The sequence below is a fragment of the Glaciimonas sp. Gout2 genome (assembly GCF_035018905.1).
GTDB lineage: Bacteria > Pseudomonadota > Gammaproteobacteria > Burkholderiales > Burkholderiaceae_D > Glaciimonas.
Genome location: NZ_JASJXA010000004.1, coordinates 57,672 through 173,014, shown reverse-complemented (window position 1 = coordinate 173,014; position 115,343 = coordinate 57,672). Strand labels below are relative to the sequence as shown.

Below are 115,343 nucleotides of genomic sequence, written 5' to 3'. Positions count from 1 at the left end.
ACGCGCAGCTAAACCCAACTGACGCATAATTTGGACTAACAACCAGCCACTGTCACGGCAAGAACCAGACCGTTTCAGGAGCGTATCTTCCGGCGTTTGCACGCCCGGTTCCATCCGCAGCAGATAAGCAATATCGCCCTGCAAACGCTGGTTAATGGCGACCAGAAAATCGTTCGTCGCGAGCGGTTTTTTGAGAATGTCGCGCTTTGCTGCCGCGACCCATTCCACCAGCAACGGACCCGGTTCATCCACCGCCAGATACGCACTGAGTTCGGACTTTTGTTGTGCGGGATAGCTGAACGGAAATGTCTCTGCGTACTTCTCAACAAAAAAATCGAACGGGTTAATGACCGTCATATCGGCAATCAAATCAACCGTAAATTCCAGGACGTCAGATTTCTCCTGAAACACAAAACGGCCGATATAGTTGCCGTAAGGATCTTGCTGCCAATTGATAAAATGGTCTTCAGGCGTGACGCTCAGCGAATACGACAGAATCGGGGTACGCGCATGCGGAGCAGGACGCAAACGGACTTCATGCGGAGATAAAGTGACCAGGCGATCATAGTGGTAGCTGGTTTTGTGATGCAGCGCGACACGGATGGCCATTGAGTGATGCCTTTCGATGAAAGTTGACGCGAAATGGGTGGATAAGCGATGCCAGTAATGTTTAAAAATCGCTAAAAAAGGTCCATTTCTCTCTAAGCAGGATTCATACCCGAAAAGCCACGTAGGGATATCACAGAGCCAATCTAGTTATAGCAACCAAATTAAAGTCGGTCGAGTTACCCAGGGCCAGACGCAACCATTGCAACTTTCGCGACTCCTTCGCGTGCTATCTTGCGATTTTTCTACCTCACAATATTACTTCAATGCGGGAGTGACGGGAGGGACACGAACGATTTTTTTGATACGGCATCCCCACGCATCGATAGACGGTGTGCCTAGAGGAAATCCGCTGATAAAATTGTCATTTTAGCATCACCAAGATGCTCTGGCATAAATGGATAGCGTCGAATAAACGATGGCAGCATCGACAGGTGAAAATATCAACATAAAAACCAATTTCAAAAAGATCTCCGATGGAAGACCCAAGACGACTTTGCATCATGCCCACTTATTGCATCCGCCGATGTGCGCTGGCCCAACAGTGCTCACGCGCAGAACGGCATGTGCTACCTATGCTTCGATCGGGTCTTGATGCTGATGCATTTCGTCGACTTTAAAGAACTGATCCGCAACAACTGAACTTCACCACCTCACCGCCATAGTATTGCACTGCTATCGCGCAACGGTCTTGCTACGCGATAGTCCGGCTAATGCTCGTTAACCGCGCTGTGACAAACTACGCTGGCGCAATGTAAACAATCCCATCAGTGCGATAGCAAATAGTGCCAATGAACCTGGCTCAGGAACCGGAGCAAATGCAACGCCACGAATCGAGGTGTTGCCAGTAGCATCCGTATATAGGGTCGAGAAACTCTCATTGGATGCCTGTGCTGCTGTGGTATTGCTCAGAGCATCCGTGATGCTATACAAATAGCTTTGGGAGAGTTCATTGAGTCCGTAGCTAGTAGCAAACAGCTCCACCTGGTTACCTATGACTTCGCCAGTCAGCGCGAACAAACCGGTCACGCCAGGCGCACTTGGCGTTGCAGCGTTAGCACCGGCGTTATCAACCAGATTCAATCCTTTGACAAGGTCATAGGCCAAAGTCCAATTGCCATTGGTCAGCACCCATTTTTGCAATCCGCCTTCGCCCAAGGCAGCTTTATCTACATTGCCGTTCTTGGGCTGGCCGCTGTCGGTTACATAAAGAACAGTCGGGCTGGCGAAAAAATAGCTCTCAGGGCTGACATATACAAAGCTACCAATTCGCGCGTTGTTGACGCCGTTTGCCGTATTCGCTGTGAGATTGATAGAGCCATTATTGCCACCAAGCGACAGTGGCGAAGCAACCGGTGTGATATGGGTAGTCTGGAGACCCGTAGCAGAGGTCGGTAAGAGACCTGTGGCGCTAGTCAACGCGCTGATATTAGAGAGGTTATTAGCAGCTCCGCCGCCAGGGCTACGATCGCGCGAAACATACAGAGTATTCCCATTTCCATTATTGAAGATCGAGACGACGCGGGTATCAGTCGTGTTATCGATACCCGTTGCTGTGGTTGCGCCGCGTGCGGCAACAAACACGCCCTGAGTCGGATCGGTTTTGCTGGCAGCTTGGCCTGATACGTATAACGTTGAACCGTCTACCGTTGCAACACTGCGTGGATTATTTTGATTGAAAATTTCTGACAATGCAGTGCTGGTATCGACTTTGGCATCAGCGCCGATTAATGCGACGACACGGGCCACGGTGGTGACCGGAGTTCCGGTTTGATTTCCCACTGTTAAGCTTGTCGATTGGCCCAATGCCGCGTTGCCGTAGACCGATGTTGGTGCGGTATTAAAAGCTGTGGCATTGACTCCGTAGCCGGCGATAGTCAGGTATTGACCATTCACTGAGGTTTGCAAAATACCTTCAGAGGCCGAGCCATACTCACCGGAAATTGCGGAATTATTTCCGTTGTTGGTTTGCGACAGTGTCAGCGAACCGTTTTGTGTCGCCGTGGTACCGCCAGCACCAAGCTGCAATTGTACCAATACGATAGGCGCTGCGGAGTCGAGCCCGCTCCCGTTATAAGACGACACGGTGCTAATAACGAGGTTACCAGCAGTGAAACTGGTAATGGGTGCACTCATCGCTGAAGACGCTGCAAAAAGCGCTCCAAGTAGAACGACGGCGGAAGATGCGTAACGGCGCTGCAGTGGCAGGAAGGAGGGATGCATAGAATTCTCTGTGGGTTAAGATCAAGGTTGCGCCGCTTCTATGCAAATAGTGAGCCAGAAAAATAAGATGATATAAATCAGGTATTTAGATCGATTGAAATAATTTTTTAAGCATGAATGTAAAAAATTTCGACATCTCAAAGAGGGGTAAATTATCTTTGGTCATATGCATCTATACGATATTTATGACCGGCGTATTACAGGAATATGATAGTTGTGTGATGCATGTAATTAAGGAAAATTTTTAACGATATTTCAGGCATTTTATTTTGAGAAAACACGCTGAATAATAATTTTCTGAGTCCATTTTTCTGATTGTGAATTTTATGGTCATTTTTCTATTGTTTTCTCTTCACAAAAATAACTTTTAAATAAAAGATGTAAAAAAAATCGTCATCTGGGCGAGATAGAAATTATTTTCATATTGACGTACACCAGCTAAATGACGGGCGCATTACTACCGCGTAATATTTATATGGCACCTCAATTTAAAAAAGTTTTTAACGACATTTCCAATGCTATTTCCGATACGGGGAAACTGATGGAAATGTTGAACAGACGGCACTCCGCGGCGGCTCATGCGTGATGATGTGGTGAGTTATTTTGATGCTCTGGTCTGCGATTTTGCGTTGTTTCTTTTATTAATATCACTGTCAGCGTGGTCGCGATCACCACATCGCTCGACGATGTAAAAACTCCGGACCTGACTCGACGGGACGAATTTCGGCCTGTACTAAGCCGAACACCTAACAAGCATAGAAGCGTCGTAAAAATGCAAGCAATAGCGTTGATACTCGTCGTAATTTTTGACGACCAACACTATTGAGAATGCTATGACAAGACGGTATTACATCCATGAAGGTGATGCGACAACGGCCCGCGGGGTAGTCAAGGAAGGGCTTGCCAACGATCAATGGCACGGCCTGACGCGATCGTTCGAAGGCGATGATGTCTATTGCCGTACTTGCAGATCGACGGGGACGATCAGTTGTTCCGGCACCCGTGTCCCTAACCTGGGTTCGCACGGTAAAGAAGCCGCACTGGACGGTGATTTGTGCAATTGCAGATGCAGGCGGAAGCCACGCCTGATCGCCTCACAATCCATTTCGTACACCGAAGGCGACGCCACGCCTTCCGATGAAGACTTTGGCAATCACCATAAAAACGCAGCCCTCGGCAACGCTGGCAGCGCATACGACCGGCATTTTGTGTTGCTTGATAGCGTAACTGGGCTGCCAGTCGAAGGCGTCGCCTACGGAATCCAATCTGAATCCGGCCAACACCACGGCAGCGCCAATGATCAAGGCGAAACGGTTCAGGCCCATTCTTCGGCACCGCACAAAGTCACCTTGCAATACGCAGTACCAACGCGATTCGGAGTGGACAAAAAATGAGTCTACCCATTGCAGTCGCCATGACAACCCCATGCAGTGATCGCAAGGGAGTGGAATGCGCAATAGAAATGATGCAGCTCCGTGACATCCCCGACATCATGGAAAAGATGGGCTGGCCTATCGCCGCACAGATTATGCGGCACTGGTTCGCGAACGACACCGGGTGGGTGATGCCCAACGACGTAAAAATAGGGAAATTTGATCCTTGTAAACTGACGCCAGCGGAGTATGACGACCAGATTATCAAGATGGCGTGGCTACTGAAATTCCCACGTGCGGTGGAGGCGTTTGATTATGTTTTGGAAAATTGGGCAACAGCGAACGGAAAGAATGAGCTTAAGAAAAAATTAATTAAAGGGGGTTGGAAACCAAAATCGATAGAGCCATGCAAGTTAGGAAGTCGCACCATGTCTGCGCGTGAACTAGATAGTAAGTGCCAAGTAAATTACCGAGAATTTGGCGAAAAACTGGATACTTTTGACGAACTATACGGTGCTGTTGGTACGGGTATTTTTAAACTGGCCGTAGTCGGCGAAACAAGCACCAATTGGTTGCTGCAACAGGACATATTTCATGTCAGGCATATCGGCCTTTATTTACGCGACACCTATGACTTCAATACCACGACCACCTTTGAAGAAATGGTTCCTTTAGGGGTATGGAGCAAAACGCATTTGATACCAAAAATTAAAATGGCCGCTTACATGGTTTTGTACTACGACAACAAACCTGCATTGGCTGAACTATTTCCGAATGTAGTCCCTGCGTTTAACGATGATTTTCGACGCTACCAAACGCGCCATAAGACAGGTGGGGATTTTGTGGTGTATTCGGATGTGATGTGGGTAAAGGTAACCAAAAAAATGGAGATAGCGCTACCGTGGTAAGAATCAAAATCAAATGGCTTCTCCTATTAATAGTTTTAATTGCTTATTTTTCTTATGAAAATTGGCATGAAGGAACGCCGTACGGAGAAAAACAATATAGCCCGAATAAGGAGTTTTACTATCAGCAATACAAAGTCTTCACCATCGACGACTTGATTCCCTTCATGCCACTGCCGGGCGGAGGTTCTGATGGCTTGCACTTTATAGACGGTTACGTCAGGGGATATACAGCAAACGGAGATTTTATTGGAGAAGCGTACGCACATGGAATGCCGATGGCAAACATATTCTGGATAGATGACTTACTTGTAGTAATGGATGGCCTTCAAAGCAAGAATGATGACGGAGGAATTAAGTTTCCAAAAGATGTAGGTTTTCCATGATAAAAATCAGAAGAAAATGGCTTTTCATATTAATAGCTCTTCCTGTACTTGCCTATTTTACGTATAAAAATTGGCATGAGGGAACGCCTTATGGAGGGAAGAAATATAGCCCAAATAAAGAGTTTTATTATCAGCGATACAAAGTCTTCACCATTGATGAGTGGATTCCGTACGTGCCGATGCCAGGAGGAGGTTCTGACAGTTTGTTTTATGTAGACGGTTACGTCAGAGTATACATGGCGGCAGGAGACTTTATTGGAGAAGCCTACGCAAACGGCATGCCAATGGCACACGTATTTTGGGCGCGGAATAAACTCATAGTGATGGATGGCGAAAACAACGCCAACGACGACGAGGGCATAATTATCCTTCCGAGAAGTTCAAGCGAGCCATGATAAATATCAGAAAAATGCACATCACATCCATAATCCTCCCCACGATTACTTATTTTGCTTATGCAAATTGGCATAAGGGAACGCGGCCCGTGCGCTATTTAACAATAAATAGCACACGGGCCGACCATCTGACTCAGATATTGAAGCTACAGATAACGTCGAGGGAAATACAAAAACAGGCATGTCATCTGTAGCCTATCAAGGCGTCACCACCTCAACCCCATGTTTAGCAAATATCTGGGCCATTTCGCCTGAGGAGACCAATGCGTCGGTAGCGTCTTGCAACGCCTTTGCGAGTTCAGGATCATCCTTTTTCACCGCCATGCCGATCACCCAACCTTTGCGTGGCAGCCGCTGAAAGGTAACTTCGGTCATTTGAAAATGGGGATCTTTGCCGATCACTGATTCTATTTCTGAACGATTGGCGACAACGCCATCCAGTTTACCCGCCTTGAGTTTTTCAAGCGCTTCGGTCGCGGTCGGATAGATCTTTACATTTTCTCGAAACTTGCCGTCTTCCGCGCCGAGTAACAACATGGTACCAATTGAAATTTTTTCGGCACCAATAGTTTTTCCGGTAATTGAATCGAGGTTGTCGAACTCCGGCACTTTACGGATATCCCGCACCAGGCGTACCGTTTCGCGATGATAGGGCGCAAAAATGCTGACCTTGTCATTTTGGTTTATCAAAAGCGGATCTACTGGCACATGCATCAACAGATCGGCGGGACCATATCCAAGGTAATGCCCTTTCCACACCATATTGCGCAAATCATCACTCAGATCTTCACCGGCAGGGAACGGTAGCAAACTCACTTTGAGTCCCAATTTTTTTGCTAACGCTTCTGCGATATCGATATCGATCCCGCCCGTGGTGGATGAAAACGGCGCAAAGTCATCATAAACGGCGACCTTTAAAACACCCGATTGTGTGATTTTTAAAAAATCGGCACTCGCCTCAGCATGCGCCGGAGCGCTGAAGAAAAGACAAACGCTGAGGGAGAGAAAGACAGGAATTCTGGCGAGCGATGTTCGGGCAAGTATTAGCATTGCACCGACGACCTGACAAGAAAGTGTGTACATTAAATAGCACCTTGTTATTGTATGTTTTTTGGTTACCGTTACTTGGTGACGTCATGGGTGACACCGTCTCAGATGTGCCGCATCGATGACCCTCAATATGATCGCGTTTTGATCATTATCACGCGATCATCATGCCCTAATTGATTGCGCGTAGCGTCTCAAGATACGCTTTGATAGACCACATCGCTTCCTGGTTTAGGATTCCTTCAAATGGCGGCATATACACAGCACCATTACGGACTTTGCCGTGACGCACGGAAACCAGGAAATATTTATCGGTCTCTTTGAAGCAGGCTGCTTTTTTATCAGGGCTTTTCAGATCCATGCAATCGCGATCCAATAATCGTAAATCTGGCGCGATACCACCCGATTGTGCTTGCAGTCCATGGCATCGGGCGCAATTTTCAGCATAGGCAGAGGTGCCTATATTGATGGCCTCTTTCTGACCGCGGAAAGGATTTTCGTCACGCCATGCGGCTCCCAGCGCTGGTAATGTTTTGGTATCAACCGGTTGCGGTATCACGTCACCGTGCGCATACACGAACGACGGTGCCATGATGGCAAACGATAAAGCGCAACACGAAATAAGGTGGGTTAGTTTTTTCATACGATCTCCTCTACAACGTTTTTAAATAATACGGAGGTAGTGGCAATTGTCATGCCAAGCAAATACGACACATTGGCACCAAATCTTGTTCTATTTCTGAACAACAGCGCCATCAAGTGCTATATTTAAGAGCACTATATAAAAAAACAATACAAAAAAATAATGCGGCTCCAGGAGTCTGAGCGCTAAGCCGACAGAATCCGTGCCGCAACATACAAGCAGGAGACAACCATGCATCCAACTGACACTTCCGACTCCCGCGGCAAGCCCGCCGCTATCTCAAATAGCAATTCGGCTAATAAAGAGGCCCGTGGCACGCTTTCTGCTTGCGATGGAGCCATGATGATAGAAGAATCCCGTCAACGCTCAAAAGCGTATGGCCTGTCGGAAGGTGAAAAACCAGATTTCAGTCCCATTGGGCGGCCTGATTTAGCGCTATTGTTGGACCAAAACCGCACGCTGCACACGCACGCGATACCGGTGATGGAAACGCTTTACGAACAAATCATTAACACGCACAACATGGTGATACTCACCGACGTGAACGGTTTGATCGTGCATACGTTGGGAGACGACGACTTTTTAGAAAAAGCCAATCGGGTCGCCCTCAAACCCGGCGTGACATGGTCGGAGGCCAGCAAGGGGACCAACGCGATTGGCACGGCGATTGCGGAACAACTGCCGGTCCAGATCCATGCGAATGAACATTTTCTGGTCGCCAATCACTTCCTCACCTGTTCTGCCGCTCCCATTCTGGACCACAAAGGCAACGTCATCGGCGTGCTCGACGTCACCGGAGATCAATCCAGTTTTCACAAACACACGATGGCGCTGGTCCGTATGTCGGCGCAAATGATCGAAAATCATTTGTTTTTGGCGGCGTTTCAGGATGCGATCACGTTACACTTTAATACACGACCCGAATTTATCGGCACGTTAATGGAAGGCATTGTTTCGTTCTCTCCAAATGGCCGGTTTCTGTCTGCCAACCGGACCGGTCTGTTTCAGCTTGGCCTACCCATGTCGGCCCTGCAATCGCATACCTTTAGTTCGCTATTCGGCTTGTCGATTGCGGCCTTGTTCGACCATTACCGCACGGCAGCACCAGGATTTTTGAATCTTTGCATGCCAAGCGGTGTCCGCGTATACGGACGCGCTCAAATGCACCTGGCCAATAGCCCATTTCATCGCTCGGTGGAGTTGGTTCGCGCCAATGCTGATTCTGAGCAGGACGTTGAAACCAACAACCATACCGGGACAACAACAGCCAATGCGATGGCGATCAATCGCGCTACTCAAGCAGCGCGGCGCATGTCTGGCCTTCGCTATCTGAACACCGGCGATCCACAAGTAGCGGCGCTGATTGAAAAAGTGAACAAGGTACTTGGACGCGATATTCCGATTTTGATCATGGGCGAAACCGGTACCGGCAAAGAGTTACTGGCACAAGCCATTCACAACGATTCGCCGCGCTCAAGCGGTCCTTTTGTCGCAGTCAATTGCGCGTCCATTCCCGAGACACTGATTGAATCGGAATTATTCGGCTATGAGGATGGCGCATTTACGGGGGCGCGTAAAAAAGGCGCGGTGGGGAAAATACTGCAAGCGAATGGTGGAACACTATTCCTCGACGAAATCGGCGACATGCCTTTTAGCCTGCAATCCCGTCTTTTAAGGGTCTTACAAGAGCGCATGGTCACGCCACTCGGCAGCACCAAGTCAATCACCGTCAATGTTGAGTTGATCTGCGCCACCAACCGTAATCTGCGAGACCTGATCACCAAGGGTGAATTTCGCGAGGATCTTTATTACCGATTAAATGGCCTGGTCGTCAAGTTGCCGCCGTTGCGTGAGCGTACCGACATGGACATCGTTGTCGAAAAAATACTTATCGCCGAATCCGTTACCGGGCGCTACACGGTTGCGCCTGAAATCATGCGACTGTTCAAGCTGCATAACTGGCCCGGCAACTTCCGACAACTAACCAATCTTCTGCGCACCGCCATCGTCATGGCAGACCAGGAACATGAAATTCAGCATCACCATTTGCCTGATGATTTTCTGGAAGATATTGAACAAGCTCGTGTCAGCGAACAAAACGACAATACGAAATGGCTGGTATCGAGCGGTGCTAATTTAGAGGAAGTAGAAAGATCGGTGATCGAAAAAGCGCTGGCCTCACACGGCGGCAATGTATCGGCAACCGCCAGAGCATTGGGAGTATCACGCAATACGATCTATCGAAAAATTCCTCTACAAAAATAGTCAGATTCTCTGATTCTTAGTCGATTACTATTTCTACATCCGGGGCTATTTCAGTTCCCAAAAATTGCGCCTGTGTGGAGTAATTAAATTCAATGGCACGTCAATTTAATTACCCCTTATTGGCGCGACAGATGCTGCCGCAGCAAGCGGGTTGCCCCCGCGAAAGTCAATGCCAACAAGCGCTCCGTTTGATCGACCAATTGCACATTTACCGATAGCTCTATTTGTATTTATCTGCGCAAGAATGCAAGGAAAATCCGTCACCAATTTCACCCGTTTGTGACACCAGCAATAAAAATTCCTTCATTTTTTAACTGGCTAAATGACGTTAATATTTGGTCGTTCCAGATTAGTCAAAATAACTAAAGCGTAAGAAGTCATAGGGCCGCACAACATTTTCCCAACCATTTGTTCGCTCTGCTCATTCAAATATTCCCTAGACGCCCAGCAACCGCAGCAACCGCAGCAACCTATGTATCGTTGATCATCATGGGATAACTCCGATCAACAATAAAGAAATATTAAAGTGAACAAAAATTGATGTGCCAATACGCGTCCCAAACTGTTACCGGGCGTAGGTAAATCGCACAGCAAGAGGATAGTGGCGGGCCTAGATCATGTTGTGAGTTTGACTTTCAAGCCGGGGATAAAAGCGTTGTGACAAAAAAAAACTGACGACCGTAGTCGTCAGCAAAATCACCTGGAGAGGAGGAGAAATACTAGTACGCCTTCAATATGTGATTCGCCAGATAATCTAGCGATCTTTGATCACTTGAAGTGACGTCAAAAAAGTATCAACGTTGATCACTGCAACGTTCTTACATTTTTGAACTTAACTTGAAAACCCAGACCGAACCACCTTGCTCGATAGAGTTAATTTTCTTGGCAACTTCACCGCCCCACAATGGCACAGCACCACCCCAACCTGACACAACAGCGACGTATTGCGTGTCGCCATCTTTCCATGTCACTGGCGGCGCTACGACACCGGAACCGGTCTGGAATTTCCACAATTCCTTACCTGTTTTAGCATCAACCGCCTTTAGGAAGCCTTCTGGTGTGCCGTAAAAAACCAGACCACCCGCCGTCGTCATGACACCACCCCATAGCGGTGCATTATTTTTGATTTCCCAGACGATTTTGCCTGTCTTAGGATCAATCGCGCGCATCGCACCGATATAGTCGTCGTTGATTGGGCGAATAGTAAATCCGGCACCCAAAAAGGCACTCCCTTTTTTGTAGCTAACCGGCTCATTCCATATATCCATTCCCCATTCGTTTGCTGGGACATAGAACAGTTTGGTTTGCGGACTGTAAGCCATCGGCATCTGATTTTTCGCGCCGAGGAAAGCGGGTGCGACAAAAGCGGTTGCGCCTTTTTTGCCTTCTTCACCTTTGGTTGGATCGCCTGGACGTCCTGCCTCAATGTAGTTAGGACGACCTGTTTTCATGTCGATTCCTGATGCCCAGGTAATCTTTTTAACAAAAGGAAAAGCGTTTTCTAACTTTCCGTTTTTAGCATCGAGGACATAAAAGAATCCATTACGGTCAGCTTTTGCACCGAATCGTTTTCCGTCCATATCAAAGGTAACAAATTCATTCACACCATCATAATCCCAGCCGTCGTGCGGCGTAGTCTGATAGCTCCATTTGATTTGCCCTGATTCCAGATCCAACGCCACTGTAGAGGACGAATAAAGATTATCGCCAGGACGTAAATGACTGTTCCACGGCGATGGATTACCGGTACCAAAATAAGCTAAGCCAGTCGACGGATCATAGGTTCCGCCGAGCCATGTAGCGCCACCACCGGTTTTCCACAAATCACCAGGCCATGATTTGTTGGTCGTACCGGTAATACCATTTTCAATTGCCTTGCCATCCTTATCGTATTTGTAGCCCATGTGGCCTTCGATCATCGGACGTGACCAGACTAGCTGACCAGTGCGCGGATTGCGCGCATCCACACGTCCCACAACGCCGAACTCACCGCCCGATACGCCAGTCAGCAACAATCCTTTAGCGATCAGTGGTGCGGCAGACATAGAATAACCAGCTGAGTAGTCAGCCACTTTTTCTTTCCAGACGATCTTGCCGGTGTCTTGGTCCAACGCAATCAATTGCGCATCCAGAGTGCCGAAAATCACCAAATTGTCGTACAAAGCTGCGCCGCGGTTAACCACGTCGCAACAAGGCATGATGCCGTCTGGCAAGCGATGTTCGTATTTCCATAACTTGGTTCCGGTCTTCATATCAATCGCATAAATACGCGAGTACGAACCGGTAACAAACATTTTTCCGTTATAAATCAGCGGCTGTGATTCTTGCCCGCGTTGCTTTTCTCCACCGAATGAAAATGACCACGCTGGCGTCAGCTTACTAACGGTACTGGTGTTAATTTGCGTCAAGGTCGAAAAACGTTGACCTTGTGTGCCCATTCCCCATGACAAAACCGTATTTGGTGCCTTGGCATCATTGGCAATCATCGCATCCGTTACGGCCGGTTCAGGCACCGCAAACGCACTGCTAACAACCGCGCTGAGCAGCACTCCTATCAGTTTTTTATGCATGTCATCCTCCTATTTGTATATCGAATATTGAATGTGTTGTGCTACTGTTTTTTTTTGCTATTTTTCTCTACTACTTTTTTACTGTTTTTTGCCAACGCCTTTGTCAATCTCGTTTGCGTTTGTCGTACCACCCACGCGTTCTATATAGGCAAGGTGCATGCCATCTATTTTCTCTAAGCACTGCCCTGTTTTAGGGGGTTATACCGTCCAATGTGTCTTATTAACTGCGCTAAAATTTAGCAACTGTCTCAGAACAGAACAACCACATTGGACGCCGTTACATAGACGATACGATGAACACAATGGCAAAAGTCCGAGGTAGCATGGACAATCACCTTACGCTACCAACTAGAATGCGTGTTTGATGCCCAACTCCACAGCCGTGATGGTTTTTCCGCCAGAAGCAAGGTAAAGATTGTTATTGGCGACACCAAAGGCGGAGCCAGCTGTGTAGCCACTACTCGCTTTCACACCCGCGACCAGTCCGTAGAGCGTTGTCCGCTTCGAAAGAGCGTAATCATCGCTAAGGATGATGGTTTTAGAGTTGTCGCTTACGCCGACTTTGTTACTGGAATAGTAGTAAGCCAGCGTCGCGGTGTTGGCGACCGAAGTCCGGTAGTTGACGCCAGCACCATAAACGCGGTACTGCGCCAGTTCGGATCCTGATGCAGGATCACTGTTTTTGTTGTTCAGATAATTCACCGTCAACGTTGCATCGCCAATGACATAACCTGCGCCAACGCTATATTTTCTGGTTTGCACTCCAGTTCCGCCGATCAAACCGAATTTTTGTCCATTCTCAGATTGGTAACTGGCTGACAGCGTGACGGGACCGGTATAGACTGCGCCCAAAGCAATAACTCGGTTTGCGGCGTTGCTACCGGCGTTTTCACCGAAACTGTACGATCCGCTCAAATTGACATCCGCAATTTTTGTGCTCAGCGCCAAAGCATTCGCCACAAACACATCAATCGGGGAATTCGAATTAGCTGGCGCAGTCGCTGTGCCAACATTCAACGGGCTTTGGGTTAGCGCCCATGAAATCAGACCTGAAAAAGTTTCCTTGAGACCGCGTGGATCAGTCGCAGCATAAGCCAGTACAGCAGGCGAATATTGCTTACCCAACGTGATGGTACCGTAGCTGTTAGACAGACCAACGTTCGATTGACGTCCGAACAGCCCGCCCCATTGTCCGCCTTGTCCAGTACCGGCAAAAAAGTGACCTTCAAGGTTGAAATTGGCCTTTAATCCGCCCCCTAAATCTTCCGAACCTTTGAAACCAAAAATGCTAGGTGTCACGCCGCCGGTGTTTAAGGCTGTGACGCTTCCCGTACCGCCGCTAGGCGTTTTTTGATTGTTGACGAACACAAGTCCTGCATCTACCACACCGTAGATGGTCACGGATGATTGCGCTTGTGCAGTACCAGCAATCGCACTAAGTGCCATGAGCGCCATGAGTGCTGTCGGGGATGCCACACGCTTTACTATTTTTTTCACAAAAGTCTCCTTGGTTTATTTTCTTTATACATTCCGCGCCTGTTTTTAAACGGCTTGCGGCATCTGGCTCTTGGCAAAAGCCATGCCAATGATTTTATGCTCGCAATCCAAGGCCAATATTCCGACAAGAGAACAAACGGATGGGCACCCAATCGAAGCCCCCTCATTCGATTAAAAAAGGCTCGACAGCGGAGTGACGAAGGGTGATGGAATCAACGCTACGGAGATGCAATATATGAACGTAAATAAGCGGGGATATGGCTTGGATTGATTGGCTTTTTGAAATACTTCCGAAAACATTCGGTGCGGGCAAAGTGTCCAAATATGAATCACTTTGAAGTCAACTTGTTCCTATTCTGATCGAATGGGATGAATCAAACGTCGTGATTATGATTCGCTAAGATGGCACATTTATTGCTCATCTCACATTAATTTAGTGAAGATACCGAAGGCAATTAGCCGCGCTTATCTTTAATACGCAATCTCATTTATACCTATAAGGCCGCCGATGCGCCATTGGTTAATCGCTTTCACCTGGTTGATAGCATTCTGCTGCGCCACGCCATCTTCAGCAGGAGAAATGACGCATGCTACGTTGGTGAAGCGATTCCCTGCACCGTTTATCATCGGCGAAAAAGATAGTACGATCCCTGTGTGGCCCATTTTTAAACAAAACGCGACAGCCAATGAATTGGTGGGCTATGTGTTCGAATCAATCGACCTCGCACCGATTTCTGGCTTCTCCGGCTTGCCGATCAACCTTCTGATTGCGCTTGATCCCAAAGGTAACTTTCTTGAGGTCAGCGTACTGACACATCACGAGCCGGTGTTTCTTGATGGCTTGGGCGAAGCGCCAATGTTTCAATTCGTCAGTCAATATAAGGGCTTGTCGTTATTTCAAAATATAAAAATAGAAACGCAAAAAAATAACACCAACAAAACACACGGCGTAAATGTTTATCTTGACGGCGTGACCAAAGCCACCGCCTCAGTGCGGATCATGAATCAAACCGTTCTTTCGGCGGCACTCAAAGTTGCGCGCAAAAAACTGGGATTTGCGGAAGGTCGTGATCCGGATTTGATTGCGCGGGTAAAGTCAGATATTTTTGTACCGAGCAGCGTGGCGCAGTTAATTAGTACGGGGTTGATCAAACACCTTGTGTTGAGGAATAGCGCGGTCGAAGAAAAGTTTAAAAAGACCGCCGGTGAAGGTCTTGATCCCGAAGCGGCGACGGATCCAAAATCCATCTTTATTGATCTCTATGTTGCCTATGTATCGGTCCCCAGTATTGGTCGCAATTTGTTGAGCGCAGATAGCTGGAAAAAACTCGAGAACCGTTTGGACAAAGGTGATCACGCACTTCTGGTGATGTCGAAAGGCCGTTATAGCGTACTCAGCGATACCTTTGTCAGTGGCACGATTCCAGACCGCTTGCAATTGCAGCAGGACAAGCTACCGATTGAAATGCGCGACCTGGATCTGGATATTGCCCTTGCTGGCAACGATGATCTGAAGATGGATTCAATCAAGGTATTTCGCGTCATTAGCCAATCCGGATTGGACCCTTCGCGATCACTTGATTTTTCACTGGCAGTGACGCGTAATCGTGGTGTCATTTATCCAGAACGCATCACCGAAAACTTTCCGTTCAGTTTTACATTACCAAAGCAGTTTTATCAGGAAGCAGAAGGAGATGACAAGACATGGAAAAGTAGTTGGATAAAACGATGGTGGGAGATTGCGCTTCTTGTCGCCGGACTTACCGTGCTTGCTGTTGCCTTGACGCTGCAGAAACGACTGACAACCAATGCCACGGCGTTTGTCTGGTTCAGACGCGGTTTTTTGACCTTCACGCTCTTGTTTATCGGATGGATCGCGCAAGGACAATTGTCGATCGTCAATATCACCGGTTTTTTGCAGGCAGTGATTGGACGCCGTAGTCTGGAATTTTTCTTGTACGACCCAATGACGGTCGTTATATGGGGATTTGTCGGCGTGTCATTGTTTGTGTGGGGGCGCGGCACTTTCTGTGGTTGGTTATGTCCGTTTGGCGCGCTACAGGAATTGGTCGGGAAGCTTGCCCATTTTTTTAAAATTCCTCAGCTTAAAATAAAATCAAAAACAGATGTAAAGCTCAAGCGCATTAAATATTTTGTCCTGCTCGGCATTCTGATCAGTACTTTCTTTACCCCCAGATTAACCGATGCATTAGTCGAGGTGGAGCCATTTAAAACCGCCATCACGCTGAACTTTATCCGTTCATGGCCGTATGTTGCGTACGCCGTTGGATTATTGATCGCCAGCAGTTTTGTCTATAAATTTTTCTGCCGTTATCTTTGTCCCTTTGGTGCGGCGCTAGCGGTGCTGGGACGCTTCCGTCTTTTCGAATGGCTACCAAGACGTAAAGAATGCGGAACGCCTTGCCAGACCTGTCGTCATCGATGCGACTATCAGGCGATTAAGCCGGATGGAAAAATCGTCTACGAAGAATGTTTTCAATGTCTGGATTGCGTCGTTATTTATGAAAGCGACGACAAATGCGCGCCACTCATATTAGAAAAAAAACGTGCCCGGATAATTCCAATTCAGCCATCCCCCGTCAACCTTTAAGGAGATTATCATGCGACGTCGCACCTTTATTTCAGCTTCTATTGGCGGCGCTGTGGCTGGTTTGACCGGTTTGGCGGGATGGCAATTTTTGCAACCGCAGGCCATCTCTGGTGAGTTTAGTCGCAGCGATGTGCTTCCATGCGGCCAACGACTATTTTCTGGTGCCGATCTGGCGTTTGGTACAACGATTGGGGTTCAATTGTTGCATCATGATCAGCGCGTAGCAGAATTGGCCATACAAGACGCAATACATGAGGCGAAGAAGATTGATGCACTCATGAGCATCTATAGTGACACTAGTCAGGTCTTTCAGTTGAACCGCGATGGCCGTTTGCCGCACCCCGATCCTCATCTGTTAGTCGTTTTGAAAGAGGCGCAACGCTTCTCGGCACTGACAGACGGTGCATTCGATATAACGGTGCAACCGCTTTGGGTTAAGTTTAGCCAAGCCGCTGCTGTCAATACATTACCGTCCTATGCCGAAGTAGAGGCCGCAAAATCTCTTGTCAATTGGAAAAAACTATCCATTGATGCGCGTCAGGTTCAGTTTGATAAATCCGGTATGTCAATTACGCTCAATGGCGTCGCCCAAGGCTATGCTGTCGATCTGGCGCTCGCTGCGATCCAATCCCGCGGTATCAGGCATGCATTGCTTGATACCGGCGAATTTATCTCGATTGGAACTAAAACACCGGACCGTCGCTGGACTGTCGGGGTGCAAGACCCCAGGATTGTTGATGCATTTACCGCAGCTTTGCAGATGGATGGACGCAGCGTGGCAACCTCGGGCGATTATGAAACGACTTTCACACCGGATTTTATCCACAATCATATCTTTGATCCCGCCACCGGCGACTCTCCTGTTGAGTTAGCCAGCGTCACCGTTATGGCGCCAACCGGATTGTTAGCAGATGGCCTGTCTACCGCATTATTTGTCCTGGGATCTGAAAAAGCCATGATTCTTGCACCCAAACTTGATAATGTGGACGTTCTGCTGGTCGACAAAAAAGGAAAGAGCTGGAAAACCCCCAACCTGCGCGAATCATTGATTTAAAGACATAGATTTTAAGACCAAATGATGTCCACATTAGCAATAATTGTGTGTTGTCCTTTCGCTTATTTCACGAGAGAAAATTGTGGATGAAATCGCTTTTGAAAACCGTTAATCGGGTTTTTCAGGCACTATTGAATACTGGTAATTAAACTATTCAATAATTCATACATGGCTTTCAAACAAACCCGTCTGCATTCTGTTCCTGCTCTCCGTGCTGTAGTAGAAGAATACGAAGACTCTTCCTTCGGCGCGCGTCATATACATTTGCGTACCGACGATCAGGAAATGGTATTTCTGGTCGCTTTCCCCACCATTCCAGAGACCAGCGACGGCCGGGCACACATCCTCGAACATTTATCGTTGTGTGGTTCGGCGCGCTTTCCCGTGCGCGATCCATTTTTCTCGATGACACGCCGCTCGTTAGGTTGGATGAATGCACTCACCTATCCCGAGAAAACCGTTTATCCATTTGCTACGACTGATCGTACCGATTTCTTCAATTTGCTCGATGTCTATCTTGATGCGGCTTTCTTTCCTACCCTGGACTATTACGATTTTCTGCAGGAAGGATGGCGTCTTGCTTTCGAAGACGGCAAACTGGGTGTGCAAGGTGTTGTGTTGAATGAAATGAAAGGAGCGTTTTCGGACCCGATGCGGGCTCTGGATCAGGGTATTAATCAGCATCTTTTTCAACACACGACGTACATGATGGAATCCGGCGGCGATCCGCTGGAAATTCCATCACTGACACACGCAGCGTTAAAAGCATTCCATGCAAAGCATTACCACCCATCCCAAGCGGTATTTATGACCGCCGGGAACGTTGATATTACAGCGGTGCAAGCCATTATTACTGAGCGTGTACTGACAAAATTACCCGGTCGTTCAGAACGCATGATGCCGCAACTCGCCGCGACATGGGATGCGCCCAAAAATGCGACTATCGTCATTCCTGCGCAAGAAGGAAATGATAATAAATATGGATTTCAGATGAGCTGGCTATTAGGCGAATCATCCGATGCCGCGGGTAATATTCGGGCCAAATTATTAGAAGCAGGGTTATTGGGAGACGCATCAGCGCCGTTATCGCGCGCGATGGAATCCGCAGGATTTGGCCGCCCATCTGCCCTGAACCATGCAGAAACCAGTTCACGCCAAATCACTTTTCACACCGGCATGGAAGGTTTGAAGAAATCAGAAATCAGCAAAGCCAGAACACGTATTTGGGATGCACTGGAAAAAACTGCCATTGAGGGCGTCCCATCGTCAACGCTACAAGCAAGCCTGCGCGACCTGCGGTTTCATCAGCGCGAAATTAAAGGCGGCGGTCTGCCGTATGGCCTGCATCTGTTGCTTAACGCCCTGCCCTTCGAGATGAATGGCGGCGATATCATCCAGGCCTTTGATGTCGAACCTGTTCTGCAACAATTTGACGATGAAATCAAAGATCCGGCCTTTTTCAAAGGATTGGTGCAAACGTTGCTCGATTCTCCGACGCGACTCGAGTCAAGTGTCGTCGCCGAAGCGCGTTATGGCACCGACCGCATGGAAAAAGAGACTGCGCGTCTGGCTGAAATCGAAAAACATCTCACCACTGACGATCGTGCGCGTATCGTTAACGAATCCGCGGAACTGCTCCATCGGCAACGGCAGACAGTCAACAAGGATATCCTCCCACGCATCCGCCCTGCTGACGTTTCGCCGGTAGCCAAACCCGGCTTCCCCATCCCGGAACCAAAACAAGGTGCAATCGTCCTCCCAATCGCTTCCAACGGGGTGAGCTACGCATCAGTTCTGTTTAACGTTTCAGATTTTTCAGCAGATGAGTGGTGCTGGCTAAATTTGTACGCCGGATTGATTCCGGATGTCGGCGTAGGAAAAAAGAACTATGAAACAGCAAGCGCCTGGCGACAGGATTTAGTCCCTGACTTTGAAGTCAATCTGGATGTACATCAGCCGCTGGACCACAATGCGGCATTGCATATTTCGGTGGAGTTTTCTGCCAAAGGCTTGCAAGAGGAGCAAAATCAACTCCAGCAATCATTGCACGGGACGATTGCCGATGCGCGCTTTGATGAACTCGATAGGCTGGCATTTTTAATTGACAGCATGGTGCGCGACGTACAAAACGACTTAGCAGAAGATGGCAGTCGCTATGCTGCACTGGCAGCGTCGGCGCCGTTATCTCGCTCAAGTCAGTTTGAGGAAGCGGTGTTTGGCGCACCGGGACTACCTTTTTATCGGTATTTGCAAGAACAGCTTGAAGATGAAAAAGGCATTAAGGCAATCGCAGACCGACTGACCACATTACATCAAAAAGTCATCAGCAGCCCCGTCACAGTGATTGTTGCGGCGGAACCAGAGGTGGCGTCTCTATTTGCTCAGTCATTGGTCAAACCCTTCACAACAGCTTCACGACTGATGGGGGTCGCGCCACGCTCTGCCGCTCTGCCATTAGCCAATTCGGCATTGCATGCATCGGCCCAGATCAATCATTGTTTCGCTGTCTGGGCCGGACCGACTATCGCAGAGCCGGACGCCGCGTTTGTTTCCGTGCTGGCGGAATTAATGACCAACGAAGTGTTACACCGATCAATCCGTGAAGAAGGTGGTGCATACGGCGCGCAAGCCTCGCATGCGGTAGGATCCGGGCTTTTCAAAATGACGTCGTTCCGGGATCCGCGTCTGTCTGCCACGTATGCTGATTTTGAACAAGCGATTGCTTGGGTGTTGGCGTCCGAGTTGACCGAAGAAAGTATCGAAGAAGCAATCATTAGCGTCGTGCAATCAATGGACCAGCCCCGCTCACCTTACGCGGAAGCCCACAATAGTTGGTCGCGCAAGCAGATCGGTGTCACTGAAGACATGCGGATGCAATATCGTCAAAATGTTCTGCGCTGTACTGCGGCTGATCTAAAGACTGCAGCAAAAAAATGGCTACTCAACATTACTCCTAGCCGTGCTGCCTTTGTCGGAAAAATAGATCAGGATATGGCAGCACTTAGCGTCACCAAGTTGGCTTCGCTGATGTAAGTTGCATCCTTGAAAAACGTTTTCTTTCCACTTTTTATGTCCTAATCGTCGTAATTAAGCTGCCAAAAGCGGTGGTAAAAACGAAAACGAAAACAGCAGAAAAAACAGCGATAATGGCGGCAATAATGGCGTTCGTACGGAGCATATATCAAGCATGAACATCAGGCACCACGATCAGACATGAAGCTGCATGTGATCACGCGTACAAACAATACACAAAGCAAAGCACAAAGCGAGGTTAACGTTGTTAGCCCTTAATAATTAAAACGATAAGCTTCTCTAAGCTAAATTTTTACTCTACTAATGAAAAATAACACATTACCGCCACAGACTCTCTCAGTCTGGCGCTACCAAAAACGGTGCACCGATGTTCTTTCCAATCTAAAAAAAATCTCCGAAAACTTGTGGGTATTTTTTAGATCGTCGCATATATGCTGGCTATAACGTAAGGGCGTCGTATGCCACTCAAAGCTGCTCTCTTTCGTCGGGGCCACGAATCCTTGCTGGCCCTCCTCATCGCTTTCAATTTTTTATTGTTGGTGGGCTTATGGGTCGGAATAAATATATACACAAAAAATGAAAGTACGGCCGCTATTCATGCCGCTAATAGCGACATGGAAAACCTTGTGCGTGGCTACGAACAATACATTTTACGGACTCTCCATCACGATGACGAGGTGGTCAAGTTTTTAAAGTTTCAGTACGAAAGTAGAGAGGGCGCAATCGATCTACCAGACTTTGTTGAGCGCGGTCTGCTGTCGTCCGATGTGCTAACGCTGGCGTCCATCATCAACGAAAATGGTGACCTCATTGCAACCACGCGACCAGAACCGTTCGAGAGAGTCAATCTGCGCGATCGCGAGCATTTCTATACGCACGTCTCAGCAGACTCGCAGAAAATGTTCATTAGCAAGCCTGTCGTCGGTCGTGTTTCTGCGACAGAAACCTTACAGATGTCCCGTCGTCTTAATCATGCTGACGGGACATTTGCCGGTGTCGTTGTGTTATCTGCCGAACCCTCAACCTTCACCGATTTTTATAATAAAGCAGATTTTGGAACCCAAGGTTTAGTCAGCTTGCTTGGAACCGACGGTATCTATCGCGCAATCCGCATCGGTAATACCGCAAAAAGAAATATTACGGTCGACTTTACCAGCACGGTAAAACTATATTCTGAGGCCCACAAATCGGAGATGCCAGTAGTCATTAAAGCGATTGATAACACTCCCCGCGTTTCCGCCTACCGACAACTCGAAGAATATCCTTTTATTGTCAGTGTCGGTATTTCCATGGAGGATGTGTTGCGGGATGTCAATTTAGCAGCGGTGACCCACTATCGATGGGCAGCCGCCGCAACCTGTCTCATAGCTATATTTTTATTGGTCACTAGTCTGTTAGCTTTCAGACTCAAAAATCATCAGGCGCAGATGGAGTACTTGGCGGGACACGATACGCTTACCCAGCTGCCCAATCGCCTGTTATTTCTCCGCAGTCTGCAAAACGCGATTAACCATTTTCAGGAAGGCAATGGTGGTACCGCCGTACTGTTTATCGACCTGGATAACTTTAAAAATATTAACGATAGTCTGGGACACGAAACAGGAGATCAGTTGCTATGCGCTGTGGCCGAACGCCTGAAATCTTCTGTTCGCAGCACCGATAGCGTATTCCGACTTGGCGGCGATGAGTTTACCGTAATCTTAAATAATTTCACCGATGACAGACTGGCGGTATTGGCCTGCAACCGCATTCTTGCGGCACTGGAACGACCATTCCCGATGAATGAAAGATCGCTATCGATTGGCGCAAGTGTGGGCATCAGCCGATATCCGCTGGATGGCAACACAACGTCAGAATTGCTACAGCGCGCTGACATCGCAATGTACCAGGCCAAGACCGAGCAAAAAGGTGCTTATAGGTTCTTTTCAGCGCGATTGGGGAACGAACTGGCAGATCGACTGGCGCTGGAGCAATCAATCAGGGAAGGGATTTCTAACGGTGAATTCTTTCTCACATACCAGGCGAAGGTTGACTTAAGAACTGAGCGCATTGTCGGATTTGAGGCACTTATGCGCTGGCGACATCCATTTAAAGGGATCATTTTGCCCGGAGAGTTTATTCCTGTGGCAGAGGCGACAGGTCTTATCTTGCCATTAGGTCGGCGCGCATTAGAAATGGCTTGTGCGCAAATGCAATTCTGGCATCAGGCCGGATTAGGCTGGATACCCGTTGCGGTCAACGTCTCCGCCCGTCAATTTAATAGCGACAGTTTGCTAGAGGAAATTGTTGCGGTTCTGAAAAAGTATGACGTCCCTCCTTCCATATTAGAAGTCGAGCTAACCGAAAGTCTGGTAATGGATGACCCTGTGGCAGCCGAGGTGATACTGCTTGAACTGAGGGCAATCGGCGTCAAGATCTCGATCGATGATTTTGGCGCTGGCCATTCATCGCTTGCTTCGCTTATGAATTTCTCAGTAGACTGCTTAAAAATCGACCGTGCGTTTATCCAAAGCAGTTCGATCGAAATTATTCGCACTGTCATCGCACTGGCAAAAAGCTTTAAGTTACAAGTCATCGCAGAAGGTGTCGAAACCAGTATCCAGCGAGACATGTTAAAAGAACTCTCTTGTGAACTTGCACAGGGATATTTCTATAGCCGGCCGTTGCCGCCGGAAGAAATACCGGCTTTACTTGAGAAATTTTCTGGCATGACCGCGTTTAACCGTTCGGACGTTGGTGAACTACCGACGGTCGTTTAAGCCAGTGTCACCAGGATTAATCTGCATGGGCAAGACGCCTGAAGGAATAGAAATAGCCAGATCAGCTAATACCGGCGAGGTAACATTAGCGGTCACTTCAATATCGACAAGAACAGCCTCAGAAACTTCATTAAAATGTGTCGTAAGAAATTCAGCGATGCAATCCTGTGTTGATTCAAGATAAGGGATGGTGCTATGGTCCGAATCAGGAATGGTTTCATCGCGCAAAACGGAGGTCAATTTTGCCACTAGCAAGTCTGTGTGCGAAGCCGGAACAACGTCATCACTCGCAGCACGAATGACAAATGTCGGCGCAGATAGTAACGGCGCATGCTTGACTGAATCAAAGCGATGCCTCAGAACGAAGCCCGGTATCGAGGGAAAGCGGCGCTTTGCAATCGCCAGCAACGAATCATAAGGTGTGATTAACACCACCGCTGCGACAGGTCTGCTGACGGCTAACTGGACAGCCACGCCCGAACCGAGGCTGCGACCGACTACGGCGATTTTCCCCGCAGTGACATGCCGATGCTCGACCATCCAGTCAAACAACATGTGCGCGTCCTCAATCATTTTTAGTTCACCCGGAATTCCTTCCGAATCCCCATAACCACGATAGTTAATGGCCAGCACCGTCATATTAGGAAACATGCGCCAGGCATCGCGCGCCACCCAGGAAACCTCCTCCGAACGCCCACCAAAATACACGACCGCGGGATGCGGGCCGGGCGCACGCGGTGTCAATAACCAACCGGAAAGCCTTGTACCATCAATGCTGCGCAGCACGACTGGCCGAGTGCGATGCCCAATACTGCGAGGACGCTCAACTTCCTTAATGCGGACCGGCTTGAAAATCAGCTTGCGTTGCGTCACAGCGACTGCGGTGGTAAAAATCAACCACCCTAGGGCGACGATCCCGCCCATTCCCGTCATTTTTTTGTATTTAATTTGCTTCATATACAATCGATTGTACTAACCTCTTCCCGATGCCGCGATAATTAATTGGTCAGGAATTGTAACGGCGCAAGGGGTGCCGCTGCACATTGTGTCGGTAGATTAAGCGCGTATCTGCCCCTATTTCCTTTCAGAAAAAACCTGTAATTGTCGGAATGACGCAACTAAACGGCGCCGCCACTTTGCGCAAAGAAGCCAACTTAAACAAATAAACGCAAATTAACAAATATACAATTAGTCTACGCCAACATTACGTTATCGCACTGACGCAGGTCACTTTCCAATATATTGGCACCAAGACTGGAACAATTCATCGTCCACAATGTAGCGCAACAAAATGGCCGCATGCCTTTTACACATTCATGGACCGATACAGATGCAAAATAAAATAAAAACCTTTCTAGTCGGCTTCATATTAGCGCTGCTCAACAGCGCCTGCATGGCGCAAGAACCGATATTGAATGCCGCATTAGGCGAACAGGTCGTGATGATACCGGTCGGCTCCGGCATTTTTGGCGTCAAACTGGAAACCACTATTTTTAAACCGCCGGGAGAAGGCCCTTTTCCCTTGCTGATAATGAATCACGGCAAGGCTGCGGGCAATCCGCATTTTCAACCACGTGCGCGTTACACGGTCATCAGCAGAGAATTTGTCAAACGCGGCTATGCGGTGGTGATCCCGATGCGCAAAGGTTTTTCTCAATCCACCGGCCTTTACGTCGCGGGTGGATGCAATATTGCTGGTAACGGACGCGCGCAGGCCGATGATTTGCAAAGTGCGCTGGAATACGCTCTAGCCCAACCCTGGGCTGATAAAAAGCGCATTATCATTGCGGGCCAATCACACGGCGGATTGACCACAATGGCATTCGGATCGCGCAATTTTCCCGGCGTGAAGGGATTGATCAATTTTGCAGGAGGACTGCGCCTCGAGGATTGCACATGGCGATCTGCATTGGTGGATGCTTTTGCTGACTATGGCGCGAAGACAAAGGTGCCTAGTGTGTGGTTTTACGGCGCGAACGATAGTTACTTTAATCCGGAAGTCGCCACCAAAATGCTTGCTGCTTATAATGCTGCTGGCGGTCAAGCCATATTAATCGCCTACGGCCCATTTAAAAACGATTCACACGGCATGAGCAGCAGTCAGGACGGCGTGGACATTTGGTGGCCGGAAACGGAAAAATTTTTAAAGGGAATCGGCATGCCGACGGACACAGGGATCTCTCCGATTAACGCCTCGGCAAACGCGACATTGCAATAAAGTTGCCATCACCCAAACCAAAATTTCAATAGAACTCAAGGTAATTTCTATGGGAGATACATCGGCATTAACGGCGCAGCCTTATTCTGAGCCGATGCGTTCCTAACAGCATCGGCGACAAATTGGTCATCTTTACCATCAGAGGAAAACGCGCGTGTTAATTCCCCACCAAAGGTCGAAGTCTCCCATTTTTTGCGATTCCCCACTACGTAGAAACGTCGCTTTGCCCTTGTGGCTGCGACATTGATAATGTTTGGCTTGTTTCCGCCCCATCCTATGGCTCCGGCAGTTTGCCCGCCCAGGACAAAGATTACAGATTCACATTCCTTTCCTTGGAATGTGTGAACTGTTCCAACATGGCTCTTGAGCCACTTCTTGACCGCGCCTTCATCTGCCTGTGGAGCCCATTCTTTGAGTCGCTCAGCAAGGAGATTTTGCAGTCCGTCAGCAACTGACTTGAATGGCGAAATGACGAAGATATCTGGCAAGCCATCGATCTGATTTACCCATTTTTTTTGTTGGTATCGAATAACAATTTGCGTGGCAACTAAGCCTTCGGCGGTACTGAAATGCTCATCGAAGTCATCCGATTCCACATGAATCCATCGGGAACGCCCGAACAGAGGCCGAGAGATTGTGTTGGCTATTTCATCTTTTGGGTTGGGACCAAATACCATCTTATTATTGTAGGCAATAGCGTTCGACAATGAGAACATTGGAGCAACGCATCGTCGATGAACGCGTAAAGGTGAACCGACCCACAGCTCTGCTCCGTCATATTGCGTCACGTGCGAGCCATGGGAATTACCGCGGTCTGCCAGATGCTGTGCGGAGTATTCTGTCAGGAGATGGCGTATCGGCGCACCATGATATTTCAATATTTCGTTATCTAGTTTTCTGTTCACTGTAATCACCGGCTCAACCTGCAGCGGGTCTCCGACAAGGAGGGCACGTTTTGAGCGCCAAATTGCACCAAGCGCATTAGATGGCACTGCTTGACCGGCCTCATCAATGAGAAGAAGCCCTATTGCACCTTCTCCAAGATTGCCAAAACAACGAGGAAACGACGCGAATGTACTAGAAACGACAGGCACTGCCAAAAAAAATGTTGCCCAGAAGTGCGGTGCCATCGTCGGCAGCAACTCTTGAACATGCGGCTGCCGCTCAAGCATGCCGAGTGCAAGTTGGAAATTTATATCAAATGCCTCTCCCGCATGCTTCATAAACGATTTATGCAAATGCATCGCTGCAACGAAAACCGCGGCACGCGCCTCTTGATAGAGAGTGTTATTGCGGGGCAGACTCGTTTGTTGAACGTCTATTGGTAAGGATTTAAAACCCGTATGGTCATGCGCGGCCACACCCAGGGTTTCCACGAGCGATGCAGTGGATTTTTCAATACGCGTCACCTCCTTCGCGGATGCCGCAACAGCGAGTCGTGCATCAGAGAGGATTCGCTCCAATTTTGCTGCACGCTCCTCAATTTCAAGGCAATTTCTTCTTAAGCCTGCGGCGGCCTGCCAAAGAGTGTTGGACGCATCCGAAAGCACAATCTGTCGTGTGCGAAATTTTCGGTATTCTTCTCGGTCAAATAGCCATTTTAAGATTTGGCGCAAAACTGGCCATTCTTGATGGAGTATTGTGCGCGCATCAAGGGTAGATTTTGCCTGCGTTTCTATGTCAGAGAGCCTTCGTTTTAAACCCTCTCGCTCTTTCACCACCGGCGTTAAGTTATCGAGCGCCTGCCTTAAGCGCTCCTCTGAATCAGAGAATGATTTTACTGCGACATTCAATCGGGATAAGTTAAGTTCGTATTCACACATTTTGGCTTGTGTGGCCCGCACGTTATCCATCGCGGTCCGAAATTGTGTACGCGCTTGCTCCCAATTCAGATCATTTGAAGGCTCAGCGTCGAGAGCCCCTGACAATCCTCCCTTTTCACTAAACCGCCTCAACTTTTCAGCAACGAGATTGCAGTTTGCCCTCTTTCCGAGAGGTACTGATATCAATCCCCAGCATTTCATCAGGTCTTGCTCTATAGAGATTTGCTCTTCGAGATTTTTATCTTCCGCGCTGCTGATAACATCCCCGTAGGCAGAGGACATTTTATTACTTTTCTTTCGCTTATTCGCTTCGTCATTGACAATCGATTCGGCAATAGCGCCGAAATAATTAAACGGGGTGCCGTTTATGGTGAGTGACGTTGAAGAGACCTTTTTGATGTTAGGCAGATCACGCGTAATGTTTTCGACCGCATTGTTATTTGCGCTAGCAACTACGATACCAAAATCTAATAATCGTTGATCCACCAAGTAACAGCCGTCACCCGCAGGTAACTTACTCGTTTCAGGATATTCGACGCGCTGCTCATTGCGAGAAAATGCCTCTGCTGGATTGGCAAAAGACGCTAGAACTTCTGCGCGGTCAATAATACGGGCAGCGATAACATCCATTAACAGCGTTGTCTTTCCCGTACCTGGTGGACCATTTACCGAAAAAATTCCTCCATCTTTCATTTCATGCAGCGCAGTGTTGACCGCAACCTGCTGCATCATGAACAGCGGGAACTCAGACGGCCAGCGCCCCAAAGGAAATTTCTCTGCGGACAAGAGGCGATTCGCTATGTCCAGTTGACTCACATCAATCTTTTGCGCCATAGGCCGCTCCTCTTGCAAATATCTCTTTATTTGCTGTGATTCTGAACCTCTTTCCCCGAGGTTCAGAATCCGCTGAATATCCTCAAGATAGAACGAATTAATTGGGTCCATTTCAGTCGGTGGCGAGATGGTCCTACCATTCTCATTAAGCAGAGGGATCGTGTGGACGTATATTTGAGACGAAGCCATTAGCGCTCGCGGGCTCCAATCTAACTCTTCAATCAGAATTTCAATAATTTCCTCGAACCAGTACCCGTCGACGACACTGTCGTGGTCTCGTGATAGAAGGTTCTCAATCTTTGTCTTGAGCAAAAAAGAGATTGCTTCGTAATCGTATCTTTTTTGATTCTTTCGTTCGGCAAACGCGATGGCATATGCAGCCAATTGCAAACTTGAAACAACCGGACCGCCAGCGCCGGTCATTTCGATGGCACAAAGGAATGTGTTCCCGTATACGTTACGCTTTTGATTTCCTGAGTAATTTTCGGCATCCTCTGCGCCGGCATACAGCTTTAATAGTTCCTTCTCCAATATTTTTTTATCGACCACTCCAAAATAAACAAAATATTTAAACTCCTCTTGGCGTGTGTCATAGGGCGGTACCTGCCACGGTAGCAGCTCAGCGTATTGTTTCTTAAAGGCGCGTCGTCGTCGCTTAACATTTTCTTTGGGGATATCCGGATACATTAGGGCTTCGACGTCAAACCAGTAACGGAGTGTTTTGATATATTCGGAGGTCATATTTTTTGTGTGCGCAAGAAAATGAAAACACTGCTTTCTTGTCAGCAACTCATTAAAAAGGGAGTGAAGGATTCAGCAAGAAAAATTCGTGATACTTACAGATGACGAATCAGTCATGCGAACGAAATGCCCAATTTTCATTGGAGGTATGTAACTATCGTCGTTCAACTGCGGCAGTCGGAATCTCTGGATAGACAATAGGATCGCCAGAACCATTTTGGTTAATAATCGGCCCAACCACATTCCGGCCAAACCAAGCACTAACACCCGTCCCAACGACACCGCCAACGACCGGTCCAAACGCAGAGCCAATTCCCGCACCGCCAATAGCGCCAGCAACGGGATTTAACCCAAACGGATCACTACACGAAACCGGATTTCCACCCACATACCCATACGTATTAATCCCGCCCTCCAACCCAATCGGGTCGCTCTGCAAATACCGTCCCCACTGCGGATCATAATCCCGATAGTAATTATAAAAGTGGTCCGTCTCCCGATCTGCTGGGTGTCGCCTGTACGCTGGCGACTGTGCCGCCGAGACCGGCAAGAGTTATCAATACGACGACGGTGAAAAATTTCCAGCCGTGATATCGGCAGCGTGTCAGTGCTTTAATAATAATGCCGAAATTTGCTGCACTGCTTGCTTCTGTAAATGATCCTCATCCCACTCAACAGATTGCCCCATACATCCCACCTCCCAAATATTGCATTTGAAATTTCGTGCTAAATAATAGGCGGGGTTGTTGCGCTATGGATGGCGTTGAACTATTGAGTTAGGGGAATTACTTACTCAAGGAATGTTCAGCATCACGCCTATCCGATACGATAATCGCGGGGATTTGATACTTTTTTGGAGCGAAAAGGCAGTTCATTACTCACACCTTTCTAGATTAACTTGCGACATTTATCATGTATGGTCGTCGAAGAAAAAATGTAAGAATTAAAAAACCCGCTAAATCAGTGACTTAGCGGGTCTTGTTTTACAAATTCAGTTAGTAGGGTATCAGAATGGAATATCGTCATCCATATCCGAGAAGTTCGGTGCCGGACGCGAAGCAGGTGCTTGTGCCGGACGGGATGCGGGCGCTTGGGCCGGGCGTGAAGGAGCGTTACCGGATGGTGCATTATTGTATGACGATCCGCCGCCGCTTTGACGTGGTGCATCGCCGCCATCGTAACCGCCGTCATCCATTGAGGCGCCGCCCTGACCTTGGCGACTACCTAGCATCTGCATGGAATCCGCGATGATTTCGGTTGTGTAACGCTCTACGCCTTCTTTATCTTGCCATTTGCGGGTTTGCAGACGGCCTTCGATGTAGATTTGCGAGCCCTTTTTCAGGTATTGCCCGGCGATTTCAGCCAGTTTGCGATAGAAAGTAATACGATGCCATTCGGTCAATTCTTTCTTTTCGCCACTATTTTTGTCTTTCCAGCTTTCCGTAGTCGCCACGGCGATGTTGGTCACCGCTTCGCCATTCGGCATGTAGCGGGTTTCCGGATCGCGGCCTAGATTACCGACGATGATGACTTTATTGACCGACGCCATATATTTCTCCTAAATCTTGATTAACTATAATTTAATGTGTAACCGCGGTGGCTGGCTTACCACGACGCGGTAAATTTATCATTCCGGAAGCGATTATAAGCCAACACAGGGTTGAAATTCCACCCAAAATGAATACGGAGGGCGTGCCAAAGTGTTGTTTAAGTACACCGCCTATGGCACCGCCGCAAAAGAGGCCGAGCGCCTGAAGTGTGTTGTAGACGCCCAGCGCCGCTCCTTTGGCTCCGGGCGGCGCGATACGCGAGACCAGCGACGGCTGGCTGGCTTCGAGCACATTGAACGCAATAAAGAATGCCAGCAATAAACCAACCAATAACGGCCAATGCACGGTTGCTTGGGAGAATGCCAGCCACATGCCGATCTGCACTGCCAACAGCATAGCGATAGCGGCAACGAATACTTGCTTCATCTTGCCTTGCTTTTCGCCAACAAAGACGGGCGGCAGCATCAATGCGAAAGAGATCAACACAACCGGCAAATAAATCTTCCAGTGTTGCGTAACTGGCAAGTCTGCGTATTGCACCAAGGCGGATGGCATCACGACAAACATCGCCATTTGCGTCAGATGCAGAGAGAACACGCCAACATTTAGCCGCATCAGCTCGCCATTGCGCAGAATTTCCGACCAGGAGACTTGCTTAACTTTTATCAATGGCGCGTCAGGCACACCGAAAATGATCATGGCAATGGCTGCGAGCGACAATATCCCGGTGATAGCAAAAATACCGCCCATTCCCACCCATTCATACAACAACGGCGAAGCGACCATCGACAAGGCGAAGGTCAGACCAATCGAGCCGCCAACCATGGCCATGGCTTTGGTGCGATGCTCTTCGCGCGTGGAGTCGGCAATGAAGGCCGTGATGGCGGCTGATATCGCGCCCGCGCCCTGCACTGCGCGTCCAATGATGATCCAATAGATATTGGGTGCAGCAGCGGCTATGAAGGATCCAATTGCAAACAGGATCAAGCCGATGATGATGATTTTTTTACGACCGTATTTGTCGGACGCTGCACCAAACGGAATTTGTCCGAACGATTGCGCCAATCCGTAAATCCCCATAGCAAGACCAACCAGCGTTGCACTTTGACCGCCCGGGAGGCCTTTGGCGTACACCGAGAACACTGGCAAAATCAAAAACAAACCCAACATACGTAAAGCAAAAATCGACGCGAGAGATGCACTCGATCGAATTTCAGCGCTATTCATGCGTTGACTATCGTCAGGAGAGCCTGGATCTGATTCTGCCCTTGGGGCAATGGCGGGTGTAGATAACGAGCTAGTCATGTGGAGTTTTGTCATGCCTTGCTAGCAAGGCGAGTAAATGGGGGTAATTGAGGGCGTTGGCGACATTGCATTCGTCTGTGCAATCTTCATCCAAGGACTAAAGTATAGCGGCGTATATGACGACGATGTTCGAAACCCGTTATGATATCAGGTTGACCCTTTTCCGTTGATTGCTTGGCAGTTAATAAACAAATCTGGCAAGGCGCTTAAAGAATCTACTGGCTTATGGCTGATCCCACGCATGTTTCGGCTGGTACGAGATGTGATTGCCAGAGATGCTTAGGTATTATTTTAATGCTAGTTAGACGCCGGGCTCGACGGTAACGAAGCGGTAATTCAGAACAAGTAAGCTGCAACTCCAACATAAACTATCGCCGTAAATATTTACGCAGAAAGCTGTTAATGGAAGAAATTCGCATCCGGGGTGCACGTACGCACAACCTCAAAAACATCAATCTGGACTTGCCTCGTAATAAACTGATTGTCATTACCGGTTTATCTGGTTCTGGCAAGTCGTCGCTGGCTTTCGATACGCTGTATGCGGAAGGTCAGCGTCGTTACGTCGAATCACTGTCTTCCTATGCGCGCCAGTTTTTGCAGTTGATGGAAAAACCGGATGTCGATTTGATCGAAGGTCTTTCTCCTGCCATTTCTATTGAGCAAAAAGCGACTTCGCACAATCCGCGTTCAACGGTCGGTACCGTCACTGAAATTCACGATTATTTGCGTCTGCTGTACGCACGGGTTGGCACGCCCTATTGCCCTGATCATCCTGAGAAACCGTTAGCTGCGCAATCTGTGTCGCAAATGGTTGACGCGGTGCTGGCAATGCCGGATGAGACCAAGCTGATGATTTTGGCGCCAGTGGTGGCGAATCGAAAAGGCGAACATGTCGATCTGTTTGAAAACATGCAAGCGCAAGGTTTTGTTCGATTCCGGATTCAAAGCGGTACTAACAAGGCAAAGATTTATGAAGTCGATGATTTGCCGAAGCTGAAAAAAACCGAGAAGCACACCATTGACGTGGTGATTGATCGCGTGAAGGTAAAAGAGGACATCAAGCAGCGATTGGCAGAAAGTTTCGAGACCGCATTGCGTCTGGCCGAAGGACGCGCCATTGCACTGGAAATGGATGGCGGCGCTGAACACATGTTTTCGAACAAATTCGCCTGCCCGACTTGTGGCTATTCTCTGCAAGAGCTTGAGCCACGCCTGTTCTCTTTCAACAATCCGATGGGCGCGTGTCCGGAATGTGATGGGCTTGGTCATATCGAGTTCTTTGATCCCAGGCGGATCGTTGCTTTTCCGAACCTGTCGCTTGCCAGTGGTGCAGTAAAAGGGTGGGATCGACGCAATCAATTTTACTTCCAGATGTTATCGAATCTTGCTGCGCATTACGCATTCGATCTGGATATGCCATTTGAAAAACTGCCTGAAAAAGCGCAGCAAGTTGTGTTGTATGGTTCGGGGCGCGAGACGATTCCGTTCACGTATATTAACGAGCGTGGCAAGGCAGTGATCAAAGATCATACCTTTGAAGGCGTGGTCAACAATCTACAGCGCCGCTACCGCGAAACTGATTCGATGGCGGTCAAGGAAGAGCTTGCCAAGTTCATCAACGAGAAAGAGTGTCCGTCCTGCCACGGTGCGCGTCTGCGAATCGAGGCACGCTTCGTTAAGGTCGGCAATGGCAAGCAAGAGCGCGCCATTTACGAGGTGGCGGCGACGCCATTGCGCGAGACTTTGCATTTCTTTGAAAAGCTGAAACTGACCGGCGCGAAGAAAGAAATCGCCGACCGGATTATCAAGGAAATCATTTCACGTTTGACCTTCCTCAACAATGTCGGACTCGATTATTTGTCGCTGGAACGCAGCGCCGATACGTTGTCCGGTGGCGAAGCGCAACGCATCCGCCTGGCATCGCAAATCGGCTCTGGCCTGACCGGCGTTATGTACGTACTGGATGAGCCGTCCATCGGTTTGCATCAACGCGACAATGACCGGTTGATTGAAACGCTGCGTCATTTGCGTGATATTGGGAACAGCGTTTTGGTCGTTGAGCATGACGAGGATGCCATTCGCACCGCTGATTACGTGGTCGACATGGGTCTCGGCGCTGGCGTGCATGGAGGCGAGATTATTGCTCAGGGCACGCTCGCCGAAATTCTCAAAAGTAAAAAATCACTGACGGCGAAATATCTGAACGGCACACTCAAAATTGCTGTTCCGAAAAAGCGTACACCAGCCGATCCGGATCGACAATTCATCATCTCCGGCGCTAGCGGAAACAACCTAAAAAACGTCACGATGCGGTTGCCAGTCGGATTACTGACTTGCGTCACTGGCGTCTCTGGCTCTGGCAAATCAACGCTGGTCAATGACACGCTATATCATGCCGCGTCGCGCCATTTATATGGCTCGCAAGCCGAACCGGCGGCGCATGAATCGATCAGCGGACTGGAACATTTCGACAAAGTTATTTCCGTCGATCAGGCGCCTATCGGACGTACTCCGCGCTCCAATCCTGCAACCTATACCGGCCTGTTTACACCGATCCGCGATTTGTTCTCTGGCGTGCCGATGGCGAAAGAACGCGGCTATAACGCCGGACGTTTTTCGTTCAACGTCAAAGGCGGTCGTTGCGAAGCGTGTCAGGGCGATGGCGTGATCAAAGTCGAGATGCACTTTTTGCCGGATGTCTATGTTCCCTGCGATGTGTGCCACGGAAAGCGTTATAACCGCGAAACGCTAGAGGTCCAATACAAGGGAAAAAATATCACTCAGGTGTTGGCAATGACGGTCGAAGAAGCGTATGAATTCTTCAAACCTGTGCCGGTGATCGCGCGAAAATTGCATACATTGCTAGATGTTGGTCTCGGTTATATTCGTCTGGGCCAAAGCGCTACAACGCTTTCTGGTGGCGAAGCGCAACGGGTCAAGTTGTCGCTCGAATTATCCAAACGCGATACCGGTCGCACACTGTACATCCTGGATGAGCCGACTACCGGTCTGCACTTCCACGACATCGATTTATTACTGAAAGTGATTCATCGTTTGCGTGATCAGGGTAATACTTTAGTGATCATCGAACACAATCTGGATGTGATTAAAACCGCCGACTGGTTGGTTGATCTGGGTCCGGAAGGTGGCGCTGGAGGCGGGCTGATTATTGCAACAGGAACGCCGGAAGATGTGGCTAAAAATCCGAATAGTGTGACGGGAAAATATCTCGCCCCGCTGTTGGAAAAATAAAAGCAATTGCACACGCGCAAGAGGATAATAGCATTACAGGAAGGTAGCAGAGCGAGTAAGCGCTAAGCGCCAAAGATCGATCCGGTACGGCGCAACATAGGCGTACCAGGATCGGCGAATAGCGCTCGACTTGGATGTTCGGTAACGCGTCGTTATCGATCGGCTCTGCGGCTTCTGCCTTGTTTTGTTTTGCTTACGTTTTGCGCTTTCTTCCAACCATAGGAACGTCGTAATGAACAGCACCCCTCTTTCCGCCGAACAAATTGCGGCATTTGAAACAGACGGTTTTCTGATATTGCCACGCTTGGTGTCGACCATTGATTGTGCCGAAATGGCATCGATCACCAACCAACATTTACGCGATGCGGTGGCGCCACTGGAATACGAGTCCGCGGTCGGCTACGCTGGCGCGCCAACCTCACTCGATAGCGTTGGGGGGCGCACTGCGCGGCGCTTGCGGGATGCTTATCAACGTCATGCATCGTTTCGGGAATGGGCGGGCAATCCACTTCTGGTAGCGATGCTTGCCCAGCTTCTCGGAGAACAGGTTTGCTTAACGTTGGCGCATCATAATTGCGTGATGACCAAACATCCTGACTTTGGCACTGCGACCGGCTGGCATCGCGATATCCGCTATTGGTCCTTTCCGCGCAATGCGTTGATTTCGGTCTGGTTGGCTTTGGATGATGAAAACGAAAACAATGGCGGGTTACGTCTTATTCCTGGTTCACACCGACTCGACATTCAGCCATCACAAATGGATGGCCTTGATTTTTTGCGTCCCGATGTCGCTGAAAATCAAACACTATTTGCGCAAGGTTTCGCACTCCAGTTGAACCCCGGCGACGTGGTCTTTTTTCACAGCGGTCTGTTCCATGCTGCTGGCAGGAATAATAGTCAGGCGATAAAAGAATCAGTCGTTTTTGCGTATCACGGCATCACCAATGCGCCATTGCCAGGCAGCCGTTCGGCCGCTTCTGAGAATATCGTGCTGTCCTCTTAAAATGCGCCATTCCGCAGCAAAATTCAGCGTTTACTGCGCATTCAGCGCGACCGATTTTTGATCACTTTGATCAGGTGAAATAGGTGACGCAATTCGACCGGCATCGGATTTAATAAACTTATCGACAGTATCTAAAACCGGAGCTAAACCCCGCAACGGGCGCGAGATCGCACCGACCAGTGTGGCATGGCTGACATGGTCAAAATATTGCTCAGTAACGGGCACATGCGCAGTCCGCAATGCGGCTGCCAAGCCGCCGGTATTGCGGACTGGGTTCACCAAACTATCGGTATTCGCCGCAATTAACAACGTCGGAGGCGCTAACGAGGTTACGTGATTAATGGGCTGAGAATCAACGGGTGAATTGGGGAAGAAAAATACTGGTCGCACCCCGCGATTTTCAATCGGTAGGAAATCGTAAGGGCCAGCCAATCCAATCCATCCTCGCAGCACGGCAGGCGTCAGATGAACCTCGGCTAACCAACGCGGGTCAAGCGCCAACATCGCCGCATTGTAGGCACCCGAACTGTGACCCATGACATACAACCTTTTGGGGTCGCCACCGTATTTTGAGATTTCCCTGACTGTCCACGCTATTGCGTGTGCGCCGTCTTCGAGAAATGTCGGGTAGCGGACTTCGGGATAGAGTCGATAGTCGGCTACAACAGCGACGACGCCGCGTGAGGCCAGCGCCTCTCCCACAAACGCGTAATCGCCACGCGCCCCGCTACTCCAACTGCCGCCGTAAAAAAATACCACGACCGGCGCGGCGGCATGCAGATTTTTAGGAGTGTAAATATCTAGTTGATTACGGTCATTCGCGCCATAGACAACGTCACTGGTTTTGTCGTAAGTACTTTCGGTCGTCAACGCATTGATCGCGGTGAGCGGCGAACAGGCAACCGTCGCTACCAAAGCCAACGTCACCGCGCAGAAAATTAATGCAATTTTTGACAAAAGAACCATGGACTAACTCCATAACATCACCACATTAAATTGTGGATTGACGTTATTTATACGACAAAATATCGGTGATGGATTCAACTTTTTCAAATAATTCAAGCGAATTCACGCATTACTGTGACTAAACGCCACAATAGATTCAGGCATAATTTACTAACGGCCGCCTAATTTAGCCGGCGAACAACCGTTCTTCCGCTTTGGCAATACCCTCGGCAGCACCACGTAAAATGATGATATCTCCACTTTCAAGCACTGTCTCGGGCGTAATATTAAGTCGGCCCTTGCCACGACGAACACTGCTGATTTCTGCTCCGACTTTTGCCAGATCAAGCGCGGCCAATGACTTTCCGACCGCTTTTGCGCCCTCTAATAAGGTCACGGAATGCAGTCTTTCCTGCAAATAGTCGTCGATATCACTCGCATCGCCTACGCCGTGAAAGTATCCTCGCAGGGAAGCGTAACGTTCATCACGGGATGCTTGCACCCGATGCACAACGCGCCGCAACGGTACACCCAACATCACTAACGCATGCGATGCCAGCATCAGGCTACCTTCCAATGCTTCTGGCACGACTTCAGCAGCGCCTGCCGCACGCAACTTATCAAGATCCGTATCATCGTAGCTTCGCACAATCACAGGCAATTCCGGCGCCAGTTCGTGGACATGGTGCAGCACGCGCAACGCCGATGGCGTGTTGGCATAGGTGATGACCAATGCCGCTGCCCGATGTATCCCGGCTGCGACCAGACTTTCCTTGCGTGACGCATCGCCGTAGGAAACTTGCGCGCCAGCTCCGCGCGTTTCAATCACGCGATCTGGATCGAGATCAAGCGCGTGATAACCAATCCCTTCTTCTTCAAGTAACGTGGCCAGACTTTGGCCACTACGGCCGAAACCGGCAATAATGACGTGCTTCTTGGTCGACATGGTGCGGGTCGCCAATTGGGTCAGCGCTAGCGATTGCATCATCCATTCGTTAGCGGAAAGCTTCATGACGATGGCGTCTGATTTATTTAAAATAAAGGGTGCAACCAGCATCGACAGCACCATCGATGCGAGAATTAACTGGATCAGCAGAGGATCCATCAAATGCAAGCCACCGGCCTGACTCAACAGCACAAAGCCAAATTCGCCCGCCTGCGCCAAGGCCAAACCCGTTCTTAGTGCGACACCGGTAGTAGAGCCGAAAATTTTTGAGAGCGCCGCAATCAGGCCAAATTTAAGTAATACCGGCCCGGACAACAATAGCAATACCAGCCACCAATGTTCAATGACTAGCCGTATGTTGAGTAACATGCCGATGGTAATAAAAAACAGGCCCAACAAGACGTCACGGAATGATTTGATATCCTCTTCAACCTGATGCTTATATTCGGTCTCTGAAATCAACATACCCGCGATAAAAGCGCCAAGCGCCATCGACAAACCAGCGCGCTCGGTAATCCATGCGGCGCCTAAAGTGATCAGCAGCAAGTTGAGCATGAACAACTCTTGCGAACGCCGTCTGACGACAATCTGAAACCAGCCGCGCATGAGTTTTTGTCCGATGAAAAGCAACAATACGAGCACGATCACCGCTTTGGCGCTGGCCCATCCCAGCGTTGCGGCGAGGTCACCGGAATTTTTTGCTAAAGCGGGAACGATGATCAGTAACGGCACCAGCGCCAAATCCTGAAATAATAAGACGCCGATGATGCGGCGTCCGTGTTCTGTCTCCAGTTCCAGCCGCTCAGTCAACAGTTTTGAGACGATGGCGGTGGAGGACATGGTCAGCGCAGCACCCAATGCGAAGGCGGCTTGCCAGCTGATATTGGTCAGTTGCGGCAATATATAGGCGACCATCCAACCAAACAACATTGTCGCGCCGATCGTCAACAATACCTGCGCCATGCCAAGTCCGAAGACGATCCGGCGCATCGCTGACAGTTTGGATAATGAAAACTCCAATCCGATGGAGAACATTAAAAACACGACACCGAATTCCGCCAGCGTATGCGTGGTTTCATTGTCCTCGGCAAACCCAAGTGCGTGCGGGCCGATAAGTATACCGACAGTCAGGTAGCCCAACATTGGTGGCAAGTGGAACATACGAAACGCCACGACACCTAATACCGCGGATCCGAGTAACAAAATAGTCAGTTCTAAACCAGAAAGCATGCTTGCTCAGTTCTTAATTAATTAACAATAAAAAGAATTTCACGACTTAATCTACACAGCGATGGTGTTGTATGTCGCATTGCATTGTCTTAAATGATACGGACAATTTTTGCGATTGATAATTCGTTTATACCTTAGAAATCAGTGTCATTGATGCCAAAATCTTTTGGCCGCATTTGCGTAATGAACGTTTATCGCAAGAGACATTCCGGTGGTGACTCTTCAGAGGCCGAGAATATTCCACATAAAAACAAGACACTTTCTCTGCGATTCAGGCTGGTTGTCTCCTAGCCTGCTGCAATACAAAAACTGATAATTCCGGGGCTGGTTCACGCTATGTCCCGCCAATGAATGCGTGGCGTCAAATTGCCGCAAAAAACTGGCTTAAACGTAACTGAAGCCGTTTTAAGCCAGCCAAAAACTCCCGCCGACTTTGTTACTAAAGCCGTTTAAACGTACGCCAATGCGACGCACGGGTTCGCTTGCGACCTATTAAAGAAAATTGTTACCATCATGCAAAATACGTTCACGAAACTATTTCTATGCGCCACGATTGGCGCGCTATTCTCAGGACCGCTACACGCGAAAGAGGTTGAGCCGACCAGCATTACCGTGCTCTTACGCGCCACCATTACTTCACTAGAGTCGCAACAGCAATTACCTAAAAGAACCTCCGCTGCACTACACCAATTAGAACAAATTGCACCGCGTCTCAATGCAATATTTCCTGTGCCGATGACGTTTTCAGCCGATGAGATAGCCGCAATGGAGCGGCACAATCTGACGCGCTATTACGCAATCGATACCAGCGGTAAGTCAAACGATGCCGTAAATGAAATGTTGGCGGATTTAAGAAATAACCCGCTAGTCGAGTCGGCCCAAGTTGCACCGGAATTAGCACGTCAAGACGAGAATTTTGTCGTTGCTGGGGTGCCGAAAACAGATGCAAAACAAAGTACCGCAGGATCCAACGCCACTCCCGATTACACTTCGCGCCAGCTTTATATGCAAGACGCAACGTCTAAAGGCGGATTTAAACTGGGCGGCTTGAATGCGATTGCGGCGCGCGCTTATCCTGGCGGTGACGGGGAATACGTACGCATTATCTCAACTGAATGGAACCATTGGTCTTATGATCACGCTGATTTGCCTCGTCCCTTTCTGCAACACGGGGAAGTGGCGGAGCGCGCCCCGAACTCCCATGCCACGATGAGTGCGGGAATTATGTTTTCGAAAGACAATGGTTTTGGTACCACAGGATTTGTGCCAAAAGCGCAAGCAGGCTATAGCAAATTTTCTCAGCCAGGAGGAGGAAGCTTGTTTAAGCTGGGCCAACATTTACAACCAGGAGACGTGGTCCAGGTTGGCATCCATTTTGGGCCGCCGTTGCCCATTCCAATTGAAGTCTGCGATAAAGAAAATCGTTACGCTTGTTTCTTACCCATTGAATCGGTTCAATCTGTGGCCGATGAAATTAGCTACCTAACGCAAGAAAAGGGGGTGCATGTCATTATTGCTGCCGGCAACGGCAATATCAACCTCGATCACCCTTATTTTAAGGGTCGATATGATCGCAATCTGAATGACACTGGGGCTATTTACGCCGGTGCGGCAAATCCGGGAAGTGGACAACGCGCCAGTTTCTCAGAGTATGGAAGCCGGGTTGATCTCTTCAGTTGGGGCGGAGACGTTACAACCACGTCATGCAGCGGTAAAGACTGCTCCAACGACATTTACAGCCATACTTTCTCCGGCACGTCTTCCAGCAATCCGATCATCGCAGGTGCTGTCGCACAAGTTCAAAGTATTGCATTTGCCCACGGACTCGGGGCTATTTCACCTAAAAAAATGCGCCAGGTATTGGTAGATACGGGACATCCGCTGCCGTCTCCTGATGCGCAGCGCCCGATTGGCATGCAACCGGACGTGCAAGCTGCGGTTGAGTTGTTGTTAAATAAAGGCGAGCCGCCGGTAGATATTGATGTACCGGAAGCGGTTGTCAAAGCAGATATACATGCTGTTTCAACCACCAGCACCTCCTTTGCCTATCAACTGGACGGTAGTAAAAGCCAAAACGCGACGACGTATCAATGGAAAATGTTGAGCGGTCCTTTTTCGCTACGCCATGCAAATAAAGCCATTGCCGAAGCGGTCGTGAACACACACCAGACTGGCGAAAGCATCTATCAACTCACCATTACCAACAAAAAGGGTGTGCAAAGCAGTTCCACCATGAAAGTAAGTGTAGTAGCCACGAACGTAGAAATTGTCGGTCCGACGTCAATCGTACAGGGGCAAGCAGCGAATTTGAAGGCCGCACCAAACTTTAAAGGCGAAGCTGGTACACCCCCGGTGTATAACTGGAAAATTCAGGATGCAACTGGTGCGGGAGTGTTGCAAGGCGCGCAGCAGGAATTGACGCTTTCAACATTAGCCGCCGGCAGTTATCAGGTAACAATTGATGTCTCCAGCAGCCATGGCGGACGTAAAGCGCACGCTGAGCAAAAAATTACTGTGAAAAAGTCGGAAGAAAGTCGACCACCGGTCGTCGTCGTTAGCGGTCCCACGCAAGCAACAAGCGGCACTTCGGTGAAGTTAGACGCTGCGGGCTCAAGCGCTGCCGATGGCGGCAAGCTAGCTTATAGCTGGAAAGTATCGCCTCCACTGGCATTCATAGCGGATGGCGCGCAACTCACTTTCACTGCTCCTACACTGGCACAGGAGACACAGTATCACTTCACCGTCACCGCAAATGACGGAAAGTTGAGCGCGCAGAAGAACCACACCGTAATAGTGAAAGCAGATGACGTTGCACCAATACCAGTGGAAGAATGCAAACCATTGTGGAAGCAAAGTCAGAGCTATCAAGGGGGAGATATGGTCCAGCATAACGGTCGCATCTATCTTGCAATGTGGCATTCGCAACGGGAACCGGGCGATCCGGCTTATACCGATACCATCAATCAAGGTTGGGGCTTTGAGTGGGCTGATCGTGGGGCATGCAACCATTAATGGTTTGATTGCGCTGTCGTGCTGGTACGCAATCTCGCTCATCAAGTATTCACCCGGCATCGCTAGGCGAGCCTGCGATGGGCAGGATAAGCATCTAATACTGTGTAACAGCGCATAGAAATGCGTCAATCCTGATGTGGAAAACATGTTTGCTTAGTTATTGCTCAACAATTGTATTATTGATAATTAATTTAATAATTAATTTAATAATTAAAATGATTATCCGACACTGTACGCAACACCACCGTGCAATATGTCGATATTAATTGCACCATAATGACACTGGCAAGTTTTTTGCTTTAGGAATTCGTTTATACTTTCGAGATGAGTGTAATCCATGCCAAAATCTTGCCAAAATCTTTTAACGCCAAACGAGCGCTTGAGCTCGCGTGTCAAACGCTACAAATCGAAGCGGATGCAATAATTGCGCTAAAAAACCGTATTTCTGACAGCGCCGGGATGTCTGCCGACAGTGCAATGGGGGCCATTGAAGCTCCCTTTGCGCAAGCGGTCGCACTATTGTTGAGCTGTACCGGTCGTGTCGTTGTTTCTGGTATCGGCAAGTCCGGTCATATAGCCCGAAAAATTGCCTCAACGCTGGCATCGACCGGCACACCGGCCTTATTCATTCATCCCGCCGAAGCCGCCCATGGCGATCTTGGGATGGTGACAGAAAATGACGCTTTTATCGCTATTTCCAACTCCGGCGAAACCGCCGAGTTAATGGCGATCGTGCCGATCGTTAAACGCATGGGCGCGACGCTAATTGCCATGACCGGCAATGACCACTCTTCCCTTGCACAGTTAGCAACAGTTCATCTCAACGTCAAAGTAGACCAAGAGGCGTGCACCCTTAATCTTGCGCCAACTGCAAGCACTACCGCGACCTTGGCGCTAGGTGACGCGCTGGCGGTAGCATTGCTGGATGCGCGTGGCTTTCGTGAAGAAGATTTTGCTCGCTCCCATCCTGGCGGCGCGCTCGGCAGACGCTTACTGACCCACGTGCGTGACGTTATGCGCAGCGGTGCCGATATTCCTGCGGTCACCGCAGAAGTATCGTTATCGGCAGCATTGCTCGAAATCACACACAAAGGTATTGCCATGACGGCAATCGTGGACGATAAATTTCACCCTGTCGGCGTATTCACCGACGGCGATCTGCGACGCCTAATTGAACACGTACAGGACTTTTCCAAGCTGACAATTGCCGACGTGATGCATGCTAATCCGCGTACTGTTGGCCCTGACCAATTGGCAGTTGATGCTGTACAAATCATGGAAGAGTTCCGAATTAACCAGTTGCTGGTGGCAGATGCCGATGGCAAACTGGTCGGTGCGCTACATATTCATGATTTGACCCGTGCCAAGGTGATTTGATGGTAGCCGCCCCCAATACTATTAACATACCCGCAGAAGTCATGGCGCGCGCCGCCCAAATCAAGATGATGATTTTTGACGTCGATGGCGTGTTGACCGATGGTGGCATATTGTTTGGTCCCGACGGAGAGGCAATAAAACGTTTCAATGTACTCGACGGACTCGGCATCAAATTACTCCAACAAGCAGGGATTATCACCGCCATTATCAGTGCGCGCAGCTCAGCCATCGTCAGCCGTCGGGTGAGCGATCTCGGCATTACGCACGTCTATCAAGGCGCGCATAACAAAAATACCGCATTTGCCGCGTTATTGGCCGATACCAACCTTACCCCAGATGTTTGCGGTTTTATTGGCGACGACATCATTGACCTGCCTATTTTGACGCGTACCGGTTTTGCTGTCAGTGTCCCCAATGGTCATCAGGAGGTCAAATCGCGCGTTCACTATGTTACGCAGGCAAACGGCGGGCAAGGCGCTGCGCGTGAAGTCTGTGATTTAATTCTGCGTGCGCAAGGCAAGTACGCCGCCGCTTTGGCACAGTATTTGACCGGCGTCATAGAGGCGGCATGAAAAACCTGCGGTCAACTTTTCGCCTACGCTTCATGCTGCTGCTGACGGTGTGTGTGGCACTCACTCTCGGTAGTTTCTGGATCATGGAAGTGATGCGTAAAAATACAGAGCAATTATTGCCGGGTGCGCCGCGTGTTGCGCCTGATTATTACGTCGAAAATTTTAATTATGTGCAACTCGCACTTAATGGTCAGCCACGCTACAACATCTCAGGTCAACGCCTGACGCACAATCCCGCCGACGATTCATTTGACGTGATTCTTCCCGTCATTCGTAGCCTTGATAAACAACAACCGCCGATGACCTTGCGCTCCAATACTGCCAAAATCGAAGACAACAACAGTAAAGTGAATATGTACGGCAATGTGAACGCAGACCGCTCAGCGACGCCAAAGTCGTCAAAGCTTCATTTGCAGTCCGAGTACCTTCAGCTATTGCCAGATGATGACATTATGACAAGCAACAAAGCGGTCGAAATCACGATCGATCAGTCGAAAATGACCGGTGTTGGTATGTATGCCAATAATGCGACTATGCAATTACGCCTATTAAACAATGTCCGTGGCACCTATCGCGCAACACCGCGGCAGACTAAATAACTCACATGATTACCGGATAATCCTATTGAAGCCATTGTTGCTTTTAGTGCCAGTATCCCCTTTCAGGATTTTTATGAAACGTATTCTATTTTTAACCCTACTCGCGCTGCAACTGACTTGTATTTCAGGTGCCCATGCTGAAAAAGCTGACGCAGATAAACCATCCAACGTAGACGCAGACCAGTTCACGCTGGACGACGTAAAACAAGTAAAGATATTCACCGGCAAGGTGATACTGACCCGCGGCACGCTGATCATGAAAGCCAACAAAGTCGTCGTCACGACGGACCCATCAGGCTATCAATTTGCCACCTTATACGCACCTCCCGGTGGCTTAGCCACGTTTCGCCAAAAGCGCGACGGCGGTCCTGACTTATGGATCGAAGGTGAAGCTGAGCGAATTGAGTACGACGATAAAACTGAAATCGTTAAATTATTTTCGAAAGCGCAAATGCGACGTCTGCAAGGGACCAAAGTCACCGATGTTGTAAACGGCGAATTCATCTCTTACGATAGTCGCGTGGAGTTCTACTCGGTCAGTAACAATGTTTCCGGCAATAGTCAACCTGGCGCGGGCCGCATCAAAGCAGTCATCCAGCCGAAGAGTAAATAAGATGACCTCTACAAATTTAAGCACCTTGATCGTTAAAGGGCTGCAAAAAAGTTATGGCGCGCGCCAAGTAGTCCGCGATGTCTCTTTGAAAGTAAATAACGGCGAGGTCGTCGGCTTGCTTGGTCCTAACGGCGCTGGAAAAACGACTTCGTTCTATATGATCGTCGGTCTGGTGCCATCGGATGGTGGAACAATTGATTTAGATGGCGTTGACATCTCGCGTTTACCGATTCATCAACGCGCGGTGCTTGGTCTGTCTTATCTGCCGCAAGAGGCCTCTGTTTTTCGCAAGCTAACGGTCGAAGACAATATTCGTGCGGTACTTGAGTTGCAGCGGCCAAACGGCAACGCACTGACTAAAGATGAGATCTCGGACAAACTCGATTCGCTGCTGCAAGAATTGCAAATTGAGAAATTGCGAGAAAATCAGGCGTTATCTTTATCCGGTGGTGAACGACGACGTGTCGAAATCGCCCGCGCTTTAGCCACTAATCCGCGCTTCGTGCTTCTTGATGAGCCGTTCGCCGGTATTGATCCTATCGCCGTTATCGAAATTCAACGTATCGTCAGGTTCCTTAAAGAGCGCGGCATCGGTGTCTTGATCACCGACCATAATGTGCGCGAAACGCTCGGCATTTGTGACCGGGCATACATCATCAACCAAGGTAGCGTGCTAGCCAGCGGCAGTCCAGACGACATCATCGCCAATGAATCTGTGCGACGAGTTTATCTGGGTGAACATTTCCGCATGTAACGGATTCAACGGATTCCCTAGCGCCCATGAAACAATCTCTTCAACTCCGTACCTCGCAGCATCTGGCGCTAACCCCGCAACTGCAGCAATCGATTCGATTGTTGCAGTTGTCTACGTTGGAGTTACATCAGGAACTCGAACACATCCTTTCGGATAATCCGTTACTGGAACGTCTAGACGATCCTTTGGATAATTCAGTGCGATTACTCGCCGACGGGGCGATCAGTACCAGCGCCTCAACAATGGATGCGCCACCTGGTGACAGCGAAGTAAGCAGCTCGCCTACAGAGCCCGAGGGCGGTGGTGAAGCCCCTGAGTCTGGCGAAAACAATCAAGAGAACGGCAATACTGACAGCGAATGGAGCTTTGACGACGTTTCCCGAACCTCCAAAGCCCCAGATGATGAGGATTCACGACCACAATTAGAAGCCTGCGAATCGACGTTGCGCGAACATTTGCTCAAACAAATGCGTGAAGCTGTTGATCAGCAACGCGACCGTGCATTGATCGAGTTGATCATTGATGCGCTTGATGAAAACGGCTACCTGGAGGAATCACTAGACGATATTTTTGCACGTCTTCCAGAGCAACTTGATATCGAGATCGAAGAATTGTCGATGGCCTTGAAGATGGTCCAAAGCTTCGACCCAAATGGTGTCGGAGCACGCAACGCGTCAGAATGCCTCGCATTGCAAATCAAAGCATTTCCCAAAGTAGCGTTCGTCACACGCCGACTGGCACTAACAATCGTTGAAGGTTATCTGACCTTATTTGCCCAGCGCGATTTTAATAAAATCAAAAAAGCGCTGGAGTGTGATGATGAAGATTTGCGCGAGGCACAAATTATTATCAAAAAATGTAATCCTCATCCCGGCGCGACCTTTGCTGGCGGTGCGTCAGATTATGTCGTACCAGATGTAATTGTCAGAAAAACAAAAAATGGTTGGCAGGTAATGCTCAACAATGACGTTATGCCAAGGCTTCGAGTTAATGCTCTTTATGCCAACATTCTCAAGCAGGGCAAGAGCGAGGGATCACTTAACTCGCAGCTACAGGAGGCAAAGTGGCTGATCAAAAATATGCGTCAGCGCTTCGATACCATACTGCGTGTAGCGCAGGCAATTGTTGAGCGTCAACGGAATTTTTTCTCACATGGGGCGGTTGCTATGCGACCTCTTGTGTTGCGCGAAATAGCTGATACACTAGGATTACACGAGAGTACTATCTCACGTGTAACTACTCAGAAATACATGCTCACCCCACACGGGATGTTCGAATTAAAGTATTTCTTTGGCAGCCATGTTGCTACAGAGGCAGGTGGAGAGGCTTCCTCAACGGCGATACGGGCGTTAATCAAACAACTGATAGGAGCGGAAGATTCTAAAAGTCCTTTCTCTGACAGCAAGATTGCCGACATGCTCGCGGAACAAGGTATGGTAGTGGCCCGTCGCACCGTCGCAAAATATCGCGAAGCTTTACGAATTCCGCCGGTCAATTTGCGTAAATCTTTATAGCTGTTTGCTTGTTTGCACAAACGTCGCTGTGTTCTGACTGATTGATTTATGGTTGATGAATAAATTGGTGATTCAACACTGAATTAATCGTCCAGGTCCGAACCGCCAACGACACACTTGATAGGAGCGCTGTATGAATTTCACAATTAGTGGGCATCACCTCGACGTAACTCCCGCCATTCGCGAACACGTGCTAAGCAAATTGGAGCGTATCAAGCGCCACTTCGATCAGGTCATAGATATTAGTGTGATCCTGACGGTAGACAAAATCACAGAGAAAGAAAAGCGTCAAAAAGCCGAAATTAATCTGCGCGTTAAAGGCAAAGACCTGCATGCCGAGAGCATTGCGCATGACCTTTACGCCGCCATCGATTTGTTAATCGACAAACTCGATCGACAAGTGATTAAATATAAGGACAAATTGCAGAATCATCAACATTCGGCAATCAAGCATCTACCTGAGGATTTGCCCATCGCAGCAACGTGATGGACGGGGTTCTCTAATGCGGTCAACGTAAGTATTGCTCAATAAATAAATTGAAAAATACTATACTGACAAATGAGCAAGGGCGCAGTTAATGCGCCCTTTGTCATTTTAAAATTATATAACTTACACACGCCCTGCCCGAATATGTTCGTAACACTTTGCATCGTTTAGCAGTGTTCGGAGGCATCGCCGAATGTCTCGAATGTCTCGAACGCAACCGGGTACACCTCAAACAGCGGCCAAAACAAATAACTAAGCAAGAAGCTTTATAACGTCACTCTCAAAAGAGTTTTCATAAAGTCGCCAGACCCGTAACTTTCCCAATTCGGTCCACATCAAAAATACCATGACGATGGTATGCCGCAGCCTATTGCTTTAATGCGCCAAAAACTTTTCCGATAATTGCACTGCCAGCACCGATCGGATCACGTCGAATCGCTTTTTCCTCTTCCCCTATCATGTAAAACAAGCCATCCAAGGTGCGCTGCGTGACATAGCCTTCAACAGTCGCCGCCTGACCTGGCACAAGACCCGTTTTACTGACCAATCCCATCGTCGAATTGTATTGTGTGGATACACCGTTACGGTCGGTGATTTTCTTTACTATCGGGAGAAATTTTTCTCCTAACGGGGTGGCAGTTTTCTCTCTGAAAAAATCGGTTACCGATGTGTCGCCGCCACTCAGAATATTCTTCGCATCCGTGACCGACATGGATTTCACCGCATTCAGGAGCAACGGCTTCGCCAATGGCACGGCAGACTCTGCGGCATGATTCATCGACACGACCAGATCATCCAGTTGTTGGCCCTTCCCTGTCATTTTAAGCAGCGGTCGTGCTTTCTCTAGCATCCCTGGCAATCCGATTTTTACTTTATCGTTATTTAAAAATCCGTTTTCGACGCCCAGCTTGGCAACTGCAACGTCCGCGCCTTTATTGAGCGCCGCCTTCAGTCCTGAGTTGGCATCCTGATTGCTCAAATCCGCCAAAGAAAATGCCATCGCGGCGGTAGAGACTAAAGAGATCACCAGACCTAAACGTAATGCCGGTTGAAAGATAAATTTCATGTAAAGTCCCTTTTATAAAGACGAAAAAGCAAACAAAAACACGCGCAAAAATATATAAGAAACATCAGCTGATCACTTCGCCGATCATCCTGTCAATGCAGCCATTGATCCAACTCAATAAAAACAGCGGTGCATTTTTATGTTCGTATGAGAATAACGCGACGACATGTATTGACAGAAAGTACGATAAGACGTTCAGATATCAAAACGTATATTGCTATGTATCATCGCATTGATATCTGCTGCGCCATCACGCAATGACGTAACGCGATTCAACAAAGGAGATTATAAATGTCCATCATCGACCAGAAACAACCGGCGATGTTCACGTATTGCATAACGATCGGTCATCCCCGCGATGTAATCGGCGACTTGACGCGCTTGCAATTGGACACTATCAACCTGTGGATCAGGGAGCCCTTGCTGCGTAACAGCTTGTATTAACTGATAATCCGGCGGCAGCAAAGCCGGTTCATTAACAAAGCAGTCAAATAACTCCACCACGATCCGCCTGGCCTTGCTGGTCATCCGATTGACTAGATAATGGCGATAAAGATTTTCACGCAAGAACTGTTTCAGTGCAATGGCCTCACGCGCCATTGGGTCCGAGAAAGCAATCAGTGGCGCCGCATCCCGCACGTCATCGACCGTCTGCGGTGCAGCAGCCTTAATGCGTTCACGCGATGTATTGATTAAATCGTTGATCAAGGCATTAATCATGCGGCGCACAGTTTCGTTGATCGCACGGCGTCCACGTAGTCCGGGAAAAGTCGTTTCGACCTCGCGATTATGACGTGCAAAAAAATCAATTTGCATCATCTGGTCAAGTGTCAGCAGTCCCGACCTTAAGCCGTCGTCAATATCGTGATTGTTATAGGCAATTTCATCCGCAAGATTGGCAACCTGCGCTTCCAGGCTGGGCTGTTTGCGCTGGAGGAAGCGATGACCAATATCGCCCAATCTTTTGGCGTTAGCCACTGAACAGTGCTTCAAAATACCTTCGCGCGTTTCAAACATCAAATTCAAACCGTCGAATGCGCCGTATCGTTGCTCCAGTTTGTCGACCAGTCGCAGACTTTGCAGGTTGTGCTCGAAGCCACCGAAGTTATTCATACAGGCGTTTAGGGCATCTTGTCCAGCATGCCCAAAAGGCGTGTGACCAAGATCGTGCGCTAACGAAATCGCCTCCACCAGATCTTCGTTCAGTTGCAGATTGCGGGCGATAGAGCGGGCGATTTGAGCAACCTCAATACTATGCGTCAGCCGGGTACGAAATAGATCACCTTCGTGATTAACGAATACCTGCGTTTTATATTCTAGCCGACGAAAGGCTGTGCAATGGACAATGCGGTCACGATCACGTTGAAACTCAGTGCGGGTGTTGGGCGCAATTTCGTCAAACAAGCGTCCCCGTGATGTCGCTGAATGTGCAGCATACGGTGCAAGAGACGCTTCTTGATTTGTCATGGGACGGCGCTAAGCGGGTTATTAAGCGATGGATTTAGGGGGATTAACGGACGGATTAATTGATGGGTTAACCGGCACAGTCGATAATTGTTGTATCGTCGCCAATAGTGGTTCCTGTGGCACCGTGCTAACCAATGATCCACCCAGTTGATTCATTAAAATGAATTTGATTTGACCATCTTCGTTTTTCTTATCGACCTGCATCAACTCAAGCCAGCGCCCTGCACCAAGATTCGGCGCGGCAGTTGGTAAGCCCGCCGCCCGCACTAACGCGCTCACGCGATCACGTGCAACGGCATCGATATAACCCAGACGGTGTGATAATTCAGCCGCCATGATCATGCCACAGCCGACCGCTTCGCCATGCAACCATACGCCATAACCCAGACCGGATTCGATAGCGTGACCAAAAGTATGTCCAAAATTCAAAATCGCTCGCAAACCACCTTCGCGCTCATCCTGTCGTACCACATCAGCTTTGATTTCGCATGAGCGCTGGATAGCGTAAGCCAGCGCTGCGCTATCGCGCGCCATCAATTTGCCAATATTCGCCTCGAGCCAATCGAAAAATGCGGCGTCAATTACCGCGCCGTATTTAATAACTTCCGCCAAACCGGCAGATAATTCGCGCTTCGGCAATGTTTGCAGTGTTGTGATATCCGCAAGTACCGCCTGAGGTTGGTAAAAAGCACCGATCATATTCTTGCCAAGCGGATGATTTATGCCGGTTTTGCCACCAACGGATGAATCAACCTGCGCCAGCAAAGTAGTAGGAATTTGCACAAACGGCACGCCACGCATATAAGCTGACGCCGCATAGCCAGTCAGATCCCCAATAACGCCACCGCCCAGTGCAACCAATGTTGTCTTACGATCACACTTTTCACTCAATAAGCGATCGAAAATCACCATCAGATTGGTCCAGTTTTTCTCTTCTTCACCATCTGGCAGAATGATTTCAACAACCGACTTGCCTGCCGAAAGGAGCGATGAACGCAACACATCCAGATACAGCGGGGCGACTACAGTATTGGTGACAATAGCAACCTGCTTGCCCTTGACCAGTCGGGCGATCAATTCACCATCCAACAACAACCGCTGTCCGATCTCTATCGGATAACTACGCTCACCTAACTCAACTTGCAAGCTGACGGATAAAGTAGAAGTTGCTGCGTATGGAGATGCATTCAAAGTATTTTGTTGATTCATAGAAAAATTGGTAGAAAGATGGTCGCTTGAGGATACCGCGTTTGTAGCAGTCAGATCCGTTGCGTTATTGTTCATTAGCCCGACATGCTCATCGACGTTGACACGCGTCATATCAAGCTGAGACAAAATGCTATGAACCAAAAATTGTACGTTAGGACGGCCCGTATCAATGATGATATCGGCAATTTCCCGATAGAGTGGATCGCGCTGGCGCGACAACTCCTCTAGCCGTCTGCGAGGATCAGCTGTTTGCAATAAAGGACGATTTTTATCACGGCCTGTACGCTGCAAAATATGATGCACACTGGCGCGCAAATAAATGACAGTACCACAACTCTTTAACAAAGCCCGGTTGTCCGGATTTAAGATCGCGCCCCCACCCGTTGCCAACACGATATTTTGACGTGCAGTCAGATCGCGGATGACTTCTGCTTCGCGCTGACGAAAACTCGGCTCGCCTTCAATCTCAAAAATCAATGGAATTGAAGCGCCAGTACGCGCCTCAATCTCATGGTCCGAATCGATAAAAAGTTTGTTTAGTTTTCTCGCCAAAGCACGACCAACCGTGGTCTTGCCTGATCCCATCAGGCCGACCAGAATAATATTGCCTTTCATGTACACCGTACCATTTCACCACTAAGCCGTTTCGGAACCTGTTTCGTATCTTATTAGTCGGATTCGGAGTTGCCATTTCAATACGCTAACTTATCGTAGTAAAACTCAGAGAAGCGTTTCGCTGAAAATCCGATTACCAATAAACAAGTGTATCTCAGCTTTTGCGCTTTTTATCCAGCCTTTAGCCAACCAACAACAGATACGAACAAGTTCACTACAAATCCAGACACCCGCGTAAAGCCGGTATCTTTAGGCATTTAGCGCCCAGCGATCCGGTCTATGACGACTTTTGGTGTAAGGAAAATCAATAATTCCGTTCTTTTGTTAACAATTGCTGTTTGTTTGAAAAGATAACCCAGAACCGGAATATCTCCAAGCAAAGGCACTTTATTGACGGCATTCGAAATTGTTTGCGTGTAAATACCACCAATAACGACTGTTCCGCCATTTTCTACCTGAACCTGCGTTTGCACATGCTTGGTGTTGATTGATACGCCACCCGGAACAACCTGGCCGACACTGTCGTTAGTCACATCGACAGTCAAAATGACGTTACCGTCCGGCGTAATTTGTGGCGTCACTTCAAGTTTCAGGTTGGCTTTTTTGAATTCAACCGAAGTTGCGCCACTACTGGTAGCACTTTGATAAGGAATCTCCGTTCCTTGCTCAATTAATGCCTTTTGCTGATCGGCAGTAACAACGCGCGGACTGGATATGATCTTACCTTCCCCATCCGCCTCAAGCGCGGACAATTCGAGACTAATAAATTTTGATGCAGCCGCATTAAACAACGTCAATGCAACAGAACCCGCTGACCCAGTAGCAGGATTAGCCGGCAAATTCACCGCACTTTGTCCAATACCTGGGATAGTCGCCCCTGTCGAGGTAGTCGTCACTGTAGTTGGAACTTGCTGTCCACCAGCGGCGACGTTATTGCTATTAAAACCAAATCCAAGCTTCGCACCCAGATTACGACTAAAACCATCGTTAGCCTCCACCATACGCGCTTCGATCAGTACCTGCCGCGAGGCAATGTCGATCTTGGTGACTAGCGTACGAATATTTTCAAGGACGGTCGCCGTATCTGTAATGAATAACTGATTCGTACGTGGATCAATCACGGCGCTTCCGCGTTTGGACAAAATACTGTTCTTTTTGTCACCTGCGCTGCTGCCATCATCATTAATACCAAATACTTTTTTGAACGCATCGGCCTTTTGATAGTTCAATTGAAACGACTCGGTCCGCAAGGGCTCCAGATCGGCAATTAAGGCGCGTTGCTCCAACTCCAACTTCTCTTTCGTCAGCAACTCGTCTTTCGGCGCAATCCACACGACTGAGCCATTCTTACGCATGTCTAATCCTTTGGACTGCATGACGATGTCGAGCGCCTGATCCCAGGGCACGTCTTTTAGACGCAATGTCAGGTTACCGCTGACCGTGTCACTGGTAATAATATTTAAACCAGTAAAGTCCGCAATGACCTGCAGTACTGCACGGACTTCAATGTTTTGAAAGTTTAACGACAATTTGTCGCCACGGTAATTTTGCACGCCTTGCCCTAACTTGTTCGGCTGCTCCTTGATCGGCTTGACTTCAATCACCAATTGGGAATCACTCTGGTAAGCGGTATGCTCCCACAGGCCCTTAGGTTCGATCACCATACGAACATTTTCACCCTGCTGCATGGTGGTGATAGTCCGTACTGGCGTTCCGAAATCCCCAACATCCAATTTGCGACGTAGAGTTGCCGGTAAACTTGTCTTACTGAAATCGACGACAATCGACTGTCCCTGTTGTCGCACGTTGACCACAACTTGCTTACTCGGCAGATCAACCACGATGCGGCCTTCACCTGCGCTGCCACGACGGAAATCGATATCGCGCAACGCGGGCTTACTGTCTTCAAGAGTCGCGGGATAAGCAACCGTAGATGTTGTTGTCGGTACCACAGAGCTATCGAGAACAGCGGGGCGATTCGGCGCGACAGGTAGAACTGGCTCACCGACTGAGTTGACCGCCGTCGCCACACCGCCCGATCCATCAATCGTTACAACGACTGCGTTACCTTCCATAGCCAGGGCATAATTTAACGAGCGCTTAAGATTAATAACCAGACGCACGCGATCATCGTTCTGAGCAACAATTACATTGCGAACATCGCCTAAGCTAACGTCCTGCACAGTCTTTCCGGTCGCATTACCGATCCCAGGAAAGTCCAGCGCGATTCGCGCAGGGCTGACAACCGCAAAGCCCACCGGCAGCGTTTTTATTGGTTTTTTGAGGTGAACCGTCACAATAGTATTACTACCCTGATGATTCGCACTAATTGACGTCACGGCATTGTCGTCGGCCAGCGCAGCGCTCCCAAACCCAGCCAATAGAACCATCGTCACCAGCATCAATGCTTTATGACGAATTACGTCCAGGCAGTTGAATGGCGCTCTTGCTACGGATTTTGTTACACCCTTTATGCCACCCGTTACTGCACCCATTGCTGCACTCATTTTATGCTCTCCTGCAATACTAACTTGGCTTCGCGTTCGACCCATTCGCCCGACGCATCTTGTACAATTTCTTTTAAACTTACTTCGGTCTCACTAATGTGAGTGACCATGCCAAAGTTCTGCCCGACATAGTTTCCGACTTTCACCGGAAATACCGTTTTATCAATTTGCAGCAACGCATAACTCAAGCCAACTTTTTGTAATGTGCCCACCATCTTGATGGTGTCTAGCGGATAATTTTCCAGCGCTTCGCGCCGCCGTTCCAGGTTCGGCTTTAGACCGTTGGAATTAGCCTGCATTTTGGCCAACACGACCAGTAACTTGTTAGGATCAAACGGATCAATACTGGTGTTGCCTGCATAAATAAAAGGGATAAATCTTTTGGGTTCCGTCAGCTGAGGGATAAATGCACGGGTATGCATTTTGACATCTGCCATCCACTCTCTTACCTCTTGCACTCCGCTATCACCGCAACCGGATAAGGTAGCAATAGCAATAATGGCGATCACTGATCTGATCGAACTGGGCACGGGAAAGGGGATCATTTTGCACCCTTCTGCTTGGCCGCATCACTGATGATGCGTTGCGCCGCCACTTCTTCTGGATCAAGATAACGGAACGTCTTTGCCACCGCTTCCAACGTCAATGCGCCATCTTTACCGGCGCTCAAACTCATGTTATTTAATGTGACAATGCGGGGCAAATTGGCGATATCGCTAGTAAAAGAACCAACATCGTGATATCCGCCCGTAATCTTGATGTCAATAGGCAACTCGGCGTAGTAATCCTTCACCACAACCTGACCCGGCTTAAATAGTTCGAACTGCAATCCCCGGCCTAAGCCAGCCTGGTTGATGTCTGACAGCAACGCGTCCATTTCAGCCTTGCTTGGGAGTTGCTTTTCTAGCGTAATAACGTATTCAGCGACCTGTTTTTTTTGCTTACGCAAACCATCCAGATTAATTGCCTGTCCAATCTTGCTTTTGTATTGATCCTTTAGCTGCACCTCTTGTTGCTGGCCATTGGTAAGATCAGTCTGTTGATCGCTCCAATAAAAAAACCATCCGAGGAATAACACCGCCAATAAAACACCGACGCCGCAAAGATTGCGGGGAATAGCCGGCCACTGACCAGGATGGCGTCCGTTCAGCCCCTTAAACTGGGTACTGACTATCGCCTGTAATTCTTTCAAATCCGTCATCGTGCATCTCTCTTTGAATGCTGCGGTCTCACTTAACGATCACCGGGCCGGTAACTTGACCGCCATTTGACCCATCTGTCGCTTTAACTGCGTTGCCAGGTACGGTGTCGCTAGGTCTTTTAATGCCGACGTTTATCGTAAAATCGAAAACCCGCTTACCATCCTTCCCCACTGCAATATTTGCAGCACGGATTTCAATTAAATCAGGACGCTCCAACCAAGGGGAGTTGTTACTCAGATTGCGCAGCAGTTCAGATACGCGCTCATTAGATTGCGCATAGCCGCTCAACACGACGCGTTGCTCCTCTTGTTTGAAACTACGCAGATAAATTCCTTCCGGCACTTGCTTAACCAGTTCATCCATTAAATACACAGGCTGATTGCGGTCGCTTTGTAAATTTTCGACTGCTTGCTGACGCGCTTTAAGAGAGGCGATGTCTTGCTTGAGGCTGATGATTTCCTTGATTTGACCATCCAGGCGCGTGTTTTCAGCCTGAATGAAGAGATTACGTTCGCTTTGATTTGAAATACTATGAGCAAAAAAGGCACCGAGTACCAATACCAAAAGCAATCCGCAGACAGCTGACAGCGCAAGCATGGCAAAAAATGCCTTCTTACGTTGTTGTCGCGCTTCTTCACGGTGAGGGAGTAGGTTAATTTTTATCATCAGCCAAATCTCCGCATTGCTAGGCCGCAAGCGACCAAATACGAAGGCGCTTCAATTCGCAACTGCTTTTCACGCACATTGGAGGCCAATTGCATGCCGGCAAAGGGATCAACCAAGGAGGTAGAAATCTTGACGCGCCCAGCGACGGCTTCAACTATGCCGGGAATGATTGCACAGCCGCCCGCCAGATATATCTGGTCGATACGGGTGTAGGGAGTTGAAGTGAAGAAAAACTGAATCGCTCTGCTGAGTTCGATAGCAGCACTTTCCAAAAACGGATTGAGTATTTCTTGTTGATAGCTCGCAGGCAAATCGCCTGTGCGCTTTTTGGCGTCTGCCTCCTCGTAAGACAATCCGTACGCACGCACAATATCTTGCGTTAGTTGATGTCCACCAAAAGGTTGTTCGCGCTCATAAATAAGCTGCCCATCCAACAGCGCCGAAACGTGGGTACTTTGGCCACCAATTTGAAAAAGTCCAATCATTTGGCCGCGCCCAGCCTGGGGCAATTGCGCGACAATGCGGTTGATTGCCCCACGTGCAGCGTACGACTCAATGTCCATGACGATCGGCTTCAGCCCTGCCGCTTCAGCTACGGCTACGCGGTCCTCGACTTTCTCCTTACGTGTAGCGGCCAGTAACACCTCAACATCTTCCGGCGCCTGTTGCGAGGGACCAATAACGTGGAAATCCAGGCTCACCTCATCCAATGCGAAAGGAATGTACTGATTTGCTTCCGATTCGACTTGTAGCTCTAGCTCGTCATCACTCATACCGCCGGGCAAAATAATTTTTTTTGTAATAACTGATGCGGACGGCATGCCAAGGGCAACATTTTTTGTGTTCGAGCCGCTTTTTTTCCAAAGTCGCCGAACCGTGTCAGCTACTAATTCGATGTTCTCGATATTGCCGTCCACAACTGCACCACGCGGCAACGGCTCTGAGGCGTAGCGCTCCAACTTCAACTGATCGCTACCCGCCGACGCCAACTCCACCAACCGCACGCCTGAGGCGCTGATATCTATCCCCACTAACGGTGGGTTCTTTTTGCCGAACAATGATCCAAGATCTAGTACCAAGAGCCTATCTCCGGTGAGCGTATTTTTTGCAGGAACATTTACTGATCAGCAAATCAAAATAATATTTTGGCAAGTCCAATTAATTAATAAATACAGTGTTGGTTATCCGCACTATTTATTACATTTATTTATTCAACCAGAACAACATTTTTAAGTGCCTTGAATTAACTTTTTTCCAGGCGGCAACTAAGTCCAGATGGACCGCCAATTTCGGTCACATCGATGGCAAATAATTGTCAAATGTAATGCTTTTTGTCCACTTTCTGTGTGATTTTGTACGAGAAATAACAAATTTAAGTATATTGCCAAGGCTTGCAAGTTTTATGCCCTGTTGTACGTTTAACGCGTGCCGTTATAATGCGTCCCATCACTACAGATATTTCACACGCGCATGACACCTCCAGTTTCCGATTTAAATTCTAGCAATCCGACATCAGTCCCAACGCCAAAGCGTCGCATGCCGTTGGCGTTAAGGCTGCTCATTGGATTTTTCGGTATCGTCGCGGGCCTTATGGCAATCGCGGCACTTACATTTGGATTCATGCTTGCGCTGGCTTGGCCGAACCTTCCTGCTCTGGACTCGCTGACCGACTACCGTCCCAAAATTCCGCTTCGTATTTTTTCGGCAGACGGTGTGCTAATCGGTGAGTTTGGCGAAGAACGGCGCAGTCTGGTGCATATTAACGACATTCCTGATGTCGTTAAAAAAGCCGTTCTTGCGATTGAAGATGATCGCTTTTATCAACATGGCGGCGTGGATTATCAAGGTATTTTGCGCGCCACATTCTCTAACCTGACCGGCGGCGGCGGCGGTGCCAGTACGATTACACAACAGGTTGCGCGTAATTTTTTCCTGACCAGTAACGAACCAACATTTCTCCAGAAGGCCTCACGTAAATTTCTTTATGAAATTCCCCTGGCCTGGAAAATCGAGCAAAATTTGACCAAGGATCAAATTCTTGAGGTGTACATGAACCAGATTTATCTGGGACAACGAGCCTATGGTTTTGCTTCGGCTGCACAAGTTTATTTTGGTAAAAAATTACAGGAACTGACTATCGCCGAGGCCGCCATGCTCGCAGGTTTGCCCAAAGCACCATCGGCCAACAACCCTGTTGTTAATCCGAAACGGGCCACTGCGCGTCAACAATATATTTTGTTGCGGATGCTGCAGTTGGGCTACATCACGCAGGGCCAATATGATCAAGCCAAAAACGAGCCACTGCGCTTAAAAACCGGGGCGACCGAATTTGGTATTCATGCGGAATATGTCTCTGAAATGGCCCGACAATTAGTCTATGAACAATTTAAGGACGCCACTTACACACGTGGTTTGAATGTGTTCACCACAATCACCAAGGCCGATCAGGACGCCGCCTACTTTGCGTTGAGACGGGGCGTGATGAGCTACGACAAACGACGCGGTTACCGCGGCCCCGAAGGCTATATGACCATTCCTACCGGCTCAAAGGAAGAGTTGGATGGCGCGATCGAAGTGGAGCTAGCCGACCATCCTGACAGCGATGATATTGTTGCCGCTGTGGTGTTGGAGGCGAATCCGAAAAGCGTCCGTGCCGTGCTTTCCACCGGAGAAGAAATCACGATTACCGGTAGCGGCTTAAGTATTGCCACAAATTTATTGAGCGACAAAGCGCCACCTCAACGCAAAGTGAAACCCGGCGCTATCATCCGCGTGATGCAAAATGAAAAGTCCTGGATCATTACGCAAATGCCTGCGGTGGAATCGGCGTTAATCTCCACCAGCACCAGCGATGGCGCTATTCGCGCTTTAGTGGGGGGCTTTGATTTTAATCGGAATAAATTCAATCATGTGACGCAAGCGTGGCGTCAGCCGGGCTCTGCGTTCAAGCCATTCATTTATTCTGCGTCCCTCGAAAAAGGTTTGTCGCCAGCGACAATAATCAACGATGCGCCCATTACTTTTGGCGGCGGCCTGACAGGCGGTCAGGTATGGCAGCCAAAAAATTATGGCAATAAATACGAAGGTCCGATGACCATGCGCAGAGGATTGATGAAATCCAAGAACATGATATCAGTGCGTATTCTCGATAAGATTGGTGCGCAATACGGGCAGGAATATGCGACCCGTTTTGGATTCGATCCAGACAAGAATCCTCCTTATCTGACGCTCGCCCTCGGAGCAGGGGCCGTGACGCCTTTACAGTTAGCCGCTGGCTATGCGGTATTTGCCAATGGCGGTTATAAGGTCAATCCTTACCTCATTAGTAAAATTCTGGATGCGAACGGCCAGGTGTTGGCAGAAGCGCACCCCGCCAAAGCTGGCGATGAAAACAATCGGGTCATCGATGCACGCAACGCATTTCTGATGGATAGCATGCTCAAAGATGTCGTGCGTGCTGGCACCGGATTCAAAGCGATGTCACTCAAACGCACCGATCTGGCGGGCAAAACCGGTACCACCAACGATTCGATGGATGCATGGTTTGCGGGCTATCAACCGACGTTGGTTGCTGTCACCTGGATGGGTTTTGATCAGCCAAAAAATATGGGAGATCGCGAGACTGGTGGTGGCCTGGCACTTCCAATCTGGGTCGACTATATGGAAAAAGCATTAAAAGGACTTCCGACTGTGGAGCGAGAAGTACCAGAAGGCCTGCTGCACAGTGGCAGTGAGTATTATTATGCTGAATATCCGCCGGGCACCGGTACCCAAAGTATTGGCGTCGGCAGTCCTGGCGCTCCTGGTGGCGATGATAAAGCGCAAGACGAGGTTAAAAACGAATTGTTCTAGACACAAGCAGTTAGGTGCGTTTTGACAAACGTACAAAAACAGCGCTGGTCAGATGATAACTCACGCAAAATCGAACGAACGAACGAAACAGACAGACAGACAGACAGACAGACAGACGATGACATTAAAAACGTGGGAACGGTATCGCCCGGAAACCATTCAGGTGGCTGGGCGTTAGCCAGCCACTGATGCTATTTTGCGTGAGTCCGACTAAGGCTTTAGTTGTAATGTAGTTCCGCCTTGCTCGCCGACCATAGTTGATAAAGCGGCAAAAAACTCAGAGTCATCACGTGTATTGCGCCAGACGTTACCTTTCAATTTATAGTGAAAACCGCCCGATTTGGCCGCAATCCACAGCTCTTGCATCGGTGCCTGGCTATTGACGATGATTTTTGATCCGTTATCGATAAATTCGATTTCCAGTACATTGCCGCGACGACTGCACTCAACATCCAACTCGTCGTTATCGTTGGCACGCTCCAATGCCGCCTCTAGCGCGCTCAAGGTCGCCTCAGCCGCAACCAGAAATTCTGATTCTGTCATGCTAAACTCCAATCCATTCCATGTTGTTAAACTTACTCAGTGATTCTAATCCGTGAAACCATCATTTGATTTGTCCCGCGTAGCAATTTTAGGTAGTACGCTTGCATTTTCGCTCTTCCTGACCGCCTGCGGTCAAAAAGGCCCTCTTTTCATGCCAAAAGTACCTCCACTGGCCACGCAACCATCTGGAACATCCGCGCCGCTAGCGACACCGGCAACAGTGACGGCACCGGGTACCACGGAGAGCGGCGCAGCGAAAGCGGGACCACACACTCAAATGGTACCGCCTGAGCCAACTGGGCCTGACACTATTTCCCAATAATTTATTGACTTCATAACTGACTTTTCCATGTCCTATTTTTCGTATCAAAACGGTGCACTGCACGCCGAAAACACCTCTCTGACCTCTATCGCGGAGCAATTTGGAACACCGACTTACGTTTATTCCAAAGCAGCTCTGACCGATCATTTCCTGGCTTATGCCAACGCTTGTACCGCGGGCGGCCGCGAGGCTGCAGAATCATTGGTCTGTTATTCGGTCAAATCCAACTCTAATCTGGCCGTGCTGCAAGTACTGAGTCAACTCGGTTCCGGTTTTGACATCGTGTCGGGTGGCGAATTATTGCGGGTTCTGGCTGCTGGCGGTAATCCGCGCAAGGTAATTTTTTCCGGTGTTGGCAAAACACGTGATGAAATGCGTTTGGCGCTGACGCACGATATTTTATGCTTTAACGTGGAATCAATTCCAGAACTGCACCGACTTAACGAGGTCGCTGGCGAAATGGGCAAGACCGCTGCTATTTCGTTGCGGGTTAACCCCAATGTCGATGCCAAAACCCATCCCTATATTTCGACCGGCCTGAAAGATAACAAATTCGGTGTCGCCTACGAAGACGCGCTGTCCTGCTATCGTACAGCGGCTACTTTGCCACATATTGACATTACCGGTATCGACTGCCACATCGGCTCGCAATTGCTGGACGACGCGCCATTGCTTGAAGCGCTGGAAAAGGTCATCCAATTAATAGATCAGTTAGCGAGTGAAAATATACACGTGCACCATCTCGATATCGGTGGCGGTATCGGGATCACTTACGATGATGAAAAACCTGTTGCGGTAAGCGCCTATCTCGGCCGTTTGTTCGCCAAAATTGACACATGGCGCCAGGAAAAATATCAAGGGATACCTTTGAAAGTGCTGTTTGAACCAGGCCGTTCGATTGTAGGAAATGCCGGTATCTTACTCACTGAAGTGCAATATTTGAAATATGGTGCGAGCAAAAATTTTGCGGTGGTTGATGCCGCAATGAATGACTTGATGCGTCCGGCATTGTATGAAGCATGGCATGGTGTTCAAACTGTTATAGAACTGAACCCTAAGGCCAGCAGCGCCACCTACGACGTCGTTGGGCCGATCTGTGAGTCGGGCGACTGGTTGGCTCGCGCACGCGTCCTGGCGGTCGAACAAGGCGATTTGCTAGCATTCCAGTCCGCTGGCGCTTATGGTATGACGATGGCGTCCAATTACAACACACGTGGACGTGCTGCTGAAGTGATGGTGGATGGTGACGAGGTCCATTTGATACGCAAGCGGGAAGCGCCGCAAGATTTGTTTGCGCTGGAATCCATGCTGCCATAACAGTCAGCATACGAAAGTGATGGAGTAAAAAAGGGGCACGGTAAAAATACCCTGCCCCTTTTTATTTCACACCATGCCAGATTGCAATGCCTTGACAGTAAATCAATTTTTATTGCTGTGTGCTCATTGCGGAGAGATTATCTGGCGCTTTTGAATACCATCTGTCTGACGGTTGCTTGCACCGCGCTTTTGCTTGAAATACCAATAAACGCGCAACAGTAATAACACGCCAACGATTGTGCCAAATACGATTGGTTTTTCGAAGTTATGCTTTCCTGCGCGCATCCACCAAAAATGTAAAATTCCCAGCATGGCAATGCCGTACACGGTGCGATGCAACCATTGCCAACGCTTGCCACCAAGCCGTTTAATCATGCCGTTAGTGCTCGTTAGCGCTAGGGGAATCAGTAGCACAAACGCGATAAATCCTACCGTAATAAATGGCCGTTTGTAGACGTCTTTGAGCATTGCTGTAACGTCAAAAAAATGATCAAACCAAAGAAAAGTAGTGAAGTGCGAGGCAGCATAAAAGAACGCAAACAAACCTAGCATGCGCCGCAATTTAATCAACCAGTTCCAACCGGTACAGCGTCTCAACGGCGTCACCGCTAAAGTAATACACAAAAAATACAAGGTCCAGTCGCCAGTACTGCGCGTAATAAATTCGATTGGATTGGCCCCGAGTTGATCCGTGAACGCGTACACAAATAATCGAATGAAAGGAAGCAAAGCCAGCACAAATAGTGCGGCTTTCAGAACACGGAATTGCTTAGGATTTGGATTAATCATTGTCTACTTTCGACATCAGAAAAACGTGTTGCGACATATTGTCTATACGTTTGTGCCAGACCGCTTAACGCCGCAATACCAGACTCAGTTCGTATTGTTTTATTCGACGCTGCAGGATTGTTGGAAAATTACTTCCACAAAGACTCTGCTCTAACTTCGTCAGAAAAAATGGCATCAATATCGGGTGCGACCCAAATTGTAGAGCCGACTTTTATGCATCTTTAAGACGCTCCGGGCTCATATATTTGGGTACTTTAAACCGCTTAACGATTAGAAATATTTCTTCAAATCCATCCCTGTGTATAACGATGCGACGTCGTTATACCCATTGAACATCAAAGTGGGACGCTTTTTGGTGAAAAAACCGTCTTCGCCGATTCGGCGTTCGGTTGCCTGCGACCAGCGTGGATGATCGACGTTGGGATTTACGTTGGAATAGAACCCATATTCATTCGCCGCAGTCAGATTCCAGGCAGTTCTTGGCTGCTCTTTCAGAAAGCGAATTTTGACAATCGACTTAGCTGACTTGAAACCATATTTCCACGGCAATACCATCCGCACCGGCGCACCATTTTGGTTGGGCAATACTTCGCCGTACATACCGAAGGTCAGCAGCGCCAGCGGGTGCATCGCCTCGTCCATGCGCAGACCTTCAACATAAGGCCACTCAAGCACTGGACTACTCAGGCCAGGCATTTGCTTTTTGTCAGCCAAAGTTGTGAATTCAATATATTTTGCATTGCTGGTCGGCTCAACTTTTTTGATCAATGCCGAAAGCGAATAACCGATCCAAGGAATCACCATGGACCACCCTTCCACGCAGCGGAGCCGATAAATGCGCTCTTCCATCGGCGCCAGTTTCATCAGGCTGTCCAGATCAAGCGTCATCGGTTTTTTCACTTCTCCTTCGATTGAGACGCTCCAGGGCCTGGTCTTCAAGGTCCCAGCATTTTGCGCAGGGTCGGCCTTGTCAGTCCCGAACTCGTAATAATTGTTATACGTTGTGGCGTCTTTATAAGGAGTCGCCTTATCGGTGACTACGTAGGTAGCATTGCGCTTCGCGGCAAGTTTTGGCAACGTAGAGTTTTGCGCAAAAGCCTCATGCGAGGCAAGTTCCAAGATCGATCCGGTGGCGATAGAACCCACGGCCAATTGACGAATAAAACTGCGGCGCGAATCAAATATCGCACGCGGCGTAATGTCGGATGCGGCGGGAATTTCTATGATGTTTTGGCTGCGGCGAATCAGCATGCGAATCTCCTGTGAAAATCGGTGAGACAATTTGTCTATTGTGCTTGGCTGTTTAAATACGAATAGGGGTGTTGCTGATATGCTCATTGGTCGACGGGCGTCACCTATCCTTACAGACCCTCTCTAACTTATACGCAAAATGTTGAGTCGCAGATGCAACTTAATCTAAGTAAAGGACTTTTTTCAATGCAATAAAAGCAATGGAGGTGCGTCATTAAACAGAAACCGCCATCACACTGCTACCTGAATTTTGCCATCGCTGTGCCAAAATCCCAATCGATCCGGCAGAAAGAGTTGCCGACCAATTAAGGCAGCCGAAATAGGTCGAGCTCGACTAAGCTGAGACTACCAAATGACATCGCCAAGGCGTAACCGCAAGTTAGCATTGTCGAAGCCGACGCCACCAATTAGCCATCATATAGGGATAAGGCAATTAAGGCAGAACGCGGACGTTTTAATGCGCAAGCGCACTCACGGCGATTAGCCGAAATGATCGTATAACTCATCCAACCGTTTGATAACGGTTGCTTGTGCCGGCATGCCAGGCTCGACGTCGCCGGTTTGTAACGCAAATACGCGCATGCCAGCTGCAACGGCCGCTTTTGCGCCGGGAACACTATCTTCGACTACGACGCAACGCGAGGGGTCGACGCCCATTTGCTCGGCTGCGTGTAAGAATAAACCTGGCTCGGGTTTCCACGTGCCCACTTCATAGGCGCTAAAAATGCGTCGCTCAAAATAGGGTAACAAACCAGTGACTCCCAGGCACAACTCAATTTTGTCACGCGGCCCATTGGAGGCCAGACAGAAAGGTATGCTGAGGGAGCGCACCAATTCCAGGGCGCCTTCAACCGGCTGTAGTCGCTCCCGAAATAGAACGGCGGTGCGTTGACGTAAGGTCAAAGCAAATGACTCTGGCAACGCCGCGCCACCTAATTGCTCCATGGCGAGAACCCAATCGGCCATTTTGCCGCCCTTGAATCGCTCCATGATTTCGGTCACGGTCATGACTATCTGGAACTCGGCAGCATAATCTACCATTGCCTCAGCAGCCAGTAGCTCGCTATCAACCAAAGTACCGTCAGAATCGAAAATAACCAGATCGACTTCGCCATCCGTTAAAGAGTTTTTAATCGCACTCTTCAACGAACCATCAAGCGGGCTTGCAATAATAGGCAATAGTGCGGACATCTTTTTACAACTCGCCGTAAGAATGCAAACCAGACAGAAACATATTCACGCCGAGGAAAGCAAAGGTCGTCACCAAGAGGCCGATTAACGCCCACCAAGCGGCGACGCGACCGCGAAGGCCCTTCATCAACCGCATGTGTAGCCAGGCGGCATAATTGAGCCAGACAATCAGCGCCCACGTTTCCTTTGGATCCCATGACCAATAACCGCCCCAGGCTTCCGCAGCCCAAAGCGCACCGAGAATGGTAGCAATAGTGAAGAATGTGAAGCCAACCGCAATCGCCTTGTACATCACGTCGTCCAGCACTTCCAACGGCGGCAGACGATCAACCAGATAGCCGCTTGATTTCAGCAAATAGGCCATCGCCACCATCGCGGACATTGAGAACGTGCCATAACCGATAAAGTTGGCCGGTACGTGAATTTTCATCCACCAGCTTTGTAGTGCAGGCACCAGTGGTTGAATTTCAGCGGCATCGCGCGCAACCGTGTACCAAAGCAAAAAGCCGACAGCAGCAGAAATCACCAGCATGACAAACGGACCAAGTTGGCGCGTACCGTAGCGTTGCTCGTAATATAAATAAAATAATGCTGTAATCAGACTAAAAAGAATAAAAACTTCATACAGGTTAGAAATTGGTATATGACCGATATCCACACCAATCAGATAGGACTCATACCAGCGTACCAGCAAGCCGGTAAATCCCAATATCACCGCTGCCCAACATAATTTGGAACCGATCGACGAACCGAAATCTGACCGCGCAATTAAACCGATCCAATAGAAAAATGTGGATAGAAAGAATAAAGTGCCCATCCACAGAATTGCGGATTGACTGGAAAGAATATATTTGAGAAAAAATTTCTTATTTGCCATATCAAGCACGCCGCCATACATGGCAATCGCAGACAGCGCCAATAAGGCTAGCAACGGCATTAACCAGCGGACCGATTTCCAGTTCCAGCCCACTAGCGCAAAGGTCGGAGCAGCCAGAAGCAACACGCCTTTTTCGTAATAGTCCATATGCGTGCCATACCGACCCAATGCGAAGAGTGAACCGGCCACCAGCGCAAAAGCGAACAACCAGTCTAGTATCGACAAACGCTTAAAAAAGCCATCCGGTGGTGAATAAGTTTGGGTCAGTTCCATCATGATCTCCGAATCGTTCTTATCTTTGCGCAGGGCGCATGTATGTATTTAATTGCTGAATCTGAGGACGCGTAATGACGATTGCATTTTAGTCATTACTGCGGGCGGATTCGGGTTAGCCTTGCGATTGCTTTAAATGTATTTTCATCACATCAACTTCTTTTTCAAAATCCAGCGTCTTTCGCTGCGTGCTCATGGCCATCAATATGTGCGACTGACCTTCGACCAGACTGTCGGGACGTATCCATACCCACAAGCGCCGCTCTCGTATGTATAACATCGAAAAGATACCTAGAACCAAGAATAAACAGCCCAAATAGACCACTTTCTTACCCGGCGAACGCGTCACCTGGAATACCGAGGCCTTGATTTCGTCGAAGCCAGTGAGTTGAAGATATACCGGAGCATTATAGAAGGTTGCGTCAGACAGTGCATTACTGCTCAATTGTAGGAAGCGCGTGTTTTTTTCATTCACAGGAATATCCTTCAAACCATCCTTTTCACGCGCCACCTGCCATAAATCCCACAGACTGCCGTTCAATATTTTCATGAAAATATCAGCTGCTTTTTCTTGCTCCTGCGCCGGAACCTGCTCCAAGAATTTCGATATCGCCATATATCCGGCCTGTTTGCCATCACCGGCAAACATCGACAATCCGCGCAATGCAGATTGCTCCAACTGGTCGCGCAAAGTTGGCATATCGGCTCGTGCTTGAGGAATAGCACGCTGCGCATAACGCTGCGCTGCCAGTTTCCGCAACTCCGGGTTCATCAACGCCGAACGCAGGCGCATCCACTCTTCTACCGAGTCATTTTCATCAGCCGGAATGCGCAGATAACGGAATGGCTCATCCGGCACATCGCGCACACCCGCCAGGAACACATAATCCTGATCGACTTTCACCGGTTGCATGTAATTGCTAAACTCGCGTGCCTGACCCGTTTTGTCACGCAACTTATACTGAACACTCGGCCCGACGTTTTTCAACTCTTTAACATTGGCGCTTTTAGCACCCGAACCCATATGCTTACCAATGTCGTCCGACAATGTCTGGTTAAAACTCCTTTTGGTCTTGGTAACAGCACGTAAATCTTGACCGGATTGCGCCATATTCTCCACGTTAAACGGGCGAAAACCTGACCATTCAACCGTATACTCATTATTAGGACCGGCAGTTAGTGGCGTCGTTCCATTGACAACACCGGCCAAAGGTGAGGTCTTGTTTTGATCGCCTAGCATCGGAAATGCGGTAAGCCGTAATTTGCTGCCACCGTCCTCAAAGCTGGATTGGTAAATCGATATTCCTTTGTAAATCAGGGGCTGGTTAACCTTGACGGTTGATGTGACTGTTTCACCCGTGACGTTGTCGCGCAATACCACGTCACTGGCAAACAACTTAGGCATGCCGGTGCTGTAATAATCAATGACAAAACGTTTGAGTTGCAGCGTAAATGGCAAATCCTGAATCAAGACCCCATTTTGTTGCGGAATAATGGCCGTGCTACTGGCAGAACCTTCAGGTATCAACGAGTTGCCCCGAAAGGTTGGATTTCCCAACCCTAAACGGTGCTCCGGACCAATATCGGCGATGACGCCCGTGCCGCTGAAAGGCGTTTTATTAAAAATTAACTTTTGGGCGCGAATTGGCAGATCAGAATCTAATAGTCCGCCGATACAAATGATCACAATGGCACTGTGTGCGAAGATGTAGCCCCACTTATTCGCTGCGCCCTGTTTTGCCGTTATTAATACTGCATCATTCTTTTGAACAACTTTAGTCTTATATCCTTTGGCAGCGATCCGTGCCAATAACTGCTGCGTCAGCGTGGCCGGTATCACTGGAGCGGTCCACTCCGCTTTGTGATGGAAGTTGCGCAATGATTGCTCGCGGACATTTTCTTTCCAGCTACGCATGTCCTTTAGCATTTTCGGACCATTGCGGCTAATGCAGAGTGACGTAGACAGGACCAAAAATCCCATTATCAGCAAAAACCACCATGTCGAATACACAGCGTACAAACCTAGTTTTGCAAAAACATCAAACCAAAATGGCCCAAACTGGTTAACGTAGTTCGGCATTGGCTCGTTTTGCTTTAGTACGGTGCCGATGATTGAGGCGATCGCAATTAACGTCAGCATGCTAATGGCAAAACGCATCGAGGACACTAATTCCACTGCCTCGGCGAGCCACCGGTGTTTGGTCTTCAACTCTATGCCGCCAGTGCGCGGTGCGTCGTCAAGGCCGGTCGTCGGTTTGTTACTGATGCTCATAAGTAATTGCTCTTTTGAAAAGAAAAAGGGACGACCTTCGCCGCCCCCCCTTTATTTGACTTCTTTCAGAACCGTCGCGACCACCTTCAAGGTTGTGCCGAAAACCGCAACTGTACGCAGCTACGGCGAGCATCACGGGCGCAATCTTGATGGTGCGTATGAGGTTTCAAAAAAAAGTCTATTCGCGAATTTAGTATTTGTTGCTACTTCAAGCCAGCAATGTAGTCTGCTACAGCTTTCATTTCGTCGTCGGACATGCGTTTGGCAATGGTCATCATTTGTGGACTATTCTTACGCACGCCGCTACGGAAATTGGTTAGCTCGGCGACAGTGTAATCCTGATGTTGTCCGCCAATACGCGGAAATTGATTTGGAATGCCAGAACCGCCAGGACCATGGCAAGCTGCGCAAGCCGGAATATTCTTTTCTGCTATGCCTGCGCGGAAGATTTTTTTGCCCATATCGAGCGTATCTTTGTTTTTGGCCGCACCTGGCTTGGCTTTTTGCGCATCCAGATAACCAGCGATATTTCTCATTTCATCGTCAGTCAATGCTTTGGCAAACATCGTCATGATCGGATTATTGCGATCAGGGCCCTGGAAATCTTTTAACTGCTTATAAACATATGCAGCGTGCTGACCACCCAATTTCGGATTTTGGCTAATTGTGGAAGCACCGGCAGCACCATGACAAGAAATACAGGCGGCAATATTCCGGGTTGGATCGCCATTAGTATATAAGGCTTCACCCTTCGCAAGATCGACTTTTGGAGCCACTGCCGGTGCATCTGCTGCATAGGCAAAGGACGACAAAGCCAGCATGGAAATAAATACTGACTTTAAAACGGATAGAAACGCACGGTTCATTCAAACACCCTGAGACTTTATAATTAAACTTGACAATAAATTCTGCCCAGACGGCGAGTAATTATTGCTGCTATCGCTTATGGCGGCTGTCACTGCTATCAATGTTACGCATGGTCTGTTGGCGGTTTAACAAACTCCAACTATATCTCCTCTGCGTTAGCGGCATGCTATTGACATACGCAATGCAGCATTACACAACCCCTTATTGTACAATAGCTTTCCGGCATTTTCGCCGCCTCTACCGCATTTTCTGCTCATTCCATGTCTCTACTCTGGCAAGCCCGTTTTTTTACTACGGTAAATCACCTCCGTGATTTACCCAACACCCAAATCCCTGAGATTGCCTTCGCGGGTCGTTCAAACGCAGGCAAATCAACCGCCATCAACCTTCTGTGCAATCAGAAGAAGCTTGCGTTTGCCTCTAAAACGCCCGGGCGCACCCAGCATATCAACTATTTTTCAATCGGTGGCGCGCAAGTCGGTCAGCATCGCAAAGATGAAACTAAGGTCGATGAAATTCGCGCAATGTTGGTCGATTTACCCGGTTATGGCTATGCGCAAGTTTCAGGATCCGCTAAATTGCACTGGCAGGAGCTACTCGGCGATTATGTTCGCCGTCGTTCACAATTAGCTGCATTAGTACTTATTGTAGATTCCCGTCGGCCATTTACTGACCTGGATGTGCAAATGGTCGAGTGGTTTGCCCCAACCGGCAAGCCAATTCATTGCATATTAAGCAAGGTTGACAAGCTCAATCGAAACGATGCAACCAATGCTTTACGCCAGGCACATACTTTTTTAGGTAGTTACGTTGACGAAAATAGTCAACCACTGCCATTTACGGCACAGTTGTTTTCAGCGTTGAAACGCACTGGTTTAGATGAAGCCAATCAGCGCATTCTTGAGTTAGCGGGTTTAGTTAACGTCACGAAAGAAGAACCTGACGCCGACGCTGGCGTTGATACCCAGAAAGCAGATAACAAATAATCTGGTTCGTGCGGCTGCTGATAAAAGAAATTTTAGTGAAACCTGTAGGAACCGACAGGGAAACTAAAGCACATTATTAAATCCGTGGATGCCATGATGTTTACATCGCAAACCTCTCGGGAATAAAAAAGCCCTGAAGAAAGGGGAAGATCTTCAGGGCTGAATGCCTTATCACTAAAAGCGACATGGCCCCGCTCAGGGAGGGAAGCGGGAGGTGAATAATGCACCTATCGCTAAGAGGCGGTTAAACATGAAAAGTTCAAGAGTTTCTAATTTTTTCTAACATTTTATTTTTTCTTCCTCAACACTCAGCCCAGACACCGATTAACGAATACCGCACCACGCGTTGACTAAAAATCTCGGAGCTCATATGCAAAATACCCCAAAAGCCAACCAGTTGGTTGCCCCATTCCCAGCATTGCGTATGCGTCGTATGCGCAAGGACGCCTTTTCTCGCGCGATGATGCGCGAAAATACCGTCACCGTGTCCGATCTGATTTATCCAGTCTTTGTGGTCGAAGGAAATAATCATAGCGAGAAGGTTGCTTCCATGCCAGGCGTGGAGCGCCTCTCCATCGATTTGCTAATAAATGTGGCCGAGGAATGCGTCGAACTGGGCATTCCGGTTATAGCCCTATTTCCCGTAATCAATCCCTCACTAAAAACCCCCGACGGAATAGAAGCGACCAATCCAAACGGCTTGATTCCGCAAGCGGTCCGCGCGCTAAAACAGCGCTTTCCTGAGTTGGGTATTTTGACTGACGTAGCGTTAGATCCTTATACCAGCCATGGCCAGGATGGCGTCATGAACGCCGATGGCTATGTGCTCAATGATGAGACCTGCGTCCTTCTGGTCAAGCAGGCACTCACTCAGGCCGATGCTGGCGTTGACATTGTGGCGCCCTCCGACATGATGGACGGACGCATCGGCGCCATCCGGACTGCGCTGGAAGCGCATCATCACATTCATACGCGCATCATGGCTTACTCAGCAAAGTATGCTTCTGCATTCTATGGCCCGTTCCGCGATGCAGTGGGCTCAGCGGCCAATCTTGGCAAGAGTAGCAAAAATACCTATCAAATGGATCCGGCCAACAGTGACGAAGCCTTGCGCGAAGTGGCTCTGGATCTGGCTGAAGGTGCAGATATGGTAATGGTTAAGCCGGGCATGCCATATCTGGACATCATTCGCCGCGTCAAAGACGAATTCAAAGTCCCAACTTTTGCCTATCAAGTCAGCGGCGAATACTCGATGATTAAAGCGGCGACACAAAATGGCTGGCTAGATCACGACAAGGCAATGATGGAGGCAATGATGGCCTTTAAACGTGCTGGTGCCGATGGCGTACTCACCTATTTCGCTCTGGATATTGCGCGACTCTTGCACAAAAATTAAACGAACTAATCAATGTGGTGCTTCTTTGTACCAAAGAGTCACCGCATACAAAACTTGCTTTTGCGAGCGAACAGCTTTCGCACATTCGACAATCACGAAAGTCAGATGATGGCAGAACAAGGCCATGTAATTAGCAATAATTACATGGCGCATCACTCCCATACACTTCAGCGGTTTCGTCACTCAATATGGATATTTTTTTAATCGGTGACAATCAAGTCACCCAAACTAGCGAACTACCAGACAGCGTTCCGCCGCAAGGTTTTTTATGGATAGACACCACCCATGAAGAAGTTGCCGCTGATCCAGAAGGCTGGCGCGATCTGATTGCTTGCGCTACCGGCACGCAGATCTACGACCCTCATTTAAAGGATGCGATCAATCCGGCTCACCCATCCTATTTTGACTCAACGCAAGATTACGGCATGGTGGTATTTCGCAAGCTATCGCTACATGGGAATGATAATGGTAGTCGCAATATCGATACGGCAGCGGTTGCAGCGGAGGAGCCTGATAACCCCACCACTGCGATTGGTAGTAAGCGCCCGCTGCCCGCCGCTTTTGGCAACCTGACCACGCAACCGATTACATTTTTCATTCTGGAAAATGCGCTGGTGACAGTGCACGAGCACCACAGCCGCACCATCAGCGCAACGCGCAGCCGACTGCTGGATTATGCGAATAAAAGTAACAAAGCACAGCACACAAACCGATTGCCCACGTCACCCGAAGACTTGATGCTGCGGCTTTTAAATGCAATGGTCGATAAATATTTGGAATTGCGCCAGCCGCTGACAACACAACTGGATCGCTGGCAACGTGCCTTGCTCGATCCCGCACGGCCGTTCAAGGATTGGCTGACATTACTTGATGCACGGATTGAATTACGCAAACTTGAAAGTTTGTGCGAAGAACAGCACGATGCGATGCAAGAGCTGCGCGATTATTTTGTGGATATGGATGATGAGGGTGACGGGGTTACCATCAGTCGTACCCGCGACCTGTTATTAGTGCGCATCAACGATGTCATGGAACATATCACCCGCGTGCTCAATCATGCCAGTCGTCTCGAATCATCGATTGAATCTGCTGTACAAATCCACTTCTCTGCGGTTGCACATCGGACCAATGAAGTGATGCGCACGTTGACCGTTATTACCGCGCTATTCATGCCGCTTACCTTGATTACCGGTATTTTCGGAATGAATTTTGCCGTCATGCCATTACTACAAAATAAGACTGGATTTTGGTTGACCATGATCAGCATGGTCCTCATTGTCGTCGGGATGTTAGCGTTCTTTCGCCGCCGCCGCTATCTTGAAAATCCTCCGTCAGAGCGCCATTAATGCGGTCATCGTGGCGTAATGAAGATAGAAAAAAAAGGCCTCAAACACACGTGTTTGAGGCCTTTTTTTAAGGTACGTTTTTATTTATTTGGCTGCGGAGTTAAGCGTAAATAAGGCCGTATCGCCTTGTATCCTTTAGGAAATTTTTGCTTGAGAATTTCCTCATCTTGTAACGAAGGCACGATCACCACATCGTCACCATCCTTCCAATTACCTGGCGTTGCGACCGAGTGACTGTCAGTCAATTGCAACGAATCAATCACCCGCAAAATTTCATCAAAATTACGGCCCGTGCTGGCCGGATACGTAATGGTCAAACGTACTTTTTTGGCTGGATCAATGACGAACAATGAACGTACAGTGGCCGTTGTACTCGCGTTCGGGTGAATCAAATCGTATAGTTCCGAAACCTTGCGGTCGGCATCGGCGATAATAGGGAAGCCCACTATGGTGTTTTGGGTTTCATTGATGTCCTTAATCCATTCCAGATGTTTATCCGCAGGATCAACCGAGAGTGCAATCACCTTAACGCCGCGCTGCTCAAACTCCGATTTCAATTTAGAAGTCAAACCAAGTTCGGTCGTGCATACGGGTGTAAAGTCAGATGGATGAGAAAAGAGTACCACCCAGGAATCGCCAGCCCAATCGTAAAATTTAATCTGGCCCAGCGAAGAATCTTGCTGAAAATCAGGGGCAACGTCGCCAAGACGTAGGGTCATGTCAATCTCCTTTAAATAATTCGGTTATCGGACAAATTTGCGCCAGTGAATCGGCGAAATATCTGTAAAGATATCGTAAAAAATACCGACGGCATTCTGAAAACCACAGAAAACATTAACGCAATCTCATGAAATTTGTCTGCTCATCTGACTGCCTTCGGTGCGCATTACCAATTTCTTAGAACCGTTATTGATTCCAGCCGGGACTTTGATAGCCCTAAAACTATAATCTCATCGAAAGACTTTTCTAAGGATTTTTAACGACTATGCAAATAACTTTACCCTATGTTGAAACTCGTGACATGTTGATTTTAAGAACTTGATGCAAGGCACTATCACTGATCACTTGTAACCGGCGGTGTACCCCTTTACCTTACCGAGGCTGATCTAAAACAGCCAATGACTGCGTAAATTTATCCGCATTCTGAAAACCAATCACTCGACCGCCAGCCAACTCTTTACCCCGATGATCAAAAAGTATAATCCCGGGAGGCCCGAATAAATTGAAGCGTTTGAGCATGGCCTTGTCGTCGGCGTTGTTTGCGGTCACATCAATTTGCAGCAACACAATATCGTTGAGACGGGCTTTAACACGCGGATCAGTAAACGTAAATTTCTCCATCTCTTTGCACGATACGCACCAGTCAGCATAGAAATCCAGCAATGCCGGTTTACCATTCGTTTGGGCCAACGCTGCATCCAGCTCAGCAACCGACTTGACTCTCACAAATTCGGTATGCGCCACTTGCGTACCGCTACCTAATTGCGCCAGCGGTGCCAGTACATCACGACCACCCGTTACAACGCTCACTAACTGCAAAATTCCGAGTGCAGCGAACACCAAACCGACCGCTTTCGAAAACCAACTGGTGGACACGTGCCACAACAAATAAGCGCCGTAACCGATTCCTAGCGCGGCCCAACACAGAATTTGCACTGCCGCAGGAATGACCGGCGAGACCATCCACACCGCCACGCCTAACATCAGCACGCCAAAGAATCGTTTAACAGACTCCATCCACGCACCTGCGCGGGGCAATAGCGCACCGGCCGAAATACCGACTAATAATAACGGCACGCTCATCCCCACAGCCATCGCAAACAACGCACTACCGCCAATAACCACATTGCGCGTTTGACTGATGTATACCAACGCGCCCGCTAGCGGAGCCGCGACGCAAGGACCAACGATCAATGCAGAAAGCGCACCCATTACGAAAACACCTACCAGTTTGCCCGATGATTGCTTATCCGACACTTGTGACAACTTGGTTTGCATCGATCCGGGCAACTGCAATTGATATACACCAAACATAGATAGCGACATCAATACCATCAGCAGCGCGAAAGCAGACAATACCCACGCGTTCTGCAACGCCGCCGACAAACCTTCGCCAGCAAGACCTGCTGCGACGCCGAGCGCGGTATAAACGAGCGCCATTCCCAACACATAAGCAACCGATAACACAAACGCACGACGTCGTTTAACCTTCGTCCCTTCGCCGACAATAATCGACGACAAAATAGGGACCATCGGTAACACGCAAGGAGTGAATGACAAGCCGAGCCCTAATAACAAAAACAACGGCATGATAACCAGCAGTTTGCCGCCCTTCAATGATGATTCGATACGGCCGATGTCAGAGCCGCCGGATAAGTCCACGGAAGATACTGCGGAATTACTAACAACAGAATTCGATGGCGTATCGATATTTGGATTTGATGTACGGGACGATGAGGAGGTATCAAGCGCTGCGCCAGCACCTTTCGCTGCAGAGATTGCACCCATCAAGCCTCCGCCAGCTGTAATGCCATCGGCAGACAGATTAACGCGATGCTCCATAGGTGGGTAACACAAGCCCTTATCCGCGCATCCCTGACCTGTAACAATCAACGTAAATGCCTTGGTGGACTCGACCGGAATATTGATGGTCACCCTGTGATGATAAATCTCCACATTTTTCTGAAAAGTCCGATCAAATTTAACCACACCCGCGGGAATTTTCGGCTCACCCAACGTCGCGCCCTCAGCCTTAAAGCTAAACCGCTCACGGTACATGTAATAACCATCTGCAATTGCATAAGTCACTTCGGCGGTTTTGGGATCGGCCATACGCGCAGAAAATTTAAATGCGACTTCAGGCGCCAGATAATCCTCTTCTGCACGCGCAGAAGACATCAATAGAACCATCAGGCTCAGGATGACAAAAAACATCGATCGCAGTTTGCTCCAGGTAAACATTCAATTCCTTTGTGTTGCTGCGCCTATCCATTCGAGATAGGCTGGTAAGCCGCTAACCAGCGGGATCGCAATGATTTCTGGCAGCGCATAGGGATGCGCCGCTTTTATAAATTCCTCAAGTTCACTGTAACGCTCCGTCGTAGTCTTAATCAGCATCGCCACCTCGTTTGCTCGCTCTAAAACTCCCTCCCATCGATATACAGACTGCACCGCCGGCAGTAGGTTGACACACGCCGCCAGCTTACGTTCCACGAGTTGCTCCGCGAGTACGTTTGCGTCGACCACATTCGGCATTGTGGTCATCACTAAGATCACATCCAACATAGTCGCCCCACGAGTCTACTCCTTACAACAAACGCCGCCGGGTCAAGACCACGGCAGCATAAAATCCCACGCAACAATACGCTACCAAAATAGCCAAATCAGTGATTGGCGTGACCGGCCAATTGCCTAACAATAGCGGTCGCACCAGATTTACCGCGGCATTCAGAGGCAATATATGGGCGACTATTTGTAGCCATGAAGGCAACTGTGCGGATGGATAATAGACGCCAGACAAAAAAATCATGGGCGTCAACACTAAAGTGAAATAATAAGTGAAGAAGTCATAACCTTTGGCCAGCGCATTGAAGACCAAGCCTAACGACCCAAACGTCATGCCGATCAAGAACAATAGAGGCAGTACCAGCAACGTGTGGAGATGCAACCCTATTCCCAGACAAAACATCACCAGAAGAATCGCCACACCGGAAAAAATCGACTTCGTCGCGGCCCACAACATTTCGGCTAATATCACGTCATCGAGCGCCAATGGCGCATTTAAAAGCGCATCCCAGGTTTTTTGCACGTGCATGCGTGAGAAAGCTGAATACAATGCCTCAAAAGACGCCGCCCACATGATCGACATGCAAATAGAGCCTGATGCGAGATAGTGAATGTAGGGAATGCCGTCAACTTCTTTTAACAAACTACCGAGGCCGTAACCGAACGCGAGCAAGGTAATCAGGGGATCAGCTATATTACCCAGAACACTGGCGACAGCGAGCTTCTTCCATACCAGAAAATTGCGTCGCCAGATCGGTTGGAAGCGTTTAGAAAATTCAGGAAGTGCGTAGATATTCATTTTAATCCCGCATTTCACGGCCAGTGAGTTTTAGAAATAAGTCCTCAAGATTAGCGGGGCGATGAATGTAACGCACGCCGTGTGCCCCCTGAAGCATTCTGACCAACGTCTGCGCATCGTTGGTATAACAAAAAACCGTTTCACCACTTATCTCTATCCGCGCCGAAGCATGGCCATTATTTGCATCAAGCCACGCCTTTGCATTGTCGCCGTAAATTTCAACGACCTCAGACTCAATATGCTGCGCGATCAACTCACGCGGCGATCCCTCAGCAATCATTTTTCCATGATCAACAACCGCGAGTCGGTCACATAAACGCTCTGCTTCGTCCATAAAGTGCGTAGTCAACAGGATTGTCTTGCCCTGACTCAGCAAAGTCTTCAATCGCTCCCAGATCATATGCCGGGCTTGTGGATCGAGGCCGGTAGTCGGCTCATCCATAAAAATCAGATCAGGATCATTCACCAAAGCGCGCGCCAGGGTCAAACGTCTTCGCATGCCGCCCGACAATTCATTGATACGCGCATGCTGCTTGGTACCTAGATTGGCAAACTCCAGCAACTTCGGAATCCTGGCGTTAATAACCGCGTCAGGAATGCCAAAATAGCGACCAAATACCAAAAGGTTTTCCGACACGGTGAAATCAGGATCCAGGTTGTCGCCCTGTGGCACCACACCGACTCTTAAGCGAGCCAAACGCGCGTCTGCCGGCACAGGGTGTCCTGCGAGGCAAATATCTCCACTGTCCGCTGTCGTCAAGCCCAGACACAAGCGCAATGTGGTTGTCTTACCTGCACCATTCGGCCCCAACAATCCGTAGCATTCGCCCGCCCGCAAGGCAAACGAAAGCCCATCGATGACAACCGTCCGAGAACCTTTTGCACCAAAGGATTTACGTAAGTCAGTGACGCTTAAAATAGATGAATCTGGGATTTCAGACATAAATTATCAATTTACCTATTTCACCTATTACGAGAGCCACGCGCCAATGCGTAGCAAATCATCGGACAGCGACGTTTCATATCAATGATAAAAATCGTGACTAATCGACAGCAGAATGAACAACCGCAAAAACTTCTTTCAGTGTACGGGAAATGCAAAAAAGCCAGGCATAGCCTGGCTTTCGATTTTAACGCAATGCGTTACTTGTAACCTGTGACGTCTTAGTCAGCTGTTGGGACTTCAGCGTCGTCGCTGACTTCAGGACGATCCATCAGCTCGATGAATGCCATCGGAGCGTTATCACCAACACGGAAACCCATTTTCAAGATGCGTAGGTAACCGCCATTACGGTTTGCGTAACGAGGGCCGAATTCAGCAAACAATTTCAATACCATTTCGCGGTCACGCAGACGGGCGAAAGCAAGACGTTTGTTCGCTAGTGTATCGGTCTTGCCCAATGTCAGAATCGGCTCGATAACGCGACGCAATTCTTTTGCTTTTGGCAATGTCGTCTTGATTGCTTCGTGACGCAGCAACGAAACAGTCATGTTGCGCAACATGGCCAAACGATGGGAAGAGGTACGATTTAACTTACGTAGGCCGTGACGATGACGCATGATAATTCCTTTCAGTTTTTGAGTTTAAATCCAGCTCTTCGATCGATTTAGGCTTATCACCTAGTCGCGGGCCGGTTAGTACGAGTTAACAACAGCTTGGTCAACATAACCAAATCGTCTCAACAGGGCCGAGATTTTAACCCGCCCGCGTTGAAACAACAAATATTAATTACAACAGAATTACTTTTCCAGACCAGCAGGAGGCCAGTTCTCTAATTTCATACCCAGAGTCAGACCACGAGATGCCAAAACTTCTTTGATTTCGTTCAATGACTTGCGACCCAGATTCGGTGTCTTCAACAGCTCATTTTCACTACGCTGTATCAAATCACCAATATAGTAAATATTTTCTGCTTTCAGGCAGTTCGCTGAACGCACTGTCAGTTCCAGATCATCGACCGGACGCAGCAGGATAGGATCAACTTGCGGTGCGCGTGATGGTGCTTCAGCAGCTGCTTCAGTACCTTCCAGTGCGGCAAACACATTCAATTGATCAACCAGCACACGTGCTGACTGACGAATCGCTTCTTCTGGCGTAATTACACCATTCGTTTCAATGTTGATGACCAGCTTATCCAAATCCGTACGTTGTTCGACACGAGCCGACTCAACTGCGTATGACACGCGGCGAACTGGTGAGAAAGATGCATCCAAAATAATACGGCCAATCGTCTTGTTCGAATCTTCCGACAAACGACGAACATTACCCGGTACATAACCACGGCCTTTTTCGACCTTGATTTGCATATCCAACTCACCGCCACCGGTCAAATGCGCAATAACGTGGTCTGGATTAACCAGTTCAACATCGTGCGGCAGATCGATATCGGAAGCCAATACAGCGCCTTCGCCGCCTTTTTTCAAGGTCAGTGTTACTTCGTCGCGGTTGTGCAGTTTAAAAACTACACCCTTCAAATTCAACAAAATATCAACAACGTCTTCTTGCACGCCATCCAATGATGAATATTCATGCACAACACCAGCGATAGTAACTTCAGTCGGTGCATAGCCTACCATCGATGACAGCAGGACGCGACGCAACGCATTGCCTAAAGTGTGACCATAACCACGCTCAAACGGCTCCATCACAACTTTAGCGTGACCTGCACCAAGCGCTTCTACTTCGATAATACGGGGCTTCAACAAACTGTTTTGCATGAAATGTCCTTTTCAATACCCTCGGCTCATTACACCGATAAGGCTGATGGCATTACGAAAAAAGCCCATCCGAGGATGGGCAACAAAAATAATAACGAATTAACGCGAGTACAGTTCGACGATCAACGATTCGTTGACATCAGCGGCGATTTCGCTGCGATCTGGCATGGACTTAAAAGTACCTTCCATTTTCTTAGCGTCAACGGATACCCATGAAGGCATACCGATTTGCTCTGCAAGCGACAACGCCTCAACTATACGTACTTGCTTTTTCGATTTTTCACGAACAGCAACAACGTCACCAGCCTTGACTTGATAAGAAGCGATGTTAACAACGTTACCGTTGACTGTGAACGCTTTGTGCGAGACCAATTGACGGCCTTCAGCACGAGTCGAACCAAAGCCCATACGATAAACAACGTTATCCAGACGCGCTTCCAGCAATCTCAGCAGCGTTTCGCCGGTGTTACCCTTGCGACGGTCTGCTTCAGCGAAATAACGACGGAATTGACGTTCCAAAATACCGTACATACGTTTAACTTTTTGCTTTTCGCGCAATTGGTTACCGTAGTCCGAAGTACGCGCACCTGAGGTACGACCATGTTGACCCGGCTTTGAATCCAGTTTGCACTTCGAATCCAAAGAGCGACGTGCGCTTTTGAGGAACAGATCCGTACCTTCACGGCGTGATAGTTTTGCTTTAGGTCCAATATAACGTGCCACTTTAATTCCTTTGATGAGTGACGCCTGGCTGTATAGCCTGTAAGGGCTAACGCTACCTGACGCTAGTCTGTTCTACCTACAAACAGACGGTGGGCTTAAGAACAAAACCCGCCAAGGTCATTGGCGGGTTACTTGCTAACTGTCAATCCGAAAACTAACAGCGCAATAATTGCTTAGATGCGACGACGCTTTGGGGGGCGGCAACCGTTGTGTGGAACTGGTGTCACGTCTTGAATTTGGGTAATTTTGATACCCAGGTTATTCAAAGCGCGAACTGCAGATTCGCGACCAGGACCAGGGCCCTTGATACGAACTTCCAGATTTTTTACACCACATTCAACTGCTACTTTACCGGCGGCTTCAGCTGCTACCTGCGCTGCAAATGGAGTCGACTTGCGGGAGCCTTTAAAGCCAGCACCACCAGATGTCGCCCATGACAACGCGTTACCTTGACGATCGGTAATCGTGATGATGGTGTTGTTAAAGGACGCGTGAATATGTGCGATACCTTCTGCAACGTTCTTTTTAACTTTTTTACGCACACGTGCTGCTGCGGCGTTATTGGGGGACTTTGCCATAATAATTTCCTTGAATCCGACTACAAATCAACGCGAAGTTAATTATTTCTTCAGCGATTGAGCGGCTTTACGCGGCCCCTTACGGGTACGGGCGTTGGTACGGGTACGTTGACCACGGCAAGGTAGACCCTTACGGTGACGCATACCACGGTAGCAACCCAGATCCATCAGACGCTTGATGTTCATCGACAGTTCGCGACGTAGATCACCTTCGACGATGAATTTTGCAATTTCATCGCGCAGCTTTTCTAATTCGCTATCGTCTAGATCTTTGACCTTTTTACTGGTCGAAATACCCGTCGCGTCGCAAATTTTCTGCGAACGTGGGCGGCCAACACCATAAATGGCGGTTAAGCCGATAACAGTGTGTTGATGGTTTGGGATATTTACCCCTGCAATACGTGCCATTCGTTATTCCTCGATCAATAACGTTAGTTAACCTTGACGCTGTTTATGGCGCGGTTCTATGCAAATGACGCGTAGAACGCCTTTGCGCTTAATGATCTTACAGTTGCGGCAAATCCGCTTAACTGATGCGAGCACTTTCATGGTAGCCCTCTTTCTTTCAGCTTAAGGTTCTAAATACTATTTATTTGGTACGGAAAACAATCCGTGCCCGGCTTAAATCATAAGGAGTCAATTCTACCGTCACCTTATCTCCTGGAAGGATACGAATATAATTCATTCGCATCTTGCCAGAAATATGACCGAGAACGATATGTCCGTTTTCCAACTTGACTCTAAATGTAGCATTGGGGAGATTCTCAAGAATCTCGCCTTGCATCTGGATAACGTCGTCTTTTGCCATTCGGTCTACTGGTTCCTCTGGGCGCTGCATCCAACTTAACGCGTAGGAATTCCGCCCTTAAAATTTGCTTTACGAAGCAGCGATTCATATTGCTGCGACATCACATAATTTTGTACTTGCGCCATGAAGTCCATGGTAACCACAACAATAATCAACAAAGATGTACCACCGAAATAAAATGGTACTTTCCAGCGCGCAATCAAGAACTCTGGTAACAAGCACACCAGTGTAATATAAACCGCACCTGCAAGCGTCAAGCGCATCAAGATCTTGTCAATATACCGTGCAGTCTGATCACCCGGACGAATCCCTGGAACAAATGCACCGCTCTTTTTCAGGTTATCTGCTGTTTCCTTGCTATTAAATACCAATGCGGTATAGAAAAAGCAAAAGAACACAATCGCAACTGCATACAATAACGCGTGAATCGGTTCGCCAGGAGCCAGTGACGCAGCCAGATCTTTCAGAAAACGTACTACCGGATTAGTAGTATCACCTGAAATGAACCAGCTGGTAATCGTTGCCGGAAACAAGATAATCGACGAAGCGAAGATAGGAGGAATTACTCCAGCCATATTTAGCTTCAGTGGCAAATGACTACTTTGACCACCATAAATCTTATTACCGACTTGCCGTTTGGCATAGTTCACCAGAATCTTGCGTTGACCACGTTCGATAAATACCACCACAAATGTGACCGCCGCAACAATAAGGCAAATCAAAATCGCTGATAGTGCTGCCATCGAACCAGTACGCACCAACTCAAACAAACCACCAACTGCATTCGGCAAACCAGCCGCTATACCCGCAAAGATAATGATCGAGATCCCGTTACCAAGACCACGCTCGGTAATTTGTTCGCCCAACCACATCAAAAACATCGTACCAGTCACCAGAGTAACTACCGTCGTGAAACGAAAAGCTAAACCTGGGTCAAGTACTAAGCCTGCTTGTGATTCAAGTGCTACTGCTATACCTAAAGCCTGAAAAGTCGCTAATAGTAGCGTACCGTAACGTGTATATTGCGTGATCTTACGTCGCCCCGACTCGCCTTCCTTTTTCAAGGCCTCGAGTTGAGGTGACACGATCGACATCAGTTGCATAATGATCGATGCCGAAATATACGGCATGATACCTAATGCAAAGACAGTAAAGCGTGATAACGCACCACCGGAAAACATGTTAAACATACCCAGAATACCGCCCTGGTTCTGTTTAAACAACTGGGCTAACTGTGTCGGGTCAATGCCCGGCACAGGAATATGTGCGCCAATCCGGTAAACAACCAATGCTGCAAGCAAGAACCACAAACGGCCCCAAGGGAAACCGCTAGCAGCACTTTTCGCAAGTTGTGGAGTAGTCGCCAATTTTCGCTCCGAATCAGTAAGCCAAATTAAGCAACAGTGCCGCCAACTGCTTCAATCGCAGCTTTAGCGCCTTTAGTGGCGATCAAGCCTTTCAAGTTTACTTTTCTTGTCAGCTCGCCAGACAGGATAACCCGTACCACACGTGCCAGTTCACCGATAACACCGGCTTGCTTCAAGACCAAAATATCGATCTCAGTAACAGGCAATTGTTCCAGTTCCGACAAGCGAACTTCTGCTTTGAACGGTGTCGCCATTGATTTAAAACCGCGCTTAGGCAAGCGGCGTTGCAAAGGCATCTGACCGCCTTCAAAACCGACTTTATGGAAACCGCCTGAACGAGATTTTTGACCTTTATGACCACGACCGGCAGTTTTACCGATACCTGAGCCAATACCGCGACCTACGCGACGCTTGTAATGCTTTGCGCCATCTGCTGGTTGGATAGTATTCAATTCCATAATTTGCTCCGTTCGTAAGCCTAAGCTTACGAAACTACTTTCACAAGATAGGACACTTTATTGATCATGCCACGCACAGACGGTGTGTCTTGCAATTCGGAAACCGAATTAACACGACGTAAGCCCAAACCGCGCACTGTCGCACGATGTGTTTCACGCGTACCGATCAAACCTTTGATCAATTGTACTTTTAGAGTCTTTGTCATCTTGATCACCTTAGCTGATAATGTCTTCAACGGACTTACCGCGCTTAGCAGCAATTTCCGATGGAGTGTTCATTTTTGCCAGACCATTCAACGTAGCCCGAACCAAGTTGTAAGGATTAGTGGAACCGTTGGATTTAGCCACAACGTTAGTTACACCCATCACTTCAAAAATAGCGCGCATTGGACCACCAGCAATAACACCAGTACCTTCTTTAGCGGGAGCCATCAAAACAGATGAGGCGCCATGCTTACCGGTCAGGGTATGCTGCAAAGTACCGTTTTTCAGCGTTACTTTGATCATCTTGCGACGGGCTTCTTCCATAGCCTTTTGCACAGCAACTGGCACTTCTTTCGATTTGCCTTTGCCCATGCCAATACGGCCATCGCCATCACCAACAACAGCCAATGCTGCGAATCCCATGATACGACCACCCTTAACCACTTTGGTTACACGGTTGACCGCAATCATTTTTTCGCGCATGCCATCATCCGGCTTGTCGCTTTGCATTTTCGATTGCATTTTTGCCATGACGATTTTCCCTTAGAACTTCAGACCAGCTTCACGTGCGGCATCTGCCAACACTTTGACGCGGCCATGGTAACGGAAACCGGAGCGATCAAACGCAACTTCGGTAACTCCGGCTTTCAATGCCTTCTCAGCGACACGCTTACCAACCAGCGATGCAGCAGAAGTGTTTCCGCCCTTGCCAGATTGGCCTGCCAACTCTTGGCGAACTTCGGCTTCCAGTGTCGAGGCCGAAGCCAACACTTTTGCGTCAGGGCCAATGATGCTGGCGTAGATGTGCAAGTTAGTACGATGCACTGCTAGGCGAGTCACCTTTAACTCTGCGATCTTGGCACGCGTTTGGCGTGAGCGGCGCAGACGTGATTGTTTCTTATCCATCGTCAACCCCTATTACTTCTTCTTGGTTTCTTTAAGGATTACCACTTCGTCCGAGTAACGAACGCCCTTGCCTTTATAAGGCTCAGGTTTGCGGTAAGCACGAACTTCAGCAGCAACCTGACCAACACGTTGCTTATCGATACCCTTGATGAGGATCTCGGTTTGCGTCGGAGTTTCACACTTTACGCCTTCTGGCATTTGGTGAGCAACAGGATGCGAAAAACCGAGCGACAAATTCAACTTATCGCCTTGCGCTTGCGCACGAAAACCAACACCTACCAAGTTCAGCTTCTTTTCGAAACCCTTAGTAACGCCGGTAACCATATTGTTGACCAGAGCACGTAGTGTTCCGGACATCGCATTGGCTTCGCGACTGTCATTCGCAGCTGCGAAATTAAGCGTACCGTTGTTGTTTTCGATAGTCACCAGACCTGTTAAGGACTGGGACAAAGTGCCCAACGGGCCTTTTACTACGATCTGCTCTGCAGAGATGGTCGCTTCCGCGCCAGCTGGCAGTGCAATCGGCATTTTACCTACACGTGACATGTTGGGCTCCTTAGGCGACGTAGCAAATAACTTCGCCACCGACACCGGTTGCGCGCGCTTTGCGGTCCGTCATGACACCTTGTGGTGTCGAAATAATTGCAACACCCAAGCCGTTCATCACATTTGGAATGTCATCTTTGCCCTTGTAGACGCGCAACCCTGGACGGGATACGCGCTCAATGCGCTCGATAACTGGACGGCCAGCGTAATACTTTAAACCGATTTTCAGTTCTGCTTTGCCACCTGCTTCGGCAACAGCAAAATCTTCGATGTAACCCTCGTCCTTAAGGACGTTAGCAATCGCAACTTTGACCTTCGACGATGGCATTGCCACGGCGGTCTTTTGTACTACTTGCGCATTGCGGATACGGGTCAGCATATCGGCGATAGGATCGCTCATACTCATTGCATATTCTCCTATTACCAGCTAGCTTTAGTCATGCCCGGAATCTCACCACGCATGGCGATTTCACGGAGCTTAATACGGCCCAGACCGAACTTGCGGAAAGTGCCACGTGGACGACCAGTCAAGGCGCAACGATTACGTTGACGAGTCGGATTCGAGTTACGTGGCAGCGCTTGCAATTTCAAGCGAGCTTCGTAGCGCTCTTCTTCCGACTTCGATTGGTCATCAATGATTGCCTTTAACTCGGCACGCTTACCAGCAAATTTCTTTACCAGGTCAGCACGCTTTTGTTCACGGTTAATCAGTGCCAGTTTTGCCATGGCAACCTCAGTTTCTGAACGGAAATTTAAATGCGGCGAGAAGCGATTTTGCTTCATCGTCGGTCTTAGCAGTCGTCGTAATACTAATATTCAGACCACGCAATACGTCAATCTTGTCGTATTCAATTTCGGGGAAAATGATCTGCTCTTTCACACCGATATTGTAGTTTCCACGACCGTCAAATGCACGACCGGACACACCACGGAAGTCACGAACGCGCGGTAGCGCGACAGTGACCAGGCGATCCAAAAACTCGTACATATGAGCGCCACGAAGCGTAACCATGCAACCAATTGGGTAGCCTTCACGGATTTTAAAACCCGCAATCGCTTTACGCGCCTTGGTCACAACTGGCTTTTGACCTGCAATCTTGGTCAAATCGCCAACAGCGTGCTCAATGATTTTCTTATCCGCAATGGCTTCAGATAAACCCATGTTCAGGGTGATCTTTAGAATACGCGGAACTTCCATTGCCGATTTGTAAGCGTATTTCGCTACCAGATCAGCAACGATCTTATTTTTATAGAACTCTTGGAGACGGGCCATGATCTCTTAAACCTTAACAACTTCGCCGCTGGACTTGAAGACGCGAACTTTTTTACCGTCCACGTCTTTAAAACCAACGCGATCTGCCTTGCCAGTTGCTGCGTTGAACAACGCAACATTTGACACATGAATTGGCATCAGCTTATCAACGATGCCACCAGTTTCACCCGTCATCGGATTTGGCTTAGTCGCTTTTTTAGCGATGTTAATACCATCAACGATAACGAAGTTAGCATCAACGCGTTGCTTTACAACTCCGCGCTTGCCCTTGTCTTTACCAGTCAGGACGATTATCTCGTCACTTTTCCGAATCTTATCCATCTCGACTCCTTACAGCACTTCAGGCGCGAGTGAAACAATCTTCATGAAGCGCTCTGTGCGCAATTCACGAGTGACTGGTCCAAAAATACGCGTACCAATTGGCTCCAGCTTTGCGTTCAGCAACACAGCTGCGTTACCATCGAACTTGACCAACGAACCATCGGGGCGGCGCACACCTTTAGCAGTGCGAACAACCACGGCGTTGTAGATCTCGCCCTTTTTAACACGACCACGCGGCGCAGCAACTTTGACAGTTACCTTGATAACATCGCCGATGCTAGCGTAACGACGCTTGGAACCACCCAGAACCTTGATGCACATAACTTCGCGCGCACCAGTGTTGTCGGCTACTTCGAGCCGGCTTTCCGTTTGAATCATAATATTTTCTTTCCCAACTTAACTCGCGGCCGCACTATGCGGATTTACGGTCAGTCTTGGTCCTGTCAGAAACATCCTGATGGATGTACTGCTTAGGTGGACGACTTCCAAAACTTCTTGCTAATTCTAACTTTCAACTGCAGAGTATTCATTTCGCTCTCATCGGGAACCAACAAGAGCGAAGCCAAGCATTATTACATCAAAATGCTTGGCTCGCAACAAATACTTATAAAACTTGTCCAACCTGTACAACACGCGTCACACTCCAGGCTTTAGTCTTGGAGATAGGGCGGCCTTCCTGGATCTCAACTACGTCGCCTTCCTTGGCCTGATTGGCTTCGTCATGCGCGTGGTACTTGTTAGTACGTACGATGATTTTGCCATACAGAGGATGCTTTACGTGGCGTTCGATTAGGACGGTAACTGTCTTATCCATTTTATCGGATACGACCTTACCAACCAGCGTGCGCTTCAGCGGTTGTTTCACTTGATCGTTCATTACTGGGCGCCCTTCAGATTGATGACGGTCTTTACCCGTGCGATATCGCGACGAACTTTCTTCAATTGCGACGTATTGTTCAATTGCTGAGTACCGATTTGCATACGAAGGCTAAACTGCGCCTTCAGCAACTCTTTCAGCTCTTTCGCCAATGCCGCTTGATCTTTGTCGCGGAGTTCAGATGCTTTCATGATTCACTCCAATTATTGGCCGATTTGACGCACGACGAACGTGGTCAATAGCGGCAATTTAGCTGCAGCCAAACGGAATGCCTCACGCGCGAGTGTTTCATCGACGCCATCCATCTCGTAAAGCATTTTACCTGGCTGAATTTCAGCCACGTAGTACTCAGGATTTCCCTTACCGTTACCCATTCGGACTTCGGCAGGTTTTTGGGAAATTGGCTTGTCTGGGAAAATACGAATCCAGATCCGACCACCCCGTTTGATATGACGTGTCATTGCGCGACGTGCAGCTTCGATCTGACGTGCCGTAATACGACCACGGCCAACCGCTTTCAGACCAAACTCACCGAACGACACAGCAGTGCCGCGCGAATGAGAAATGCCTTTGTTGCGGCCTTTTTGCTCTTTACGAAATTTTCTGCGTGCTGGTTGCAGCATGATTATTCTCCTGCTTTCTCAGCCGGTGCAACAACAGCACCTTCAGCAGCGCCATCCGGCTTTTTGGCACGGGCTGGGCGCGCAACTGCTGCACCTGGTCCTGCTGCCGTTGTAGTTTTAGGGCGTGGACGGCTAGACGGCTTACCATCGTCACGACGTGGACCACGACGCTTTTTGTCATCGTCATTAGGGATGTCGACTACCGGTGTTTCACCGTTAGGCAAACGATCGCCTTTGTAAACCCAGACTTTGATACCGATAATGCCGTACGTAGTTTCAGCTTCGCCGAAACCGTAGTCAATGTCAGCGCGCAGAGTGTGCAGTGGCACACGGCCTTCGCGATACCATTCAGTACGAGCAATTTCGATACCATTCAGACGACCGGCTGACATGATTTTGATCCCTTGCGCGCCCAAACGCATTGCATTCTGCATTGCGCGTTTCATCGCACGCCGGAACATAATACGCTTTTCGAGCTGCTGAGCAATCGAATCAGCAATCAATTGTGCATCAGTTTCAGGCTTACGAATTTCTTCGATATTAACGTGAACCGGTACACCCATCAATTTAGTCAACGCTGACTTCAATACTTCGATGTCCTCGCCTTTTTTACCGATAACAACACCAGGACGTGAGCTGTAAATTGTAATACGGGCGTTCTTTGCAGGACGCTCAATAACAACACGGCCAACGGAGGCGTTCTTCAGTTTTTTCTTGAGGTAAGCGCGAACTTTCAGATCTTCATTTAGCATAGTGGCAAAATTACTATTGCCAGCATACCAACGTGAGCTCCAGTTACGCGTTACTGCAAGTCGAAAACCGGTTGGATGAATCTTCTGTCCCATCGTGACTCCTTAGTTTCCGACAGTCACGTAAATGTGACAGGATTGCTTCGAGATACGATCACCACGGCCCTTTGCACGCGCTGTGAAGCGCTTAAGGACCGAACCTTTTTCGACATAGATCGTCGTGATTTTCAGTTCGTCGATATCAGCACCATCATTGTGCTCGGCGTTCGCAATTGCGGACTCCAGAACACGCTTAATGATAGCTGCACCCTTCTTCGGACTAAACGTCAGAATATGAAGAGCTTGATCAACTTTTTTGCCGCGAATCAGATCGGCGACCAGACGGCCCTTTTGGGCCGACAGACGCACACCGCGGAGGGTAGCTTTAGTTTCCATCATCGGACCTTATCTCTTAGCCTTTTTATCGGCGGCATGACCCTTGAACGTACGAGTCAAAGCGAATTCGCCGAGTTTGTGACCGACCATATTTTCGGAAACATAAACCGGGACGTGTTGTTTGCCGTTATGCACAGCAATCGTCAAACCGATAAAGTCCGGCATGATGGTTGACCGACGCGACCAAGTCTTAATTGGCTTTTTGTCTTTGATTGCCTGAGCAGCCTCGACCTTTTTCACCAGGTGGGCGTCGCAGAACGGCCCTTTTTTCAATGAACGTGTCATGTGTTACCCCTTATTTCTTGCCACGGCGCGAGACAATCATTGAAGTAGTACGCTTGTTACGGCGTGTCTTCTTCCCTTTTGTCTGTTGACCCCATGGCGAAACTGGATGACGACCAGCTGCGGTTTTACCTTCACCACCACCGTGAGGATGATCGACCGGATTCATAACCACACCGCGAACGGTAGGACGAACACCACGCCAACGCATCGCACCCGCTTTACCAATCTTGCGCAGACTATGTTCCGCATTGCCGACTTCGCCGACCGTTGCACGACATTCGACGTGCACACGACGGACTTCGCCGGAACGCAGGCGAACCTGAGCGTAGATTCCTTCGCGAGCCATCAACACAACGCCAGCACCAGCAGTACGCGCCATTTGAGCGCCTTTACCTGGAAGCATTTCGACGCAATGCATGATGGTACCAACCGGAATATTGCGGATTGGAAGGCAGTTACCAGACTTAATCGTCGCTTGCGAACCATTCATCACTTGATCGCCTACTGCCATGCCTTTAGTTGCAATGATGTAATGACGCTCACCATCTGCATAGCATAACAAAGCGATATTCGCTGTGCGGTTTGGATCGTATTCGATACGCTCCACTTTCGCTGGAATACCATCTTTGTTACGTTTAAAGTCAATAACGCGATAGTGTTGCTTATGACCACCACCGATATGACGAGTAGTGATGTGACCGTTGTTGTTACGACCCGCAGTTTTCGATTTCTTTTCGATCAGGGCGGCAAATGGACGGCCTTTGTACAGGTCGGGATTAACGACCTTAACCATTCCACGGCGACCCGGCGAGGTCGGTTTAACTTTAACGAGTGCCATTATTTAGCCTCCTCGGTGAAGTTGATCTCTTGACCCGGCTTCAAACATACAAATGCGCGACGAGTATGATTACGTCGGCCGTTGGATTTACCGGAGCGCTTTTGCTTACCAATGCGGTTGGCGACTTGCACCGACTCAACCTGCACTTTGAAGAGCAATTCGACAGCAGCCTTAACTTCCAATTTGGTAGCGTCTGGTGCGATACGGAAAACGACTTGCTCGTTTTTTTCCGCAACAAACGTTGCCTTCTCGGAAATAACTGGCGCTAACAGCACTTTCATCAAGCGCTCTTCGCTATGTTTTAATGCGTTCATGCCAGCATCTCCTCAATCTTGGCCAATGCCAACTTGGTGATCAAGATCTTCTTGTAGAACACCAGAGAAACTGGATCAGCATGACGTGGCTCACATACCAGTACGCCTGGCAGGTTACGCGCCGCTAATAACAGGTTTTCTTCCAGGTTGTCAGTAATGATCAACACGGAATCCAGACCCATATCTTTTAGCTTTTGTGACAACAGCTTAGTCTTTGGTGCTTCTACTGAGAAATTCTCGACAACCGACAAACGACCTTCGCGTGCTAACTGAGACAGAATCGAGCAGATACCTGCGCGATACATCTTCTTGTTAACTTTATGCGTGAAATTTTCGTCAGGCGAGTTCGGGAAAATACGACCACCGCCACGCCACAAAGGTGATGACGACATACCAGCACGAGCGCGGCCCGTACCTTTTTGACGCCAAGGCTTTTTGGTTGTGTGATGAACTTCTTCACGATCTTTTTGCTTACGGTTACCGCTGCGAGCGTTAGCCTGATAAGCGACGACGACTTGGTGAATTAGCGCCTCATTGTAGTCACGACCGAATATAGTATCCGGAGCGGCAACATTTGAAGCAGCTTGTCCTTGGTCATTCAGGAGCTTGAGTTCCATGAATTAGGCTCCCTTCTTTGCTTTGACTTTAACAGCAGGCATCACGACAACTTGACCGTTCTTTGCACCTGGAACTGCGCCCTTAACCATCAGTAGCTGGCGCTCAGCGTCAACACGTGCGATTTCAAGGTTTTGCGTAGTTACAGTAACGTCACCCATGTGACCGGTCATACGCTTACCAGGGAAAACGCGACCTGGATCCTGCGCCATACCGATGGAACCTGGAACATTGTGTGAACGGGAGTTACCGTGGGTAGCACGACCGGATGAGAAGTTGTAACGCTTGATAACACCAGCGTAACCCTTACCGATTGAAGTACCCTGCACATCGACCTTTTGACCAGCTTCGAACAAACTAGCAGCGATAACGTCGCCGGCAGTCAATTCAGATGCTTTAGCAGAATCGATACGGAATTCTCTTAGGATGGTACCAGCTTCTACGCCAGCTTTGGCATAGTGACCGGCTGCAGCTTTATTCACGCGTGAAGCGCGACGCTGACCGAATGCTACTTGAACAGCGGTATAACCGTCTGTTTCAGGCGTTTTGATTTGAGTCACACGGTTGTTCGATACGTCTACAACGGTAACAGGAATTGATTCCCCATCATCCGTAAAGATGCGCATCATACCAACCTTGCGACCAACAAGGCCTAGGCTCATTGTTTTCTCCATTCCCGCCTACGATTGGGCGGGGCTGATGTTGTACTACTAAATACGTGTGATTGTGGAATCCACGACCACACCGAAGCCGACTAGTATATCCGGGATAAATTTAATTTGCAACACCAAGTTGATCATGGTATGTGCAGAATATATCCCGTTAAATCTTTTTTACAACAGTTGCAACGCAACTGTTGTAAATCAGAAATTACTGCAGTTTGATTTCTACATCAACGCCAGCTGGCAAGTCCAGTTTCATCAATGCATCAACAGTTTTGTCTGTAGGATCAACGATGTCCATCAAACGTTGGTGCGTACGGATTTCGAATTGATCGCGTGAAGTCTTATTAACGTGCGGCGAACGCAAAACGTCAAAACGCTGAATACGTGTTGGCAAAGGTACCGGACCCTTAACGACTGCACCAGTGCGCTTTGCTGTATCGACGATTTCTTGTGCCGACTGATCGATCAAACGATAGTCAAATGCTTTCAGACGAATCCGGATTTTTTGATTTGGAGCAGACATGATTTTCCTTTAAAGAACGACCCTTGAATGAATAGCCATCCAAGGTATATTTAACAACCTGTCCGGCCTAAAGCGCTCCGAACAGGTACACCAACTTATTGTGGATCTGGCAGGATCTTGGCAACAACACCCGCGCCAACTGTACGACCACCTTCACGAATAGCGAAGCGCAAGCCTTCTTCCATCGCGATTGGGTTGATCAACATCACAGTGATCGACACGTTATCGCCCGGCATGACCATTTCTTTGCCTTCTGGCAAAGCGATCGAACCAGTGACGTCCGTGGTACGGAAATAGAACTGTGGACGATAGTTGTTGAAGAACGGTGTATGACGGCCGCCTTCATCTTTCGACAACACATAGATCTCGCCAGTGAAATGCTTGTGTGGCTTGATCGAACCTGGCTTGGCCAAGACTTGACCACGCTCAACGTCTTCACGCTTGGTACCGCGCAACAACACACCGACGTTATCGCCAGCTTGACCTTGGTCTAGCAACTTACGGAACATTTCAACACCAGTACAGGTCGTTTTTTGTGTGTCGCGGATGCCGATGATTTCCAGCTCTTCGCCAACTTTCACAATACCACGCTCAATACGACCAGTCACAACAGTACCGCGACCGGAGATCGAGAATACGTCTTCCACTGGCAGCAAGAAAGCACCGTCAACTGCGCGCTCCGGGGTTGGAATGTAGCTATCCAACGCATCGGCCAGTTTCATGATCGCTTCTTCGCCCAACGGACCTGTGTCGCCTTCCAGCGCCAGCTTCGCTGAACCCTGGATGATTGGCAGATCGTCGCCTGGGAAATCGTACTTGCTCAATAACTCACGCACTTCCATTTCAACCAGCTCGAGCAACTCAGCGTCGTCAACCATGTCTACTTTATTCAGAAACACAATGACGTATGGCACACCAACTTGACGCGCCAACAGGATGTGCTCACGCGTTTGCGGCATTGGACCATCAGCAGCAGAACAAACCAGAATCGCACCGTCCATCTGAGCAGCACCAGTAATCATGTTTTTAACATAATCAGCATGGCCTGGGCAGTCAACGTGCGCGTAATGGCGATTCGCTGTTTCGTATTCTACGTGCGAAGTATTAATAGTAATACCGCGTGCACGCTCTTCCGGGGCAGAGTCAATCGTGCTGAAATCGCGCATGTCGCCGCCGAATTTCTTGGTCAGCACTTTAGAAATCGCCGCAGTCAGTGTAGTTTTACCATGATCAACGTGGCCAATCGTACCGACGTTAACGTGCGGCTTGGTCCGTTCGAATTTACTTTTTGCCATTTTATTCTTCCTTCAAAAGAGCGATTATTCAATGAAATACTGAAATTTTTCAGGCAAATGCCTACCCCTTCCGAGGCGGGCAAAATGCCGTGTCTTACTTATTAATTACTTAGTCTTCGATGTCACGATTGCGTCGATGATGTTCTTCGGCGCTTCGGAGTAATGCTTGAATTCCATCGAATAAGTTGCACGGCCTTGAGTGGCCGAACGCAACGAAGTCGAGTAACCAAACATTTCTGACAATGGTACTTCGGCTTTGATAATTTTGCCGCCACCGCCAGCAATCTCATCCATACCTTGCACCATACCGCGACGTGAAGACAAATCGCCCATTACTGTACCGGCGTAGTCCTCTGGCGTCTCAACTTCAACGGCCATCATTGGCTCCAGAATGACCGGGCTAGCTTTACGGCAGCCGTCTTTGAATGCCATTGAAGCGGCCATGCGGAAGGCGTTTTCGTTGGAGTCAACGTCATGGTACGAACCGAAGAACAGTGTGACTTTAACGTCAACAACTGGATAGCCGGCCAATACACCTGAAGTCAATGTTTCACGAACACCCTTTTCAACTGCAGGAATGTATTCGCGCGGAACAGTACCGCCTTTAATAGCGTCGACGAACTCAAAGCCCTTACCTGGCGCTTGTGGCTCGATCTTCAGAACCACGTGACCATATTGACCACGACCACCAGATTGCTTAACGAACTTGCCTTCAATTTCTTCGCAAGTCTTGCGGATCGTTTCACGATACGCAACTTGTGGCTTACCAACGGTCGCTTCGACGTTAAATTCACGACGCATACGATCGACAATAATATCCAGATGCAACTCGCCCATACCGGCGATGATGGTTTGACCCGATTCTTCGTCGGTACGTACGCGGAACGATGGATCTTCAGCGGCCAGGCGATTCAGAGCCAGACCCATTTTTTCCTGATCTTGCTTAGTCTTTGGCTCAACTGCTTGCGAAATAACTGGCTCAGGGAAGATCATGCGCTCGAGCACAACAATTGCTTTGTCGTCGCACAATGTATCGCCGGTAGTTGTATCTTTCAGACCAACGACCGCTGCGATATCACCCGCCAACATTTCTTTAATTTCTTCGCGTTGATTTGCGTGCATCTGAACGATACGGCCGATACGTTCTTTTTTCTCTTTAACAGAGTTATAAACTGTGTCGCCCGAATTCAAAGTGCCTGAATAGCAACGGATAAAGCACAATTGGCCAACAAACGGATCTGTTGCAATTTTGAATGCCAATGCTGAGAATTTCTCAGTATCTTCTGCTTTACGCACTACTGGCTCATTGTCCTCATCCATACCTGGAACAGGTGGAATATCGACTGGCGATGGCAAGTATTCAATCACGCCATCCAACATTGCCTGCACACCCTTGTTTTTAAAGGCTGTACCGCACATCATTGGAACGATTTCACTAGCGATAGTACGCTGGCGAATCGCCGCTTTGATTTCTTCTTCTGTCAAATCACCTTCGTCGAGGTACTTGTTCATCAGTTCTTCTGATGCTTCAGCAGCCGCTTCGACCATGTTCTCACGCCATTTTTTGGCTTCGGCCATCAGATTTTCAGGGATATCACGGTAGTCAAACTTCATACCCTGAGTTGAATCATCCCAGTAAATCGCTTGCATTTTTACCAGATCGATGACGCCTTCAAAATTTTCCTCGGCACCGATAGGTACTTGCATAGGAATTGGGTTCGCTTTCAAACGCGCACGCATTTGTTCGTAAACTTTGAAGAAGTTAGCACCAGTACGATCCATTTTATTGACAAATGCCAAACGTGGAACTTTGTACTTGTTAGCTTGACGCCATACTGTTTCAGATTGCGGCTGAACGCCACCAACTGCGCAGTACACCATACAAGCGCCATCCAATACGCGCATCGAACGCTCAACTTCAATTGTGAAGTCAACGTGACCCGGAGTATCAATGATGTTGATGTGGTGCGGAGGGAAGTTACCCGCCATACCTTTCCAGAAACAGGTGGTAGCAGCGGAAGTAATAGTGATACCGCGCTCTTGCTCTTGTTCCATCCAGTCCATGGTGGCCGCGCCATCATGCACTTCACCAATTTTGTGGTTCACACCGGTGTAGAACAACACACGTTCAGTGGTTGTTGTCTTACCAGCATCAATGTGAGCGGAAATACCGATGTTGCGATAGCGCTCAATGGGGGTCTTGCGAGCCATGATTTATTCCTAAGTCTTTTAATGCACGAAACCGAGCGCTATTTTTCAATGAAAATATGCGCTCGGCTCGAGCAAATTTCAGATGCGAATAACTGTTTCCATCTCGGGAAACAGCTATCCAGTCTATTAGAAGCGGAAGTGCGAAAACGCCTTGTTCGCTTCTGCCATACGGTGTACTTCATCGCGCTTTTTCATTGCGCCGCCGCGACCTTCAGCAGCTTCGAGCAACTCACCGCCGAGGCGTTGTGGCATCGATTTTTCGCTGCGCTTGTTAGCTGCTTCACGCAACCAACGCATCGACAAAGCCATACGGCGAATAGGACGAACTTCTACTGGCACCTGGTAGTTTGCACCACCAACGCGACGCGATTTAACTTCAACCAGCGGCTTGCAGTTACCAATAGCCAATGCAAACACTTCCAGCGGATCTTTGCCGGATTTAGTTTGAATGTGCTCAAAAGCACCGTAAATAATATTTTCAGCTACCGATTTTTTACCGGAAAGCATCAAGACGTTGACGAATTTCGCAACATCAATGTTACCGAACTTAGGATCCGGCAATATGTCCCGCTTGGGAACTTCACGACGACGTGGCATTTCGATTCCTTTCAATCTTCAGTTGAGTGTGTAGAGCTTTGCTCCTGCACCCTCGCGGACAGCCATCATAGCTAACCACTTACTCGGCCCATTGGGGACCGACACCTGTTTCATCCGGCCTAAGCCTGACGAAATTATTTCTTTGTAGCTTTAGCGCGCTTGGTACCGTACTTCGAACGCGATTGCTTACGATCCTTGACGCCTTGAGTATCCAATGCACCGCGAACCATGTGGTAACGCACACCCGGCAAATCTTTTACACGGCCGCCGCGTAACAACACGACGCTATGCTCTTGCAGGTTATGGCCTTCACCGCCGATGTACGAAATAACTTCGAAACCGTTGGTCAAGCGTACCTTGGCAACTTTACGCAGAGCCGAGTTTGGCTTCTTTGGAGTTGTCGTATAAACACGGGTACATACTCCGCGTTTTTGCGGGCTATTTTCCAGCGCCGGCGATTTGCTTTTTACAACAGCAGATACGCGTGGCTGGCGAATCAATTGATTGATGGTTGGCATCGTTTTTTATCCAACAAAATTACGACGTTAATAACAACAATCCCGAAATCGGTTGTCCGGGATTGGACAGATACTTGCACGAAAAACCCGCGCAGTTCGATTTGGCAATAAAGGAGAAACGCACCACAGCAGGCGTAAGCACACTAAAGAACGTCGAAACCAGTAAAACTTAGAATCGAGAACCCGCGAGTATATCGGCATGAGGCGTTTAGGTCAAGTCTTGCACTACTATATGCATGGGTGTGCAAACTTTGCAACAACTAACGAAAACAAACGCCATACTTTGCTATATTTCGGCCTGAGTCTCTCCCCTCCGTCTCATTATGAATGAATCCCTGACCTTCGCCCTCAACCGCGAAGGAACAGTCCGACTAGAATCATAAGTAACAAGCTAACAACTGGTAGTTTGGTTGTTTATAGCGCGCAAGTGTGCGGCGTTACGGGATAATAGCTTTTCTCTTTTTTCCGTCATCACAATGCCCTACTTGCTGCGCCGAAATAATCTGTTTGTATTAATTACCTATCTAATGTTGTCATTAGTTCCGTTTGCGCCTTGGCTGTTTGGTCAGATAGTGGTCCGGCCGGGCCGGGTCGTCGCAATCGAATTTATCGCCTGGATTACGGTGTGGGGGATTTTCAAACGCCCAGCAATGTTCCATTGGCTGCTGCTGCCCGCATTTATCGCATTACCCGTCGAGCTTTACTTGCGCAAGTTTTATGGACAAGGTATTTCCACGCATCATTTAGGGATCATTGCAGAGACATCTCCAGCGGAAGCAATTGAATTCCTGGGCAATAAAATCTGGCTGCTGGCATTTTTACTGGTGGTTATCATTTTGTGGTGGGGCCTGAGCTGGATTGCTGCGATCCGAACCCGCGATCTGGACTGGCGTGGCGGCTCACGTGGGATGATTTGTGTGTTGGCTTTGGTGGCATTTGGAATTTGGCTGTACGGTGAACAAGTTGGGATTAAGGCATCCCCGTTCGCGTCGCTAATCGTGTCGCAGCCGCTGAGTAAAAGTTCGCCGCCGGATAGCGCTGCGATCATAGCCGTTACTAAAGATGGCGCAAGTAGCGTCCAGACTCCGATGGCGGGAGCAAGCGACATATCGGACGCGGGCCTCACTTCTGTACCAAAGGAGGCCGTAACCTCAATTAAATTAGGCAAGCTACCGAGCTGGGCAAGCATTCCCTTTCAGGTTGAGCCGTTCGGCGCCACTTGGCCGTTCGGACTGGCGGTGCGCGGATACGATTTTTGGAAAGAGCATCGATATTTAGAGGATTTGCAGCACAAGAATCGCAATTTTGCATTTGTTGCGCATCAGGCGAGTCAGCAAGAAACCCCACAGATCGTTGTCATGGTGATAGGCGAATCATCACGATATGATCGCTGGAGTCTGAATGGTTACGCGCGTGAAACTAATCCGCTATTAAAACAAGAACCAAACCTTGTCAGCTTTTCAGACGTGCTTACCGGGGTCGCCGCGACGCGCTTGTCAGTTCCCGTGATGATTTCACGTAAGCCAATCGTACAAAGCTTGCGTGCCGGATTTTCAGAAAAGTCCTTCATCACAGCCTATAAGGAAGCTGGTTTCAAGACCTACTGGATTTCTAACCAAATGTCCTTCGGCAAATTCGATACGCCGATTTCTGTATTCGCCAATGAAGCGAACGTCACACAATTTATCAATCTAGGCGGTTTTACAGATACTTCGAGCTTGGATCAGGCGCTGCTTTCGCCTTTTCAGTCCGCAATTCATGACCCGCATCCAAAAAAACTCATTGTGCTGCATACGCTAGGCAGCCATTGGAATTATAGCCACCGATACCCACAGGCATTCGATAAGTGGCTACCGTCGCTCTACGGCATCTCAAATCCTGCTTATACCAACCTGGGGAACAAGCCAGCGCTCAATAACAGTTACGATAGCTCCGTACTGTATACCGATTGGTTTTTAGAGCAGGTCATTAAGACGCTCAAATCTACTAACCAGCTGACGGCCATGATGTATTTTTCTGACCATGGGGAGACTTTATACGATGGCAGTTGCAAGATCGCTTTCCACGGACACAATACGCAGTTCGAGTTCCATATTCCAGGTCTGATGTGGTATTCAGATGCGTACAAAGTTGCGTACCCAGAAAAAGTAGCGCAATTGATACGTCATAAACGTGCCCGCATCAACACTGAAAATGTGTTTCATTCCTTATTGGATTTGTCGGATATCCGATACCCGGACGAACATCTGGAAAGGAGTTTCCTCAGCAGTAAGCTGCGTCCTCAGAAGCGCTATGTGGACAGTTATGGCTGGTCTGACTACGACAACTCGACCTTTAAAGGCGATTGCAGAGAAGTGAAAGACAACGGCAAGCCCTTAGTGCAATTGAAAGATTAATGGAGGACTAAACAACGCAGTCGGTCGCCTCGTATTTTTTGAATTAAATGCGCAAAGGGCTTAAAGTATAAGAAGTGAATAAGTCTCTTTTACCCCGAATAGAGGACCCTGTAATCCTACTTTTACCATCGTCCTAGCCAAATACCCGCTCCGCATCAACCTACCGGCCCAACGGCATAAATGGGGCATTGCAGCGTCTTTCCACCTCCACGATACTTGACCACCAGCGGTCGGAAAACCAGAGAAGTTAGCCACAACTTCACAGCCCCACTTTTCTATTCCGGTACAGCGCAAGAAACACCGTTGGGTACGCACAAATAAAAACGGCACCGAAGAATATCTTCGGTGCCGTTTTCTATTGAAACGATGCTAACGAATTAAGCTTCGCCGTCAGTCGTTCCCAGTGTTTCCGCTGCGTGCACTTCCGCTTCAGCCTGAAGGTTACGCGCCTGTTGCTCAGATTGCAGCAACGCAGTGCGCTCTTCCGCTTCCCACGTGTCTTTTTCCTTACGTGCACGGTGGAATGCCAGACCCGTACCAGCCGGGATCAGACGACCAACAATGACGTTCTCTTTCAGACCGCGCAGACCATCGCGTTTGCCCATGATCGCAGCTTCAGTCAGGACACGAGTAGTCTCCTGGAACGATGCTGCCGAAATGAACGAGTCGGTCGACAACGATGCTTTGGTAATACCCAACAATACGTTTTCGTAAGTTGCTGGAATCTTGCCGGAAGCAATCACGCGATCGTTCTCATCGAGCAACTCTGAACGCTCAACTTGTTCACCAGTGATGTAATTAGCATCGCCAGCATCAACAATTTGCACGCGACGCAACATCTGACGAACGATTACTTCGATGTGTTTGTCATTGATCTTCACGCCCTGCAGACGATACACATCCTGCACTTCGTCAACGATGTAACGCGCCAATGCTTCAATACCCAGCAAGCGCAGAATGTCTTGTGGATCGGCTGGGCCGTCAACAATCATTTCACCCTTGTTCACCACTTGACCATCATGGACCAGCACTTGTTTGTCCTTAGTAATCAAGAACTCATGCTTGTTGCCGTCCATGTCTGTGATTTCCAGACGTTGTTTACCCTTGGTTTCTTTACCGAATGCCACGGTACCGGTAACCTCAGCCAACATACCAGCATCTTTCGGTGAACGCGCTTCAAACAACTCAGCAACACGCGGCAGACCACCGGTAATGTCACGTGTTTTTTGCGATTCAGTCGGGATACGCGCCAGTACTTCACCAACGTGTACTTGCTGACCATCTTTCACGGTAATCAGCGCACCGACCTGGAAACCAATCGTCACAGCGTGTTCAGTGCCGGATATCTTTACTTCTTGTTCTTGTTCATTCAGCAATTTAACTTGCGGACGAACAGTTTTAGTCACAGAGCCACGACGCTTGGCATCGATAACAACCAATGTCGACAGACCGGTTACTTCATCGATCTGACGTGCAACGGTTGAACCTTCTTCAACGTTTTCGAACTTCACAGTACCGGTGTACTCGGTAATGATCGGACGTGTCAGCGGATCCCACGTTGCCAATGTTGCACCAGCCTTGATCGTCATACCGTCATTAACGATCATCGTTGCGCCGTAAGGCACTTTATGACGTTCACGCTCACGACCATGGTCATCAGTAATCAACACTTCGCCGGAACGGGAAATAACGATTAGCTCGCCCTTACCGTTAGTGACGTAACGCATGGTTGCCGTAAAGCGCACCACACCGTTCGACTTGGCTTCAACACTAGACGCGACAGCTGCACGCGATGCCGCTCCACCAATGTGGAACGTACGCATCGTCAGCTGGGTACCTGGCTCACCAATCGACTGCGCCGCGATCACTCCGACTGCTTCACCGGCGTTAACCAATGAACCACGTCCCAGATCCCGACCGTAACATTGTGCGCACAGGCCATAGCGTGTGTCACAAGTCAGCGGCGTGCGAACTTTCACTTCGTCAATACCCAGACGTTCGATTTCTTCGACGGAGTCTTCGTCAAGCAATGTACCGGATTCGTACAACGTTGCCTGCGTTTCAGGATTCACGATGTCATTCGCAGCAACACGGCCAAGGATACGGTCACGCAACGCTTCGATCACTTCACCGCCCTCAACCATCGCCTTCATGACTGCACCGTTTGACGTGCCGCAATCATCTTCGATCACAACCAAATCTTGGGTAACGTCAACCAGACGACGCGTCAGGTAACCCGAGTTTGCTGTCTTCAACGCAGTATCTGCCAAGCCTTTACGCGCACCATGGGTGGAAATAAAGTACTGCAAAACGTTCAGACCTTCGCGGAAGTTCGCGGTAATCGGCGTTTCGATAATCGAACCATCCGGTTTTGCCATCAAACCACGCATACCAGCCAACTGACGAATCTGTGCTGCGGAACCACGTGCACCGGAGTCGGCCATCATGTAAATGGCGTTGAACGACTCTTGCGTACCTTGGGTGCCGTCGCGGCGAACGACGTCTTCAACCTTCAGCTGTTCCATCATGGCTTTACCGACGTCATCACCGGCTTTGCCCCAGATATCAACCACTTTGTTATAGCGCTCGCCAGCAGTAACCAAACCGGACGAATATTGCTGTTCGATCTGTTTGACTTCTTGTTCTGCAGTAGCGATCAATGTCACTTTTTGTGGCGGGACCAACATGTCGTCCACGCAGATCGAGATACCGGCACGCGTCGCCAAACGGAAACCCGACTGCATCAGTTGATCGGCAAAGACAACGGTCGCACGCAAACCACACTTACGGAACGAAGTGTTGATCAGCTTTGAAATTTCTTTTTTCTTCAACGCACGGTTCAGAACGGTGAATGGCAGACCCTTAGGCAGAATTTCTGACAGGATCGCACGGCCAACGGTCGTTTCGTAACGCTTGATGGTCTTGACGAACTCGCCCGTGACCAAGTCCTTCGGATACTCGGTAATACGGACGGTGACACGGGTTGTCAGTTCGACTTCCTTGTTGTCATACGCACGGATCGCCTCTGAAACATCCGGGAACATCATGCCTTCGTTCTTACCGTTGATCTGTTCGCGAGTAGCGTAGTACAGACCCAGCACGATATCTTGCGAAGGAACGATCGACGGTTCGCCGTTCGATGGGAACAGAATGTTGTTCGACGCCAGCATCAGCGTACGTGCCTCCATCTGTGCTTCGATCGACAGTGGAACGTGGACCGCCATTTGGTCACCGTCAAAGTCGGCGTTAAACGCAGCGCAGACCAATGGATGCAGCTGAATCGCTTTACCTTCGATCAGGACCGGCTCAAACGCCTGGATACCCAAACGATGCAATGTAGGCGCGCGGTTCAACATGACCGGATGTTCACGGATCACTTCTTCCAGAATATCCCACACCACGGAAGTTTGATTTTCAACTTCCTTCTTGGCTGCCTTGATGGTGCTTGCAATGCCCATTACTTCAAGTTTGTTAAAAATGAATGGCTTGAATAGTTCCAAGGCCATCAATTTCGGCAAACCGCACTGATGCAATTTCAGTTGTGGACCAACCACGATCACTGAACGACCAGAGTAATCGACGCGCTTACCCAACAAGTTTTGACGGAAACGACCGCCCTTACCCTTAATCATCTCAGCCAACGACTTCAGCGGACGCTTGTTGGCGCCAGTCATTGCCTTACCGCGACGACCGTTATCCAGCAACGAATCGACAGCTTCCTGCAACATCCGTTTTTCATTACGCGTAATGATTTCCGGCGCGCGCAATTCCATCAGGCGCTTTAGACGATTGTTACGGTTGATGACGCGACGATAAAGATCGTTCAGATCAGAAGTGGCGAAACGACCACCATCCAGCGGTACCAGCGGACGCAATTCTGGCGGCAGCACTGGCAACACTTCCATGATCATCCAGTCCGGCTTAATACCCGAACGCTGGAATGCTTCCAGCACTTTTAGACGCTTGGAATATTTCTTGATTTTGGCTTCTGACTTGGAATCTTTCAAGTCTTGACGCAAAGTTTCAGCTTCGCGATCAATATCGATCGCGCGCAGCAATTCACGGATACCTTCGGCGCCCATGAATGCCGTGAAGTCATCACCGTATTCTTCGTATTTAGCTGCGTAGTCGTCTTCCGACATAATCTGGCAACGCTTCAGCGGCGTCATGCCTGGATCAGTAATAACGTACGCTTCAAAATAGAGAACGCGTTCGATATCCCGCAACGTCATGTCGAGGACCATACCCAAACGTGACGGCAACGATTTCAAAAACCAGATATGTGCAGTTGGCGATGCCAATTCGATGTGGCCCATGCGCTCACGACGCACTTTTGCCAGCGTGACTTCAACACCACACTTTTCGCAGATTACACCGCGATGCTTCAGACGCTTGTACTTACCGCACAGGCATTCGTAGTCTTTGATTGGGCCAAAAATCTTGGCGCAAAACAGACCATCGCGCTCAGGCTTAAAGGTACGATAGTTGATGGTTTCTGGCTTTTTTACTTCGCCATAAGACCATGAACGGATTTTATCTGGCGACGCGAGGCCAATTTTGATTGCGTCGAACTGTTCATTTTGCTGAACTTGCTTGAATAAATCGAGCAGTGCTTTCATGTATCACTCCAGGTTGGCGTGAAAAAACTAAATTCTTTTATTAGTACGGTGGGCTGTTTCTCTCATTATTCACAAATGAGGGGGCAACTTTCACCGACCTTTTAGCTGCTAGTTGAATCAGTTGTGGGACAGGGTCATTTGGCGCCTATTTTAGTAGTCAGCCGCATAAACACTGTCCCACAATGGATCAAAATCGAAACCGCTTTAGTCGCGATCGAGATCCATATCAATACCTAGCGAACGGATTTCTTTCAACAGCACGTTGAAAGATTCCGGCATACCGGCTTCGATAACATGGTCACCCTTGACCAGGTTTTCATAGACCTTAGTACGACCGTTCACGTCGTCTGATTTAACTGTCAGCATTTCTTGCAGTACATACGATGCGCCGTACGCTTCCAATGCCCACACTTCCATCTCACCGAAGCGCTGACCACCGAATTGCGCTTTACCACCCAACGGTTGCTGAGTAACCAGCGAGTAAGGACCGGTGGAACGTGCATGCATCTTGTCGTCGACCAGATGGTGCAGTTTCAGGTAATGCATATAGCCAACGGTGACACTACGCTCAAACGCTTCACCAGTACGACCGTCATACATCGTGACCTGATTCTTCGATGGCGTCATGCCAAGTTGCTTAGCAACGGCATCTGGGTAAGCCAGATTCAACATACGGTTGATTTCAGCTTCGTTTGCACCGTCAAATACCGGCGTTGCGAAAGTCACACCTTTTTTCAGATTCGCGGCCAAACGCAATATCTCGTCGTCGCTCATGCTGTCCAAATCTTCAACTTTGCCCGATTCGTTATAAATCGTGTTGAGGAACTGACGCAACTCGGCAATTGCAGTTTGCGCCTTCAGCATTTCGCCGATACGCAGACCCAGACCTTTTGCAGCCCAACCCAAATGGACTTCCAGCACCTGACCGATGTTCATCCGTGACGGAACGCCCAGCGGGTTCAATACGATGTCAGCTGGCGTACCATCTGCCATATGTGGCATGTCTTCGATAGGCAGAATGCGTGACACCACACCCTTGTTACCGTGGCGACCCGCCATCTTGTCGCCAGGTTGCAGACGACGCTTAACAGCCAGGTAAACCTTGACCATTTTTTGCACGCCAGGCTGCAACTCATCGCCTTGAGTAAGCTTCTTACGCTTTTCTTCGAATGCCAGATCAAACTGATGACGTTTCTCGGCGATCGATTCTTTGATCGCTTCCAGCGCGATAGCAGTCGGATCGTCCGATGGACGGATATCAAACCAATGGTATTTATCCAGGTCAGCCAGGTATTCCTTGGTCAACTTGGCGCCTTTGGCCAATTTCTTAGGACCACCATTGACGACCTTGCCGATCAACATACGCTCTAGACGTTCAAAGGCATCGCCTTCAACAATCCGCAACTGATCGTTCAGGTCGAGACGATAGCGCTTCAGTTCGTCATCGATAATTTGCTGCGCACGTTTGTCGCGCACAATACCTTCGCGTGTAAATACTTGCACGTCGATAACGGTACCGACCATGCCCGATGGCACGCGCAACGAAGTATCTTTTACGTCTGACGCTTTTTCACCAAAAATCGCACGCAGCAGTTTTTCTTCTGGTGTTAGTTGCGTTTCACCTTTAGGTGTAACTTTACCAACCAATGTATCGCCAGCTTCAACTTCTGCACCGATATAAACAATCCCTGCTTCATCCAGACGCGCTAGCTGATTTTCGGCCAGGTTCGAGATGTCACGCGTGATTTCTTCGGCGCCCAGCTTGGTATCACGTGCCACCACCGATAACTCTTCGATATGGATTGACGTGTAACGATCATCAGCAACAACTTTTTCAGAGATCAGAATCGAATCTTCGAAGTTATAACCGTTCCATGGCATAAATGCCACGAGCATGTTTTGACCAAGAGCCAACTCACCCAGGTCAGTCGATGCACCATCAGCGATAACGTCAAGCTTAGCAACGCGATCACCGACTTCAACGATAGGCCGCTGATTGATGTTGGTGTTTTGATTCGAGCGGGTGTATTTGATCAGGTTGTAAATATCAACACCGACTTCACCAGCCAACGCTTCTTCATCATTGACCCGAATCACCACACGGCCAGCATCGACGTAATCCACAATACCGCCGCGCAACGCTTGCACCGTAGTGCCAGAGTCAATCGCCACAGTACGTTCGATACCGGTACCAACCAGTGCCGTTTCCGGACGCAAGCAAGGAACTGCCTGACGCTGCATGTTGGCGCCCATCAACGCACGGTTCGCATCATCGTGTTCCAGGAATGGAATCAACGAAGCCGCTACCGAAACCACCTGACCGGTTGCCACGTCCATGTATTGAACACGTTCGGGCGATACCAGAATTGTTTCACCCGCTTCACGCGCCGAAACCAATTCATCCGACAACTTGCCCGATTTGTCGATGGTCGCATTCGCCTGAGCGATGATGTAACGACCTTCTTCAATCGCGGACAGGAAATCGACTTGTTCAGTGATTTTGCTGTCAACAACCTTGCGGTATGGTGTTTCAAGGAAACCGTACTCATTCAAACGCGCATACAACGCCAAGGAGTTGATCAGTCCAATGTTCGGACCTTCCGGTGTCTCAATCGGGCACACACGGCCATAGTGAGTTGGATGCACGTCACGTACTTCAAAACCAGCACGTTCACGCGTCAAACCACCGGGCCCAAGTGCCGAAATACGGCGCTTGTGGGTGATTTCCGACAACGGATTGGTTTGATCCATAAACTGCGACAACTGCGACGAACCAAAGAACTCACGAATTGCGGCCGAAATCGGCTTGGAGTTGATCAGATCATGCGGCATCAAATTATCAGCTTCAGCTTGGCCCAAACGTTCCTTGACCGCGCGCTCAACCCGCACCAAACCAGCACGGAATTGATTTTCTGCCAATTCTCCGACGCAACGCACACGACGATTACCTAAGTGATCGATGTCATCGACTTCGCCGCGACCATTGCGCAACTCAACCAAAATCTTAATGACAGCCAACACATCTTCGTTCGACAACGTCATCGCGCCGGTCAACTCATCACGACCAATACGACGATTGAACTTCATACGACCAACAGCCGACAGATCGTAACGATCTTCGTTGTAGAACAGGCCGTTGAACAACGCTTCAACTGAATCTTCAGTTGGCGGTTCACCAGGACGCATCATGCGATAGATAGCAACTTTAGCCGCCATCTGATCGTTAGTGTCGTCACTGCGCAGCGTTTGCGATATGTATCCGCCTTGATCCAGATCATTGGTGTACAACGTCTGGATAGCAGCGATATCAGCTTCGCGTAACTTTGCCAGCAATTCTTCAGTCAACTCGTCGTTCGCGTTGGCAACTACTTCGCCGGTATCTTCATCGATAATGTTGCGCGCCAAAACGCGGCCCAACAAGTAATCTTCCGGAACCGAGATATTCTTAATACCAGCAGCTTCGATGTCGCGAACATGCTTCGAATTGATACGCTTGTCTTTGGCGACCAATGCGTTGCCAGCTTTATCAACGATATCGAAACGCGCAACTTCACCACGCAAGCGCTCAGCAACGAACTCCATCTCTGCGCCTTCATTGCGCAATGCGAAATTGTCGAATACAAAGAAATTAGCCAGAATCTGCTCGACCGACATACCAATTGCTTTTAGCAGGATCGTGACAGGCATCTTACGACGACGGTCGACACGGAAGAACAAGATGTCTTTAGGATCGAATTCGAAGTCAAGCCATGAACCGCGGTAAGGAATGATACGGGCCGAGAATAACAACTTACCGGACGAGTGCGTTTTGCCGCGGTCATGTTCAAAGAACACACCAGGCGAACGATGCAACTGCGACACGATGACACGTTCAGTACCATTAATCACAAACGAGCCAGTAGTTGTCATCAAAGGCAATTCGCCCATGTAAACTTCTTGCTCTTTCATTTCTTTAACAACCGGTTTAGTTGGAGATTCTTTATCAAGAATAACCAATCGCACCTTGGCACGCAGAGGCGACGCGAACGTCAATCCACGTTGTTGACATTCCTTGACATCGAACGGTGGATCACCGAGGACGTACGACAGGAATTCGAGACGCGCAAATCCATTGTGCGAAACGATAGGAAAAATGGACGAGAAGGCAGATTGCAAGCCCTCGTTTTTGCGTTGAGACGGTACTTTGTCTTGCTGCAAAAAGCCCAGATACGACTCGAGCTGGGTCGCCAGCAGGAACGGAACTTGATGAACATTCGCACGTTTCGCAAAAGATTTGCGAATGCGTTTTTTCTCAGTAAATGAGTAATGCATGGACACTCCGTGAGTGACAGGAAGGATAGAGAATTCAGGATTCGATAAGTTAGATAGATATATCTCCCGGCTAACCAAATTGATTAACCGTTAAGACAAACTATAAAACCCAACAGCTACGAAACCTCAAGTCTCAGCCCTTCGAGCTTGGCTGCAAAAAGAACGCTATAAACCGGTCAAGAGCTAACCTGGTTCAACGAGTAAAACTTATAACAACAATAAAATTGAAAACGACAAAGGAGCCAAAGCCGAACCCCCACTTTCGGGGGATTCTGCACTTTGACTCCTGCACCTCCTTGACGGAGGCGCACTGTGAAATCAGAATTACTTGATTTCCGCTTTCGCGCCAGCTTCAACCAATTTCTTCTGTGCGGCTTCAGCATCTGCTTTAGAGACAGCTTCTTTAACTGGCTTCGGTGCGCCGTCAACCAGGTCTTTAGCTTCTTTCAAGCCCAGACCAGTGATTTCACGAACTGCCTTAATTACGCCAACTTTGTTCGCGCCGAATTCAGTCAGGATAACTGTGAATTCAGTTTGCTCTTCAGCAGCAGCAGCGCCACCGCCAGCAGCGCCGCCAGCAACAGCAACAGCTGCAGCCGAAACGCCAAACTTCTCTTCGAATGCCTTAACCAGGTCATTCAATTCCAAAACGGTCAGGGCGCCAACTGCGTCCAGGATTGCGTCTTTGTCAAGTGCCATGTGAAACTCCTAAATTTATTTGATAACAACATCTAATTAGTACTAACGCTGAAAAAAGCGTCGAAATGCACCTTAACTATGAAATTAAGCGGCTACTTCTTCGACTGCAACTTCGCCGGCAACAACGCCAGCGTCGGCTTCTTTTTTCGCTGCCAAAGCAGCCAAACCACGCACAAATCCGGATATCGGAGCTTGCATCATGCCCACAACCTGGGCCAGCAGAACTTCACGACTTGGGATATTTGCCAACGCTACGACAGCCGCTTTATCAAGCGATTTGCCAGCGAAGTTACCCGCTTTGAGGACCAGTTTGTCGTTGGTTTTTGCAAAGTCAGCAAGGACTTTAGCAGCAGCAACGGCATCAACCGAGATCGAATAGATCAACGGACCGGTCATTTCGTTTGCGAGTTCAGCAAAAGCGGTACCTTCAACGGCACGACGTGCTAATGTATTTTTCAATACACGCAAGTACACCCCTTGGGTACGCGCATTGGCGCGCAGTTGCGTCAAGTGACTAACCTGGATGCCACGGTATTCGGCCAAGACGATAGTCTGCGCAGCTTTCACTTTTGCAGAAACTTCGGCTACAACGGCCTTTTTGTCATTCAGATTGAGACTCAAGATCAACCTCCATAAATGATGCTCAGTAACAACATAGCCGCAAGTGGCTACTCACCTCACATCGGTTCGAACACGGCGTCCGAAGTTAGGAGTTCAGTACCAGGGCGCTATAAATAACGCAGCAGTGTTGAGACTACAAAACTTGTTCGGGTGCACCATCTGCGCTGGGGTCCAGACAACTTAACATCATCTGACATTTTAACTTTGTGCATAAACCTGCATGCACGCCGCCCAACGGTCTTTGATTGTCTAAACCGCCATCATCGTTGACGATGACGATCTAGCCCAAAGATTTGCCTTAATCACCAGCGCTAGTACAAGTTGTACCTTCGCGGCGCCATAAGGACTTGATTCAGTAATTAAGCAACCAAGCTTGCTTGCTCAACGCGGATACCAGCACCCATCGTTGAAGACAGCGAAACCTTGCGCAGGTAAACACCTTTGCTGGTTGTTGGCTTAGCTTTAGCTAATGCATCGATCAGTGCCAACAGGTTCGATTTCAGATCAGCATCGCTGAACGATTTACGACCGATTGTTGCGTGAATGATACCGCCTTTGTCGGTACGGTATTGCACTTGACCAGCTTTCGCATTTTTAACTGCAGTAGCAACGTCAGGAGTAACAGTACCGACTTTTGGGTTAGGCATCAGGCCACGTGGCCCTAGGATTTGACCCAGAGTACCAACGATGCGCATTGTGTCTGGCGAAGCGATAACGATATCGAAAGGCATGTTACCGGCTTTAATTTGCTCAGCCAGGTCTTCCATACCAACAATATCTGCACCCGCTGCTTTAGCTTGTTCAGCTTTTTCGCCTGAGGCAAAAACAGCAACACGAACACTCTTGCCTGTACCAGCTGGTAATACGACGGAGCCACGGACAACTTGATCCGATTTCTTTGCATCAACGCCCAATTGGACGGAGACATCGATTGACTCATTGAATTTAGCAGTTGCGCATTCTTTGATCAAAACAATGGCGTTATCGAATGGATAAGCCTTGGTGCTGTCAATTTTTGCTTTGATTGCTTTTACGCGTTTAGTTAACTTAGCCATTACAGACCCTCTACCGTGATGCCCATCGAACGAGCGGAACCGGCGATAGTACGCACGGCAGCTTCCAGATCAGCACCAGTGAGGTCGGGCTTCTTCTGAGTAGCGATATCTTCTGCTTGTTGACGAGTAATCGAGCCGACCTTATCGGTATGCGGCTTAGCCGAACCCTTAGTGATACCAGCTGCTTTTTTGATCAAAATAGTTGCAGGAGGCGTCTTCATGATGAACGTGAAGGACTTATCCGCAAATGCTGTGATCACAACTGGAATTGGCAGACCTGGCTCAACACCTTGAGTCTGGGCGTTAAACGCTTTGCAGAACTCCATAATGTTAAGACCGCGCTGACCCAGTGCAGGACCGATCGGAGGGGACGGGTTTGCTTTACCAGCTGGAACTTGCAGCTTGATAAAACCAATAATTTTCTTTGCCATGATGGCTCCTACGTTGGTTGAGTGTTAGCGCCTTTTCGCTCAGTTGCCTGACCTAATTGGGCTCCTCTCTTACTAATAACAGCGAATTGACAAGTTCTTCGAACTTACTGCGCTTCGCTGGGCGCATCCTAAAATTTCTCTAATACTCACTTCTGTATTACTAATTCTTTGCTTCCGAGCCCTGCATTCCTTGCGACGATTAACAACATTCGACTCAAAAATTAAACTTTTTCGACCTGCCCAAATTCCAGCTCGACCGGTGTGGCACGACCAAAAATGGTGACCGTCACGCGCACGCGCGATTTTTCGTAGTTCACTTCTTCAACGTTACCGTTGAAATCTGTAAACGGACCATCTTTAATACGCACTAACTCGCCGACTTCATACAATACCTTTGGACGCGGCTTCTCGACACCATCTTGCATTTGCTGCATGATTTTGTCGACTTCGTGCTGTGGAATTGGAGTCGGCTTGTTTGACTTGCCACCAATAAAACCGGTAACTTTATTCGTATTCTTGACCAAATGCCATGTTTCGTCAGTCATTTCCATTTCAACCAGAACATAGCCAGGAAAGAAGCGACGCTCGGTGACAGATTTTTGACCGTTCTTGACTTCAATTACTTCTTCAGTTGGCACCAAAATCTGGCCAAACTGATCTTGCATACCGGCACGTTCAGCACGCTCGGTGAGTGCACGCATGACGCTTTTTTCCATACCAGAATAGGCGTGCACAACATACCAGCGCTTCTTGCCCATAGGCGCAGACGCCGGTGTCGTTACATCGACCGGCGTTGCTTGTGCGTCGTCTTGTGTGCTTTCGCTCATTATTATTTCCAACCCAGAATCACGTCGTACAACAAAACCTCGAGGAGCTTATCGGTGCCCCATAGGAAAATTGCCATCACCAGAACAAAGACAAATACGATTGCAGTAATTTGCATCGCTTCTTTGCGGGTAGGCCAGACCACCTTTTTAGTTTCGCGTATAGCTTCTTTCGCGAAACTCAGAAAACCACGACCTTGCGTCGAGGTCCATGCCAAGGCAATCGCCACAAGCAAACCGGCGACCAAAACGCTTGCACGTACCAAGCTTGGCTTGTCCGACAAAAAATAAAAGCCGACTATGCCGGCAACGACAGCTAATACTGCCAATACTACTTTGAGCTTGTCGCCGGATGGGCTGACTGTTTGCACAGGGTGGTTAGACATACTTGGATTTATACTTTCAGTACCCTACACCTAAATCGGTGGCAGGGGCGGAGGGCATCGAACCCCCAACCTCCGGTTTTGGAGACCGGCGCTCTGCCAATTGAGCTACACCCCTAACGCTTAACATTACCATGAGTTATCTGGCTTCTTAACTCACTCTAGACTCTACTACTCACTACTTTTACAACCACTATTTGCTGAGACATCAACGCCGCAAGACGGATAAATCCAGAATTGCGGCGCGTTCAGCTAACTTATTGTGGATCTGGCAGGATCTTGGCAACAACACCCGCGCCAACTGTACGACCACCTTCACGAATAGCGAAGCGCAAGCCTTCTTCCATCGCGATTGGGTTGATCAACATCACAGTGATCGACACGTTATCGCCCGGCATGACCATTTCTTTGCCTTCTGGCAAAGCGATCGAACCAGTGACGTCCGTGGTACGGAAATAGAACTGTGGACGATAGTTGTTGAAGAACGGTGTATGACGGCCGCCTTCATCTTTCGACAACACATAGATCTCGCCAGTGAAATGCTTGTGTGGCTTGATCGAACCTGGCTTGGCCAAGACTTGACCACGCTCAACGTCTTCACGCTTGGTACCGCGCAACAACACACCGACGTTATCGCCAGCTTGACCTTGGTCTAGCAACTTACGGAACATTTCAACACCAGTACAGGTCGTTTTTTGTGTGTCGCGGATGCCGATGATTTCCAGCTCTTCGCCAACTTTCACAATACCACGCTCAATACGACCAGTCACAACAGTACCGCGACCGGAGATCGAGAATACGTCTTCCACTGGCAGCAAGAAAGCACCGTCAACTGCGCGCTCCGGGGTTGGAATGTAGCTATCCAACGCATCGGCCAGTTTCATGATCGCTTCTTCGCCCAACGGACCTGTGTCGCCTTCCAGCGCCAGCTTCGCTGAACCCTGGATGATTGGCAGATCGTCGCCTGGGAAATCGTACTTGCTCAATAACTCACGCACTTCCATTTCAACCAGCTCGAGCAACTCAGCGTCGTCAACCATGTCTACTTTATTCAGAAACACAATGACGTATGGCACACCAACTTGACGCGCCAACAGGATGTGCTCACGCGTTTGCGGCATTGGACCATCAGCAGCAGAACAAACCAGAATCGCACCGTCCATCTGAGCAGCACCAGTAATCATGTTTTTAACATAATCAGCATGGCCTGGGCAGTCAACGTGCGCGTAATGGCGATTCGCTGTTTCGTATTCTACGTGCGAAGTATTAATAGTAATACCGCGTGCACGCTCTTCCGGGGCAGAGTCAATCGTGCTG

Annotated in this window: 102 protein-coding genes and 1 tRNA gene (2 of these 103 cut by a window edge); 27 read left to right on the top strand and 76 right to left on the bottom strand. The window is 48.8% G+C overall.

All coding sequences use genetic code 11. The annotated features are described in order from the left end of the window. Positions 1-609, bottom strand: partial view of a transglutaminase family protein gene (locus QN379_RS05325; RefSeq protein WP_322233792.1) — the beginning only. Its footprint begins 2,730 nt before the window's first position; the window shows 609 of its 3,339 coding nt (coding positions 1-609); its start codon is at positions 607-609; its stop codon lies beyond the left edge, outside the window. Between the two features lie 717 nt (positions 610-1,326). Next, on the bottom strand, positions 1,327-2,829 hold the full coding sequence (locus tag QN379_RS05320) for a PEP-CTERM sorting domain-containing protein (RefSeq protein ID WP_323506165.1): 1,503 nt from the start codon (positions 2,827-2,829) through the stop codon (positions 1,327-1,329). Between the two features lie 833 nt (positions 2,830-3,662). On the opposite strand from QN379_RS05320, the gene QN379_RS05315 reads away from it, so the two are divergent. Genes QN379_RS05315 through QN379_RS05300 form a run of 4 tightly spaced genes read left to right on the top strand, consistent with a single transcriptional unit; the run spans position 3,663 to position 5,888 of the window. Continuing rightward, complete coding sequence (locus tag QN379_RS05315; RefSeq protein WP_322233798.1) at positions 3,663-4,223, top strand: PAAR domain-containing protein; 561 nt, start codon at positions 3,663-3,665, stop codon at positions 4,221-4,223. Then, positions 4,220-5,110, top strand: a complete 891-nt coding sequence (locus QN379_RS05310) for a DUF6402 family protein (protein ID WP_323506164.1) — start codon at positions 4,220-4,222, stop codon at positions 5,108-5,110. Before QN379_RS05315 ends, QN379_RS05310 begins: the two co-directional genes overlap by 4 nt. Next, positions 5,065-5,493 carry a hypothetical protein gene (locus QN379_RS05305; RefSeq protein WP_323506163.1) on the top strand — a complete coding sequence of 143 codons (429 nt, stop codon included), beginning with the start codon at positions 5,065-5,067 and terminating at the stop codon, positions 5,491-5,493. Before QN379_RS05310 ends, QN379_RS05305 begins: the two co-directional genes overlap by 46 nt. Continuing rightward, positions 5,490-5,888: a hypothetical protein gene (locus QN379_RS05300; protein ID WP_323506162.1), complete on the top strand. Its 399-nt coding sequence runs from the start codon at positions 5,490-5,492 to the stop codon at positions 5,886-5,888. Before QN379_RS05305 ends, QN379_RS05300 begins: the two co-directional genes overlap by 4 nt. Before the next feature lie 198 nt (positions 5,889-6,086). Here QN379_RS05300 and QN379_RS05295 read toward each other — a convergent pair whose 3' ends face one another. Together QN379_RS05295 and pedF are read right to left on the bottom strand one after the other, a co-directional pair. Then, the gene (locus QN379_RS05295) at positions 6,087-6,971 is read right to left on the bottom strand and encodes a transporter substrate-binding domain-containing protein (RefSeq protein ID WP_323506161.1); all 885 of its coding nucleotides are present in this window, start codon (positions 6,969-6,971) and stop codon (positions 6,087-6,089) included. Between the two features lie 136 nt (positions 6,972-7,107). Beyond that, on the bottom strand, positions 7,108-7,527 hold the full coding sequence (gene pedF / locus QN379_RS05290) for a cytochrome c-550 PedF (protein WP_322240285.1): 420 nt from the start codon (positions 7,525-7,527) through the stop codon (positions 7,108-7,110). 282 nt (positions 7,528-7,809) lie between these two features. On the opposite strand from pedF, the gene QN379_RS05285 reads away from it, so the two are divergent. Then, the gene (locus tag QN379_RS05285) at positions 7,810-9,843 is read left to right on the top strand and encodes a sigma-54-dependent Fis family transcriptional regulator (protein WP_416186788.1); all 2,034 of its coding nucleotides are present in this window, start codon (positions 7,810-7,812) and stop codon (positions 9,841-9,843) included. 818 nt (positions 9,844-10,661) lie between these two features. Here the strand turns inward: QN379_RS05285 and QN379_RS05280 are convergent. Further along, the gene (locus tag QN379_RS05280; protein ID WP_322233810.1) at positions 10,662-12,413 is read right to left on the bottom strand and encodes a PQQ-dependent methanol/ethanol family dehydrogenase; all 1,752 of its coding nucleotides are present in this window, start codon (positions 12,411-12,413) and stop codon (positions 10,662-10,664) included. A gap of 348 nt (positions 12,414-12,761) precedes the next feature. After that, a complete protein-coding gene (locus QN379_RS05275) occupies positions 12,762-13,910 on the bottom strand; it encodes a porin (protein ID WP_323506160.1) in 1,149 nt (382 codons plus the stop codon). A 508-nt stretch (positions 13,911-14,418) separates the two neighbouring features. Here QN379_RS05275 and QN379_RS05270 point away from each other — a divergent pair. From QN379_RS05270 to QN379_RS05255, 4 genes are all read left to right on the top strand, one after another. Further along, on the top strand, positions 14,419-16,521 hold the full coding sequence (locus tag QN379_RS05270) for a 4Fe-4S binding protein (RefSeq protein WP_323506159.1): 2,103 nt from the start codon (positions 14,419-14,421) through the stop codon (positions 16,519-16,521). Between the two features lie 10 nt (positions 16,522-16,531). Then, on the top strand, positions 16,532-17,575 hold the full coding sequence (locus QN379_RS05265; RefSeq protein WP_323506158.1) for an FAD:protein FMN transferase: 1,044 nt from the start codon (positions 16,532-16,534) through the stop codon (positions 17,573-17,575). A gap of 168 nt (positions 17,576-17,743) precedes the next feature. Next, positions 17,744-20,608, top strand: a complete 2,865-nt coding sequence (locus QN379_RS05260; protein ID WP_323506157.1) for an insulinase family protein — start codon at positions 17,744-17,746, stop codon at positions 20,606-20,608. Positions 20,609-21,066: 458 nt separating this feature from the next. Next, a complete protein-coding gene (locus QN379_RS05255; protein ID WP_323506156.1) occupies positions 21,067-23,367 on the top strand; it encodes an EAL domain-containing protein in 2,301 nt (766 codons plus the stop codon). Here the strand turns inward: QN379_RS05255 and QN379_RS05250 are convergent. Further along, on the bottom strand, positions 23,350-24,324 hold the full coding sequence (locus QN379_RS05250; protein WP_322233824.1) for an alpha/beta hydrolase: 975 nt from the start codon (positions 24,322-24,324) through the stop codon (positions 23,350-23,352). The genes QN379_RS05255 and QN379_RS05250 overlap by 18 nt on opposite strands. Before the next feature lie 373 nt (positions 24,325-24,697). Between QN379_RS05250 and QN379_RS05245 the strand changes: the two genes are divergently transcribed. Then, a complete protein-coding gene (locus QN379_RS05245; protein WP_322233827.1) occupies positions 24,698-25,585 on the top strand; it encodes a dienelactone hydrolase family protein in 888 nt (295 codons plus the stop codon). A gap of 47 nt (positions 25,586-25,632) precedes the next feature. Here the strand turns inward: QN379_RS05245 and QN379_RS05240 are convergent, their stop codons facing one another. From QN379_RS05240 to QN379_RS05225, 4 genes are all read right to left on the bottom strand, one after another. Further along, positions 25,633-28,983 (bottom strand): DEAD/DEAH box helicase, encoded by a 3,351-nt coding sequence (locus QN379_RS05240; RefSeq protein ID WP_323506155.1) that lies wholly within the window; start codon positions 28,981-28,983, stop codon positions 25,633-25,635. Between the two features lie 154 nt (positions 28,984-29,137). Further along, entirely contained in the window at positions 29,138-29,533 is a 396-nt protein-coding gene (locus QN379_RS05235; RefSeq protein WP_322233832.1) for an RHS repeat-associated core domain-containing protein, read from the bottom strand. Positions 29,534-29,989: 456 nt separating this feature from the next. Further along, complete coding sequence (ssb, locus tag QN379_RS05230) at positions 29,990-30,532, bottom strand: single-stranded DNA-binding protein (RefSeq protein ID WP_322233833.1); 543 nt, start codon at positions 30,530-30,532, stop codon at positions 29,990-29,992. 31 nt (positions 30,533-30,563) lie between these two features. Further along, complete coding sequence (locus QN379_RS05225; protein WP_323506177.1) at positions 30,564-31,760, bottom strand: MFS transporter; 1,197 nt, start codon at positions 31,758-31,760, stop codon at positions 30,564-30,566. 480 nt (positions 31,761-32,240) lie between these two features. Here QN379_RS05225 and uvrA point away from each other — a divergent pair, with 480 nt between their 5' ends. Then, entirely contained in the window at positions 32,241-35,090 is a 2,850-nt protein-coding gene (gene uvrA, locus QN379_RS05220) for an excinuclease ABC subunit UvrA (protein ID WP_322233835.1), read from the top strand. Between the two features lie 232 nt (positions 35,091-35,322). Then, the gene (locus tag QN379_RS05215; protein WP_323506154.1) at positions 35,323-36,093 is read left to right on the top strand and encodes a phytanoyl-CoA dioxygenase family protein; all 771 of its coding nucleotides are present in this window, start codon (positions 35,323-35,325) and stop codon (positions 36,091-36,093) included. 30 nt (positions 36,094-36,123) lie between these two features. Here QN379_RS05215 and QN379_RS05210 read toward each other — a convergent pair whose 3' ends face one another. Together QN379_RS05210 and QN379_RS05205 are read right to left on the bottom strand one after the other, a co-directional pair. Beyond that, complete coding sequence (locus QN379_RS05210; RefSeq protein ID WP_323506153.1) at positions 36,124-37,059, bottom strand: alpha/beta hydrolase; 936 nt, start codon at positions 37,057-37,059, stop codon at positions 36,124-36,126. A 166-nt stretch (positions 37,060-37,225) separates the two neighbouring features. Then, positions 37,226-39,214, bottom strand: coding sequence for a cation:proton antiporter (locus QN379_RS05205; RefSeq protein ID WP_322233843.1), 1,989 nt, complete (start codon positions 39,212-39,214; stop codon positions 37,226-37,228). Positions 39,215-39,727: 513 nt separating this feature from the next. Between QN379_RS05205 and QN379_RS05200 the strand changes: the two genes are divergently transcribed. The 8 genes from QN379_RS05200 to hpf all read left to right on the top strand — a co-directional run bounded on the left by QN379_RS05200 (position 39,728) and on the right by hpf (position 48,142). Beyond that, positions 39,728-42,226, top strand: a complete 2,499-nt coding sequence (locus QN379_RS05200; RefSeq protein ID WP_323506152.1) for a S8 family peptidase — start codon at positions 39,728-39,730, stop codon at positions 42,224-42,226. Positions 42,227-42,550: 324 nt separating this feature from the next. Continuing rightward, positions 42,551-43,603, top strand: coding sequence for a KpsF/GutQ family sugar-phosphate isomerase (locus tag QN379_RS05195; protein ID WP_323506151.1), 1,053 nt, complete (start codon positions 42,551-42,553; stop codon positions 43,601-43,603). Next, on the top strand, positions 43,603-44,175 hold the full coding sequence (locus QN379_RS05190; protein WP_322233851.1) for an HAD family hydrolase: 573 nt from the start codon (positions 43,603-43,605) through the stop codon (positions 44,173-44,175). Before QN379_RS05195 ends, QN379_RS05190 begins: the two co-directional genes overlap by 1 nt. Next, a complete protein-coding gene (gene lptC, locus QN379_RS05185; protein ID WP_322233853.1) occupies positions 44,172-44,774 on the top strand; it encodes an LPS export ABC transporter periplasmic protein LptC in 603 nt (200 codons plus the stop codon). Before QN379_RS05190 ends, lptC begins: the two co-directional genes overlap by 4 nt. A 73-nt stretch (positions 44,775-44,847) precedes the next feature. After that, positions 44,848-45,387 carry a lipopolysaccharide transport periplasmic protein LptA gene (gene lptA / locus QN379_RS05180; RefSeq protein ID WP_322233856.1) on the top strand — a complete coding sequence of 180 codons (540 nt, stop codon included), beginning with the start codon at positions 44,848-44,850 and terminating at the stop codon, positions 45,385-45,387. A 1-nt stretch (position 45,388) separates the two neighbouring features. Continuing rightward, positions 45,389-46,141: an LPS export ABC transporter ATP-binding protein gene (gene lptB / locus QN379_RS05175; RefSeq protein ID WP_322233858.1), complete on the top strand. Its 753-nt coding sequence runs from the start codon at positions 45,389-45,391 to the stop codon at positions 46,139-46,141. 26 nt (positions 46,142-46,167) lie between these two features. Then, positions 46,168-47,655: an RNA polymerase factor sigma-54 gene (locus tag QN379_RS05170; RefSeq protein ID WP_323506150.1), complete on the top strand. Its 1,488-nt coding sequence runs from the start codon at positions 46,168-46,170 to the stop codon at positions 47,653-47,655. 133 nt (positions 47,656-47,788) lie between these two features. After that, positions 47,789-48,142, top strand: a complete 354-nt coding sequence (gene hpf, locus QN379_RS05165) for a ribosome hibernation-promoting factor, HPF/YfiA family (protein WP_322233864.1) — start codon at positions 47,789-47,791, stop codon at positions 48,140-48,142. Between the two features lie 367 nt (positions 48,143-48,509). On the opposite strand, the gene QN379_RS05160 is transcribed toward hpf, so the two are convergent. The 8 genes from QN379_RS05160 to QN379_RS05125 form a co-directional block, all read right to left on the bottom strand. Continuing rightward, positions 48,510-49,208: a DUF4197 domain-containing protein gene (locus QN379_RS05160; RefSeq protein WP_322233867.1), complete on the bottom strand. Its 699-nt coding sequence runs from the start codon at positions 49,206-49,208 to the stop codon at positions 48,510-48,512. A gap of 285 nt (positions 49,209-49,493) precedes the next feature. Further along, entirely contained in the window at positions 49,494-50,675 is a 1,182-nt protein-coding gene (locus tag QN379_RS05155) for a deoxyguanosinetriphosphate triphosphohydrolase (RefSeq protein ID WP_322233869.1), read from the bottom strand. 21 nt (positions 50,676-50,696) lie between these two features. Beyond that, positions 50,697-52,499 (bottom strand): bifunctional shikimate kinase/3-dehydroquinate synthase AroKB, encoded by a 1,803-nt coding sequence (aroKB, locus tag QN379_RS05150; protein ID WP_322233872.1) that lies wholly within the window; start codon positions 52,497-52,499, stop codon positions 50,697-50,699. 257 nt (positions 52,500-52,756) lie between these two features. After that, positions 52,757-54,901, bottom strand: coding sequence for a type IV pilus secretin PilQ (gene pilQ, locus QN379_RS05145; protein WP_322240290.1), 2,145 nt, complete (start codon positions 54,899-54,901; stop codon positions 52,757-52,759). A 101-nt stretch (positions 54,902-55,002) separates the two neighbouring features. Then, positions 55,003-55,551, bottom strand: coding sequence for a pilus assembly protein PilP (locus QN379_RS05140; RefSeq protein WP_322233875.1), 549 nt, complete (start codon positions 55,549-55,551; stop codon positions 55,003-55,005). Then, positions 55,548-56,207: a type 4a pilus biogenesis protein PilO gene (locus QN379_RS05135; protein ID WP_322233877.1), complete on the bottom strand. Its 660-nt coding sequence runs from the start codon at positions 56,205-56,207 to the stop codon at positions 55,548-55,550. Before QN379_RS05135 ends, QN379_RS05140 begins: the two co-directional genes overlap by 4 nt. 28 nt (positions 56,208-56,235) lie before the next feature. Then, positions 56,236-56,874, bottom strand: coding sequence for a PilN domain-containing protein (locus QN379_RS05130; protein ID WP_322233879.1), 639 nt, complete (start codon positions 56,872-56,874; stop codon positions 56,236-56,238). Next, complete coding sequence (locus QN379_RS05125; RefSeq protein WP_323506149.1) at positions 56,874-57,953, bottom strand: pilus assembly protein PilM; 1,080 nt, start codon at positions 57,951-57,953, stop codon at positions 56,874-56,876. Before QN379_RS05125 ends, QN379_RS05130 begins: the two co-directional genes overlap by 1 nt. Positions 57,954-58,410: 457 nt before the next feature. On the opposite strand from QN379_RS05125, the gene QN379_RS05120 reads away from it, so the two are divergent. Beyond that, positions 58,411-60,726, top strand: a complete 2,316-nt coding sequence (locus tag QN379_RS05120) for a penicillin-binding protein 1A (protein WP_323506176.1) — start codon at positions 58,411-58,413, stop codon at positions 60,724-60,726. Between the two features lie 210 nt (positions 60,727-60,936). Here the strand turns inward: QN379_RS05120 and cyaY are convergent, their stop codons facing one another. After that, on the bottom strand, positions 60,937-61,269 hold the full coding sequence (cyaY, locus tag QN379_RS05115; protein WP_322233885.1) for an iron donor protein CyaY: 333 nt from the start codon (positions 61,267-61,269) through the stop codon (positions 60,937-60,939). Positions 61,270-61,321: 52 nt separating this feature from the next. On the opposite strand from cyaY, the gene lptM reads away from it, so the two are divergent. Together lptM and lysA are read left to right on the top strand one after the other, a co-directional pair. After that, the gene (lptM, locus tag QN379_RS05110; protein ID WP_322233887.1) at positions 61,322-61,591 is read left to right on the top strand and encodes an LPS translocon maturation chaperone LptM; all 270 of its coding nucleotides are present in this window, start codon (positions 61,322-61,324) and stop codon (positions 61,589-61,591) included. 27 nt (positions 61,592-61,618) lie between these two features. Next, entirely contained in the window at positions 61,619-62,908 is a 1,290-nt protein-coding gene (gene lysA / locus QN379_RS05105; RefSeq protein ID WP_322233889.1) for a diaminopimelate decarboxylase, read from the top strand. A 123-nt stretch (positions 62,909-63,031) separates the two neighbouring features. Here the strand turns inward: lysA and msrQ are convergent, their stop codons facing one another. The 6 genes from msrQ to QN379_RS05075 form a co-directional block, all read right to left on the bottom strand. Then, positions 63,032-63,697 carry a protein-methionine-sulfoxide reductase heme-binding subunit MsrQ gene (gene msrQ / locus QN379_RS05100; RefSeq protein WP_322233891.1) on the bottom strand — a complete coding sequence of 222 codons (666 nt, stop codon included), beginning with the start codon at positions 63,695-63,697 and terminating at the stop codon, positions 63,032-63,034. 270 nt (positions 63,698-63,967) lie between these two features. Then, positions 63,968-64,948: a protein-methionine-sulfoxide reductase catalytic subunit MsrP gene (gene msrP / locus QN379_RS05095; protein WP_322233893.1), complete on the bottom strand. Its 981-nt coding sequence runs from the start codon at positions 64,946-64,948 to the stop codon at positions 63,968-63,970. Positions 64,949-65,428: 480 nt separating this feature from the next. Beyond that, positions 65,429-66,139, bottom strand: a complete 711-nt coding sequence (locus QN379_RS05090) for an HAD-IA family hydrolase (protein ID WP_322233896.1) — start codon at positions 66,137-66,139, stop codon at positions 65,429-65,431. Between the two features lie 4 nt (positions 66,140-66,143). After that, entirely contained in the window at positions 66,144-67,289 is a 1,146-nt protein-coding gene (ccsB, locus tag QN379_RS05085; RefSeq protein WP_322240293.1) for a c-type cytochrome biogenesis protein CcsB, read from the bottom strand. 115 nt (positions 67,290-67,404) lie between these two features. Then, positions 67,405-69,561 carry a cytochrome c biogenesis protein ResB gene (locus QN379_RS05080; RefSeq protein WP_322233898.1) on the bottom strand — a complete coding sequence of 719 codons (2,157 nt, stop codon included), beginning with the start codon at positions 69,559-69,561 and terminating at the stop codon, positions 67,405-67,407. A gap of 203 nt (positions 69,562-69,764) precedes the next feature. Next, a complete protein-coding gene (locus QN379_RS05075; RefSeq protein ID WP_322233901.1) occupies positions 69,765-70,427 on the bottom strand; it encodes a c-type cytochrome in 663 nt (220 codons plus the stop codon). 261 nt (positions 70,428-70,688) lie between these two features. On the opposite strand from QN379_RS05075, the gene yihA reads away from it, so the two are divergent. The 3 genes from yihA to QN379_RS05060 all read left to right on the top strand — a co-directional run bounded on the left by yihA (position 70,689) and on the right by QN379_RS05060 (position 74,156). Further along, on the top strand, positions 70,689-71,414 hold the full coding sequence (gene yihA / locus QN379_RS05070) for a ribosome biogenesis GTP-binding protein YihA/YsxC (RefSeq protein WP_323506148.1): 726 nt from the start codon (positions 70,689-70,691) through the stop codon (positions 71,412-71,414). A 370-nt stretch (positions 71,415-71,784) separates the two neighbouring features. Beyond that, positions 71,785-72,810, top strand: coding sequence for a porphobilinogen synthase (gene hemB, locus QN379_RS05065; protein WP_322233905.1), 1,026 nt, complete (start codon positions 71,785-71,787; stop codon positions 72,808-72,810). A 188-nt stretch (positions 72,811-72,998) separates the two neighbouring features. Continuing rightward, complete coding sequence (locus QN379_RS05060; protein ID WP_322233907.1) at positions 72,999-74,156, top strand: magnesium transporter CorA family protein; 1,158 nt, start codon at positions 72,999-73,001, stop codon at positions 74,154-74,156. A gap of 80 nt (positions 74,157-74,236) precedes the next feature. Here QN379_RS05060 and QN379_RS05055 read toward each other — a convergent pair whose 3' ends face one another. The 38 genes from QN379_RS05055 to rpsL all read right to left on the bottom strand — a co-directional run bounded on the left by QN379_RS05055 (position 74,237) and on the right by rpsL (position 98,687). Beyond that, positions 74,237-74,875 (bottom strand): peroxiredoxin, encoded by a 639-nt coding sequence (locus QN379_RS05055; protein ID WP_322233909.1) that lies wholly within the window; start codon positions 74,873-74,875, stop codon positions 74,237-74,239. Positions 74,876-75,248: 373 nt separating this feature from the next. Then, positions 75,249-77,117: a protein-disulfide reductase DsbD gene (gene dsbD / locus QN379_RS05050; RefSeq protein ID WP_323506147.1), complete on the bottom strand. Its 1,869-nt coding sequence runs from the start codon at positions 77,115-77,117 to the stop codon at positions 75,249-75,251. Then, positions 77,118-77,441, bottom strand: coding sequence for a divalent-cation tolerance protein CutA (gene cutA, locus QN379_RS05045; RefSeq protein WP_323506146.1), 324 nt, complete (start codon positions 77,439-77,441; stop codon positions 77,118-77,120). A gap of 22 nt (positions 77,442-77,463) precedes the next feature. Further along, positions 77,464-78,240 (bottom strand): ABC transporter permease, encoded by a 777-nt coding sequence (locus QN379_RS05040; protein ID WP_322233915.1) that lies wholly within the window; start codon positions 78,238-78,240, stop codon positions 77,464-77,466. Between the two features lies 1 nt (position 78,241). After that, entirely contained in the window at positions 78,242-79,183 is a 942-nt protein-coding gene (locus QN379_RS05035; RefSeq protein WP_322233917.1) for an ATP-binding cassette domain-containing protein, read from the bottom strand. A gap of 221 nt (positions 79,184-79,404) precedes the next feature. Then, on the bottom strand, positions 79,405-79,800 hold the full coding sequence (gene rplQ / locus QN379_RS05030) for a 50S ribosomal protein L17 (RefSeq protein WP_205322885.1): 396 nt from the start codon (positions 79,798-79,800) through the stop codon (positions 79,405-79,407). Positions 79,801-79,980: 180 nt separating this feature from the next. Next, entirely contained in the window at positions 79,981-80,958 is a 978-nt protein-coding gene (locus QN379_RS05025; RefSeq protein ID WP_205322884.1) for a DNA-directed RNA polymerase subunit alpha, read from the bottom strand. A 99-nt stretch (positions 80,959-81,057) separates the two neighbouring features. Continuing rightward, entirely contained in the window at positions 81,058-81,681 is a 624-nt protein-coding gene (rpsD, locus tag QN379_RS05020; protein ID WP_108441470.1) for a 30S ribosomal protein S4, read from the bottom strand. Between the two features lie 173 nt (positions 81,682-81,854). After that, positions 81,855-82,259, bottom strand: a complete 405-nt coding sequence (gene rpsK / locus QN379_RS05015) for a 30S ribosomal protein S11 (protein ID WP_014004417.1) — start codon at positions 82,257-82,259, stop codon at positions 81,855-81,857. Positions 82,260-82,301: 42 nt separating this feature from the next. After that, positions 82,302-82,667, bottom strand: a complete 366-nt coding sequence (gene rpsM, locus QN379_RS05010) for a 30S ribosomal protein S13 (RefSeq protein ID WP_108441471.1) — start codon at positions 82,665-82,667, stop codon at positions 82,302-82,304. Between the two features lie 27 nt (positions 82,668-82,694). Continuing rightward, the gene (gene rpmJ, locus QN379_RS05005) at positions 82,695-82,808 is read right to left on the bottom strand and encodes a 50S ribosomal protein L36 (protein ID WP_168054150.1); all 114 of its coding nucleotides are present in this window, start codon (positions 82,806-82,808) and stop codon (positions 82,695-82,697) included. A gap of 40 nt (positions 82,809-82,848) precedes the next feature. Further along, positions 82,849-83,067, bottom strand: coding sequence for a translation initiation factor IF-1 (infA, locus tag QN379_RS05000; RefSeq protein WP_014004414.1), 219 nt, complete (start codon positions 83,065-83,067; stop codon positions 82,849-82,851). Between the two features lie 35 nt (positions 83,068-83,102). Beyond that, positions 83,103-84,434, bottom strand: coding sequence for a preprotein translocase subunit SecY (secY, locus tag QN379_RS04995; RefSeq protein ID WP_108441473.1), 1,332 nt, complete (start codon positions 84,432-84,434; stop codon positions 83,103-83,105). Positions 84,435-84,460: 26 nt separating this feature from the next. Beyond that, complete coding sequence (rplO, locus tag QN379_RS04990) at positions 84,461-84,892, bottom strand: 50S ribosomal protein L15 (RefSeq protein ID WP_168054152.1); 432 nt, start codon at positions 84,890-84,892, stop codon at positions 84,461-84,463. Between the two features lie 26 nt (positions 84,893-84,918). Next, positions 84,919-85,098, bottom strand: a complete 180-nt coding sequence (gene rpmD / locus QN379_RS04985) for a 50S ribosomal protein L30 (RefSeq protein ID WP_205322882.1) — start codon at positions 85,096-85,098, stop codon at positions 84,919-84,921. A 10-nt stretch (positions 85,099-85,108) separates the two neighbouring features. Continuing rightward, positions 85,109-85,627, bottom strand: a complete 519-nt coding sequence (gene rpsE, locus QN379_RS04980) for a 30S ribosomal protein S5 (RefSeq protein ID WP_322233924.1) — start codon at positions 85,625-85,627, stop codon at positions 85,109-85,111. Positions 85,628-85,639: 12 nt separating this feature from the next. Then, positions 85,640-86,002: a 50S ribosomal protein L18 gene (rplR, locus tag QN379_RS04975; RefSeq protein ID WP_108441477.1), complete on the bottom strand. Its 363-nt coding sequence runs from the start codon at positions 86,000-86,002 to the stop codon at positions 85,640-85,642. A gap of 12 nt (positions 86,003-86,014) precedes the next feature. Further along, positions 86,015-86,548: a 50S ribosomal protein L6 gene (gene rplF / locus QN379_RS04970; protein ID WP_205322881.1), complete on the bottom strand. Its 534-nt coding sequence runs from the start codon at positions 86,546-86,548 to the stop codon at positions 86,015-86,017. 10 nt (positions 86,549-86,558) lie between these two features. Next, positions 86,559-86,954 (bottom strand): 30S ribosomal protein S8, encoded by a 396-nt coding sequence (rpsH, locus tag QN379_RS04965; protein WP_205322880.1) that lies wholly within the window; start codon positions 86,952-86,954, stop codon positions 86,559-86,561. Between the two features lie 14 nt (positions 86,955-86,968). Further along, positions 86,969-87,274 carry a 30S ribosomal protein S14 gene (gene rpsN / locus QN379_RS04960; protein WP_108441480.1) on the bottom strand — a complete coding sequence of 102 codons (306 nt, stop codon included), beginning with the start codon at positions 87,272-87,274 and terminating at the stop codon, positions 86,969-86,971. 7 nt (positions 87,275-87,281) lie between these two features. Then, entirely contained in the window at positions 87,282-87,821 is a 540-nt protein-coding gene (gene rplE, locus QN379_RS04955) for a 50S ribosomal protein L5 (protein WP_205322879.1), read from the bottom strand. A 6-nt stretch (positions 87,822-87,827) separates the two neighbouring features. Continuing rightward, complete coding sequence (gene rplX, locus QN379_RS04950) at positions 87,828-88,142, bottom strand: 50S ribosomal protein L24 (RefSeq protein ID WP_205322878.1); 315 nt, start codon at positions 88,140-88,142, stop codon at positions 87,828-87,830. A 9-nt stretch (positions 88,143-88,151) separates the two neighbouring features. Beyond that, the gene (gene rplN / locus QN379_RS04945; RefSeq protein ID WP_108441483.1) at positions 88,152-88,520 is read right to left on the bottom strand and encodes a 50S ribosomal protein L14; all 369 of its coding nucleotides are present in this window, start codon (positions 88,518-88,520) and stop codon (positions 88,152-88,154) included. Positions 88,521-88,746: 226 nt separating this feature from the next. Next, positions 88,747-89,019, bottom strand: coding sequence for a 30S ribosomal protein S17 (gene rpsQ / locus QN379_RS04940; protein ID WP_168054164.1), 273 nt, complete (start codon positions 89,017-89,019; stop codon positions 88,747-88,749). Beyond that, positions 89,019-89,210: a 50S ribosomal protein L29 gene (rpmC, locus tag QN379_RS04935; protein WP_205322877.1), complete on the bottom strand. Its 192-nt coding sequence runs from the start codon at positions 89,208-89,210 to the stop codon at positions 89,019-89,021. The genes rpsQ and rpmC overlap by 1 nt, the downstream gene beginning before the upstream one ends. A 12-nt stretch (positions 89,211-89,222) precedes the next feature. Then, positions 89,223-89,642, bottom strand: coding sequence for a 50S ribosomal protein L16 (rplP, locus tag QN379_RS04930; RefSeq protein WP_168054168.1), 420 nt, complete (start codon positions 89,640-89,642; stop codon positions 89,223-89,225). A gap of 2 nt (positions 89,643-89,644) precedes the next feature. Then, a complete protein-coding gene (gene rpsC, locus QN379_RS04925; RefSeq protein ID WP_322233932.1) occupies positions 89,645-90,487 on the bottom strand; it encodes a 30S ribosomal protein S3 in 843 nt (280 codons plus the stop codon). Between the two features lie 9 nt (positions 90,488-90,496). Beyond that, a complete protein-coding gene (gene rplV / locus QN379_RS04920; RefSeq protein WP_184013448.1) occupies positions 90,497-90,829 on the bottom strand; it encodes a 50S ribosomal protein L22 in 333 nt (110 codons plus the stop codon). Between the two features lie 6 nt (positions 90,830-90,835). Next, entirely contained in the window at positions 90,836-91,111 is a 276-nt protein-coding gene (gene rpsS, locus QN379_RS04915; protein ID WP_108441488.1) for a 30S ribosomal protein S19, read from the bottom strand. A gap of 10 nt (positions 91,112-91,121) precedes the next feature. Next, complete coding sequence (gene rplB / locus QN379_RS04910; protein WP_322233934.1) at positions 91,122-91,949, bottom strand: 50S ribosomal protein L2; 828 nt, start codon at positions 91,947-91,949, stop codon at positions 91,122-91,124. Continuing rightward, positions 91,949-92,263 (bottom strand): 50S ribosomal protein L23, encoded by a 315-nt coding sequence (rplW, locus tag QN379_RS04905; protein ID WP_168054172.1) that lies wholly within the window; start codon positions 92,261-92,263, stop codon positions 91,949-91,951. The genes rplB and rplW overlap by 1 nt, the downstream gene beginning before the upstream one ends. Then, a complete protein-coding gene (rplD, locus tag QN379_RS04900) occupies positions 92,260-92,880 on the bottom strand; it encodes a 50S ribosomal protein L4 (RefSeq protein ID WP_168054174.1) in 621 nt (206 codons plus the stop codon). The genes rplW and rplD overlap by 4 nt, the downstream gene beginning before the upstream one ends. Before the next feature lie 3 nt (positions 92,881-92,883). Continuing rightward, positions 92,884-93,552 (bottom strand): 50S ribosomal protein L3, encoded by a 669-nt coding sequence (gene rplC / locus QN379_RS04895; protein ID WP_240162494.1) that lies wholly within the window; start codon positions 93,550-93,552, stop codon positions 92,884-92,886. A gap of 196 nt (positions 93,553-93,748) precedes the next feature. Next, entirely contained in the window at positions 93,749-94,066 is a 318-nt protein-coding gene (rpsJ, locus tag QN379_RS04890; protein WP_108441493.1) for a 30S ribosomal protein S10, read from the bottom strand. Positions 94,067-94,161: 95 nt separating this feature from the next. Further along, complete coding sequence (gene tuf / locus QN379_RS04885) at positions 94,162-95,361, bottom strand: elongation factor Tu (protein ID WP_205322864.1); 1,200 nt, start codon at positions 95,359-95,361, stop codon at positions 94,162-94,164. A 105-nt stretch (positions 95,362-95,466) separates the two neighbouring features. Continuing rightward, entirely contained in the window at positions 95,467-97,572 is a 2,106-nt protein-coding gene (gene fusA, locus QN379_RS04880; protein WP_322233939.1) for an elongation factor G, read from the bottom strand. Between the two features lie 126 nt (positions 97,573-97,698). Beyond that, a complete protein-coding gene (gene rpsG / locus QN379_RS04875; protein WP_108441496.1) occupies positions 97,699-98,169 on the bottom strand; it encodes a 30S ribosomal protein S7 in 471 nt (156 codons plus the stop codon). A gap of 134 nt (positions 98,170-98,303) precedes the next feature. After that, positions 98,304-98,687: a 30S ribosomal protein S12 gene (rpsL, locus tag QN379_RS04870; protein ID WP_205322873.1), complete on the bottom strand. Its 384-nt coding sequence runs from the start codon at positions 98,685-98,687 to the stop codon at positions 98,304-98,306. A 527-nt stretch (positions 98,688-99,214) separates the two neighbouring features. Between rpsL and QN379_RS04865 the strand changes: the two genes are divergently transcribed. Beyond that, positions 99,215-101,083 (top strand): phosphoethanolamine transferase, encoded by a 1,869-nt coding sequence (locus QN379_RS04865; protein ID WP_323506145.1) that lies wholly within the window; start codon positions 99,215-99,217, stop codon positions 101,081-101,083. A gap of 377 nt (positions 101,084-101,460) precedes the next feature. On the opposite strand, the gene rpoC is transcribed toward QN379_RS04865, so the two are convergent. The 10 genes from rpoC to tuf (QN379_RS04815) all read right to left on the bottom strand — a co-directional run. After that, entirely contained in the window at positions 101,461-105,702 is a 4,242-nt protein-coding gene (rpoC, locus tag QN379_RS04860; RefSeq protein WP_322233949.1) for a DNA-directed RNA polymerase subunit beta', read from the bottom strand. A gap of 204 nt (positions 105,703-105,906) precedes the next feature. Then, the gene (gene rpoB / locus QN379_RS04855; RefSeq protein ID WP_322233950.1) at positions 105,907-110,013 is read right to left on the bottom strand and encodes a DNA-directed RNA polymerase subunit beta; all 4,107 of its coding nucleotides are present in this window, start codon (positions 110,011-110,013) and stop codon (positions 105,907-105,909) included. A 324-nt stretch (positions 110,014-110,337) separates the two neighbouring features. Beyond that, the gene (gene rplL, locus QN379_RS04850; RefSeq protein ID WP_205322868.1) at positions 110,338-110,712 is read right to left on the bottom strand and encodes a 50S ribosomal protein L7/L12; all 375 of its coding nucleotides are present in this window, start codon (positions 110,710-110,712) and stop codon (positions 110,338-110,340) included. 84 nt (positions 110,713-110,796) lie between these two features. Further along, positions 110,797-111,333: a 50S ribosomal protein L10 gene (rplJ, locus tag QN379_RS04845; protein WP_205322867.1), complete on the bottom strand. Its 537-nt coding sequence runs from the start codon at positions 111,331-111,333 to the stop codon at positions 110,797-110,799. 359 nt (positions 111,334-111,692) lie between these two features. Further along, positions 111,693-112,388 (bottom strand): 50S ribosomal protein L1, encoded by a 696-nt coding sequence (gene rplA, locus QN379_RS04840; RefSeq protein ID WP_322233953.1) that lies wholly within the window; start codon positions 112,386-112,388, stop codon positions 111,693-111,695. Continuing rightward, positions 112,388-112,819: a 50S ribosomal protein L11 gene (gene rplK / locus QN379_RS04835; RefSeq protein WP_168057399.1), complete on the bottom strand. Its 432-nt coding sequence runs from the start codon at positions 112,817-112,819 to the stop codon at positions 112,388-112,390. Before rplK ends, rplA begins: the two co-directional genes overlap by 1 nt. A gap of 221 nt (positions 112,820-113,040) precedes the next feature. Further along, positions 113,041-113,577, bottom strand: coding sequence for a transcription termination/antitermination protein NusG (gene nusG / locus QN379_RS04830; protein WP_370446503.1), 537 nt, complete (start codon positions 113,575-113,577; stop codon positions 113,041-113,043). A 71-nt stretch (positions 113,578-113,648) separates the two neighbouring features. Next, positions 113,649-114,029: a preprotein translocase subunit SecE gene (gene secE / locus QN379_RS04825; protein WP_322233957.1), complete on the bottom strand. Its 381-nt coding sequence runs from the start codon at positions 114,027-114,029 to the stop codon at positions 113,649-113,651. A gap of 39 nt (positions 114,030-114,068) precedes the next feature. Beyond that, positions 114,069-114,144, bottom strand: a tRNA-Trp gene (locus QN379_RS04820). A gap of 139 nt (positions 114,145-114,283) precedes the next feature. Further along, positions 114,284-115,343 carry the 3' portion of an elongation factor Tu gene (gene tuf, locus QN379_RS04815; RefSeq protein ID WP_205322864.1) on the bottom strand. 140 nt of this gene lie beyond the right edge of the window, so 1,060 of the gene's 1,200 nt are visible here — the last part of the coding sequence; the start codon falls outside the window, past its right edge — the gene reads right to left on this strand; it ends in the stop codon at positions 114,284-114,286.

What these genes read in the sequence shown, in the direction of transcription:
- QN379_RS05240 (WP_323506155.1), bottom strand. Translation starts at nt 28,983, where the DNA reads ATGACCTCCGAATATATCAAAACACTCCGTTACTGGTTTGACGTCGAA.
- rpsK (WP_014004417.1), bottom strand. Translation starts at nt 82,259, where the DNA reads ATGGCAAAGTCCCCCAATAACGCCGCAGCAGCACGTGTGCGTAAAAAA.
- QN379_RS05245 (WP_322233827.1), top strand. Translation starts at nt 24,698, where the DNA reads ATGCAAAATAAAATAAAAACCTTTCTAGTCGGCTTCATATTAGCGCTG.
- tuf (WP_205322864.1), bottom strand. Translation starts at nt 95,361, where the DNA reads ATGGCAAAAAGTAAATTCGAACGGACCAAGCCGCACGTTAACGTCGGT.
- yihA (WP_323506148.1), top strand. Translation starts at nt 70,689, where the DNA reads ATGTCTCTACTCTGGCAAGCCCGTTTTTTTACTACGGTAAATCACCTC.
- QN379_RS05055 (WP_322233909.1), bottom strand. Translation starts at nt 74,875, where the DNA reads ATGACCCTACGTCTTGGCGACGTTGCCCCTGATTTTCAGCAAGATTCT.
- rpsQ (WP_168054164.1), bottom strand. Translation starts at nt 89,019, where the DNA reads ATGAACGATCAAGTGAAACAACCGCTGAAGCGCACGCTGGTTGGTAAG.
- rplN (WP_108441483.1), bottom strand. Translation starts at nt 88,520, where the DNA reads ATGATTCAAACGGAAAGCCGGCTCGAAGTAGCCGACAACACTGGTGCG.
- rpsG (WP_108441496.1), bottom strand. Translation starts at nt 98,169, where the DNA reads ATGCCACGTCGTCGTGAAGTTCCCAAGCGGGACATATTGCCGGATCCT.
- rplF (WP_205322881.1), bottom strand. Translation starts at nt 86,548, where the DNA reads ATGTCACGTGTAGGTAAAATGCCGATTGCACTGCCAGCTGGCGCGGAA.
- rpoC (WP_322233949.1), bottom strand. Translation starts at nt 105,702, where the DNA reads ATGAAAGCACTGCTCGATTTATTCAAGCAAGTTCAGCAAAATGAACAG.
- lptC (WP_322233853.1), top strand. Translation starts at nt 44,172, where the DNA reads ATGAAAAACCTGCGGTCAACTTTTCGCCTACGCTTCATGCTGCTGCTG.
- QN379_RS05190 (WP_322233851.1), top strand. Translation starts at nt 43,603, where the DNA reads ATGGTAGCCGCCCCCAATACTATTAACATACCCGCAGAAGTCATGGCG.
- QN379_RS05035 (WP_322233917.1), bottom strand. Translation starts at nt 79,183, where the DNA reads ATGTCTGAAATCCCAGATTCATCTATTTTAAGCGTCACTGACTTACGT.
- infA (WP_014004414.1), bottom strand. Translation starts at nt 83,067, where the DNA reads ATGGCAAAAGACGACGTTATCCAGATGCAAGGCGAGATTCTTGAGAAT.
- QN379_RS05265 (WP_323506158.1), top strand. Translation starts at nt 16,532, where the DNA reads ATGCGACGTCGCACCTTTATTTCAGCTTCTATTGGCGGCGCTGTGGCT.
- QN379_RS05060 (WP_322233907.1), top strand. Translation starts at nt 72,999, where the DNA reads ATGGATATTTTTTTAATCGGTGACAATCAAGTCACCCAAACTAGCGAA.
- rplB (WP_322233934.1), bottom strand. Translation starts at nt 91,949, where the DNA reads ATGGCACTCGTTAAAGTTAAACCGACCTCGCCGGGTCGCCGTGGAATG.
- rplL (WP_205322868.1), bottom strand. Translation starts at nt 110,712, where the DNA reads ATGGCACTTGACAAAGACGCAATCCTGGACGCAGTTGGCGCCCTGACC.
- rplC (WP_240162494.1), bottom strand. Translation starts at nt 93,552, where the DNA reads ATGGAGAAAACAATGAGCCTAGGCCTTGTTGGTCGCAAGGTTGGTATG.
- rplR (WP_108441477.1), bottom strand. Translation starts at nt 86,002, where the DNA reads ATGGATAAGAAACAATCACGTCTGCGCCGCTCACGCCAAACGCGTGCC.
- msrQ (WP_322233891.1), bottom strand. Translation starts at nt 63,697, where the DNA reads ATGATTAATCCAAATCCTAAGCAATTCCGTGTTCTGAAAGCCGCACTA.
- QN379_RS05025 (WP_205322884.1), bottom strand. Translation starts at nt 80,958, where the DNA reads ATGCAAAACAGTTTGTTGAAGCCCCGTATTATCGAAGTAGAAGCGCTT.
- QN379_RS05270 (WP_323506159.1), top strand. Translation starts at nt 14,419, where the DNA reads ATGCGCCATTGGTTAATCGCTTTCACCTGGTTGATAGCATTCTGCTGC.
- secE (WP_322233957.1), bottom strand. Translation starts at nt 114,029, where the DNA reads ATGTCTAACCACCCTGTGCAAACAGTCAGCCCATCCGGCGACAAGCTC.
- rpsS (WP_108441488.1), bottom strand. Translation starts at nt 91,111, where the DNA reads ATGACACGTTCATTGAAAAAAGGGCCGTTCTGCGACGCCCACCTGGTG.
- QN379_RS05285 (WP_416186788.1), top strand. Translation starts at nt 7,810, where the DNA reads ATGCATCCAACTGACACTTCCGACTCCCGCGGCAAGCCCGCCGCTATC.
- QN379_RS05280 (WP_322233810.1), bottom strand. Translation starts at nt 12,413, where the DNA reads ATGCATAAAAAACTGATAGGAGTGCTGCTCAGCGCGGTTGTTAGCAGT.
- ssb (WP_322233833.1), bottom strand. Translation starts at nt 30,532, where the DNA reads ATGGCGTCGGTCAATAAAGTCATCATCGTCGGTAATCTAGGCCGCGAT.
- QN379_RS05255 (WP_323506156.1), top strand. Translation starts at nt 21,067, where the DNA reads ATGCCACTCAAAGCTGCTCTCTTTCGTCGGGGCCACGAATCCTTGCTG.
- QN379_RS05260 (WP_323506157.1), top strand. Translation starts at nt 17,744, where the DNA reads ATGGCTTTCAAACAAACCCGTCTGCATTCTGTTCCTGCTCTCCGTGCT.
- rpsH (WP_205322880.1), bottom strand. Translation starts at nt 86,954, where the DNA reads ATGAGTATGAGCGATCCTATCGCCGATATGCTGACCCGTATCCGCAAT.
- hpf (WP_322233864.1), top strand. Translation starts at nt 47,789, where the DNA reads ATGAATTTCACAATTAGTGGGCATCACCTCGACGTAACTCCCGCCATT.
- QN379_RS05200 (WP_323506152.1), top strand. Translation starts at nt 39,728, where the DNA reads ATGCAAAATACGTTCACGAAACTATTTCTATGCGCCACGATTGGCGCG.
- lysA (WP_322233889.1), top strand. Translation starts at nt 61,619, where the DNA reads ATGTCCTATTTTTCGTATCAAAACGGTGCACTGCACGCCGAAAACACC.
- rplE (WP_205322879.1), bottom strand. Translation starts at nt 87,821, where the DNA reads ATGGCCCGTCTCCAAGAGTTCTATAAAAATAAGATCGTTGCTGATCTG.
- rplA (WP_322233953.1), bottom strand. Translation starts at nt 112,388, where the DNA reads ATGGCTAAGTTAACTAAACGCGTAAAAGCAATCAAAGCAAAAATTGAC.
- rpmJ (WP_168054150.1), bottom strand. Translation starts at nt 82,808, where the DNA reads ATGAAAGTGCTCGCATCAGTTAAGCGGATTTGCCGCAACTGTAAGATC.
- pilQ (WP_322240290.1), bottom strand. Translation starts at nt 54,901, where the DNA reads ATGCTGGTGACGATGGTTCTATTGGCTGGGTTTGGGAGCGCTGCGCTG.
- QN379_RS05210 (WP_323506153.1), bottom strand. Translation starts at nt 37,059, where the DNA reads ATGGTTCTTTTGTCAAAAATTGCATTAATTTTCTGCGCGGTGACGTTG.
- QN379_RS05215 (WP_323506154.1), top strand. Translation starts at nt 35,323, where the DNA reads ATGAACAGCACCCCTCTTTCCGCCGAACAAATTGCGGCATTTGAAACA.
- lptB (WP_322233858.1), top strand. Translation starts at nt 45,389, where the DNA reads ATGACCTCTACAAATTTAAGCACCTTGATCGTTAAAGGGCTGCAAAAA.
- uvrA (WP_322233835.1), top strand. Translation starts at nt 32,241, where the DNA reads ATGGAAGAAATTCGCATCCGGGGTGCACGTACGCACAACCTCAAAAAC.
- lptA (WP_322233856.1), top strand. Translation starts at nt 44,848, where the DNA reads ATGAAACGTATTCTATTTTTAACCCTACTCGCGCTGCAACTGACTTGT.
- QN379_RS05080 (WP_322233898.1), bottom strand. Translation starts at nt 69,561, where the DNA reads ATGAGCATCAGTAACAAACCGACGACCGGCCTTGACGACGCACCGCGC.
- rplK (WP_168057399.1), bottom strand. Translation starts at nt 112,819, where the DNA reads ATGGCAAAGAAAATTATTGGTTTTATCAAGCTGCAAGTTCCAGCTGGT.
- dsbD (WP_323506147.1), bottom strand. Translation starts at nt 77,117, where the DNA reads ATGTTTACCTGGAGCAAACTGCGATCGATGTTTTTTGTCATCCTGAGC.
- rpsN (WP_108441480.1), bottom strand. Translation starts at nt 87,274, where the DNA reads ATGGCAAAACTGGCACTGATTAACCGTGAACAAAAGCGTGCTGACCTG.
- QN379_RS05120 (WP_323506176.1), top strand. Translation starts at nt 58,411, where the DNA reads ATGCCGTTGGCGTTAAGGCTGCTCATTGGATTTTTCGGTATCGTCGCG.
- QN379_RS05130 (WP_322233879.1), bottom strand. Translation starts at nt 56,874, where the DNA reads ATGATAAAAATTAACCTACTCCCTCACCGTGAAGAAGCGCGACAACAA.
- QN379_RS05250 (WP_322233824.1), bottom strand. Translation starts at nt 24,324, where the DNA reads ATGAAGCAAATTAAATACAAAAAAATGACGGGAATGGGCGGGATCGTC.
- QN379_RS05295 (WP_323506161.1), bottom strand. Translation starts at nt 6,971, where the DNA reads ATGTACACACTTTCTTGTCAGGTCGTCGGTGCAATGCTAATACTTGCC.
- QN379_RS05160 (WP_322233867.1), bottom strand. Translation starts at nt 49,208, where the DNA reads ATGAAATTTATCTTTCAACCGGCATTACGTTTAGGTCTGGTGATCTCT.
- hemB (WP_322233905.1), top strand. Translation starts at nt 71,785, where the DNA reads ATGCAAAATACCCCAAAAGCCAACCAGTTGGTTGCCCCATTCCCAGCA.
- rpoB (WP_322233950.1), bottom strand. Translation starts at nt 110,013, where the DNA reads ATGCATTACTCATTTACTGAGAAAAAACGCATTCGCAAATCTTTTGCG.
- rplX (WP_205322878.1), bottom strand. Translation starts at nt 88,142, where the DNA reads ATGGATAAGATTCGGAAAAGTGACGAGATAATCGTCCTGACTGGTAAA.
- QN379_RS05140 (WP_322233875.1), bottom strand. Translation starts at nt 55,551, where the DNA reads ATGATCCCCTTTCCCGTGCCCAGTTCGATCAGATCAGTGATCGCCATT.
- pedF (WP_322240285.1), bottom strand. Translation starts at nt 7,527, where the DNA reads ATGGCACCGTCGTTCGTGTATGCGCACGGTGACGTGATACCGCAACCG.
- QN379_RS05320 (WP_323506165.1), bottom strand. Translation starts at nt 2,829, where the DNA reads ATGCATCCCTCCTTCCTGCCACTGCAGCGCCGTTACGCATCTTCCGCC.
- QN379_RS05225 (WP_323506177.1), bottom strand. Translation starts at nt 31,760, where the DNA reads ATGAATAGCGCTGAAATTCGATCGAGTGCATCTCTCGCGTCGATTTTT.
- cutA (WP_323506146.1), bottom strand. Translation starts at nt 77,441, where the DNA reads ATGTTGGATGTGATCTTAGTGATGACCACAATGCCGAATGTGGTCGAC.
- QN379_RS05310 (WP_323506164.1), top strand. Translation starts at nt 4,220, where the DNA reads ATGAGTCTACCCATTGCAGTCGCCATGACAACCCCATGCAGTGATCGC.
- rplV (WP_184013448.1), bottom strand. Translation starts at nt 90,829, where the DNA reads ATGATGGAAACTAAAGCTACCCTCCGCGGTGTGCGTCTGTCGGCCCAA.
- rpmC (WP_205322877.1), bottom strand. Translation starts at nt 89,210, where the DNA reads ATGAAAGCATCTGAACTCCGCGACAAAGATCAAGCGGCATTGGCGAAA.
- rpsM (WP_108441471.1), bottom strand. Translation starts at nt 82,667, where the DNA reads ATGGCACGTATTGCAGGGGTAAATATCCCAAACCATCAACACACTGTT.
- nusG (WP_370446503.1), bottom strand. Translation starts at nt 113,577, where the DNA reads ATGGGCAAGAAGCGCTGGTATGTTGTGCACGCCTATTCTGGTATGGAA.
- QN379_RS05300 (WP_323506162.1), top strand. Translation starts at nt 5,490, where the DNA reads ATGATAAAAATCAGAAGAAAATGGCTTTTCATATTAATAGCTCTTCCT.
- rpmD (WP_205322882.1), bottom strand. Translation starts at nt 85,098, where the DNA reads ATGACAAAGACTCTAAAAGTACAATTGATCAAAGGTTTGATCGGTACG.
- QN379_RS05090 (WP_322233896.1), bottom strand. Translation starts at nt 66,139, where the DNA reads ATGTCCGCACTATTGCCTATTATTGCAAGCCCGCTTGATGGTTCGTTG.
- QN379_RS04865 (WP_323506145.1), top strand. Translation starts at nt 99,215, where the DNA reads ATGTTGTCATTAGTTCCGTTTGCGCCTTGGCTGTTTGGTCAGATAGTG.
- fusA (WP_322233939.1), bottom strand. Translation starts at nt 97,572, where the DNA reads ATGGCTCGCAAGACCCCCATTGAGCGCTATCGCAACATCGGTATTTCC.
- ccsB (WP_322240293.1), bottom strand. Translation starts at nt 67,289, where the DNA reads ATGGAACTGACCCAAACTTATTCACCACCGGATGGCTTTTTTAAGCGT.
- QN379_RS05205 (WP_322233843.1), bottom strand. Translation starts at nt 39,214, where the DNA reads ATGCTTTCTGGTTTAGAACTGACTATTTTGTTACTCGGATCCGCGGTA.
- rpsC (WP_322233932.1), bottom strand. Translation starts at nt 90,487, where the DNA reads ATGGGACAGAAGATTCATCCAACCGGTTTTCGACTTGCAGTAACGCGT.
- QN379_RS05315 (WP_322233798.1), top strand. Translation starts at nt 3,663, where the DNA reads ATGACAAGACGGTATTACATCCATGAAGGTGATGCGACAACGGCCCGC.
- aroKB (WP_322233872.1), bottom strand. Translation starts at nt 52,499, where the DNA reads ATGAAAGGCAATATTATTCTGGTCGGCCTGATGGGATCAGGCAAGACC.
- rplP (WP_168054168.1), bottom strand. Translation starts at nt 89,642, where the DNA reads ATGCTGCAACCAGCACGCAGAAAATTTCGTAAAGAGCAAAAAGGCCGC.
- QN379_RS05170 (WP_323506150.1), top strand. Translation starts at nt 46,168, where the DNA reads ATGAAACAATCTCTTCAACTCCGTACCTCGCAGCATCTGGCGCTAACC.
- rplD (WP_168054174.1), bottom strand. Translation starts at nt 92,880, where the DNA reads ATGGAACTCAAGCTCCTGAATGACCAAGGACAAGCTGCTTCAAATGTT.
- rpsJ (WP_108441493.1), bottom strand. Translation starts at nt 94,066, where the DNA reads ATGTCTGCTCCAAATCAAAAAATCCGGATTCGTCTGAAAGCATTTGAC.
- msrP (WP_322233893.1), bottom strand. Translation starts at nt 64,948, where the DNA reads ATGCTGATTCGCCGCAGCCAAAACATCATAGAAATTCCCGCCGCATCC.
- QN379_RS05155 (WP_322233869.1), bottom strand. Translation starts at nt 50,675, where the DNA reads ATGACAAATCAAGAAGCGTCTCTTGCACCGTATGCTGCACATTCAGCG.
- cyaY (WP_322233885.1), bottom strand. Translation starts at nt 61,269, where the DNA reads ATGACAGAATCAGAATTTCTGGTTGCGGCTGAGGCGACCTTGAGCGCG.
- rpsE (WP_322233924.1), bottom strand. Translation starts at nt 85,627, where the DNA reads ATGGCAAAAATGCAATCGAAAATGCAAAGCGACAAGCCGGATGATGGC.
- QN379_RS05075 (WP_322233901.1), bottom strand. Translation starts at nt 70,427, where the DNA reads ATGAACCGTGCGTTTCTATCCGTTTTAAAGTCAGTATTTATTTCCATG.
- rplQ (WP_205322885.1), bottom strand. Translation starts at nt 79,800, where the DNA reads ATGCGTCATCGTCACGGCCTACGTAAGTTAAATCGTACCTCTTCCCAT.
- rpsL (WP_205322873.1), bottom strand. Translation starts at nt 98,687, where the DNA reads ATGCCAACCATCAATCAATTGATTCGCCAGCCACGCGTATCTGCTGTT.
- QN379_RS05195 (WP_323506151.1), top strand. Translation starts at nt 42,551, where the DNA reads ATGAGTGTAATCCATGCCAAAATCTTGCCAAAATCTTTTAACGCCAAA.
- QN379_RS05040 (WP_322233915.1), bottom strand. Translation starts at nt 78,240, where the DNA reads ATGAATATCTACGCACTTCCTGAATTTTCTAAACGCTTCCAACCGATC.
- rplO (WP_168054152.1), bottom strand. Translation starts at nt 84,892, where the DNA reads ATGGAATTGAATACTATCCAACCAGCAGATGGCGCAAAGCATTACAAG.
- rplW (WP_168054172.1), bottom strand. Translation starts at nt 92,263, where the DNA reads ATGAACGCATTAAAACATAGCGAAGAGCGCTTGATGAAAGTGCTGTTA.
- QN379_RS05135 (WP_322233877.1), bottom strand. Translation starts at nt 56,207, where the DNA reads ATGACGGATTTGAAAGAATTACAGGCGATAGTCAGTACCCAGTTTAAG.